Annotated in this window: 108 protein-coding genes, 2 tRNA genes and 1 riboswitch (2 of these 111 running past the window's edge); of the genes, 57 read left to right on the top strand and 53 right to left on the bottom strand. The window is 61.8% G+C overall.

The genetic code is table 11. The features are described from left to right. On the top strand, positions 1-879 hold the 3' portion of the coding sequence (locus tag ACS3QZ_RS13195; RefSeq protein WP_456038249.1) for an alpha/beta hydrolase. It extends 42 nt beyond the left edge of the window; only the last 879 of its 921 coding nucleotides appear in the window; the start codon falls outside the window, past its left edge; it ends in the stop codon at positions 877-879. Here ACS3QZ_RS13195 and ACS3QZ_RS13190 read toward each other — a convergent pair. Beyond that, the gene (locus ACS3QZ_RS13190; RefSeq protein ID WP_456038248.1) at positions 876-1892 is read right to left on the bottom strand and encodes a LacI family DNA-binding transcriptional regulator; all 1017 of its coding nucleotides are present in this window, start codon (positions 1890-1892) and stop codon (positions 876-878) included. The two genes, ACS3QZ_RS13195 and ACS3QZ_RS13190, sit on opposite strands and share 4 nt — an antisense overlap. A gap of 143 nt (positions 1893-2035) precedes the next feature. Between ACS3QZ_RS13190 and ACS3QZ_RS13185 the strand changes: the two genes are divergently transcribed. After that, a tRNA-Arg gene (locus ACS3QZ_RS13185) sits at positions 2036-2112 on the top strand. A 110-nt stretch (positions 2113-2222) separates the two neighbouring features. On the opposite strand, the gene ACS3QZ_RS13180 is transcribed toward ACS3QZ_RS13185, so the two are convergent. Beyond that, positions 2223-2309: transfer RNA gene (locus ACS3QZ_RS13180), tRNA-Leu, on the bottom strand. Positions 2310-2533: 224 nt separating this feature from the next. Here ACS3QZ_RS13180 and ACS3QZ_RS13175 point away from each other — a divergent pair. Beyond that, the gene (locus ACS3QZ_RS13175; RefSeq protein ID WP_456038247.1) at positions 2534-3514 is read left to right on the top strand and encodes a complex I NDUFA9 subunit family protein; all 981 of its coding nucleotides are present in this window, start codon (positions 2534-2536) and stop codon (positions 3512-3514) included. 51 nt (positions 3515-3565) lie between these two features. Here the strand turns inward: ACS3QZ_RS13175 and ACS3QZ_RS13170 are convergent, their stop codons facing one another. Then, positions 3566-4369, bottom strand: coding sequence for an undecaprenyl-diphosphate phosphatase (locus ACS3QZ_RS13170; RefSeq protein ID WP_456038246.1), 804 nt, complete (start codon positions 4367-4369; stop codon positions 3566-3568). 221 nt (positions 4370-4590) lie between these two features. On the opposite strand from ACS3QZ_RS13170, the gene ACS3QZ_RS13165 reads away from it, so the two are divergent. The 8 genes from ACS3QZ_RS13165 to ACS3QZ_RS13130 all read left to right on the top strand — a co-directional run bounded on the left by ACS3QZ_RS13165 (position 4591) and on the right by ACS3QZ_RS13130 (position 16602). After that, the gene (locus ACS3QZ_RS13165; RefSeq protein WP_456038245.1) at positions 4591-6024 is read left to right on the top strand and encodes an NAD(P)-dependent oxidoreductase; all 1434 of its coding nucleotides are present in this window, start codon (positions 4591-4593) and stop codon (positions 6022-6024) included. A 65-nt stretch (positions 6025-6089) separates the two neighbouring features. After that, entirely contained in the window at positions 6090-6776 is a 687-nt protein-coding gene (locus ACS3QZ_RS13160; protein ID WP_456038244.1) for a hypothetical protein, read from the top strand. A gap of 104 nt (positions 6777-6880) precedes the next feature. Continuing rightward, a complete protein-coding gene (gltB, locus tag ACS3QZ_RS13155) occupies positions 6881-11419 on the top strand; it encodes a glutamate synthase large subunit (protein WP_456038243.1) in 4539 nt (1512 codons plus the stop codon). A 119-nt stretch (positions 11420-11538) separates the two neighbouring features. Continuing rightward, positions 11539-11904 (top strand): DUF4189 domain-containing protein, encoded by a 366-nt coding sequence (locus ACS3QZ_RS13150; RefSeq protein ID WP_456038242.1) that lies wholly within the window; start codon positions 11539-11541, stop codon positions 11902-11904. A 73-nt stretch (positions 11905-11977) separates the two neighbouring features. Then, on the top strand, positions 11978-12691 hold the full coding sequence (gene mtgA, locus ACS3QZ_RS13145; protein WP_456038241.1) for a monofunctional biosynthetic peptidoglycan transglycosylase: 714 nt from the start codon (positions 11978-11980) through the stop codon (positions 12689-12691). A gap of 58 nt (positions 12692-12749) precedes the next feature. Then, on the top strand, positions 12750-13415 hold the full coding sequence (gene fzlA, locus ACS3QZ_RS13140; protein ID WP_093091821.1) for an FtsZ-binding protein FzlA: 666 nt from the start codon (positions 12750-12752) through the stop codon (positions 13413-13415). 75 nt (positions 13416-13490) lie between these two features. After that, positions 13491-14543, top strand: a complete 1053-nt coding sequence (gene queG / locus ACS3QZ_RS13135) for a tRNA epoxyqueuosine(34) reductase QueG (RefSeq protein WP_456038240.1) — start codon at positions 13491-13493, stop codon at positions 14541-14543. A 52-nt stretch (positions 14544-14595) separates the two neighbouring features. Beyond that, a complete protein-coding gene (locus ACS3QZ_RS13130) occupies positions 14596-16602 on the top strand; it encodes a hydantoinase/oxoprolinase N-terminal domain-containing protein (protein WP_456038239.1) in 2007 nt (668 codons plus the stop codon). A gap of 125 nt (positions 16603-16727) precedes the next feature. On the opposite strand, the gene msrA is transcribed toward ACS3QZ_RS13130, so the two are convergent. Together msrA and msrB are read right to left on the bottom strand one after the other, a co-directional pair. Further along, positions 16728-17237: a peptide-methionine (S)-S-oxide reductase MsrA gene (msrA, locus tag ACS3QZ_RS13125; RefSeq protein ID WP_456038238.1), complete on the bottom strand. Its 510-nt coding sequence runs from the start codon at positions 17235-17237 to the stop codon at positions 16728-16730. Beyond that, complete coding sequence (gene msrB, locus ACS3QZ_RS13120) at positions 17234-17683, bottom strand: peptide-methionine (R)-S-oxide reductase MsrB (protein ID WP_456038237.1); 450 nt, start codon at positions 17681-17683, stop codon at positions 17234-17236. The genes msrA and msrB overlap by 4 nt, the downstream gene beginning before the upstream one ends. A 144-nt stretch (positions 17684-17827) precedes the next feature. On the opposite strand from msrB, the gene ACS3QZ_RS13115 reads away from it, so the two are divergent. Further along, entirely contained in the window at positions 17828-18364 is a 537-nt protein-coding gene (locus ACS3QZ_RS13115; protein WP_456038236.1) for a glutathione peroxidase, read from the top strand. Here ACS3QZ_RS13115 and ACS3QZ_RS13110 read toward each other — a convergent pair. Continuing rightward, positions 18361-20811, bottom strand: coding sequence for a GcvT family protein (locus tag ACS3QZ_RS13110; RefSeq protein ID WP_456038235.1), 2451 nt, complete (start codon positions 20809-20811; stop codon positions 18361-18363). The two genes, ACS3QZ_RS13115 and ACS3QZ_RS13110, sit on opposite strands and share 4 nt — an antisense overlap. A gap of 56 nt (positions 20812-20867) precedes the next feature. Then, positions 20868-22382, bottom strand: a complete 1515-nt coding sequence (locus ACS3QZ_RS13105) for a trimethylamine methyltransferase family protein (protein ID WP_456038234.1) — start codon at positions 22380-22382, stop codon at positions 20868-20870. Between the two features lie 95 nt (positions 22383-22477). On the opposite strand from ACS3QZ_RS13105, the gene ACS3QZ_RS13100 reads away from it, so the two are divergent. Further along, positions 22478-23389 carry a LysR substrate-binding domain-containing protein gene (locus tag ACS3QZ_RS13100; RefSeq protein ID WP_456038233.1) on the top strand — a complete coding sequence of 304 codons (912 nt, stop codon included), beginning with the start codon at positions 22478-22480 and terminating at the stop codon, positions 23387-23389. 118 nt (positions 23390-23507) lie between these two features. Here ACS3QZ_RS13100 and ACS3QZ_RS13095 read toward each other — a convergent pair whose 3' ends face one another. The 6 genes from ACS3QZ_RS13095 to ACS3QZ_RS13070 all read right to left on the bottom strand — a co-directional run bounded on the left by ACS3QZ_RS13095 (position 23508) and on the right by ACS3QZ_RS13070 (position 29078). Continuing rightward, entirely contained in the window at positions 23508-23918 is a 411-nt protein-coding gene (locus ACS3QZ_RS13095; protein WP_456038232.1) for a thioredoxin family protein, read from the bottom strand. 19 nt (positions 23919-23937) lie between these two features. Further along, on the bottom strand, positions 23938-24651 hold the full coding sequence (locus ACS3QZ_RS13090; protein ID WP_456038231.1) for a cytochrome c biogenesis CcdA family protein: 714 nt from the start codon (positions 24649-24651) through the stop codon (positions 23938-23940). A 57-nt stretch (positions 24652-24708) separates the two neighbouring features. Next, on the bottom strand, positions 24709-25584 hold the full coding sequence (locus ACS3QZ_RS13085; protein ID WP_456038230.1) for a DMT family transporter: 876 nt from the start codon (positions 25582-25584) through the stop codon (positions 24709-24711). A 188-nt stretch (positions 25585-25772) separates the two neighbouring features. Next, positions 25773-26930 carry a DUF2955 domain-containing protein gene (locus tag ACS3QZ_RS13080; RefSeq protein ID WP_456038229.1) on the bottom strand — a complete coding sequence of 386 codons (1158 nt, stop codon included), beginning with the start codon at positions 26928-26930 and terminating at the stop codon, positions 25773-25775. Then, positions 26920-27984 (bottom strand): HlyD family secretion protein, encoded by a 1065-nt coding sequence (locus tag ACS3QZ_RS13075; RefSeq protein WP_456038228.1) that lies wholly within the window; start codon positions 27982-27984, stop codon positions 26920-26922. Before ACS3QZ_RS13075 ends, ACS3QZ_RS13080 begins: the two co-directional genes overlap by 11 nt. Then, the gene (locus ACS3QZ_RS13070; RefSeq protein ID WP_456038227.1) at positions 27981-29078 is read right to left on the bottom strand and encodes an AI-2E family transporter; all 1098 of its coding nucleotides are present in this window, start codon (positions 29076-29078) and stop codon (positions 27981-27983) included. Before ACS3QZ_RS13070 ends, ACS3QZ_RS13075 begins: the two co-directional genes overlap by 4 nt. A gap of 113 nt (positions 29079-29191) precedes the next feature. Here ACS3QZ_RS13070 and ACS3QZ_RS13065 point away from each other — a divergent pair, with 113 nt between their 5' ends. From ACS3QZ_RS13065 to ACS3QZ_RS13055, 3 genes are all read left to right on the top strand, one after another. Then, positions 29192-29845 carry a potassium channel family protein gene (locus tag ACS3QZ_RS13065; RefSeq protein ID WP_456038226.1) on the top strand — a complete coding sequence of 218 codons (654 nt, stop codon included), beginning with the start codon at positions 29192-29194 and terminating at the stop codon, positions 29843-29845. Between the two features lie 20 nt (positions 29846-29865). Continuing rightward, on the top strand, positions 29866-30222 hold the full coding sequence (locus ACS3QZ_RS13060) for a VOC family protein (protein WP_456038225.1): 357 nt from the start codon (positions 29866-29868) through the stop codon (positions 30220-30222). 194 nt (positions 30223-30416) lie between these two features. Next, entirely contained in the window at positions 30417-31103 is a 687-nt protein-coding gene (locus ACS3QZ_RS13055) for a Crp/Fnr family transcriptional regulator (protein WP_456038224.1), read from the top strand. A 44-nt stretch (positions 31104-31147) separates the two neighbouring features. Here ACS3QZ_RS13055 and ACS3QZ_RS13050 read toward each other — a convergent pair whose 3' ends face one another. From ACS3QZ_RS13050 to ade, 4 genes are all read right to left on the bottom strand, one after another. Then, positions 31148-31582 (bottom strand): CBS domain-containing protein, encoded by a 435-nt coding sequence (locus ACS3QZ_RS13050; RefSeq protein WP_456038223.1) that lies wholly within the window; start codon positions 31580-31582, stop codon positions 31148-31150. Between the two features lie 145 nt (positions 31583-31727). Continuing rightward, positions 31728-32015, bottom strand: coding sequence for an HU family DNA-binding protein (locus ACS3QZ_RS13045; protein WP_058238617.1), 288 nt, complete (start codon positions 32013-32015; stop codon positions 31728-31730). A 133-nt stretch (positions 32016-32148) separates the two neighbouring features. After that, entirely contained in the window at positions 32149-33627 is a 1479-nt protein-coding gene (locus tag ACS3QZ_RS13040; RefSeq protein ID WP_456038222.1) for an AMP nucleosidase, read from the bottom strand. Beyond that, positions 33624-35432: an adenine deaminase gene (ade, locus tag ACS3QZ_RS13035; RefSeq protein WP_456038221.1), complete on the bottom strand. Its 1809-nt coding sequence runs from the start codon at positions 35430-35432 to the stop codon at positions 33624-33626. The genes ACS3QZ_RS13040 and ade overlap by 4 nt, the downstream gene beginning before the upstream one ends. A gap of 45 nt (positions 35433-35477) precedes the next feature. On the opposite strand from ade, the gene ACS3QZ_RS13030 reads away from it, so the two are divergent. The 3 genes from ACS3QZ_RS13030 (at position 35478) to ACS3QZ_RS13020 (ending at position 37976) form a co-directional block, all read left to right on the top strand. After that, complete coding sequence (locus tag ACS3QZ_RS13030) at positions 35478-35924, top strand: VOC family protein (protein WP_456038220.1); 447 nt, start codon at positions 35478-35480, stop codon at positions 35922-35924. A 279-nt stretch (positions 35925-36203) separates the two neighbouring features. Next, the gene (locus ACS3QZ_RS13025; protein WP_456038219.1) at positions 36204-36959 is read left to right on the top strand and encodes a class II aldolase and adducin N-terminal domain-containing protein; all 756 of its coding nucleotides are present in this window, start codon (positions 36204-36206) and stop codon (positions 36957-36959) included. Positions 36960-36980: 21 nt separating this feature from the next. Continuing rightward, positions 36981-37976, top strand: coding sequence for a sterol desaturase family protein (locus ACS3QZ_RS13020; protein ID WP_456038218.1), 996 nt, complete (start codon positions 36981-36983; stop codon positions 37974-37976). Here the strand turns inward: ACS3QZ_RS13020 and ACS3QZ_RS13015 are convergent. Next, positions 37973-38911 carry a GlxA family transcriptional regulator gene (locus ACS3QZ_RS13015; RefSeq protein ID WP_456039340.1) on the bottom strand — a complete coding sequence of 313 codons (939 nt, stop codon included), beginning with the start codon at positions 38909-38911 and terminating at the stop codon, positions 37973-37975. The genes ACS3QZ_RS13020 and ACS3QZ_RS13015 overlap by 4 nt on opposite strands. 74 nt (positions 38912-38985) lie before the next feature. On the opposite strand from ACS3QZ_RS13015, the gene ACS3QZ_RS13010 reads away from it, so the two are divergent. From ACS3QZ_RS13010 to ACS3QZ_RS12995, 4 genes are all read left to right on the top strand, one after another. Then, positions 38986-40146, top strand: a complete 1161-nt coding sequence (locus tag ACS3QZ_RS13010; protein WP_456038217.1) for an acyl-CoA dehydrogenase family protein — start codon at positions 38986-38988, stop codon at positions 40144-40146. 270 nt (positions 40147-40416) lie between these two features. Next, complete coding sequence (locus tag ACS3QZ_RS13005; RefSeq protein WP_456038216.1) at positions 40417-42438, top strand: acetate--CoA ligase family protein; 2022 nt, start codon at positions 40417-40419, stop codon at positions 42436-42438. Then, positions 42435-43220, top strand: a complete 786-nt coding sequence (locus tag ACS3QZ_RS13000; RefSeq protein ID WP_093091773.1) for a carnitinyl-CoA dehydratase — start codon at positions 42435-42437, stop codon at positions 43218-43220. The genes ACS3QZ_RS13005 and ACS3QZ_RS13000 overlap by 4 nt, the downstream gene beginning before the upstream one ends. Beyond that, complete coding sequence (locus ACS3QZ_RS12995) at positions 43217-43657, top strand: DUF1810 domain-containing protein (RefSeq protein ID WP_456038215.1); 441 nt, start codon at positions 43217-43219, stop codon at positions 43655-43657. The genes ACS3QZ_RS13000 and ACS3QZ_RS12995 overlap by 4 nt, the downstream gene beginning before the upstream one ends. Here the strand turns inward: ACS3QZ_RS12995 and ACS3QZ_RS12990 are convergent. Next, entirely contained in the window at positions 43645-44277 is a 633-nt protein-coding gene (locus tag ACS3QZ_RS12990) for a class I SAM-dependent DNA methyltransferase (RefSeq protein WP_456038214.1), read from the bottom strand. The two genes, ACS3QZ_RS12995 and ACS3QZ_RS12990, sit on opposite strands and share 13 nt — an antisense overlap. Positions 44278-44357: 80 nt before the next feature. Between ACS3QZ_RS12990 and ACS3QZ_RS12985 the strand changes: the two genes are divergently transcribed. Then, a complete protein-coding gene (locus tag ACS3QZ_RS12985; protein ID WP_456038213.1) occupies positions 44358-45212 on the top strand; it encodes an SDR family oxidoreductase in 855 nt (284 codons plus the stop codon). Between the two features lie 31 nt (positions 45213-45243). On the opposite strand, the gene ACS3QZ_RS12980 is transcribed toward ACS3QZ_RS12985, so the two are convergent. After that, positions 45244-45546 (bottom strand): chorismate mutase, encoded by a 303-nt coding sequence (locus tag ACS3QZ_RS12980; RefSeq protein WP_456038212.1) that lies wholly within the window; start codon positions 45544-45546, stop codon positions 45244-45246. 21 nt (positions 45547-45567) lie between these two features. Next, entirely contained in the window at positions 45568-46176 is a 609-nt protein-coding gene (locus tag ACS3QZ_RS12975; protein WP_456038211.1) for a TetR/AcrR family transcriptional regulator, read from the bottom strand. Positions 46177-46264: 88 nt separating this feature from the next. Between ACS3QZ_RS12975 and ACS3QZ_RS12970 the strand changes: the two genes are divergently transcribed. After that, on the top strand, positions 46265-46657 hold the full coding sequence (locus ACS3QZ_RS12970) for a hypothetical protein (RefSeq protein ID WP_456038210.1): 393 nt from the start codon (positions 46265-46267) through the stop codon (positions 46655-46657). Beyond that, positions 46657-47163 carry an anthrone oxygenase family protein gene (locus ACS3QZ_RS12965; RefSeq protein WP_456038209.1) on the top strand — a complete coding sequence of 169 codons (507 nt, stop codon included), beginning with the start codon at positions 46657-46659 and terminating at the stop codon, positions 47161-47163. Before ACS3QZ_RS12970 ends, ACS3QZ_RS12965 begins: the two co-directional genes overlap by 1 nt. A 158-nt stretch (positions 47164-47321) precedes the next feature. Here the strand turns inward: ACS3QZ_RS12965 and ACS3QZ_RS12960 are convergent, their stop codons facing one another. Further along, positions 47322-48128: a mechanosensitive ion channel family protein gene (locus ACS3QZ_RS12960; RefSeq protein ID WP_456038208.1), complete on the bottom strand. Its 807-nt coding sequence runs from the start codon at positions 48126-48128 to the stop codon at positions 47322-47324. Between the two features lie 235 nt (positions 48129-48363). Here ACS3QZ_RS12960 and ACS3QZ_RS12955 point away from each other — a divergent pair, with 235 nt between their 5' ends. After that, on the top strand, positions 48364-49062 hold the full coding sequence (locus ACS3QZ_RS12955) for a glutathione S-transferase family protein (protein WP_456038207.1): 699 nt from the start codon (positions 48364-48366) through the stop codon (positions 49060-49062). 90 nt (positions 49063-49152) lie between these two features. Here ACS3QZ_RS12955 and ACS3QZ_RS12950 read toward each other — a convergent pair whose 3' ends face one another. Both ACS3QZ_RS12950 and ACS3QZ_RS12945 read right to left on the bottom strand, forming a co-directional pair. After that, entirely contained in the window at positions 49153-49602 is a 450-nt protein-coding gene (locus tag ACS3QZ_RS12950; protein WP_456038206.1) for a YtoQ family protein, read from the bottom strand. 104 nt (positions 49603-49706) lie between these two features. After that, complete coding sequence (locus tag ACS3QZ_RS12945) at positions 49707-50342, bottom strand: class I SAM-dependent methyltransferase (protein ID WP_456038205.1); 636 nt, start codon at positions 50340-50342, stop codon at positions 49707-49709. An 84-nt stretch (positions 50343-50426) separates the two neighbouring features. Between ACS3QZ_RS12945 and ACS3QZ_RS12940 the strand changes: the two genes are divergently transcribed. After that, positions 50427-51317: a LysR family transcriptional regulator gene (locus ACS3QZ_RS12940; protein ID WP_456038204.1), complete on the top strand. Its 891-nt coding sequence runs from the start codon at positions 50427-50429 to the stop codon at positions 51315-51317. Between the two features lie 33 nt (positions 51318-51350). On the opposite strand, the gene ACS3QZ_RS12935 is transcribed toward ACS3QZ_RS12940, so the two are convergent. From ACS3QZ_RS12935 to pheS, 5 genes are all read right to left on the bottom strand, one after another. Beyond that, the gene (locus ACS3QZ_RS12935; protein ID WP_456038203.1) at positions 51351-52325 is read right to left on the bottom strand and encodes a hypothetical protein; all 975 of its coding nucleotides are present in this window, start codon (positions 52323-52325) and stop codon (positions 51351-51353) included. Between the two features lie 234 nt (positions 52326-52559). After that, positions 52560-52985, bottom strand: a complete 426-nt coding sequence (locus ACS3QZ_RS12930; RefSeq protein WP_456038202.1) for a GNAT family N-acetyltransferase — start codon at positions 52983-52985, stop codon at positions 52560-52562. 2 nt (positions 52986-52987) lie between these two features. Further along, positions 52988-55387, bottom strand: a complete 2400-nt coding sequence (gene pheT / locus ACS3QZ_RS12925) for a phenylalanine--tRNA ligase subunit beta (RefSeq protein WP_456038201.1) — start codon at positions 55385-55387, stop codon at positions 52988-52990. 239 nt (positions 55388-55626) lie between these two features. After that, the gene (locus tag ACS3QZ_RS12920; protein WP_456038200.1) at positions 55627-56406 is read right to left on the bottom strand and encodes a type 1 glutamine amidotransferase; all 780 of its coding nucleotides are present in this window, start codon (positions 56404-56406) and stop codon (positions 55627-55629) included. A gap of 154 nt (positions 56407-56560) precedes the next feature. Further along, entirely contained in the window at positions 56561-57631 is a 1071-nt protein-coding gene (gene pheS / locus ACS3QZ_RS12915; protein ID WP_456038199.1) for a phenylalanine--tRNA ligase subunit alpha, read from the bottom strand. A gap of 161 nt (positions 57632-57792) precedes the next feature. On the opposite strand from pheS, the gene ACS3QZ_RS12910 reads away from it, so the two are divergent. Continuing rightward, positions 57793-59655: an adenylate/guanylate cyclase domain-containing protein gene (locus tag ACS3QZ_RS12910; RefSeq protein ID WP_456038198.1), complete on the top strand. Its 1863-nt coding sequence runs from the start codon at positions 57793-57795 to the stop codon at positions 59653-59655. 7 nt (positions 59656-59662) lie between these two features. On the opposite strand, the gene ACS3QZ_RS12905 is transcribed toward ACS3QZ_RS12910, so the two are convergent. After that, positions 59663-60391, bottom strand: a complete 729-nt coding sequence (locus tag ACS3QZ_RS12905; RefSeq protein ID WP_456038197.1) for a gamma-glutamylcyclotransferase — start codon at positions 60389-60391, stop codon at positions 59663-59665. 176 nt (positions 60392-60567) lie between these two features. On the opposite strand from ACS3QZ_RS12905, the gene ACS3QZ_RS12900 reads away from it, so the two are divergent. Next, a complete protein-coding gene (locus ACS3QZ_RS12900) occupies positions 60568-61761 on the top strand; it encodes a YbfB/YjiJ family MFS transporter (protein ID WP_456038196.1) in 1194 nt (397 codons plus the stop codon). A 53-nt stretch (positions 61762-61814) separates the two neighbouring features. Here ACS3QZ_RS12900 and rplT read toward each other — a convergent pair whose 3' ends face one another. The 4 genes from rplT to pyk form a co-directional block, all read right to left on the bottom strand. Beyond that, positions 61815-62180, bottom strand: a complete 366-nt coding sequence (gene rplT, locus ACS3QZ_RS12895) for a 50S ribosomal protein L20 (RefSeq protein ID WP_093091732.1) — start codon at positions 62178-62180, stop codon at positions 61815-61817. Positions 62181-62194: 14 nt separating this feature from the next. Then, on the bottom strand, positions 62195-62395 hold the full coding sequence (rpmI, locus tag ACS3QZ_RS12890) for a 50S ribosomal protein L35 (protein ID WP_010443552.1): 201 nt from the start codon (positions 62393-62395) through the stop codon (positions 62195-62197). A 111-nt stretch (positions 62396-62506) separates the two neighbouring features. Continuing rightward, on the bottom strand, positions 62507-62731 hold the full coding sequence (locus ACS3QZ_RS12885; RefSeq protein ID WP_456038195.1) for a hypothetical protein: 225 nt from the start codon (positions 62729-62731) through the stop codon (positions 62507-62509). A gap of 32 nt (positions 62732-62763) precedes the next feature. After that, positions 62764-64209 carry a pyruvate kinase gene (pyk, locus tag ACS3QZ_RS12880; RefSeq protein WP_456038194.1) on the bottom strand — a complete coding sequence of 482 codons (1446 nt, stop codon included), beginning with the start codon at positions 64207-64209 and terminating at the stop codon, positions 62764-62766. Between the two features lie 153 nt (positions 64210-64362). Between pyk and ACS3QZ_RS12875 the strand changes: the two genes are divergently transcribed. The 4 genes from ACS3QZ_RS12875 to ACS3QZ_RS12860 all read left to right on the top strand — a co-directional run bounded on the left by ACS3QZ_RS12875 (position 64363) and on the right by ACS3QZ_RS12860 (position 66438). Beyond that, positions 64363-65106, top strand: coding sequence for an N-formylglutamate amidohydrolase (locus tag ACS3QZ_RS12875; RefSeq protein WP_456038193.1), 744 nt, complete (start codon positions 64363-64365; stop codon positions 65104-65106). Positions 65107-65202: 96 nt separating this feature from the next. Beyond that, complete coding sequence (locus ACS3QZ_RS12870) at positions 65203-65736, top strand: flavodoxin domain-containing protein (protein WP_456038192.1); 534 nt, start codon at positions 65203-65205, stop codon at positions 65734-65736. An 80-nt stretch (positions 65737-65816) separates the two neighbouring features. Beyond that, the gene (locus ACS3QZ_RS12865; RefSeq protein WP_456038190.1) at positions 65817-66056 is read left to right on the top strand and encodes a DUF6868 family protein; all 240 of its coding nucleotides are present in this window, start codon (positions 65817-65819) and stop codon (positions 66054-66056) included. 64 nt (positions 66057-66120) lie between these two features. Next, on the top strand, positions 66121-66438 hold the full coding sequence (locus ACS3QZ_RS12860; RefSeq protein ID WP_456038189.1) for a DUF1244 domain-containing protein: 318 nt from the start codon (positions 66121-66123) through the stop codon (positions 66436-66438). Between the two features lies 1 nt (position 66439). Here ACS3QZ_RS12860 and ACS3QZ_RS12855 read toward each other — a convergent pair whose 3' ends face one another. Further along, positions 66440-68206: an adenylate/guanylate cyclase domain-containing protein gene (locus ACS3QZ_RS12855; RefSeq protein WP_456038188.1), complete on the bottom strand. Its 1767-nt coding sequence runs from the start codon at positions 68204-68206 to the stop codon at positions 66440-66442. A 147-nt stretch (positions 68207-68353) separates the two neighbouring features. Here ACS3QZ_RS12855 and ACS3QZ_RS12850 point away from each other — a divergent pair, with 147 nt between their 5' ends. The 5 genes from ACS3QZ_RS12850 (at position 68354) to ACS3QZ_RS12830 (ending at position 73028) form a co-directional block, all read left to right on the top strand. After that, the gene (locus ACS3QZ_RS12850) at positions 68354-69337 is read left to right on the top strand and encodes a zinc-dependent alcohol dehydrogenase family protein (protein WP_456038187.1); all 984 of its coding nucleotides are present in this window, start codon (positions 68354-68356) and stop codon (positions 69335-69337) included. A 103-nt stretch (positions 69338-69440) separates the two neighbouring features. Further along, entirely contained in the window at positions 69441-70238 is a 798-nt protein-coding gene (locus ACS3QZ_RS12845; protein ID WP_456038186.1) for a DODA-type extradiol aromatic ring-opening family dioxygenase, read from the top strand. Positions 70239-70319: 81 nt separating this feature from the next. Further along, complete coding sequence (gene aroC, locus ACS3QZ_RS12840) at positions 70320-71423, top strand: chorismate synthase (protein ID WP_456038185.1); 1104 nt, start codon at positions 70320-70322, stop codon at positions 71421-71423. A 1-nt stretch (position 71424) separates the two neighbouring features. Continuing rightward, positions 71425-72087: an HD domain-containing protein gene (locus tag ACS3QZ_RS12835; RefSeq protein ID WP_456038184.1), complete on the top strand. Its 663-nt coding sequence runs from the start codon at positions 71425-71427 to the stop codon at positions 72085-72087. Continuing rightward, on the top strand, positions 72084-73028 hold the full coding sequence (locus tag ACS3QZ_RS12830; protein WP_093091710.1) for an AEC family transporter: 945 nt from the start codon (positions 72084-72086) through the stop codon (positions 73026-73028). The genes ACS3QZ_RS12835 and ACS3QZ_RS12830 overlap by 4 nt, the downstream gene beginning before the upstream one ends. A 4-nt stretch (positions 73029-73032) precedes the next feature. Here the strand turns inward: ACS3QZ_RS12830 and ACS3QZ_RS12825 are convergent, their stop codons facing one another. Beyond that, a complete protein-coding gene (locus tag ACS3QZ_RS12825; RefSeq protein WP_456038183.1) occupies positions 73033-74190 on the bottom strand; it encodes a cytochrome P450 in 1158 nt (385 codons plus the stop codon). A 62-nt stretch (positions 74191-74252) separates the two neighbouring features. Beyond that, positions 74253-75755 carry a malonate--CoA ligase gene (locus ACS3QZ_RS12820; RefSeq protein WP_456038182.1) on the bottom strand — a complete coding sequence of 501 codons (1503 nt, stop codon included), beginning with the start codon at positions 75753-75755 and terminating at the stop codon, positions 74253-74255. 123 nt (positions 75756-75878) lie between these two features. Here ACS3QZ_RS12820 and ACS3QZ_RS12815 point away from each other — a divergent pair, with 123 nt between their 5' ends. Beyond that, on the top strand, positions 75879-76799 hold the full coding sequence (locus ACS3QZ_RS12815) for a DMT family transporter (protein ID WP_456038181.1): 921 nt from the start codon (positions 75879-75881) through the stop codon (positions 76797-76799). 92 nt (positions 76800-76891) lie between these two features. Here ACS3QZ_RS12815 and ACS3QZ_RS12810 read toward each other — a convergent pair whose 3' ends face one another. The 3 genes from ACS3QZ_RS12810 to ACS3QZ_RS12800 form a co-directional block, all read right to left on the bottom strand. Next, positions 76892-78460, bottom strand: coding sequence for an alkaline phosphatase D family protein (locus ACS3QZ_RS12810; protein WP_456038180.1), 1569 nt, complete (start codon positions 78458-78460; stop codon positions 76892-76894). Between the two features lie 162 nt (positions 78461-78622). After that, positions 78623-79999: a citrate lyase subunit alpha gene (locus ACS3QZ_RS12805; RefSeq protein WP_456038179.1), complete on the bottom strand. Its 1377-nt coding sequence runs from the start codon at positions 79997-79999 to the stop codon at positions 78623-78625. After that, positions 79999-80871 (bottom strand): branched-chain amino acid aminotransferase, encoded by an 873-nt coding sequence (locus ACS3QZ_RS12800; RefSeq protein ID WP_456038178.1) that lies wholly within the window; start codon positions 80869-80871, stop codon positions 79999-80001. Before ACS3QZ_RS12800 ends, ACS3QZ_RS12805 begins: the two co-directional genes overlap by 1 nt. A 168-nt stretch (positions 80872-81039) precedes the next feature. Between ACS3QZ_RS12800 and ACS3QZ_RS12795 the strand changes: the two genes are divergently transcribed. From ACS3QZ_RS12795 to dxs, 6 genes are all read left to right on the top strand, one after another. Then, entirely contained in the window at positions 81040-81540 is a 501-nt protein-coding gene (locus ACS3QZ_RS12795) for a MarR family winged helix-turn-helix transcriptional regulator (protein WP_093091696.1), read from the top strand. Positions 81541-81548: 8 nt separating this feature from the next. After that, entirely contained in the window at positions 81549-82250 is a 702-nt protein-coding gene (locus tag ACS3QZ_RS12790; protein ID WP_456038177.1) for a response regulator, read from the top strand. A gap of 62 nt (positions 82251-82312) precedes the next feature. Further along, positions 82313-83248 carry a histone deacetylase family protein gene (locus tag ACS3QZ_RS12785; RefSeq protein WP_456038176.1) on the top strand — a complete coding sequence of 312 codons (936 nt, stop codon included), beginning with the start codon at positions 82313-82315 and terminating at the stop codon, positions 83246-83248. Then, complete coding sequence (locus ACS3QZ_RS12780; RefSeq protein WP_456038175.1) at positions 83245-83487, top strand: exodeoxyribonuclease VII small subunit; 243 nt, start codon at positions 83245-83247, stop codon at positions 83485-83487. Before ACS3QZ_RS12785 ends, ACS3QZ_RS12780 begins: the two co-directional genes overlap by 4 nt. A 25-nt stretch (positions 83488-83512) precedes the next feature. Then, positions 83513-84382: a polyprenyl synthetase family protein gene (locus tag ACS3QZ_RS12775; RefSeq protein ID WP_456038174.1), complete on the top strand. Its 870-nt coding sequence runs from the start codon at positions 83513-83515 to the stop codon at positions 84380-84382. 15 nt (positions 84383-84397) lie between these two features. Continuing rightward, complete coding sequence (dxs, locus tag ACS3QZ_RS12770) at positions 84398-86326, top strand: 1-deoxy-D-xylulose-5-phosphate synthase (RefSeq protein ID WP_456038173.1); 1929 nt, start codon at positions 84398-84400, stop codon at positions 86324-86326. Between the two features lie 105 nt (positions 86327-86431). Here the strand turns inward: dxs and ald are convergent, their stop codons facing one another. Further along, positions 86432-87550, bottom strand: a complete 1119-nt coding sequence (gene ald, locus ACS3QZ_RS12765; RefSeq protein WP_456038172.1) for an alanine dehydrogenase — start codon at positions 87548-87550, stop codon at positions 86432-86434. 148 nt (positions 87551-87698) lie between these two features. Here ald and ACS3QZ_RS12760 point away from each other — a divergent pair, with 148 nt between their 5' ends. The 5 genes from ACS3QZ_RS12760 to ACS3QZ_RS12740 all read left to right on the top strand — a co-directional run bounded on the left by ACS3QZ_RS12760 (position 87699) and on the right by ACS3QZ_RS12740 (position 91655). Beyond that, positions 87699-88157: an Lrp/AsnC family transcriptional regulator gene (locus ACS3QZ_RS12760; RefSeq protein WP_456038171.1), complete on the top strand. Its 459-nt coding sequence runs from the start codon at positions 87699-87701 to the stop codon at positions 88155-88157. Between the two features lie 67 nt (positions 88158-88224). Next, the gene (locus ACS3QZ_RS12755; protein ID WP_456038170.1) at positions 88225-88614 is read left to right on the top strand and encodes a hypothetical protein; all 390 of its coding nucleotides are present in this window, start codon (positions 88225-88227) and stop codon (positions 88612-88614) included. Continuing rightward, positions 88611-89147, top strand: coding sequence for a hypothetical protein (locus tag ACS3QZ_RS12750; protein WP_456038169.1), 537 nt, complete (start codon positions 88611-88613; stop codon positions 89145-89147). Before ACS3QZ_RS12755 ends, ACS3QZ_RS12750 begins: the two co-directional genes overlap by 4 nt. A gap of 3 nt (positions 89148-89150) precedes the next feature. Next, positions 89151-90023, top strand: coding sequence for an RNA polymerase sigma factor SigJ (gene sigJ / locus ACS3QZ_RS12745; RefSeq protein WP_456038168.1), 873 nt, complete (start codon positions 89151-89153; stop codon positions 90021-90023). Between the two features lie 48 nt (positions 90024-90071). Then, complete coding sequence (locus tag ACS3QZ_RS12740) at positions 90072-91655, top strand: GMC family oxidoreductase (RefSeq protein WP_456038167.1); 1584 nt, start codon at positions 90072-90074, stop codon at positions 91653-91655. 244 nt (positions 91656-91899) lie between these two features. Here the strand turns inward: ACS3QZ_RS12740 and yghU are convergent, their stop codons facing one another. Then, positions 91900-92775, bottom strand: a complete 876-nt coding sequence (yghU, locus tag ACS3QZ_RS12735) for a glutathione-dependent disulfide-bond oxidoreductase (RefSeq protein WP_456038166.1) — start codon at positions 92773-92775, stop codon at positions 91900-91902. Positions 92776-93043: 268 nt separating this feature from the next. On the opposite strand from yghU, the gene ACS3QZ_RS12730 reads away from it, so the two are divergent. After that, on the top strand, positions 93044-94996 hold the full coding sequence (locus tag ACS3QZ_RS12730; protein WP_456038165.1) for a DEAD/DEAH box helicase: 1953 nt from the start codon (positions 93044-93046) through the stop codon (positions 94994-94996). Here ACS3QZ_RS12730 and ACS3QZ_RS12725 read toward each other — a convergent pair. After that, positions 94993-96045, bottom strand: coding sequence for an adenylate/guanylate cyclase domain-containing protein (locus ACS3QZ_RS12725; RefSeq protein ID WP_456038164.1), 1053 nt, complete (start codon positions 96043-96045; stop codon positions 94993-94995). The genes ACS3QZ_RS12730 and ACS3QZ_RS12725 overlap by 4 nt on opposite strands. 278 nt (positions 96046-96323) lie before the next feature. Next, on the bottom strand, positions 96324-96530 hold the full coding sequence (gene rpsU, locus ACS3QZ_RS12720; protein WP_005614280.1) for a 30S ribosomal protein S21: 207 nt from the start codon (positions 96528-96530) through the stop codon (positions 96324-96326). A gap of 108 nt (positions 96531-96638) precedes the next feature. Between rpsU and ACS3QZ_RS12715 the strand changes: the two genes are divergently transcribed. From ACS3QZ_RS12715 to thiQ, 4 genes are all read left to right on the top strand, one after another. Next, entirely contained in the window at positions 96639-97331 is a 693-nt protein-coding gene (locus ACS3QZ_RS12715; RefSeq protein ID WP_456038163.1) for a COQ9 family protein, read from the top strand. A 124-nt stretch (positions 97332-97455) separates the two neighbouring features. Continuing rightward, a riboswitch (TPP riboswitch) is annotated at positions 97456-97564 on the top strand. 36 nt (positions 97565-97600) lie between these two features. Further along, positions 97601-98578, top strand: coding sequence for a thiamine ABC transporter substrate binding subunit (thiB, locus tag ACS3QZ_RS12710; RefSeq protein ID WP_456038162.1), 978 nt, complete (start codon positions 97601-97603; stop codon positions 98576-98578). Continuing rightward, positions 98554-100104 carry a thiamine/thiamine pyrophosphate ABC transporter permease ThiP gene (locus ACS3QZ_RS12705; RefSeq protein WP_456038161.1) on the top strand — a complete coding sequence of 517 codons (1551 nt, stop codon included), beginning with the start codon at positions 98554-98556 and terminating at the stop codon, positions 100102-100104. Before thiB ends, ACS3QZ_RS12705 begins: the two co-directional genes overlap by 25 nt. Continuing rightward, complete coding sequence (gene thiQ, locus ACS3QZ_RS12700) at positions 100091-100783, top strand: thiamine ABC transporter ATP-binding protein (RefSeq protein ID WP_456038160.1); 693 nt, start codon at positions 100091-100093, stop codon at positions 100781-100783. Before ACS3QZ_RS12705 ends, thiQ begins: the two co-directional genes overlap by 14 nt. Here thiQ and ACS3QZ_RS12695 read toward each other — a convergent pair. Further along, entirely contained in the window at positions 100775-102838 is a 2064-nt protein-coding gene (locus ACS3QZ_RS12695; protein WP_456038159.1) for an FAD-dependent oxidoreductase, read from the bottom strand. The genes thiQ and ACS3QZ_RS12695 overlap by 9 nt on opposite strands. An 81-nt stretch (positions 102839-102919) precedes the next feature. Here ACS3QZ_RS12695 and ACS3QZ_RS12690 point away from each other — a divergent pair, with 81 nt between their 5' ends. After that, positions 102920-103705, top strand: a complete 786-nt coding sequence (locus ACS3QZ_RS12690) for an enoyl-CoA hydratase-related protein (protein ID WP_456038158.1) — start codon at positions 102920-102922, stop codon at positions 103703-103705. 89 nt (positions 103706-103794) lie between these two features. Here ACS3QZ_RS12690 and ACS3QZ_RS12685 read toward each other — a convergent pair whose 3' ends face one another. The 8 genes from ACS3QZ_RS12685 to ACS3QZ_RS12650 form a co-directional block, all read right to left on the bottom strand. Beyond that, complete coding sequence (locus tag ACS3QZ_RS12685; RefSeq protein WP_456038157.1) at positions 103795-104712, bottom strand: helix-turn-helix transcriptional regulator; 918 nt, start codon at positions 104710-104712, stop codon at positions 103795-103797. Between the two features lie 96 nt (positions 104713-104808). After that, entirely contained in the window at positions 104809-105255 is a 447-nt protein-coding gene (locus ACS3QZ_RS12680) for an acyl-CoA thioesterase (RefSeq protein WP_456038156.1), read from the bottom strand. A gap of 2 nt (positions 105256-105257) precedes the next feature. Beyond that, a complete protein-coding gene (boxA, locus tag ACS3QZ_RS12675; RefSeq protein WP_456038155.1) occupies positions 105258-106445 on the bottom strand; it encodes a benzoyl-CoA 2,3-epoxidase subunit BoxA in 1188 nt (395 codons plus the stop codon). A 67-nt stretch (positions 106446-106512) separates the two neighbouring features. Continuing rightward, positions 106513-106683: a hypothetical protein gene (locus ACS3QZ_RS12670; protein WP_456038154.1), complete on the bottom strand. Its 171-nt coding sequence runs from the start codon at positions 106681-106683 to the stop codon at positions 106513-106515. A 54-nt stretch (positions 106684-106737) separates the two neighbouring features. Beyond that, positions 106738-108189: a benzoyl-CoA 2,3-epoxidase subunit BoxB gene (boxB, locus tag ACS3QZ_RS12665; RefSeq protein WP_456038153.1), complete on the bottom strand. Its 1452-nt coding sequence runs from the start codon at positions 108187-108189 to the stop codon at positions 106738-106740. Between the two features lie 106 nt (positions 108190-108295). Further along, positions 108296-109957 carry a 2,3-epoxybenzoyl-CoA dihydrolase gene (gene boxC, locus ACS3QZ_RS12660; RefSeq protein WP_456038152.1) on the bottom strand — a complete coding sequence of 554 codons (1662 nt, stop codon included), beginning with the start codon at positions 109955-109957 and terminating at the stop codon, positions 108296-108298. Between the two features lie 166 nt (positions 109958-110123). Next, entirely contained in the window at positions 110124-110549 is a 426-nt protein-coding gene (locus tag ACS3QZ_RS12655; RefSeq protein ID WP_456038151.1) for a DUF309 domain-containing protein, read from the bottom strand. Then, positions 110546-111084 carry the 3' portion of an alpha/beta fold hydrolase gene (locus ACS3QZ_RS12650; protein WP_456038150.1) on the bottom strand. The gene runs 286 nt beyond the window's last position, so the window shows 539 of its 825 coding nt (coding positions 287-825); its start codon lies off the right edge, out of view; the stop codon is at positions 110546-110548. The genes ACS3QZ_RS12655 and ACS3QZ_RS12650 overlap by 4 nt, the downstream gene beginning before the upstream one ends.

Genomic DNA, 111084 nt, shown 5'->3' with positions numbered 1-111084 from the left:
AACCTGCAGTCCATCGGTACGCGCGATGGGTTTTACGAGGCGCTTGGTCCGGAGCACACGGCCTTGTTTGTCGAGCGCGGCAAGACATTGATCGTGACTTTCGAGAATCTGGATCATGTCTATGGGAATGCGGATGATCGCATGCCTTGGGGCTATGATTTTGTGACTTCGCGTGGTTGGTCGATGCTTGGTCTCATGGCGCATGACTGGACGTGGTATCGAGATTGTGACGTCCATGACTTTTTTGACCGGCTGCGCGACGAAGGGTTTTTCAAGCGTTTCGACAAGGTGATCTTTTATGGCGCGTCGATGGGTGCGTATGCCGCCGCAGTTTTCTCCTCGGCAGCACCGGGCGCGACAGTGATTTGCATATCGCCACAGGCAACGCTGGATCGCGAGGTCGCGTCATGGGAAACCCGCTACCGCAAGGCCTGGAAACGAAACTATACCGACCGTTATGGCTATGCGCCGGACATGGTGTCCGATGCGGAAGCGGTGCACCTGTTTTATGATCCGCGCGCGTCGCTTGACGCGATGCATGCCGCCCTGTTTCGCGGCGCACATATTCACAAGTATCGCTGCCGCTTCATGGGGCACCGGATCGCGTCGCTGTGGTTGCAGATGGGGGTTCTAAAATCGGTGATCGAAGGCTGCGTCGCCGGGACGATGACGGATGCGGAATTCTACACCCTGTTGCGCCGCCGCCGGGAAACGCCGCGCTTTCAAAAGGAAATGCTGCACACGCTCGAAGGGATTAATCGTCCGAAACTGCTGGCGCGCTATTGCCGTGCCGTGCTGGCCCGGCGTCGCGGGCCGCATTTTCGCAAGGCACTGCGCGCTGCCGAGCAACGCATCGCCAAATACGAGAAAAAAAGCTAGCCGCGTTTCAGCGTATCTCCGAAGCTGATCTTGGGGGACAGGGTCACTTTCCCGTCGGGATCGTCACCGGCGACGCGCTGCGCGATGATTTCGGCCGCCTTTGTGCCGATTTCCTTGCGGCAGGCATCCATCGTTGCAAGCTGTCGCGGCAGCCCCTGCAAAAGTTCGACCCCGTTGAACCCGGCCAAACCGATCTGGCCGGGTATGTCGATCCCCTGTTCCAGCAGGTACAAAAGACCACCCGCGCCGATCATGTCGTTGGAGTAATAGATGAAGTCGATCTCGGGGCTTCGATCCAGAACGGTCTTGGTCATTTCGCGCCCCTTGGCCAGGGCCGACCCGCCCGAGTAGAATTCGCGGTCGCAGACCTCGACTCCGGATTTGGCCAGCGTTTCCGTGAACCCTTCAAAGCGTTTCCTGGCCCGGTGATCGAGGGGCATCTTCGTGCCGAGGAAGGCGATTTTTCGGTATCCGGCGTCGAGAATGGCCGAAGCCATCTCCCGCCCGGCGCGGCGATGCGAGATCCCGACCATCGCGTCGACAGGATCACCGTCCGTATCCATGATCTCAACCACCGGAATGCCGCTGGCCTTCAGCATCGCGCGGGCCGCGTCGGTGTGTTCCAGGCCCGCGATGATCACGCCCGAAGGGCGCCAGGACAACATCTCGTAAAGGACTTTTTCCTCTTTTTCAGGGATATAGTCAGAAACCCCAACAACCGGTTGTAGATCTGTTTCTTCAAGGGCTTGGCTGATGCCGGAAAGTACCTCGGGGAATACCATGTTGGACAAGGATGGAATAATCACTGCCACAAGGTTAACCCTCTGGCTGGCCAATGCCCCGGCGATCTTGTTAGGCACATAGCCCAGATCCTTGGCCGCCTTGAGAACTTTTTCGCGGGTTGCGCTGGACACATCGCCTCTGTTTCGAAGAACCCGGCTGACCGTCATCTCGGACACGCCTGAAACCTCGGACACGTCGCGCAATGTCAATGAACGTTTGTCGCTTGCCACTGAATACCATCCTGTTGAGCTGAAGCGATGTTATCGCGAACATCGTTGCGGGTTCAAGCGTTGCCGAAAGCTTCGACCAAGGGAAACTTTTTTGTATGGGGGCATGACATCGTCCAAACAGAAAGATAGAAGCGTCGGCAAGCGGCCCCGTGGCTCAACTGGATAGAGCAGCCCCCTCCTAAGGGGCAGGTTGCAGGTTCGAATCCTGCCGGGGTCGCCAAAGCAAAACCGCGCAATTCCTTGATGCGACGTGAAGCGGCTCCAGACAAGCTGGGCTATGCTGAAGGGTTGGTTTCAGGCGAAACACGTGCAGCAATTTTTGGGGATATTTGGTGCCCAGAAGAGGACTCGAACCTCCACGTCCATACGGACACTAGCACCTGAAGCTAGCGCGTCTACCAATTCCGCCATCTGGGCACGGGTTGGTGAGGCAGGCGTTTAGACCCGAGGCGGGGGCGTGTCAACGGCGATTCTGAAAAGAATCGGAAAATTATGCCGAATGTTTCGGGGCATTCAGGCCGGTGGGCTTTGACGAATACTCCCGGGGGAGGGGATTCTTGTCGCGGGGGGGTGTTTGCGGCTTGTTCCCAAGGCCCTTGGGCGTTATTCGGACAGGGACTTATTGATAGCGGAGGCCCCTCATGTCGAAACTTGTCACCATTTACGGCGGCTCTGGTTTTGTTGGGCGCCATATTGCACAGCGTATGGCCAAGGAAGGCTGGCGGGTGCGTGTGGCCGTACGTCGCCCGAACGAGGCGATGTTCGTCAAACCTTATGGGGCCGTCGGCCAGGTCGAGCCTGTGTTCTGCAACATCCGCGATGACGCCTCGGTGGCAGCAGTGATGGACGGGGCGGATGCAGTAGTGAACTGCGTTGGTATTCTCGGCAACAGCGGCAAGAACACCTTTGACGCGGTGCAGGCAGACGGCGCAGAGCGGATTGCGCGGCTGGCGGCTGCCGCAGGGATCGAGCGCATGGTGCATATCTCGGCCATTGGTGGGGACTCCGAGTCCGAAAGCGCATATGCCCGGACCAAAGCAGCAGGCGAGGCTGGTGTGCTGGCGCATATGCCTGGTGCGATGATCCTGCGCCCGTCGGTGATCTTTGGCATGGATGACCAGTTCTTCAACCGGTTCGCGTCGATGTCGCGGATGGGGCCGATCCTGCCGATCGTCGGTGGTGAAACCAAGTTTCAGCCGGTTTACGTGGATGATGTTGCCAAGGCGGCCGTGATGGGCGTTCTGGGAGAAGCAGAAGGGCTGTTCGAACTCGGTGGCCCCGAAGTAAAAACGCTGCATGGCTGGGTGGAAGAGATTCTCGAGGTGATCCATCGCCGCAAGGTGATTGTGAACCTGCCGTTTGGTGTTGGGCGCCTGATGGGCTGGACCTTTGACATGATCTGCAAGGTGCTTTTTGGCCTGTTCGACAATAAGATTCTGACCCGTGATCAGGTCAAGCTTCTGCGGCACGACAATGTCGTGTCCGAGGGGGCTCAGGGGTTCGACGCGCTTGGAATCAAGCCAACGGCGCCCGAATCGGTGATCGCCGACTACCTGTGGCGGTTCCGTCCTTCGGGTCAGTACGATGCCATCAAGGATTCTGCCAAAAATCTGCGCGTCTGATACGCAAGACTGCGCGGAAAGAAACGAAAGGCGGGTCGGAAACGACCCGCCTTATGTGTATGCGATGCCCAGCAGGATCAGACCAAGCATAACCCGGTAGATCACATATGGTGTGAAGCTGACCGAGCGCAGAAGGCGCATCATGAACTTCAGCGCCAGTAGGGCGGCGAAAAAGGACATCACAGCAGCGATGGCCCCGTCACGTGCGGTGGCCATGTCGGCCTGCCCGGCGACTTCGATGGCAAGAAGGGTGCCGCTCGCCAGAATTGTCGGGATCGACATCAGCATGGCAAGTTTGGCCGCGTCGTGGCGGTTGTACCCAAGGTGGCGGGCGCCGGTGATGGTGATCCCGGACCGCGATGTGCCGGGAATCAGGGCAACGGCCTGCCACAGGCCCATGATGATGGCATCGCGCAGGTTCCATGCTGAATCGACCTTGTCGGTGGGTCCCTTCTGGTCGGCCCACCACAGAACGATCCCGAAGACAAGCATAGCCCAGCCGATCACGGCAATCGAGCGCATGGCGTCGTCAAGCCCCGTCAGCTTGAGTGCCAACCCGGCGAGGATCACGGGGACTGTGGCAACGATAAGCAAAAAGGCCAAGTTCGCTCCGGGTGTGTCTCGATGGCCGGTCAACAGGCGGGGCAATCCAAGGAGAGCGGCGCGCACGTCCGTCCAGAAAAAAAGGACAACGGCACCGAGCGTTCCGACGTGTACAGCGACGTCAACTGCCTGTCCCTGATCGTCGAGCCCTGTGAGATTCGGCAAGAGAATCAGGTGCCCGGACGAGCTGACTGGCAAAAATTCGGTGATGCCCTGAATGACAGCGACCAGAAAAATGTGAAACAGTGTCATGGGGCCTCGCGCGCGCCGGTGATGATGTTATGGTATAAGTAACAGAAAATAAATGGAAAGTTGTTTTTTGCGTCCGATTCGGACCAAAAATGAGGGGTTTTGGCGCGACTTTCTGCGCCCGCAAAGCGAAAAATGTGAATTTAGGTCAATACAATTGACTTTTATCCTGTTCCGGAATTGCTTAAACACGCGCCACTGGATGTAATCAGGAGGCAGCTGCCGTGGCTAAGCAACCGATGTTGAAATTTGTGACCGTTGAACGCGACATGCCGGAAAAGCGTGATGCGAGTGTGCGGAAACAGGATTTCAATGAAATCTACGCAGAGTTCGCCAAGGCCAAGGCCGAGGAGCAGGCCAGCCGCTGTTCGCAGTGTGGTGTGCCCTATTGCCAGTCGCACTGCCCGCTGCACAACAACATTCCCGATTGGCTGCGCCTGACCGCGACGGGCCGTCTGGAAGAAGCCTATGGCATCAGCCAGGCCACCAACACGTTCCCGGAGATCTGTGGTCGTATCTGCCCGCAGGACCGTCTGTGCGAAGGCAACTGCGTGATCGAGCAGTCCGGCCACGAGACCGTTACGATTGGTGCCGTCGAGAAGTACATCACCGATACCGCGTGGGAAGAAGGCTGGGTCAAGCCGATCGTCCCGGCGCAGGAGCGTCCCGAGAGCGTTGGCATCATCGGGGCCGGCCCCGGTGGCCTTGCGGCGGCGGATCGTCTGCGCCGAGCGGGCGTTCAGGTGAGGGTGTATGACACCCATGACCGCGCTGGCGGTCTGCTGACCTATGGCATCCCCGGATTCAAGCTGGAGAAAGATGTGGTGATGCGCCGCAACGATCAGCTTGAGCAGGGCGGCGTGACCTTCAGGCTCAACTGCGAGGTTGGCAAGGACATCTCGTTCGCCGAAATCCGCGAAGCGCATGACGCCGTGATCATCGCGACGGGCGTGTACAAAAGCCGTGATTTGCAAGGGCCTGGTGCCGGTGCGGCCGGGATCGTCAAGGCGATTGATTATCTCACCGCGTCCAACCGCCTGAGCTTTGGCGATACGGTGCCGGAATTCGAAAGCGGGGAACTCAATGCCGAGGGCAAGAAGGTTGTCGTAATCGGTGGCGGCGACACCGCAATGGACTGTGTGCGCACCGCGATCCGGCAGGGCGCGGAAAGCGTGAAGTGCCTCTATCGCCGTGACCGTGCCAACATGCCCGGTTCGCAACGCGAGACCAAGAACGCCGAAGAGGAAGGCGTGGAGTTCGTCTGGCTGTCGGCGCCCAAAGGCTTTTCCGGTGATCCGGTCAGCGGCGTGATGGTACAGAAGATGCGTCTGGGTCAGCCCGACGCTTCGGGCCGTCAGAGCCCCGAGGTGATCGAGGGCGCGGACTATGTCGAAGAAGCCGACCTCGTGATCAAGGCGCTGGGTTTCGAACCCGAAGACCTGCCGACACTGTGGGAGCAGCCCGATCTGGAAGTGACCCGTTGGGGCACGATCAAGGCGGCGTTCACCACCGGCGCAACCGACATGGATGGCGTCTATGCGGTGGGGGATATCGTGCGCGGTGCCTCGCTGGTGGTTTGGGCGATCAAGGACGGGCGCGACTGTGCCGATGCGATCCTTGAGCGGTTTGGTGCAAACGCTGCGGTGGCCGCCGAATAGGCTTCGGTAACGCGTCGGTATTACGTCGGTATCGCCACGCACCCGTCAAAAGAAGGAAAGACAGCATGGCTGACCTGACTGCCCTTAAGCTTGGTAACGGTTCACTTACCTTTGTGAGCGCGATCCTCGCCGCGTGCAGCGTTCTGGCGGCTGAAGTTCCGGTGCCCGCGAGCTGTGAAGCCTTTGCGACGGTGCACCGCGATAGCTGTGTGGCAACCTCGTATCTGCGCTGCGGTGACCAGTTGCAGGCCGTGTCCTATTCCGAAGGTCTATTGCACGACACCCATGTGTTCGGTCCGCAATGGGATTTGGTTGGCTATTTCGCCGATGACGGCAAGGCCGAAGTCAGAGCCCTTGCAGGCAGCACACCGGAGGCGGATTTGACCGCGGCGCTGGAAAGCGGCGAAAGCCTTGGGACACGTGAATTGGAATTCGCGTCGGGTGTGCTCAAGGGCAACAAGGTCACGGTCGACTCGGCGCTGCGTTTTGGCGACGAAACTGTCGAGATCGGGGGCGTTTCCCTGCGCAAGGGGACGCTGTCGCGTCTCATGACGGTGCAGAAGAACGGCGTGACCGCGCAATATGACTTTGTGGTCTATGCCACCCCAAACGCGTCGCTTTTCATCGAGGGCGCCGCAGATGTGAACCAGTTCGGCAGAGAAAGTCGGTTGGAATGGACCCCGCAAAAAATCGTCTTTGCCGGGGAGCCCGGCTTTCTGGCGACAACATCAGATATTCCGTGTGGCAATTGAGCATGCCCACAACATGACCCAGCGCCCCGGAACGGGACGCGAAAACGAAATAACACCCCAGGCCGAGGCCGGTCGCTGACCGCCCCCTTAGAAGGAGAGCCCCGATGACGAAGTATGATGAAAACTGGGCCCGCGCCGAAGAAGCCAAGCGCAAGTGGCTTGCCGAGAACGGTCTGTATTCGGAGGAAGAAGAGCATTCATCCTGCGGTGTTGGCCTTGTCGTGTCGATTGATGGAAAACCCAGCCGCAAGGTTGTTGAGGCGGGAATTACCGCGCTGAAGGCGATCTGGCACCGGGGTGCTGTGGATGCAGACGGCAAGACCGGCGATGGCGCGGGTATTCACGTTCAGATCCCCGTCAACTTCTTCTATGACCAGATCCGCCGTACCGGCCACGAGCCGCAGATGGATCGCCTGATGGCGGTTGGTCAGGTGTTCCTGCCGCGTACTGACCATGGGGCACAGGAATCGTGCCGGACCATCGTGGAAACCGAAGTTCTCAAGATGGGGTATTCCATCTATGGCTGGCGCCATGTTCCTGTGGACATCACCTGCCTGGGCGAAAAGGCCAACGCGACCCGTCCTGAGATCGAGCAGATCCTGATTTCGAACTCGAAAGGTGTCGACGAAGAACAGTTCGAACGCGAACTCTATGTGATCCGTCGTCGGATCGAGAAAGCGGCTGCTGCGGCCAACATCGCGGGTCTTTACGTGGCATCGCTGTCGTGCCGGTCGATCATCTACAAGGGTATGATGCTCGCCGAGCAGGTGGCCGTGTTCTATCCCGACCTGCAGGACGAGCGCTTTGAATCGGCCTTTGCGATTTATCACCAGCGCTATTCGACCAACACGTTCCCGCAGTGGTGGTTGGCGCAGCCGTTCCGCATGCTGGCCCACAACGGCGAAATCAACACGCTCAAGGGCAACCTGAACTGGATGAAGAGCCACGAGATCCGCCTTGCGTCGGCGGCGTTTGGTGAGCTGGCCGAAGACATCAAGCCGATTGTGCCGGGCGGAAGCTCGGACTCGGCGGCGCTGGATGCCGTTTTCGAGATGATGGTGCGGGCCGGGCGGTCTGCGCCGATGGCGAAAACCATGCTGGTGCCCGAAAGCTGGTCGCAGCAGGCGGTAGAGTTGCCGCAGGCGTGGCGCGACATGTATTCCTACTGCAACTCGGTCATGGAACCGTGGGACGGCCCTGCCGCGCTGGCGATGACCGATGGTCGCTGGGTTTGTGCCGGTTTGGACCGGAACGGTCTGCGCCCGATGCGCTATGTCGTGACCGGGGATGGTCTGCTGATCTCAGGCTCCGAAGCGGGCATGGTGCCGATTGACGAATTCAACGTCATCGAGAAAGGCGCGCTGGGTCCGGGGCAGCTTTTGGCCGTGGATATGGAAGAGGGCAAGCTTTACCACGACACCGAGATCAAGGACAAACTGGCCAATGCCCGCCCCTATGGCGAGTGGGTTGGCAAAATCCGTGACCTCGGCGAGGAGTTGGGCGAGATCGAGGAGAAGCCCAGCTTTGCCGGTGAAGAGCTGCGCAAGCGCCAGATCGCGGCCGGGTTCAGCATGGAAGAGGTTGAGCAGATCCTTGCGCCGATGGCCGAGGATGGCAAAGAGGCGCTGGCCTCGATGGGCGATGACACGCCGAGCGCGGTTCTCTCGAAGATGTATCGTCCGCTGAGCCATTTCTTCCGCCAGAACTTCAGCCAGGTCACCAACCCGCCGATCGACAGCCTGCGCGAATACCGGGTGATGAGCCTCAAGACGCGGTTCGGCAACCTCAAGAACGTTCTGGACGAAGACGGCAGCCAGACCGAGATCGTGATGCTGGAAAGCCCCTTCGTGGGCAACACCCAGTTCGCGCACCTTCTCAAGGCGTTCGATGACACGGTGGTACGGATCGACTGTACCTTCGAAGCGGGTGCCGGGGACGGTGCGCTGCGCAAAGGTCTGGAACGGATTCGCGCCGAGGCCGAGGACGCGGTGCGCAGCGGTGCGGGGCATATCGTGCTGAGCGACGAGGCGCAGGGCGAGGCCAAGGTTGGCATGCCGATGATCCTTGCCACGAGCGCCGTGCACAGCCACCTGACGCGCAAGGGGCTGCGGACCTTCTGTTCGCTGAACGTGCGGTCTGCCGAGTGTATCGACCCGCATTACTTTGCCGTGCTGATCGGCGCCGGTGCGACCGTGGTGAACGCCTATCTCGCAGAAGACACGCTGGCCGACCGGATTGCACGGGGGCTTGCCGACGGGTCTCTGACCGAGAATGTCGCGCGCTATCGCGAGGCGGTGGATCAGGGGTTGCTGAAGATCATGGCCAAGATGGGGATCTCGGTGATCTCGTCCTATCGCGGCGGTCTGAACTTTGAAGCCGTGGGCCTGTCGCGTGCGATGTGTGCGGAATACTTCCCCGGCATGATCAGCCGTATTTCGGGTATCGGTGTGACCGGTATCCAGAAAAAGGTTGAAGAAGTGCATGCCAAGGGCTGGCTGAGCGGGCAGGATGTGTTGCCCATCGGTGGCTTCTACAAGGCACGCAAGTCGGGCGAAACCCATGCCTGGGGTGCGCAGACCATGCACATGATGCAGGCGGCCTGCAACCGTGCCTCCTACCAGCTTTGGAAGCAGTATAGCGAGAAGATGCGGGCGAACCCGCCGATCCATCTGCGCGATCTGCTGGACATCAAGCCGCTGGGCAAGGCGATCCCGATCGAGGAAGTGGAATCGATCACCGCGATCCGCAAGCGGTTCGTGACGCCAGGGATGTCGCTGGGCGCGCTGAGCCCCGAGGCGCACAAGACGCTGAACGTGGCGATGAACCGGATCGGTGCAAAATCCGACTCGGGTGAAGGCGGGGAAGATCCGGCGCATTTCGTGCCGGAGCCCAACGGCGACAACCCGTCGGCCAAGATCAAGCAGGTGGCGTCGGGCCGTTTCGGTGTGACTGCCGAATACCTGAACCAGTGCGAAGAGCTGGAGATCAAGGTCGCGCAGGGCGCAAAGCCGGGTGAAGGTGGTCAGCTGCCGGGCATGAAGGTCACGGACCTGATTGCGCGTCTGCGCCATTCGACCAAGGGCGTGACCTTGATCTCGCCGCCGCCTCACCACGACATCTATTCGATCGAGGACCTTGCACAGCTGATCTATGACCTGAAACAGATCAACCCGCGCTGCAAGGTGACGGTGAAGCTGGTGGCGTCCTCGGGCGTTGGCACGATTGCGGCCGGCGTGGCCAAGGCGAAAGCGGATATCATCCTGATCTCGGGCGGCAATGGCGGCACCGGGGCATCTCCGGCGACCTCGATCAAGTTCGCGGGTCTGCCCTGGGAAATGGGTCTGACCGAGGCGCATCAGGTTCTGGCGATGAACAAGCTGCGGGACCGGGTCACGTTGCGGACCGACGGTGGCTTGCGCACGGGTCGTGACATCGTGATGGCCGCAATGATGGGCGCCGAGGAATACGGTATCGGCACCGCCGCGCTGATCGCGATGGGCTGTATCATGGTGCGTCAGTGCCAGTCGAACACCTGCCCGGTTGGTGTATGTACGCAGGATGAAGATCTGCGCAAGAAATACACCGGCAGCGCGGACAAGGTGGTGAACCTGATCACCTTCTATGCGCAGGAAGTGCGTGAGATCCTTGCCAGCATCGGTGCACGCTCGCTGGACGAGATCATCGGCCGGGCCGACCTGTTGGCACAGGTCAGCCGTGGGGCTGCGCATCTGGACGACCTCGACCTCAACCCACTGTTGATCACGGTCGATGGGGCTGCAGAGATCGTCTACGACCGCCACAAGCCGCGTAATGCCGTGCCGGATACGCTTGATGCGGAAATCGTGCGTGACGCGCATCGCTTCCTTGAGGATGGCGAGAAGATGCAGCTTTCCTATGCGGTGCAGAACACGCACCGGACGGTGGGCACGCGGACCTCGTCCTATATCGTGCGCAACTTCGGGATGCGCAACGCACTACAGGAGGATCACCTGACCGTGAAGCTGACCGGTTCTGCCGGACAGTCGCTCGGGGCGTTTGCCGCGCCGGGGCTCAAGATCGAAGTGTCAGGGGATGCCAACGACTATGTCGGCAAGGGCCTGTCGGGTGGCATGGTCGTCGTGCGCCCGCCGATGGCGAGCCCGCTGACGGCGAGTGAAAACACCATCATCGGCAACACGGTTCTTTATGGGGCCACCGACGGCCACCTGTTTGCCGCCGGACGCGCCGGGGAACGGTTCGCTGTGCGCAACTCGGGGGCCAAAGTGGTGATCGAGGGGTGTGGCAGCAACGGCTGTGAATACATGACCGGTGGTGTTGCCGTGATCCTTGGCGAGATCGGGGCCAACTTTGGCGCGGGCATGACCGGCGGCATGGCCTATCTCTATGACCCGGAGAACAAGGCCGAAGCGGTCATGAACATGGAGACGCTGGTGACTTGTCCCGTGACGGTTGCGCATTGGGAAGCCCAGTTGAAGGGCCTGATCGAGCGTCACGTGGCCGAGACCGGAAGCCGCAAGGGCGCCGACATCCTGCAGCATTGGGATGTGGAAAAGGCCAACTTCCTTCAGGTTTGCCCGAAAGAGATGCTGGTGCATCTCAAGCATCCGCTGAGCGTAGAAGAGGCGGCGGTTCCTGCCGAATAACCGGGCATTCGACCCAAGATTTGAAACCCCGCAGACCCATGGCCTGCGGGGTTTTTCGCTTGATTTGGCAGATTTCAGCCCTTGGGCGCATACTGGAGCCATATTCCGGGAGAATCATCATGATCAAGCAAATTTGGATGGGTGTTGTTCTTTGGTTGTCGCTACCGTTTGCTGCTTTCGCGGGGCAATGCGGATACGACTATTGCTGGGGTGCCGTTGGGATTGGTCCTGGGGGCGCTTGGGGCTATTCCTATGGTCAGTACTCCGAGCAGGATGCGATCAATCTGTTGCAGAACGAATGTGGCTGGGATTGTGACACCGTGCGCACCTTCTACAACACTTGCGGCGCCATGGCGTCTGGCAGCAATGGCAGCTGGGGATTCGGCTGGGGCGGGTCGCGCTCCATCGCCGAGTCGAACGCGTTGGACTATTGCTATCAATACGGCAACAACTGCCAGGTCCGTGTCTGGGCCTGTTCCCCCTGAAGCGTGACCTTGCGACGCTTGCGTGGAAACGCCTGAGCGTCTACTCCATCGCTCAATAACGATTGGGCTAGGTATGAGCGGGAAGAAGGCGCCGAAGAAGCAGAGATGGACCAGGCGCCAATGGCTGCGCCTGCGCTATTGGTTGCGGCGTGCGGCAGTCTGGCTGGTCTCGCTGATCATCCTTGTCGTTCTTCTGTTTTCGGTGGTGAACCCGCCGACCACGATGACCATGCTGTCCGAAACACGACGGTTGGGCAGAGTGGATCAGGAGTGGGTGCCGATCGAAGAGATCGCGCCGGTCATGCGCCGGTCGGTCGTGGCGGCAGAGGACGCCAACTTCTGTCTGCACTGGGGGTTTGACATGAAGGCGATCCGTGCCGCGCTTGATGAGGGCGCGGGGCGCGGGGCTTCGACGATCAGTCAGCAGGTGGTCAAGAATGTGTATCTCTGGCAGGGGCGCAGCTGGGCGCGCAAGGCGATCGAAGCGCTGCTGACGCCGTTGGTCGAGATCACGTGGTCCAAGCGGCGTATTCTGGAAGTCTACCTTAACGTGGCCGAGTTCGATGAAGGGGTGTTTGGCGTCGAAGCGGCGGCGCGGCATTACTTTGGCGTGGGGCCGGAAGACCTGAGCGCGGTGCAGGCCGCGCGGCTGGCGGCGGTGCTGCCCAACCCGAAGAAACGGTCGGCAAGCAATCCGTCTGCCGCTTTGCGCAAACGCGCGGCGCGGATCATGGACGGGGCGGCGACCATCCGCGACGAGGCCCGTGCGGCGTGTTTCGAGGATTGAAAATCCGCGCGCGGCAAGGCATTGAGGGAGAAATCCCGCTAAATGGTGTGTTGCCGCGATGAACCGACTTTTCCATGTTCCCTTGTCCCCGTTCTGCCGCAAGGTGCGCCTGAGCCTGGCCGAAAAACGGATCGAGGTGGAGCTTGTGGAAGAACGGTATTGGGAAAAGGACGCCGATTTCTTGCGTCGCAACCCGGCGGCCAAGGTCCCGGTACTTAAGATGGACGGCAAGATGATGGCCGAGAGCAGCGCCATCTGTGAATACCTTGAGGAAAAGTACCCCGAACCTTCTTTGATGCCGCGCGATCCGGACGGGCGCTATGAAGTGCGCCGCCTAGTGGCGTGGTTCGATGACAAGTTCCACAACGAGGTGACATCAAAGCTGCTTTACGAGCGGGTCAACAAGAAGGTGATGGGCACGGGCTATCCCGACAGCGCCAACGTCAAGGCAGGGGCCAAGGCGATCAAATATCACCTCGATTACATGCACTGGCTTCTCGATCATCGTCGCTGGCTGGCCGGGGACGTGATGACGCTGGCTGATTTTGCGGCGGCCGCGCACCTGTCGTCGCTGGATTACATTTCGGACGTGGATTGGAACCGGTCCGAAGTTGTCAAGGACTGGTATGCGACAATCAAGTCACGCCCGGCCTTTCGTGCCATTCTGGCGGACCAGATTCCCGGTTTCCCACCGCCCGCGCATTATGCCGATCTGGATTTCTAATAAAGGGGGGCCAGCCCCCCGTCGCCTGTGGCGACTCCCCCCGAGGTATTTTTGGAAAAAGAAAGAGGTGACCCGGTGTCTGCCGAACTGAAGGCGCGGCTGATCGAAGAAGCGCGCGCGATCGGGTTTGACCGGGCACGCATCTGCCTGCCAGACGCCGTGGGCCATGTGGCGGAGGGTTTGGACGGATTTCTGGACAAGGGTTATCATGGGCAGATGGGATGGCTTGCGGAGCGCACCCACTGGCGCAGCGACCCTTCGGTTTTGTGGCCCGAGGCGCGCTCGGTCATTGTTCTGGCGGAGAGCTATACCCCCGAGCACGATCCGACGGAGGTGCACGGGATGCCGGATCGGGGGGCGATTTCGGTCTATGCCCAGAACAAGGATTACCACGACATCGTCAAGAAGCGGCTCAAGCGGTTGGCGCGATGGCTGATTTCCGAGGCCGGGGGCGAGGTGAAGGTGTTCGTGGATACGGCCCCGGTGCCGGAAAAACCGTTGGGGCAGGCTGCGGGGCTGGGCTGGCAGGGCAAGCATACCAACCTCGTGAGCCGCGAGATCGGATCCTGGTTCTTCATCGGGTCGGTGTTCACCACGCTGGATCTTCCCGTCGATGAAGTCGAAGTGGATCATTGCGGGTCGTGCAGCGCCTGTCTTGATGCCTGCCCGACCGGGGCATTCCCTGCGCCGCATCAGATCGACGCGCGCCGCTGTATTTCCTATCTGACTATCGAACACCACGGGCCGGTGGACGAGGCGCTGCGCCCGCTGCTGGGTAATCGAATCTACGGCTGCGACGATTGCCTTGCGGCCTGTCCTTGGAACAAGTTTGCTCAAGACGCGCGCGAGATGCGTTATGCCGCGCGGGACGACTTGGTGACTCCTGGGCTGGCCGAGCTTGCGATGTTGGATGATGCGACCTTTCGGGCGCATTTTTCCGGGTCGCCGATCAAGCGCATCAAGCGTGATCGGTTCGTGCGCAATGTACTTTATGCGATCGGGAATTCCGGTGAGCGCGCTCTGGTCCCAGTGGCGCAGGCACTGTGCGATGATCCTGACGCAACTGTGGCGGATGCGGCGCGATGGGCGGTGGCGCGGCTGCAAGAGGTCGCAAACAGGCTGGATTAGCCCATGCTCTTGGCGTTACCTGCGCGGGCGTGAACAGGAAGGGAAGACCTGAATGGCCTTGTCATTGGGGGTGGATACGGGCGGCACCTACACGGATGCGGTGCTGATCCGGGATGAGCGGGACGTGATTGCCACGGCCAAGGCGCTGACCACGCGGCACGACCTTGCCGAGGGGATCGGGGCAGCGGTGTCGGATGTATTGCAACAATCCGGAGTGGACGTGGCAGAGGTGGCCTTGGCGTCTCTTTCGACGACGCTGGCCACCAATGCGCTTGTCGAGGGGCAAGGCGGGCGCGTTGCGCTTGTCCTTATCGGCTTCCGGGAAAGTGACCTTGAAAAGCATGGGCTGGATGCGGCGCTGGCGGGTGATCCGGCGCTTGTGCTGGCCGGGGGACATGATCATTCCGGCAATGAACGCGCTCCGCTGGACGAGGAGACGTTGCGGACATGGCTTGCGTCCGAAGCCGGAGCGGTTTCGGGGTTTGCCGTCGCCGGGCAGTTCGCGACACGAAATGCGGCGCATGAGCAACGGGTCTGCGACATCATCCGCGAAGTGACCGGGCGCCCGGTGAGTGCGTCACATCACCTTTCCTCGCGCCTGAACGGACCCAAGCGTGCCATGACGGCGGTGTTGAATGCGCGCCTGATCGGCATGATCGACCGTCTGATCGGACGTGCGCAGGCGCGGCTGACCGAACTGGGGATATCGGCCCCCTTGATGGTTGTGCGGGGGGATGGGGCATTGATCTCGGCCACGTTTGCCCGGGAGCGGCCGATCGAAACCATCCTCAGCGGACCGGCCGCGTCGATTGTCGGCGCGCGCTGGTTGACCGGGGCGCAGGACGCGCTGGTCAGCGACATTGGCGGAACGACGACAGACGTGGCGGTGCTGCGCGATGGGCACCCGGCGATTGATCCCGATGGCGCCCGCGTGGGGCCCTATCGGACCATGGTCGAAGCCGTTGCCATGCGCACGTTCGGGCTCGGCGGTGACAGCGAAGTGCACTTTCTGAGCGAAGGCCTGCAGGGCGGTGTTACCCTTGGGCCGCGCCGGGTGTTGCCGGTGTCCTTGCTTGCCAGCGAGGCACCTGAGGTGGTGCATGCCGCACTGGATGACCAGTTGCGCCGGGCTGTGCCGGGGGAACATGACGGACGATTTGTGCGCGCGGTCGCGGGGGCGGCGGCGGATGGGCTTGCCCCGCGCGAAGCGGCCTTGCTCGAAAGGATCGGCGGTACGGTGCACCCCGTCGGTGATGTGTTGCGGATGCGGATTGATGCCAAGGCGTTAAGACGGTTGGTCGAACGCGGACTTGTTCAGATGTCCGGTGTCACGCCCTCCGACGCGAGCCACGTACTCGGGACGCAGGGGGCATGGGACACGAGCGCGGCGGAAAAGGCCCTGCGTCTCATGGGGCGCCGTAGAACCGGGGCGGGCAGCATGCTGTCTCCTGATCCGGGGGACATGGCGCGACGTATCGTGGACCAGCTGACATATCAGACGGGGCTGGCGCTGCTTGAAACGGCGTTTGCTGAAGACGGGAGAGATTTCGGTTTGCCGCCGGACCAGCTGGCGCGGCATGTCCTGATGCAGGCGGGCTTGGGCGGATATCGTGGTCTGGTGCGGTTGGAGACCGGGCTGAGCGGGCCGGTGATCGGCTTGGGCGCTTCAGCCCCGGTTTATTACCCGGCGGTGGGAGACAGGCTGGGATGCCGTATGGACCTGCCGCAGCACGCGGATGTTGCGAATGCCATCGGTGCGGTGGTCGGGCGTGTGACGATCCGCAGGTCGGGGACCGTGACGGCCCCGGCTGAGGGGCGCTATCGGGTGCATCTTGACACGGGGCCGGAAGATTTCAGCGATGCCGAGGCGGCGATGGCCCGGTTGCAAGACGTTCTTTCAGATACCGCCAGGGCGGAAGCCCGGGCCGCCGGGGCCGAGGACATCCACCTCACAACCCGGCGCGATATTCGCAAGGCCGAGGCCGAAGCGCGGGAGATCTTCATCGAGGCCATAGTGCATGTCGAAGCGTCCGGCCGCCCGCGTATCGCGCGCGACTGATCTTTCTTTTTCCAGAAATACCCTGGGGGGTGAACGCCGACTTGGAAACGGTCCGGTGGACCGTTTCAGGCGTGAACGGGCGGAGCCCGCCCCCTGGGGCGGCGGGGGCAAAGCCCCCTTCAGGCTCAGCTTTGCTGAGCCTCCCGCCGTGGCAAGACCCAGTCGGGCCGCGCAAAGTGGCAGGTGTAGCCGTTGGGGTGTTTTTCCAGGTAGTCCTGATGCTCTTCCTCGGCCTCCCAGAAATCACCCACCGGCTCGACCTCGGTCACGACCTTGCCGGGCCAGAGGCCCGAAGCGTCAACATCGGCAATCGTGTCGAGCGCCACGGCTTTCTGGTCTTCGGTCACGTAGTAGATCGCCGAACGGTAGGACATGCCAAGGTCATTGCCCTGCCGGTTGACCGTCGTGGGGTCATGGATCTGGAAGAAGAACTCCAGGAGTTTGCGGTAGCTGATCCGGGACGGGTCGTAAACGATCTCGATCCCTTCGGCATGGGTGCCGTGGTTGCGATAGGTGGCGTTGGGAACATCGCCGCCAGTATAGCCGACGCGGGTCGAGATCACTCCGTCCATCTTGCGGATCAGATCCTGCATGCCCCAGAAACATCCCCCTGCGAGTACTGCGCGTTCGCTCATGTCACGTCCTCCACCTGATCCAGATAGGCGCCATAGCCTTCTGCCTCCATGTCGTCCTTATGCACAAAACGCAAGGACGCCGAGTTGATACAGTAGCGCAGGCCCCCGCGATCCGTCGGGCCGTCGGGAAAGACGTGGCCAAGGTGGCTGTCGCCATGTTTGGAGCGCACCTCGGTGCGGATCATGCCATGGGTGCTGTCATGGTGCTCGGTCACGTGCGCCGGTTCAATGGGTTTGGTGAAGCTGGGCCAGCCACAGCCCGACTCGTACTTGTCAGAACTGGCAAACAAAGGCTCGCCTGACACCACGTCCACATAGATGCCGGGGTCTTTGTTATAGAGCAGCTTGCCCGAGCCGGGCCGTTCGGTGCCGCTTTCCTGCGTTACCCAGAACTGCTCATCGGTGAGCGCGGCAATCGCGTCCGGGTCGCGTCGGTATTGGGTCATGACTGATCTTCCTGTCCAAATGCGTCTGTGCATTATTTGGAAGCTTCACGGAAAATACAAATGCAGGTTTCAGATCGTTGACGCAGAGTTGATCCGCACACCGATCTGCGGCGTAATCTTGAAAAGCCTTGAAAGGAGATCGCGATGAAACCTGTTCTTGCCGTTCTGCTCTCGCTTTGGGCCACCGTTTCCGTGGCGCTGGAGCTGGATGCGCCGTTTGACAATATCGACGGCGGGCAGCTTGCCCTGTCGCAATGGGCCGGGCAGCCGGTTCTGGTCGTAAACACCGCCTCGCGCTGTGGCTATACCGACCAGTATGCGGGGCTTCAGAAGCTCTATGATACCTATCGCGCGCAGGGGCTGGTGGTGCTGGCTGTGCCATCCGATGACTTTCGTCAGGAATTGTCGAGCAATGAAGCGGTCAAGGAATTCTGCGAGCTGCAATATGGCATCGACCTACCCATGACCGGGATCACCTCGGTCAAGGGCACGGACGCGCACCCCTTCTATCGCTCGCTGAAAGATGAGACAGGATTTCGCCCGCGCTGGAATTTCAACAAGGTTTTGATCGGGCCGGACGGCACGGTAGTGGACACTTATGGATCTCGCACCAAGCCGATGTCGCGCGAGATCCGCGACGCGGTCGAAGCGCTCTTGCCCGTCCGCGCCACAAGTTCCTAAGAGCGCATATTGGCCCCGTTCGCGTCATAGATCGGGGCGCCCAACACCTTGGCTATGTATGCTTCGCCAAGGATCTCCACCTGCAATTCTGTGCCCGGCGCTGCGTGGTCGATGCTGACATAGCCCATTGCCATGGATTTCCCGGCGTGATGCGCATAGCCGCCCGAACTGACATAGCCGACAGCGTCACCATCGCTTAGAATGGCCTCGTCGCCCGAGACGTCAATACCGTCCACATCAATGGTCATCGTCACCAGCTTGCGCGAGACTCCGGCCTCGCGCAGCGCAAGCGTGGCGTCCTTGCCGACGAAATCCTTGTTCCAGTTGATGAACGCGTCCATGCCGCTTTCGACGGCGTTGAAATCCGGGCGATAGTCGAGCGTCCACACGCCCCAACCCTTTTCCAGCCGCATCGACATCAACGCGCGCGCGCCGTACCAGCGATAGCCAAGATCGGCCCCAGCGTCTTCGATGGCCTCGGCAAGGCGCAGGAGATATTGCGGCTTGCAGTAGATTTCATAGCCAAGTTCACCGGAAAAGCTGATCCGGCTGAGGATCACAGGGACACCCCCGACATATGTCTGGCGCAGGTCGCGGAAGCGCAGGCCCTCGGCGCTGACGTCTTCTCGGGTGATGCGGGCCAGCAGCTCGCGGGATTTCGGACCCGACAGGGCAATGCCGTGCCAGTCGTCGCTGACATTGGCATAGGTCACATCAGCGGGCAGATCCTTTTCGAACCAGCGGCGATGGGCCTCCTGCATGGCGCCCGAGCCGAAGAGGATAAAGTGATCCTCGGAGAGGCAGGCCACCGTCAGATCGCCATAAAGCTTGCCCTTGGGAGTGAGCATCGGGGTCAGGGTCAGGCGGCCCGGCTTGGGGACATATCCTGCCAAGACCCGATCAAGATAGGCACGCGCGCCCGGCCCCTTGACCTCGTGCTTGGCAAAGTTGGCGATCTCAATGCCCCCCACTGCCTCGCGCACGGCTTTGACTTCGCGGGCGACATAGGCGTGGCTACGGTTGCGTTCAAAGCTTGGGTCTTCCCAAGCGTCCTCGGGACCATCGGCAAACCAGAGTGCGTTTTCAAGGCCGAAGCCCTGTCCCATGCGCGCGCCCTTGGCGACAAGGCGGTCATAAAGAGCGGTGGTTTTCTGCAACCGGCCCTTGGGCAGCGTTTCGTTGGGGAAGGTCATCACGAAGCGGCGTTCGTAATTCTCGGTCGATTTCACCGTGCCCCAGTCCGGTGTCGCCCAATCTCCGAAACGTGCAACATCCATGGCCCAGACGTCGATCGAGGGTTCCCCGTCGATCATCCATTCCGCCATGGTCAGACCCACGCCGCCGCCCTGACAGAAGCCCGCCATGACGCCAACGGCGCACCAGTAGTTCTTCATGCCCGGCACCGGGCCGATCATCGGGTTGCCATCGGGGCCAAAGGTGAATGGGCCGTTGATCGCATCCTTGATCCCGGCTTCGGCCAGCGCCGGGATGCGGTCGAAGGCCAGCTCAAGCCGATCGGCAATGTGGTCGAGATTGGGGGGCAACAACTCGTGCCCGAAATCCCACGGCGTGCCGTCAACCTTCCACGGCACACCTGTCGGTTCATAGGTGCCCAGGAGCATACCTTCGCGTTCCTGCCGGAAATAGATGTTGGCCTCGTAGTCAATCCCGCAGGGCAGGCGGCGGTCCGCGTTGGCGATCTCGTCGATGCGCTCGGTGATCAGGTAATGGTGTTCCATCGGTTGTACGGGCAGGTGCAGCCCCTGCATATGCCCGACTTCGCGCGCCCAGAGACCACCGCAGTTCACGATATGCTCGGCATTGATCACGCCCTTGGGCGTGGTCACGTCCCAGCTGCCATTGGCGCGCTGGGTGGTGGCCGTGACAGGGGTGTGGGTGAAGTATTGGGCTCCGTGCACCCGCGCGGCCTTGGCAAAGGCATAGGTGGCGCCCGAGGGATCAAGATCGCCATCCTGATCGTCCCACAGCGCGGCATAATAGTGTTTCGGGTCAATCAGCGGGTGGCGTTCGGCCACTTCGGCCGGAGAGATGAATTCCTGTTGCAGCCCCATGTAGCGCGCCTTGGAGCGTTCGCGTTTGAGGTAGTCATACCACGTCTTGTTAGAGGCGAGGTAAAAGCCGCCGGTCATGTGCAGGCCGACCGAATGGCCAGAGGTTTCCTCGATCTCCTTGTAAAGGTCGATGGTGTATCCCTGAAGCCGCGAGATATTGGGGTCGGAGCTGATCGTATGGATTTGACCTGCGGCGTGCCAGCTTGACCCGCTGGTGAGTTCATCCCGCTCAAGGAGCACCACGTCCTTCCAGCCGAACTTGGCCAGGTGGAAGAGGATCGAACAGCCTACAACGCCGCCGCCGATCACCACGACCTTGGCATGGCTGGGCAGCTTCTTGCCCGTTGTTGCTTCTTCCTTGTGCACCTCAGGCATGGTCCGCCCCCCTCTTCATTTTACCAAAAATACTCCCGGCGGAGCCTTGAACTCTCTCAGTACCACGCATCGGGCATTTCCTGTTTTCGCCGCGCGACAAAGGCCGCGAGTTCTTCGCGCTTGGCCGGATCCATCTGCGGCGGCTCATAGTTTTGCAGCAGCTCTTTCCAGCGGGCATGCGCGCGTTGGCGCATGTCCTGGGCGCCGCCTTCCTCCCAGCTTTCGACATTCTCGGAATCGCTGAGGCCCGGCGTGTAGAACGCGGTCTGGTAGTTGCGCATCGTATGACCGGTACCGAGAAAATGCCCGCCAGGTTCGACTTCGCCATAGGCGTCGCGGGCCAAAGCCTCATCGCCGACATCCAACCCGTGGCCCAGTTTCTGGTAACCGCCCAGCCGGTCGGCATCCATGATCAGCTTTTCAAAGCCGGTGCACAGCCCACCTTCGAGCCAACCGGCGGAATGCAAGACGAAATTTGCCCCGGCCAGCATGGTGGAATGCATCGAATCGGCGCTTTCATAGGCGGCCTGCGCGTCTTCGATCTTGGAGGCGGTCAGCGAGCCACCGCAGCGCAGAGGCAACCCGGCGCGCCGTGCCAGTTGCCCGATGACATAGTTCGACAATACCGGTTCGGGCATGCCGAACGTCGGCGCGCCGGATTTGAGCGACATCGACGAGAGGAAATTGCCAAGCACAAAGGGCGCGCCCGGGCGGACCAGTTGCGAATAGGCGCAGCACATCAACGCTTCGGCCATGGCCTGCGCAATGCTTGCGGCGGTCGAGACCGGCCCCATGGCGCCGGACAGGATGAAGGGGGCCACGACGATGCCCTGACCGCGCGCGCAATAGGTGCGGATGGCCTGTGTCACCACCTTGTCGACCAGAAGCGGGGAGTTGGTGTTGACGTTGCCCATGATCACGCAGTTCTTGTCCATCACCTCGGCTCCGAACAGGATCTCGGCCATGTCGACACTATCCTGTGCGCGGCTCATTTCGGTGATGGCCCCGAGATGCGGCTTGTCCGAGCAGGTCATGTGCAGGAACAGCATGTCCAGATGCCGCTTGTTCACAGGCACGTCGCAAGGTTCGCAGGTGACAAAGCCGCCGTGGTGCAGGTGCGGGTGCAGATAGGTGAGCTTGACCAGTTGCTCGAACGCCTGCATGTCGCCATATCGGCGACCTCCCTCGAGATCGCGGACAAAAGGCGCCCCGTAAATGGGGGCGAATACCTGGTTTTGCCCGCCGATCACAACAGAACGCTGCGGGTTGCGCGCCAGTTGGGTAAACTGAGAGGGCGCGGTTGCGCAAAGCGCGCGGACCGCGTCCGCCGCCATGCGCACCCTGTCCCCGTCAAGCGTGGCGCCTGCGGCCTGCCAGAGCTGGAGGGCCTCGGGGTCGTCGCGGAACGCAATGCCGACATCCTGCATCAGCCAGTCAACCTGGGTTTCCAATCGGGACAGCTGCTCGTCGTCGAGCAGGTCGAAATAGGCCAGCCCTCGTTGAAGATACGGCGAGGGCGGCGCTCCGGACGGAGCGCTGCGGGGGCGTGAATTGCGGGAGCGGCGCGCCATCTTGGACTCCGAAAGGTGACAGGTTGAGAAATGCTAGGGCGGTGGAACCTCTCTGTGATCCTTGAATTGTGCATGGTTTTGGATAAGCCTGAGTTATGCAGGAACTCTGGAAACTGGTGACGTCGCCGCGCCACCTGATCTTTTTTGAAGCCGCCGCAAGGCACGGGTCATTCACCCGTGCCGCCGGAGAGCTGAACGTGCAGCAACCCGCCGTCAGCGCGGCGATCCGGCAAATGGAGGCGTCCTTGGGGGTGCAACTTTTTAAAAGGGCGCATCGGCAGGTGACGTTGACCCCGGCGGGGGAGCGGTTGTTTGCGGATGTATCACAGGCGCTGGAGAGGGTGCTGACTTCGGCGCGGGCGGTCCACCAGAGGGGCCAGAAGGACCATGTCACGCTCTCTGTTTCGACGGCATTTGCCTATTACTGGATGGTGCCGCGTTTGCAGGTTCTGCATGGCGTGCATCCGGATATTGACCTGCGCTTGCAAACCAGTGACCGGGAGCCGGACATTGATGCCGAGGGGATCAGTCTTGCGGTTCGGCGAGGCTATGGGCAGTGGACCGATTGTCATGCTGAGCTTATCGCGCGCGAGGTGATTTTCCCGATTGCCAGCCCGGCGGTCATGTCACAGGCCAAGGGGCTTTGGCAGGTGTCTGACTTGTTTCAGGAGCGGTTAATCCATCTTGAGGAACCGGTGCGGGAGCGTCCTAACTGGGGGGATTGGTTTGCACATCATGGCGTGCGTGACAGGGCCCCGAAGGCCGGGTTGCGGCTGAATGATTATGCGTTGGTCCTGCAGGCGGCGATGGCGGGGGAGGGGTTTGCCTTTGGCTGGCAGCACGTCACCAAGGGGCTGATTTCGCAAGGGCTTTTGCAAGGGCGCACCGATTGGGGATGGGAGACAGGGGCGGGGTTCTACCTCGTCTGGTCGCGGCGCACGTCGCTGATCCCACAGGCCGAGCGGGTGCGCGATTGGGTCTTGGCGCAAGCCCGCGAGGGGGGATAGGGGGCGCTGCCCCCGCCGCAGTGAAGCCAGGGCTCCGCCCGTTCACGCCGGAAACGGTCCACCGGACCGTTTCCGAGACGGCGCTCACCCCCCGGGGTATTTTCGGAAAAAGAAAGACCTAGGCGGTGGCTGCGCCGAGGGCGGCGTCCATCAGTTGCTTGATCTGCCCTTTGGACGTGCCAGCCACAATACGGCCCAGTTCTTGATCGCCCTTGAGGACAACGAGGGTGGAGCGGCGCGGGATTTTCATCGATTTCACGATGTCGGATTTGCCGTAATCGTCCCAGTCGACATTGATGAAAGTGATGTTGGCTTCGTAGTCGGGGTTTTCGGCTTTGAGCGCGTTGATCACGCGTTCCTGTGCGGCGCAGGTCGAGCACCAGCTGGCCTTGAAGTCGAGAAACACGGTATCGCCCTTGGCGAGGTGCTTTTTGACGAGGCCGGGCGTGTAGTCGAGCGGGGCGGCATGGGCGGCCAGCGGTAGGGCGGTGGCTGCGGCGGAGCGGAACAGGAAATCACGGCGGTTCATGAGGATGGCTCCTTTGGGGTCACAGGGATACGGAGAGGTCGATCAGCCATACGGGCAAGGCGTTGACCAGCCAGGCTTCGATGGCGTGGTGCAGGTTGAAGAACAGCGCCAGCCCGGTGAAGAGGAAGATGACGCCCATGGCCGGGCGGGCCTTGGAGGCGAGGCTGCGCATGAGCGCCTGACGGGATTGCAGGGCCGAGCGGGCGCCGTAGCCGAGGCCGAGGATGAGGGTCGAGACGCCAAGGGCGAAGAACACCATGATGAGCGCGGCGCGGCCCAGGCTTTCGCCCTGGCTGGCCAGAGAGATGGCGCCGCCGAGGGTGGGGCCGACGCAGGGGCTCCAGACCGCGCCAAGCAGCAGGCCGCCGAGGAACTGGCCGCGCAGGGACGTTTGGTCAAGCTGGTCCATGCCGCTGTCGGCGCGGGCGGCGACACCGGCGGTGGCGGTGGAAAAGGCCATTGAAAACTGTGGGATAAGGAGAATCGCTCCGAAGATCATCATCAGCACAGCCCCGGCCTGGGCGATGGTGTCGGGGGTGAGGCCGATGGCGTAGCCAAAGGTGGTGACGGCCATGCCAAGCAGAACAAAGGACAGGCTCATGCCGGTGGCGAGGGCCAGCGGGCCATAGCGGCTGGCCTGCAGGGCGCCGGCTAGCACGATGGGCAGGACCGGAACCACGCAGGGGTTGATCAGGGTCAGCAGGCCCGCGCCGTATGCAAAGAGAAATTCCATGGCATGTTTGTGCCAAGGGTCGATTGTAATGTCAGCCCATGCGGCGCTGACGAAAGATCACTTGGGCGTGTTGGATTGTTTCGAAAGCTGCACGGCAAGGATGCCCGCCGCGATGATGGCGACGCCGATGATGTCCATCAGGCCAAGCGTTTCACCGAGCACGATCGCGGCCACGACCACCCCGAAAAACGGGTTGAGGAAGTGGAAGGTCGCCGCCTTGATCGGACCGATACGGGCGACCAGCGCGAACCAGATGAACGTGGCCAGAAGACCGGGGCCAAGCAGCGTGTAGGTAAAGGCCGTGCCCATGCGCCAGTTCCAGTTGAACTCCCATGTTTCGAACAGGAGCGAGACGATGAAAAGCACGACCGCACCGACGAACATCTGCAGGCCGACGATCATCATCAGGTTCCCCCCAGATGAGGCGCCGCGTACAGACAGTGTGGCAATCGCAAGGGCGATTGCCCCGATGATGCAGAGCATAAGGCCAAAGAGATCAACGCCTTGGCCCATTCGGCTGCCCATGATCAGCACCACGCCACCAAAGCCGAGCACGAGGCCGAGGGCAGCCAAAGGCGAGAGTTTTTCACGCAAGGCGGCCCAGCCGAGAAAGGCCACGATGAGGGGCATGGTGGAGGCGATGATCGAGGCAAGGGAGGCTTCGATCGTGGTCATCGCCACGAAATTCAGGCCGAGATAGAGCGCATTCTGGCAGAGGCCGAAGATCAGAGTGGCGCGCCACTGGTCGCGGGTCAGGTTCCAGTTCTGGCCCATGGCGCGGGCAATGGCGACGCCGAGAACGCCCGCAATCGCGAAGCGAATCGAGGAGATGGCGAGGGGCGGCGCGTCTGCGACGATGATGCGCGCCGAGGTGAAGGCCGAGGACCACAGGAAGGCGAAACACAGCCCCATGGCGATTGCGCGGAAATCCATTTCGGTCGCCTCACATGTTAACCAATTGCCGCGATGTAACAGCATCGTGCGCCGCGCTGCAACGCCCTGCGCACGGTCGAAGGGGCGAATCGGGGTTAACGGGCTGGGATTGTGGGGAAAACGCCTTTCGGTATTGCGTCGGTATCACGTCGGTATTGCGTCGGTGCGGTATTGGTCGAGCCGTGGGGTTAAGTTTGCGCCCGTTGCGCACGGCGTGCAGCCCGACGTGCCTTGCGGCGGCGGCGCAGGAAGCCTTCATTGGAGGGGGTATCCTTGCGGTGCAGCGGGAAGAACCGGTCAACGATGACATAGGCCAGAAGAACAAAAGCCAACGCAAAGCTGATTTGCCAGAGGCGGTCGATCATCTTCACGTCGGCATCGCCGCTCAAAGGGGAAATAGCCCCCCCGAAGACGATGATCATGGTGGAGAGCGCCGTGCCTGCGAGGGCTGAATCGGCGCGGTCGGACACCAGCCAGCGTGCCAGCGTGACGGCCCCGAGGGTCATGGCCAGCATCGCCACCGGCATGAGGGGGGCGATCACGGTGACTTCATAGGCGATGATGGCTGCGATCCCGCCGATCACGTTCGCCTTGAGCATCCCCTTGGCGACGGTGGGGCCTGCACCGCGGGCGGCGGCCAGTTGCATCGACAGGATGGCAACGAAGAACAGGGTGATCAACATGCCGCTGCCCGACAGGAAGAACAGCATGGCGAAGGGGATCGTGACCAGCGACATACGCAGGACAAGGCGACCGGGTTCAGGCCGGATGCCGTTGGCCCCGGCAGCGGCAGGGGCAGGCATCGCACCGGGCGGAAACTGCCAGAACATGAAGACAGTCCAGAGCCACGCGATGCAGAGGTTGAGCGGCAACCAGATCACGAGAAGCCATGTCATTTCCTGCGAGACGATCACAAGGTTCGGCACCATCAGGGCCGCGATCAGGGCCAGCACGACGGACAATTTGCCTGCGCCGGTGCTGCCCCAACGAAAGCTGATTGCAACCGCCATGGCAACGGCCAGCAAAAGCGGCACCGGGTAGGACGAGAGGGCCGACGCGATCAGCCAAGACGCCACGAGAAAGACCACCGCCTGTTGAAACAGCCCCCAGAAGGCCCGCGCGGGCATGGCGGCGGGGGCTTGCAGGAACAGGGCAACGAAGACGGCGGAAAACGTGGCGAGCGGCCAGCCGATCAGAAGGGCCACGGAGAAGGCGGCACTGGCACCGAGGGCGAGGCGCAGCCCGCGCCTGTTTGCCGCCGGGGACAGCAGGGGCGGTGGGGAAGAGTCGTCCGGCAGGTCCGGCATCGGGCCGGTGGATGCCTGATGGGGCTGCTCAGTAGGCATAGGAGAACCACGAGACGACCCGGATATAGGCGCGTCCGATGGTGTTGAGCAGGGCGTTGTCCCCTGTGTAGACGATCACGTCGGCCTGTCCGTTGAGCGAAAAGCGCACGTCGTCGGTTTCATCCCCCTTGAGGTAGTCGGGCAGGACGATGCGCACCGGGAACCGCTGGGGGGAGCGCAGCCAGCCGGCGGCGCGCGGGATCGAGGCGGGTTGGCCGGGTTTGCTGGTTGTGCCATCGGAGGCGGCGGCGGAATAGCTGGAAATCCGGCCTTCGATGATACGGCCCGGATGGCGGTCAAGCACAACGTCCACCCGGTCGCCGATCTTGATGTTGCCGAGGTTGTTTTCGGTCAAATAGGCCTCGATCCAGATATTGGAGGCATCGAGGAAGGTCAGGAGATCCTGTCCCGCGCGTGCATAGCTGCCTGCGGCAAGGTCGAGATCGGAGAGCGCCCCGCGCGCCGGGGCGGTAAGGGTGGTCCAGCTCAGTTTCAGCTCGGCATCGGCCAGCGCCGCGAGCGCCTTTTGAATGCGCGGGTTGTCTTGTCCAGTGCTGCCCAGAGAGGTGCGGATGCTTTCGAGATCGGCGGTCGCGCGTTCGACCTCGGCCTCGGCCTCGGACAGGCGGCGGCGGGCCTCGTCGCCTTTGGCAATGGCCACGAGACCCTTGGCTTCGAGGTCGAAGACGCGGGAGGCCTGGAGTTTCTCGGTTTCCAGATCGGCCTTGGCACGTGACAGTTTTGCCTGAGCGCTTTCGACGTCGGCGGACCCTGCGCCCACGTCCTGCATGGCGCGGGAGAGATCGGCGCGGGCTTCGTCAACGCGGATTTCGTAGCTGCGCTGGTCGATCACGGCGAGCACGTCTCCGGCTTCGACGATCTGGCCGTTGCGGGCGCGGATATCGACAACGGTGCCCGAGACCTGCGGCGTGATCGGTGTGAGAACCGCCTTGACGCGAGCGTTCGAGGTGAAGGGCGTGATCCGGTCGGCCGCGAGATACCAGACGAGAATCACGAGCAGCAGGCACAGCGTGGTCCAGAAGGCGTTCTTCATGTCGTTTCTCCGGTTGCGTCGGCAGCTTCGGTTTCGTCCGTGACGAGGGGCTGGCCGTCATTCATCCAAAGCATGACCAGTTCGTAGAAGACGGACAGGATGACCGGGCCGATAAAGATGCCGACGATGCCGCCGGAAAGCACCCCGCCAATGACGCCGACAAGGATCACAAGAATCGGCGTGTCGAGGCCGCGTGCGATGAAGATCGGGCGCAGGAAGTTGTCCATGATCATCACCGGGATCATGATCGCGGTGAAAAGCAAGGCCATGCCGGGCGACATGGCCGACCAGGCCCAGATGATTGCGGGAATGATCACCGGGCCGGGTCCGACCTGAACGATGCCGAGAATGAGACAGATCATGGCCAGCATGCCCGCCGTCTGGATGCCGAAGAGGAACATGACCACGCCAGCAAGAAAGGCCTGTATCGCCGCAACGCCGAGCACGCCGCGCGACACGTTGCGCACGGTGGCGGTGGCCAGTTTGATGAACTCGCCACCCTTGGGGGCAAAAATGCGGTTGCCGAAATTCTGAAGCATGCCGCCAAGTTTCGGCCCTGCGGGCAGCATCATGCCCATGACCACCACCGACAGCGCCATGGCGAGAAGCCCGAGGCCGATGCCGGCCAGCATGCCGCCGATGCTTTTGCCGAGGTTGACAATCACCGAGCCGTATTTGTCGACCGCCTGCGCAAGGTTGTTGTCAAACAGGGCCCAGGTCTCCTGGATCTTCGGGCCGAGGATTTCCCAGCTGTCGATCCGTTCGGGCAGGGGCGGGAGCCTGAGGTCGCCGGAGGCGGCGCGATGGGCCCAGTCGTTGGTGAATTGCGCCAGCCCCGCGACCGAGGCCCAGAGCGGGCCGATCGTCAGTGCGAGGCCAAGGAGCACGATGATCGTCGCGGCCCAGCCGCCGCGTCCCCCGAGAAGGCGGGCGAGCCAGTCGTAGACCGGGTACACCGCCACCGCCAGAATGGTGGCCCAGATCACGATGCCGGCCAGTGGCGCCACGATGACAAATGCGGCGTAGATGAAGAGGCATAGGAAGACCAGCCGGATGCCAAGGTCCACGATGCGGCGATCATCTGATTGGTTCATGTCGTACCCTTCCCAAATCCCATTTTTTCCGCGTAGGTTGGGTTTCGATACCCAACGGCGTTTGCCGCAGTTTGGCACAGTGACTCCGCGTTGAGGACAGGAAAATGGAAAATATGCAGAAAAGTGCGGGCCCCCTTGTCTGGATGGACCATCATCGCTGGACAATCCTGTTGGGGTTGCTGGTTGTTCTGGTTGCGATTGGCGGTCTGGAAGGGCATTTCAACGGCCTGGAGCGCGTATCGCAGATCGGCATGAGCGTTCTGTTCCTCGGGGTTGTGGGAGCGATCGAACGAAACACCTGGTTGCGGGCGGTGATGATGCTGCCCGTGGCCGTGTGGATGGCGCTGATGCTGGCAAACAGCCTGTGGCCGGGCAACCGGATCGACGTGTTGTTGACCGGGGTCGCGGCGGTGTTGTGGGCGGGGAGCATGTTGATCGGGTTCCGGCAGCTGTTCGTGTCGGCCCATTCGGAATACGAGCGGCTGGCCAGTGGCGTGTTCAGTTATCTCCTGATGGCGGTCATCTGGGGCATGATCTATTGGCGGATCGAAGCTGTCGCGCCCGGATCGTTCAACCTGCCCGACGGGGTGAGCGGAGCGCAGCAAGGGCCGTTTCTGTATTTCAGCATGATCACCATGACCACGGTCGGTTACGGCGAGATCACCCCGGCGGCGGAGTTGCCGCGCATGTTGACAGGGCTTCAGGCCATTGTGGGAACCATGTTCGTAGCGATCTTCATCGGGCGCAGTGTCGGTCGGCTGACGTGAGCAGGGCCTCGGGCCGGATTATGGGCCAGATCACCTGGGTCTATACGGAAGACCTTGGGCAGACGATCCCGTTTTACCGCGATGTTCTGGGGCTGAGGATTGACCGGGACGCCGGGGCGGCCATGATTTTCGAAACCGCACCGGGGGCGTTTGTCGGTGTATGCACGGCGTTCAACGACCGTGTTGTCGAGCCCAAGGGGGGCATGATCACGCTGTTGGTCAAGGATGTGGCGACCGTGGACGCTTGGCATCAGCGCATCGTCGATGCCGGAGCCGTACCCATGCGCGCGCCCGAGAAGATGGAGCGTTTTGGTATCTACAGCTTTTTCTGCAGGGACCCGAACGGTTATGTGATCGAGGTGCAGACCTTTCTTTGAATGGAAGGGCGACTTTGCAAGACGACTGCTCCTGCACCATGCGGGCACGTACGTGATTGGCGCCGTTTAATCCCGTTTTCTTGTCCGGCTTCAAAATAATTTCACAGTTTTGATCTAGCTCAAATCCAACATCCCGCGTGCATCATTAAGGTGGGTGCTTACCGCTGGAAGTTGAGCATGGAGTCGGGTCAGGGATGGCGAAGGTATGCGCGGATAGCATTTGCAAGATCGAGTTGCTGCGTGCCCTGTCACCAGAGGTGCGCGACTGCCTGTTGAGCCGTGCACGTACTCGTGACGTGAAACGCGGGGAAACGCTGAGCTGGCAGGGCGACAGGGCCGAAACACTCAAGATCGTCACACGCGGCTGGGTGAAACTGTTCCGGGTCAGCGAAGAGGGACATGAGGCCGTCGTTAATACCTTGGGGCAAGGTCAGAGTTTTGACGAGGTGCCGGCGCTGCTTGGCGGGGAAAGCACCGTATCTGCAGAAGCGATAACGGAGGCCACGGTTCTGTTGCTGAACCTGACCGACATCTGTTCCTGTACCAATGCGCGGGCAGAATTGTCGCGGGCGGTGTTGTCAGCGGCCCAGATCCACATGAACAGCATGACCAACCAGATCGAGGGGCTCAAGATCAAGACCGCGACACAACGTCTGGGCGAATTCCTGTTGCAACAATCCGGTGAGCATGACGGGCTTCGCAGCTTTGTTCTGCCATTTGGCAAGGTCGTGCTTGCGGGCATGTTGGGCATGAAGCCGGAGAGCCTGTCGCGCGCGTTTTCTCGGCTGAAAGACGTGGGTGTCTGTAGCGCGGGCGGCAAGGTTGAGATCAACGATCCGGCGACCTTGCGGGATTGGATGCTGCAGCAGTCGATACGCTAGATCGCTGGGGCGGGCGCAGGCGCTGTCGCGCGGGTCAAGGCGTGTCAGGCTCCGTCGTCGGCATGGGCCGAGGACATCTCGCGGAAGCGTTCGAACATCATCACGTATTCTGCCGGGATGTCGCGGAAGGACAGGATACCGACCAGCGTGCCGTTTTCCATCACAGGCAGGTGACGAAAGGCGTCGCCGAGCTTGGCCGCAAGCGCATCGGAAATGGCATCGTCAATATCGACGGTCACGGGATTCGGAGTCATGACCTGGTCCGCCGTTGCGGTGTCCGAGGCAAGCCCCTGCGCGACGCCGCGAAACACGATGTCGCGTTCGGTCAGGATGCCCCCGAGCGTTCCATCCGCGACCACGGCCACCGCGCCGACACGTTCCTGCGCCATCTTGCGGGCGACTTCACGCAGGGGGGTGTCGGGGGAAACCGTGTGAATCGGGCGGTTGGCCAGAAGGGCGCGAAGGGATGTCGTGCTCATTTTGTCCTCGGGTGACGGGGCGCGCGTTCGTGGAGAGTATGGGCCGGGGAGAACGAGGGGGCAAGCAGTTGGCGCGCCGTCGGGGCGCGACAAAAAGAAAGGGCCGCCCGAGGGCGACCCTTTCGATAACATACCAAGCGAAAGCTTAGCCGTTCACGCTGTCTTTCAGCGCCTTGGCGATGGTCATTTTCACCACCTTGTCGGCTTCTTTCTTGATCTGCTCACCGGTCGCAGGGTTGCGTACCATGCGCTCGGGGCGTTCGCGGCAATAGATTTTGCCAACGCCCGGCAGGGTCACGGCACCACCGGCGGACACTTCGCGGGTGATCAGGGCGCAAACGGCTTCGAGTGCGGCACCTGCGGATTTCTTGTCAGAGCCCATTTCCTCGGCCAGAGCGGCAACGAGTTGGGTCTTGGTCATCGGTTTCGCCATTTCAGGTCTCCATTAGTCTGCCCGAGTAGTTGGGCCTCGTGTGGCGCATTTAACGGGATATGGTAGGGCAACACAATCAGTAGTGTGCCTAAAAACCATCTTTTTAAGGGGTTTTTAGCAACTTTCCGCTAGGTCAAAGGAAGGCGGTTTCGTCAAAAGACCGCAATTTGCGCGAGTGCAGCCGTTCAAGAGGCATTTCGCGCAAGGTTTCCATGGCCCGGATTCCGATCATCAGGTGACGCGCCACCTGTGTCTTATAGAAGTCTGACGCCATGCCGGGAAGCTTCAATTCGCCATGCAGCGGCTTGTCGCTGACACAGAGCAGGGTGCCATAGGGAACGCGGAACCGGTAGCCGTTGGCGGCGATGGTGGCGCTTTCCATGTCGAGCGCGATGGCGCGGGACTGGGACAGGCGCTGGACCGGGCCGGTATGTTCCCTGAGTTCCCAGTTGCGGTTGTCGATCGTGGCGACGGTGCCGGTGCGCATGACGCGCTTGAGATCATAGCCCTTGAGATCGGTGACATCGGCCACCGCCTGTTCCAGCGCGATCTGCACCTCGGCCAGCGCCGGGATCGGTACCCAGACCGGCAGGTCGTCATCGAGCACGTGATCTTCGCGCAGATAGGCATGAGCGAGGACGAAATCCCCGAGGCTTTGCGAGTTCCGCAAGCCCGCACAATGGCCGACCATGACCCAGGCATGGGGGCGCAGCACGGCGATATGGTCGGTGGCTGTCTTGGCGTTGGACGGGCCGACGCCGATATTCACCAGCGTGATGCCCGATCCGTCGGGGCGCTTGAGGTGATAGGTCGGCATCTGGGGTTGCTTGTCGACCGGGGGAATCACCGCTTCGGGATCGGTGATCTCGACATTGCCGGTGCTGACAAAGCTGGAATAGCCCGAATTCGGATCGGCCAGAACCTCTCGGGCATAGGCTTCGAACTCGGTGACATAGAACTGGTAGTTGGTGAACAGGACGTGGTTCTGGAAATGCTCGGGTGCGGTGGCGGTGTAGTGCGACAGGCGGGCGAGCGAATAGTCGATGCGCTGGGCGGTGAAGGGCGCGAGCGGGCCGACGCCGTTTTCATCATGCGCATGCATGCCGTTGACGATGTCGTCATTGGTGGTGGAAAGGTCCGGCACATCGAAGATGTCGCGCAGGGTGAAGGCGGTGGCGCCTTCCTGTGGCACGGTCAGGTCGGTTTCCGAAGACACGGCAAAATGCACCGGGATCGGGGTTTCCGAAGCGCGGATTGTGACGGGGACGTTGTGGTTGTCGAGCAGGAGCTTGATCTGTTGCGTGAGGTAATTGCGAAACAGGTCGGGCCGGGTGATCGTCGCCGCATGCACGCCCGGTTCGGCGACGTGGCCGTAAGAGAGGCGCGAGTCGATCTGGGCAAAGCTGGTCGTGGTGATGCGGATTTCCGGATAGAAGGCGCGGACGCGATGGCCTTCGGGGCCATGCGCAAGCGTATGGCGGAACTGGTCGCAGAGAAAGGCAATCGCCGTTTCATAAAGCTCGATCAGGCGGTCAACGGCCTCGGCCGCGTCTGTATAGGAGCGCGGGGCGGGGACGTCGGGGGTCAGGACGGGAATCTGTTGCGGCGTCATTCGGCGACCTTGATCACTGGAGTGAGTTCGAAAGTGGTGACATCGACAAGCCCGAGATCAGAGATGCGCAGCTCGGGGATCACCACCAGCGCCAACAGGGAATGCTGCATATAGGCGTTGTTGAGCGTGCAGCCGCAGGCTTCCATCGCCTCGACCATGGCTTGGGCTTTGGTCGCAACCTCGGAAGCGGGCTGGTCGGACATCAGCCCGGCGATCGGCAGTTCGACAAGGGCGATTTCCTGACCATCCTTGAAGACGGTCACACCGCCGCCAACCTCTCCCAGACGGTTGGCCGCCAGCGCCATGTTTTCGCGGTCGGTGCCGACCACGATCATGTGGTGGCTGTCATGGGCGACGGTCGAGGCCATCGCCATCTTGCCTTGGTAGCCAAACCCCGAGACCAGCGCGTTGGTGGTGGTGCCGGTGGCGCGGTGGCGTTCGACAAGGGCGATCTGGCAGATGTCATTGGCGGGGTCGGTTTCCACGATGCCGTCCTTGACCGACAGCGTCGCGGTGAGCGCCTTGGTCGGGGCCTGATTTTCAACCACGCCAATCACGTTGGCTGTGACGGAGGTGGCGCCATCGGGGGCTGCGATCTCGAAATCGGAGGCGCGCCGCGCCGGGCCGAGATTGACGGTCTGGCGCGCATGGGCGGGCCAGTCGTAATGCGGACAATCCACGGTGATCTGGCCGTCACTGGCGACTGTCTGGCCACGGGCGAACACATGCTCGATGGGCAGTGTCGTCAGGTCGCTGGTCAAGATCACATCGGCACGCCGGCCCGGCGCGATCGACCCCAGTTCGCGTTCAAGGCCAAAATGGGTGGCGGTATTGATCGTGGCCATTTGCAGCGCGATCACGGGATCACAGCCACAGGCGATGGCATGGCGCACCACGCGGTTCATATGCCCGTCATGCACCAGCGTGCCCGAATGGCAGTCATCGGTGCAGAGGATGAAGCTGCGCGGGTCGAGCCCTTTTTCCGTGACGGCGGTGATCTGGGTTTCGACGTCATACCACGCCGAGCCAAGGCGCATCATCGAGCGCATCCCCTGTCGCACGCGGGCGATGGCGTCGGCCTCGCAAGTGCCTTCGTGATCATCCGCCGGACCACCGGCGGCATAGGCGTGAAAGGCGGGGCCAAGATCGGGGCTGGCATAATGGCCGCCCACTGTTTTGCCCGCGTTCTGGGTGGCGGCGATCTCGGCCAGCATCTGTTGAGAGCCATTGACGACTCCGGGGAAGTTCATCATCTCGCCCAAGCCGATGATGCCGGGCCAGTTCATCGCCTCGGCCACATCCTCGGGGCCGATCTCGAACCCGGTGGTTTCCAGCCCCGGCGCGGAAGGCGCACAGGACGGCATCTGGGTGAAGATGTTGACGGGCTGCATCAGCGCTTCGTCATGCATCATGCGCACCCCTTCAAGGCCCAGCACATTGGCGATCTCGTGCGGGTCGGTGAACATCGAGGTGGTGCCATGCGGGATAACGGCGCGGGCAAATTCCGCCGGGGTGAGCATGCCCGACTCGATATGCATATGTGCGTCGCACAGGCCGGGGATCATGAAACGCCCGTTTGCCTCGATGATCTCGGTATCGGGGCCAATGCAATGGGAGGCGTCGGGGCCGACATAGGCGATGCGCCCTTCGGCCATGGCAATATCGCTGTTGGGAAGGATCTCGCGCGTGTGCACGTTGACCCATTGGCCGTTGCGGATGACGGTGTCGGCGGCGTCGCGGCCTGCGGCAACAGCGACGAGGCGGGGGGCGGTTTCCGCCCATGTTCTGATATGTATTCGCTCCATGGCCCACGTTGACATGAGTGTAGGGGGTGTTCAAGGTCGTCCATCATGAAGCTTTTGCGAAAGGTGTTTCAGGTGGATTTTGATACCGTTGATGCAGGGGAATTCGGCGCCTCATTGCGGGGCATCGGGCTCAATCTTCTGGTGCGGGACGTGAAGGCGCTGTGTGACGTGCTGGAGACGGTTTTCGCAATGAAAACGCATCAGGTGACGGCGGATTTCGCGATTGTCACCTATGGCGCGCAGGTGTTTCAGTTACACAGTGACGGCACCTATCATTCCAACCCGCTTTTGGGATTGTTGCCCGAAGCCGGGGCGCGTGGGGCGGGGATTGAAATCCGGCTTTATGATACGGACCCGGATGTAGCAGCGGAAAAGGGCGAGGCGGCGGGAATGCACGTTTTGCAGGCGCCGAGCGACAAGCCGCACGGGCTGCGGGAGTGTTACTTGTTGTGTGAAAACGGATATGCCTGGGTGCCCAGCCGGCCGCTGTGACAAATGGGGGGCGCTGCCCCCGCCGCAGCAAGCTGCGACTCCCCCCGGGGTATTTCTGGAAAAAGAAAGATACAGGGAATTTGGGCTTCCATCTCGTGACCCTATCCCGGGGCGCCGTCCCAAACAGGCTCAGCTTGCTGACCCATGCCCAACATCTGGCAGGCGCCGCAAGGCGCCGAAGATGGCGGGAGCCCTACCGGGTGCAGGTGTCGTTTTTGAGATAGCGGGGTCGGCCTGGGCCGGGGCAGGGTGGCTGAAACGATAACGGGAGAACGAGAGATGAGCGTGACGGAACTGCGCCCCAACATGGAATTCTGGCAGGAGCGCGTGGACATGGCGGCGGCGTTCCGTTGGACGGCGCGGCTCAACATGCATGAAGGCGTGGCCAACCATTTCAGCCTGTCGGTGAACGAGGATGGCACGAAGTTCCTGATGAACCCGAACCAGGTGCATTTTTCCCGTGTGCGGGCGAGTGACCTGATCCTGGTGGATGCCAATGATCCCGAAACGCTCAGAGGGCCGGATGCGCCCGACCCGACGGCCTGGGGACTGCATGGTGGCATTCACCGGCATTGCCCACATGCGCGTTGCGCCATGCATGTGCATTCGATCTTTGCCACGGTGCTGGCGTCGCTGGCTGACAGCCGCCTGCCACCGATCGACCAGAACTGTGCCACGTTCTTCAATCGCTACGTGATCGACGAGGGCTATGGCGGGTTGGCCTTCGAGGATGAGGGGGAGCGTTGTGCCGCGCTTTTGACCGACCCCAAGGTCAAGACGATGATCATGGGCAACCATGGTGTGATGGTGATCGGGGACAGTGTCGCGGACACGTTCAACCGGCTTTATTATTTCGAGCGCGCTGCGGAGACCTATATCCGGGCCTTGCAGACAGGGATGCCGCTCAGGGTGTTGTCGGATGAAGTGGCCGAGAAGACGGCGCAGGAGCTGGAGGAATACCCCGAGCAGGATGTGCGTCATCTCGCGGAGTTGAAGGCGATTTTGAACGACGAAGGGTCCGATTACGCAAGCTGAGGCCAAGTCAGGGAGAGGGCTATGTCAGAGGACTTTGCAACTGATGGCGAGGTGGCGCGCTGGCACTACCGCCCGCCGCATCCGGTGCGGCTCAACCCCTTGTTCCAGTGGCCGATCCGGTTGCGCGCGGTCTGGGACTGGTATCGTGGTGCTTGGTTGATGATCACCGCCGTGACCGTTCCATTGGTGTTTGCAGTGGTTGTGTGGGCCGTGTTCCTGCCGCCGCTGGAGAGCATGAAAACTTTTCAGGCGGGTTGGATGCTGCGCATCTGGCTGTTGAACGTGATCCCGCAAACCCTCGTTGCTGGGGGGCTGCATTGGTGGCTCTGCATGCGCAAGGGTCAGGGGATGCAGAAGAAATTCGACAAGCGTGACCTGACGCGCAAGAACGGCGTCTTTACTTTTGACAACCAGGTGTTGGACAATATCTGGTGGACGTTGGGTAGCGCGATGACGGTGGCGACGGTCTACCAATGGCTGATCTTCTGGATTATGGCCAATGGCTGGGTGCCTGTGATCCGTTTTGGCGATGCGCCGGTGTTTTTCCTGATCTGGATGGCGTTGATCCCGATGTGGTCGGGGCTGCATTTCTACTGGGTGCATCGGCTCGAGCATCATCCCAAGCTCTACCGCCATGTGCATGCGGTGCACCATCGCAACGTGAATGTCGGGCCATGGTCGGGGATCTCGAACCACTGGTACGAGAACATGTTCTATTTCACGACCTATTTCGTGCATCTGGTGGTTCCGTCCAATCCGCTGCATCTGATGTTTCACGTCTATTTCCAGCAGTTGAGCCCGGTGTTTTCGCATTGCGGGTTCGAAAAGCTGATCGCCAAGGACAGCGAGATTGCCAAGTCGGGCGACTTCTTTCACCAGCTGCACCACCGCTATTTCGAGTGCAACTACGGCACGTCGGAAATTCCTTTCGACAAGTGGTTCGGGACGTTTCACGACGGGTCGGCAGGGGCAACCGAGCGGACACGGGCGCACAAGAAGCAGATGTACACACGTTAGCCCTGTCTGAGGGCGCGGGGTGTTGTCGCAAAAGTGGCGCGAAAGGCGCGGGTCATGGCGGCCGGGTTGGCGTAACCACAGCGCACCGCGATCTCGGAAACGGCAAGGTCGGTGTCCATCACCAGCTTGCGCGCCAGCGTCAGGCGCATGCGCTGATAGACGGTGGCCGGGGGCGCGCCAAGCTCGGCCCGCATACGGGTTTCGAGGGTTTTTTGTGTGGCCCCGGCGCGGCGCGCGAGGATCGGGATGGGCAGGGGGTCTTCCAGTGTTTCCTGCATCAGCGCCAGCGCGCGGTTGACGATCCGGCTGGCCGGGACGCTGCCGCCATGTGAGCGGGCGGAATCCCGGGTCATGAACAGTTGCGCGACTTCGAGGGCGAGCGCCTGTCCGTGGTCGCGCCCGATGAGATGCAGCACGAGGTCAAAGGCTGCCATTGCACCGGAGCAGGTGATGCGGTCGCGGTCGATCACAAAGCGCTCGCGCAGGACGTCAACCTCGGGGAACCGTTCGGCAAAGGGGGTGAGTTCTTCCCAGTGGATCGTAGCCTTGTACCCGTCGAGCAGCCCGGCGCGGGCCAGAAGCCAGCTACCCGTATCAAGGGCGGTGAGGGTTGAGAACCGCCGGGCGGCGGCGCGCAGGGCGGCCTGGGTGGACCATCCGTCGTGGCCGTGAAAGCCATAGGAGGGCATCACCATCAACATGTCCCCTGACGCCGCGTTCAGGCGGTTGTGCGGTGTGACGGGGAGGCCGCTTGAGCTTTCAACGGGCTGGACATCGAGGGAAAGAAAGGTCCAGTCATAAAGTTGTTGACCCGAGAGCATGTTGGCGGCGCGCATGGGCTCCACCGAATTGGCAAGGCAGTGGTTGGAGAACCCCTGAAACAGGAGAACCCCGATCTTCTGCGGTGCGGCGTGTGTTTTTTCCCAAACCGGCATGATCAGACAATAAATCTGCATGATCAATACGGGCAAGCGAATTTCCATGGGACCGTTCCAAGGGGAGAGCCGTGATGCAGTTCGGATTGAATGAAGAACAGGAGATGATCGTCTCCACCGTGCGCAGTTTCGTGGAAAACGAGATCTATCCGCATGAAGACATGGTTGAACGCACGGGTGAGGTGCCCGAGGAGATTGCCGAACGGATCAAGCAGAAGACCATCGAGCTTGGCTTTTATGCCTGCAACTTTCCCGAGGAAGTGGGGGGCGCGGGGTTAAGCCACCTTGAATTTGCGTTGGTGGAGCGGGAGTTGGGGCGCGGTTCGATGGCGCTCACCCATTTCTTTGGGCGACCGCAAAACATCCTGATGGCCTGCGAGGGCGAACAGAAAGAGCGCTATCTGTTTCCGGCAGTGCGCGGCGAGCGGATGGACGCGCTGGCCATGACCGAGCCGGGGGCCGGGTCGGATGTGCGGGGTATGAAATGTTCGGCGGTGCGGGATGGGGGCGATTGGGTGCTCAATGGCACCAAGCACTTCATCTCGGGCGCGGAGCACGCGGATTTCGTGATCGTTTTCGTGGCTACAGGGGAAGACATGACGCCCAAGGGGCCCAAAAAGCGGATCACAACCTTTCTCGTTGATCGCGGCACGCCGGGGTTCACCATTCGGGATGGCTACAAGTCGGTCAGCCACCGGGGCTACAAGAATATGGTGCTGGAGTTTGATGACTGCCGCCTGCCGGATGCACAGGTTCTGGGCGAAGTGGATGGCGGGTTCGCGGTGATGAATGAATGGCTCCATGCGACCCGCCTGACGGTGGCGGCGTTCTGCGTGGGGCGCGCGAGGCGGGCGTTTGACTATGCGTTGGACTATGCGGCGCAGCGGGAACAGTTCGGCCAGCCGATTGGCAAGTTCCAGGGCGTCGGGTTTCAGATTGCGGACATGATCACCGAGATCGACGCGGCCGACCTTTTGACGCTGGCGGCTGCGGATCGGCTCGACAAGGGGTTGCCGTCGAACCGCGAGATCGCCTCGGCAAAGCTTTATGCCTCGGAAATGCTGGCGCGGGTGACGGATGCCGCGATCCAGGTCCACGGTGGGATGGGGTTGATGGATGACTATCCGTTGGAGCGGTTCTGGCGGGATGCGCGGGTGGAACGAATCTGGGATGGAACCAGCGAGATCCAGCGCCACATCATCAGCCGCGACCTTTTGCGGCCATTGGGGGCATGAAGATGGTGACATGTCCTTCGAACGCACTTGCCGGTGGGGGCCAGCCCCCACACCCCCGGGATATTTCCGGCAAAAGGAAGGAGAGGGGGAGGCGCCCGAACAGACACCTCCCAAGAAAACACGAGGGTCTTCCCATTGCACGGTCATCGGCTTCCCAGCCTGTGCCGCGCCCTCAGGTTGCAACGGCAAGGTTAATATTCCGTTTCTTCCTCTTGCCCAAAATATCCCCGCCGGAGGCTTCTGTCCTTGCGGTACGCGCAGGAGCAGACAATGTCGCGTGACCTTTCGAGGCTGATACGGCCCGGGAGTGTGGCCGTGATCGGGGGCGGAGCGTGGTGCGCCGAAGTGGTGCGGCAGCTGGCGCGCTTTGGTTTTGACGGAGCGATCTGGCCTGTTCACCCGAAGGCGCAGGTGGTTGGCGGGCGCGCGGCCTATGCGCGGCTGGAGGATTTGCCCGGCGTCCCGGATGCGGCGTTTGTCGGCATCAACCGCAGGGCGACGATTGAAGCGGTTGCGGTGCTGTCAGGCATGGGTGCTGGTGGGGCGGTGTGTTTTGCTTCGGGCTTTGCAGAGGCGCACGCGGAGGATGCCGAGGGTGCGGACCTGCAGGCCGCGTTGATCGCGGCGGCGGGCGATATGCCGATTCTCGGGCCGAATTGTTATGGGTTGGTGAATGCCGTGGATGGCGTCGCGATCTGGCCGGACCAACATGGGTGCGCTCCGGTTGAGCGCGGCGTGGCGATCCTGACCCAGAGTTCGAATATCGCGATCAACCTGACCAACCAGCGACGCAGTGTGCCGATTGCCTATGTCACAACCTGCGGAAACATGGCGCAGTTGAGCCAAGCGGCCATGGCGCGGGCGTTGCTGGAAGACGCGCGGGTAAGTGTTCTTGGCCTGCATGTCGAGGGGTTCAGCGACCTTCGTGACTGGGAGGCGCTGGCAAAGGCCGCGCATGCTCGGAGGGTGCCGGTGGTGGTGCTGAAAGTCGGGGCGTCGGATCAGGCGCAGGCAGCGACGGTGTCGCACACGGCGTCTCTTGCCGGAAGTGATGCGGGGGCGGAGGCGTTGATTGCGCGGTTGGGGTTCACGCGTGTGCATGACCCGGCGGTGTTTCTTGAGACATTGAAGCTGTTGCACATGGTGGGGTCTTTGGCTTCGCCTGCGGTCGCGTCGATTAGTTGTTCGGGGGGCGAAGCCAGCCTCATGGCCGATCTGGGGCTGCGGGCCGGGTTGGACTTTCCAACGTTGCTGGCCGCGCAGAAGGACGAGATGGCGAAGGTTCTTGGGCCGATGGTGGCGTTGGCCAATCCACTGGACTACCACACGTATATCTGGCGCGATGCGGATGCGATGACGCGGGCGTGGGCCGGGATGATGGCGCCGGAGATTGCCCTGACCTTTTCCATCGTCGATTACCCGCACGAAAACCGGCAGGATTGGGATTGCGCCACCGAGGCCGCGATCCGGGCACATCGGTTGACGGGGCGCCCGATGGCGGTGGTGGCGAGCCTGCCCGAGTTGATGCCACAGGATGTTGCCAAAGAGCTGAGCGCCGCCGGGGTGGTGCCGCTTTACGGGCTGCGCGAGGCGGTTGAGGCCGCAGCCGCGGCGGCGCGGGTTAGCGCGCCGGAACCATTGCCACTGGCTTTGCCGGGGCGGCGCAACGCGGAAGTTTTGCTGAGCGAGGATGAGGCGAAGGCCGAGCTTGCGGCGTTTGGCATAGACATGCCGCGCCGGGGTGTGGCGGATTCGGTTGATGCCTTGTCCGGGGCGGCCGAGGGTTTGGCGCCGCCGCTTGTGCTCAAGGGCATGGGGCTTGCACATAAGAGCGAGGCGGGGGCAGTGCAGCTTGGGTTGACCGCACAGGATCTTGAGGCCGCGGCGCTGGAAATGCCCTGCGCGCGTTTTCTTGTGGAAGAGATGATCGACGGGGCCGTTGCCGAGCTGTTGGTTGGTGTGACCCGCGACGTTGCGCATGGGTTTGTGCTGACGCTTGCAGCGGGCGGCGTGCTGACCGAGGTCTTGCAGGACAGTGTGTCGGTGCTTGTGCCGTCGAGTCGCGAAACGCTGAAACAGGCTTTGTTCCAGCTCAAAACGGCGAAGTTGCTCCATGGGTACCGAGGGGCGCCCGCGGCCAATATCGAGGCCATTTTGGACGCCGTCGAAGGGTTGCAGAACTATGTCCTTGCCAATGCGGAGACGCTTGGCGAGGTTGAAGTGAACCCGCTTATTGCGACGCCGACGCGCGCGGTGGCGGTGGATGCATTGATACGAAAGGGAGAGCCATGAGCGAGACGCCGGTCAAAACGAGGCGCGAAGGTGCCATTCTGGAAGTGACGTTGGACCGGCCCAAGGCCAATGCGATTGATCTGATCACGAGCCGGGTCATGGGCGAGGTGTTTCGCGACTTTCGGGATGATCCGGATCTGCGGGTTGCGATCCTGACCGGCGGCGGGGACAAGTTCTTTTGCCCCGGCTGGGACCTCAAGGCGGCGGCGGATGGCGACGCGGTGGATGGCGATTATGGTGTCGGCGGTTTTGGCGGGTTGCAGGAACTGCGCGACATGAACAAGCCGGTGATTTCGGCGGTGAACGGGATTGCCTGTGGCGGCGGGCTGGAGCTGGCGATTTCGGGCGACATCATCCTTGCAGCCGATCATGCCAGTTTTGCCCTGCCGGAAATCCGGTCAGGCACGGTGGCGGATGCAGCGAGCGTGAAACTGCCAAAACGCATTCCATATCACATTGCGATGGAGCTTTTGCTTACGGGGCGGTGGTTTGATGCCGAGGAGGCACATCGCTGGGGGCTTGTGAACGAGATCGTGCCGGGTGAGAGGTTGATGGCGCGAGCCTGGGAATTGGCCGAGCTTCTGGCGAGCGGGCCGCCGCTGGTTTATGCGGCGATCAAGGAGATCGTGCGCGATGCCGAAGACGCAAAGTTCCAGGATGCCATGAACCGGATCACCAAGCGGCAGTTGCGTTCGGTTGATGTGCTTTATGACAGCGAAGACCAGATGGAGGGCGCGCGGGCCTTTGCCGAGAAGCGCGATCCGGTCTGGAAGGGGCGGTGATCGACATCGCAGCCCTTGAGCTGTTCCTACCGCGCCAGGACGAGACCCACGCGCGGGCGGTGGCCGAGTTGCGGGCCGGGCGCAAGGTGACTCATTGGATTTGGTGGGAGATTCCGCAACTGCGGTCTCTTGGGCGGTCGCAGCGGGCGCGTGATTACGGTCTGGCCGATTTAGATGAGGCGGAGCGCTATCTGGCGCATCCGGTTCTGGCCGCGCGGTTGATTGCATTGTGCGATGCGGTGTTGCTGCATGAGGGTATGGCACCTGAGGCGATCATGGGACCGGTGGATGCGCTCAAGCTGCAGAGTTCGATGACGCTGTTTTCCGCTGTTCCGGGGGCGCCGGATGTTTTTGAACGGGTGTTGGTTAAGTTTTTTGAAGGGCAACGGTGTGCGTTGACCGAGGCGGAACTGGCAAGCGCAGATCAGAGGCGGTGAAACAGGGCGATGAAACAGCGGTCGTCCTTGTGGGGGCCGTGGGCGTTTTCGCCGTAAACGCGGGCCTTGGGCAGGTGCAAATCGCAAATCCGATCGGATAAGGCGTCGAGCTTTGCTCTGAAGCCGACGGTTTCGAAATGGCGTTCGTGGATCGACAGGGCAAAAAGCGCACCGGGGCGGGTGATCCGCAGCAATTCATCCAAAGCGTCAGGGCCGACATGGCCGTTTGTGAAGGTGCCTGAGCTGACGATCCCGTCATAGGTGGCGTCTTCGACCGGCAGGCGCTTGGTCAGGTCTCCGACAAAGAGGGTCCGGTAGATGGATTTAGTGTCGGCGACATCCAGCATTTCCTGTGAGATGTCTGTTGCGTCGCATGGTGTGGTGCCCAGAGCGGTGAGGATTGCGCCGCAGAGTCCAGTGCCTGCTCCTACGTCCAGGACGGGGCCGACTCCGCCCGCCTCGACAAAGTAGCGTGCGACTTCGCGGGGCAGGACATAGTCAGAGGCTTGGGCAAAGCCGGTGTCATAGGTTTGTGCCCAGTCGCGATAGAGGCGCCGGGAGTCCTGAGGGGTCTTGAGGCTGTAGGCGGCCTCGAGGTTTGGGTCTTTCTTGGGACTCATGGTCACAGTGAACGGGCTGGAGCGCGCAAAAGCAAGAGGCGGCTCTTGTGTCGGGCGCAGGCTGGAGGCAGGGTGCGGGAATGACCAAGACTTTGCTTTCCCTCGGGCATGGCTATAGCGCCCGCGCCCTTGCCCGCCGTCTCGTGCCCCAAGGGTGGCGCGTGATCGGGACCGTCCGTGATTCCGATCAGTTCGCCGCAATCGAAGCCGAAGGCGCAGAGACGTTGCAGTGGCCCATCGACTTTGAAGAGGCATTGCAAGGGGTTACGCATGTTTTGACCTCGATCCGTCCGGACAAGGAGGGCGACCCGGTATTGCGTATCGGGCGCGAGGTGCTGGTCAAGGCAGCGCCTGATCTGGAATGGGTCGGCTATTTGTCGACCACCGGGGTTTATGGCGATATGGATGGCGGCTGGGTCGATGAGGACACGGCCCTGCATCCGGGCGGCAAGCGCGGGCAAATGCGGGTTCTGGCGGAGGCCGAATGGCGCGATGTGCCCGGTCTGCCCCTGCATATCTTTCGTTTGGCGGGGATCTATGGGCCGGGGCGCGGCCCCTTTGCCAAGCTGCGCAACGGCACGGCGCGCCGGATCATCAAGAAGAACCAGGTGTTTTCGCGCGCCCATGTCGAGGATATCGCGCTGGTCTTGGAGGCGTCTATGCGCCAGCCCAATCCCGGTCGGATTTACAACGTCTGTGATGATACCCCCGCGCCGCCGCAGGATATTCTGGCCTATGCGGCTGAGCTTTTGGGGATGGCGCCGCCGCCGGAAGTAGCCTTTGAAGAAGCGGACCTGACGCCCATGGCGCGCAGTTTCTACAGCGACAGCAAGCGGGTGTCGAATGCGCGGATCAAGGACGAGCTTGGCGTGGTGTTGAAGTACCCCAATTATCGCGATGCACTGAAATCCATGTTGGAAGAGGAACAGCGCTAAGCGCGTTGTTGCTGCGGGGACGGTCGCGGCGCTACGCGTCGAGTTCCTTGGTTTCGCGTGCGATGGACCATTCGATGAGTTCCGTCCAGAGCGTGCGGACAAGGGTCGGGTCCAACCCCTTGGCTTCGGCGGTTGCGCTGACCTTGTCCAAGACCTCGGCGACCCGGTTGGTGGTTCTTGCAGGCAGGTTTTCGATTTTCTTGAGAGCGACGGCTCGGTCGATATAGCCGCTGCGTGTCTTCAGCAGCGTGATGAGTTGCACGTCAAGCGCGTCAATCTGCACGCGCAGATCGGCCATTGAGGTGCAATTTTCGGGGGCAATGAGGCTGGTCATGAAGCTTTCCGGTTTTTTGGATCAGGGGGACGGGCTGCCAAGAAGCGTTTCCAGATGGTGAACTGCGCGCTGTGCGCGAGTCTGGCAGAATTCTTCTGACGGGCTGGACTGACGGCCAATGACCCGGCGGATTTGCAGGTCTCCGATCAGCAGGTCGAGGTAGAGTCCGACGGCATCGGCGGTTTCGGCGAAGTGCAGCTGTCCGTCGTCGCGTGCGCGTTCCAGCACCTTTTCGAGGAGCGGAAACACGGCTTCGCGCCCGGATTGCGAGAGCGTGGCGCCAAGCTCGCCACTGTGATCTGCCGCTGCGGCCCGGTTTAGCGCAACGGCACGGTCACCAGTCAACAGGTTGAGCAATTTGGGGCCAAGCGAGGCGAGAATGGACAGGGCGTCATGGTCTGTGTCCAGTTCCTCGACAAGATGGGCTTTCACCTCGGCGGCGTTGCGCGTGACAAGGGCTCGGAACAGCCCCTGTTTGTCTCCATACCAGTTGTAGAGGGTTTCGTTTGAGGCGCGCGCCTGTTTCGCGATGCCCGCCATGGAGGTCCCGCCATAGCCCTTGGTTTCCAGAACCGCGTAGGCGGCGGTTTCGATTTGTTGCTGACGGATCGAGCGTTTTTCGTCGCGCATTTTGTTCCCCGGCTTGTTGACAGAAGCCGTAACGGCAATTACGGATATGTGCAACCGTAATCCAAAATACGCTTTTGAAGGAATCGATATGACAAAATCTGATCGTCACACCATCGCCGCGCTTGTGGCTCTGATCCTGTTACAGCTCATCATGCTGTCGGCTCTCTATGCGGGCATCCGCCCGCATCCGCCCATTGCAACGCCGTTGTTCGGCATTGCGCCTTTTCTTGGGGCGTCGATGGCCATTGCGATCGGTGCGATTATCGTGGGGCCGTTGACGGACAGGGCGGGGAGAGGTCTGAGCCTACTGGCGGCGCTGATGGCGCTGATGTCCTTTGGACCGCAGAAATACCTTGATGCACAGTTTCCGCTGATCTGGCCCGCCGTGATCCTCGGGCAGATGGCCGCGGTGGTGATCTTTGTGCGGGTTTTCATGGCGCGTCGTGGGGAACCCACGCACGCAAACGAGGTGCGGGTGTAATGGCGCGCTTGCTGGTAGTCCTTTCGATGTTCTCCCTGCTGTGCGTGGGGGGCATCTTCGGGTTCTTTTACGCGTGGGTCTGTTCGACCATGTGGGGGCTGGATGCGGGTGATCCCAAGGTGGCCATTGCCGCGATGCAGAGCATGAACGCGTCTGTGCGTAACCCTGTGTTCTTTCCGATATTCTTTGGCACGCCGGTGGTCTTGGCCGTCACGGCACGGGTGGCATTGCTTGAAAACCGAAAGGATTCGGCGCTCCTGCTTGCGCTGGCTGCCGTCACTTATGTGCTCGGCGCGTTTCTGCCCACGGCGTTGATCAACGTGCCGATGAATGAAGCGCTGGCGCTGGTGGAGATCCCGCTGGACCAGGATGCAGCGCAGCGTATCTGGCAGGACTATTCGGGTCGCTGGCAGATGTGGAACGTGATCCGAACCAGTTTCAGCGGCCTTGCATTGATGCTGACCGGGCTTGCGCTTGTGGTTCTCGATTTGTCGCGGTCGAGATGAAGGAGGCGTTGGCGCCCTAGAGTGCATCGCGCCTGTGTCGTGGAGAAGCCTGCGGGGATGCAAAGGCCCAACAGAGAAACGCCCCGCCAGCAAGCTGACGGGGCGTTTCAGCCCGTGAGCGTTCAGTAGGTGAAAGGCCAGCGTCCCCTTGCGGGACCTCAGGCGTCGCGCTTGATCTCGACCGTGTGAGGATAGGGGATCGAGATGTTGGCCTTGTCGAAGGCTTCCTTGACGCCTTGCGTCATGGCGAACTTCAGTTCCCAATAATCGGCGGCGTTGCACCAGATGCGCGCGGTGATGTCGACCGAGCTGTCGCCCAGATTGGTGACACGAACCCACGGCGCGGGGTCTTTGAGCACACGCTCGTCTGCTTCGGCGGCGGCAAGGATCACGGCCTTGGCCTTGTCCGCGTCATCGCCATAGTCGATGCCAAAGACAAGATCGACGCGGCGCGTGTCATGGGCGGAGAAGTTGGTGATGATCGAACCCCAGGCCTGGCCATTGGGGACGATGATCTGCACGTTGTCCGGTGTCACCAGTTCGGTGACGAAGAGATTGAGGTCAACAACCGTGCCCGCAGTGCCGCCGATATCAACATACTGGCCGATCTTGTAGGGGCGGAAAAGGATCAGCATGAAACCCGCCGCAAGGTCCGAAAGCGTCCCTTGCAGGGCAAGGCCGATGGCCAGCGTGGCGGCGCCGAGCATGGCAACGAGAGACGTCGCCTCGATTCCGTAAAGGCCGAGGATCGCGACGAGCACGATCAGCAGGATCACCCAGCGCACGATACTGGCCGCAAAGTTGCCGAGGGTCTTGTCGATCTCCGGCGTGGCGTTTACGCGGCGGCGGACAAAGCCACTGACGGCGCCTGCGACGATCCAGCCAAGGATCAGGACGACCAATGCCTTGATCGTTGCGATCACCAGCGGGCCGAAAGCGCCTGCCTGTTCCATCATGGTTTCCATTCTTGCGTTTCCTTCGTTCTGTCTGAGCCGCGCGCCGGATGGTCGGGCGAGGATTGGTGCCAATAGTCCAGAGGGGAGGATTATTTTCAAGCGATCTTTGCCGCCATCCTAGCGCCTCATTGGGGGATGATCTCTGCGATTCTGCAGGGGTTCGTGTTTCGTTTTGCACGCTTTGGGCTCTGGTTGGATGGGAAAAACGGCCTATCTTTCCCTCATAACAAAACAGGAGAGGAAAATGAGTTTCGTAACCGATCACCCGATCAACCGCAGGTGGCCCGCCAAAGACCCGGATATCCTGCAGCTCTATTCCTTTCCCACACCCAATGGTGTGAAGGTCGCGATCATGCTCGAAGAGATCGGGTTGCACTACGAAGTGCATCGGGTCACGCTTGCGGATGCGGATGTGAAGAGCCCCGAGTTTCTTGCGCTCAACCCCAACAACAAGATCCCGGCCATCCTTGATCCGAATGGCCCTGACGGGACCGGAGTGGCGCTTTTTGAAAGCGGGGCGATCCTGATCTACCTTGCGGAAAAGACTGGCAAGCTGTTGGGGAACAACGCGACCGACAAGGCGCAGATCCTCCAGTGGCTGATGTTCCAGATGGGCGGCGTCGGCCCGATGTTCGGGCAGTTGGGTTTCTTTTACAAGTTTGCCGGAGCGGAGATCGAAGACCCGCGCCCGCGAGACCGTTACGTCGCCGAGGCGCGGCGGCTATTGAACGTGGTCAACGGCGCGTTGGAAGGGCGGGACTGGATCGCCGGGGCGTATTCGATTGCGGATATCGCCCTTGGTCCATGGCTGGGCATGATTGCGTACTACGGCGCCGAAGAGGCCGTGGGCATGGAGGATTTCCCGAATGTGAGCGCCTATGTCGCGCGTTTCCGGGCGCGGCCTGCGGTGCAGAAGGGGTTGGTGACGCCACCGCGCGACTGAGCCGGCGATGGGGGCTGTCTGCCCCCCGGCCTTTGGCCTCCCCCCGAGGATATTTCCGGCAAAAGGAAGTTAGGGGGCATTCGTTGGGGATCAGCCGGGCAGGGCTCCGGTCAGAACATAGCGCAGAATCTCGACCACCTGGCGCGGTTCCTCGGCCACGGCGAGGGCGGCGGCGTGGATTTCCTTGAGGGCGTGTTGGTGTTCCGGCGGGTTGAGCACGATGACGGATTTGCCAAGGGCGGCGGCGTAGCCCGCATCGAAGGCGGCGTTCCACTGCTTGTATTTCTCGCCAAAGCGCACGACGACGATGTCGGCATCGGCAATGCCCTTGCGGGTGCGGATCGCGTTCAGCTTGGCGCCCTTGTGGTCGTGCCAGAACTTGTTGGGTTCCGCGCCAAGGATCGCAACGCCGCAATCATCGCTGGCGTCGTGGTCGGTCACGGGGCTGTCAAAGGTGACATCCAGCCCGTCGGCGCCGTCGATGATCTGTTCGCGCCAGTCTGTATGAATTTCGCCGGAAAGGTAGATTTTGAGGGTCATGATCGCTCCAGTCTCTGTGTTGCCGCCTTGGTAACGTGAAAGCGGGGCCGGGGACTACCCCGGCCCGCGTGGAAGCCGTTTTTGGCAGGAGTGCATAATGTGGCTTAGTCGCGCCGTGCCACGAGGTAAGGGCGGCCTCCTTTGGCGGGGATCGACACCCGTTCGATCAGCTTGAACCCGGCGGCCTCGATCTTGCGTTCCAGTTGCGGTGTGCTCAGGTAGGCCACGAAAGGGGCCCGGCGGAACAGCTGCATGACCGGGATCATCACGCGGAACAGGCCGCGCATAAAGAGGTTGCTGTCGCTGAGGCAGGGCGTTTTCGAGATCAGCACGCCGCCCGGCTTGAGAAGCGCATGGGCGCGGGCCAGAACCGCGTCGAGGTCTTCCACGAGATGCAAGACGTTCATGGCCATGATCGCGTCGAACTGGCGACCGTCCAGCGCCGGGGAGTGAGCATCGCCACACAGGAAATGCACGTTGTCGATGCCCTGATCCCGCGCATTGCGCCGCCCCACGTCGAGCATGCCATCGGAAATGTCCGAAGCCACGATCTGGCCGGTGGACCCGGCGAGAAGAAGAGCGGTTGATCCGGTCCCACAACCGAGTTCCAGAACACTGTCATTGGGCGTCAGGTAAGAGCGGGTGCGCTCGAGCGTGTATTCATAACCCGCCATGTCCTTGATCGGGCTGCGGGCGTATTTCTCGGCGATGCCGTCCCAGAATTTTGCGTCACTCGTCATGATACTCTCCTTTGAGGATGTATTAATTCATGCAGAGATACGTTGGGAATTGCCGAAATCTGCAGTTTGCTTATACATATTTGCATGAATGCACCGCAGCTACCATTTGACTGGAACCATATCCGCGCCTTTCTGGCAACCGCGGACGAGGGATCGCTCTCGGCTGCGGCACGGCGGCTGAAGCTGACTCAACCGACATTGGGACGGCAGGTGGCGGCGCTAGAAGAGGACTTGGGGCTGCTCTTGTTCGAGCGGGTGGGAAGATCGCTTTCGTTGACGGCGGCTGGGGCGGAGCTCTTGCAAGAGGTGCGGGCGATGGGGGCGGCGGCGGATCGCGTGGCTTTGGTGGCGTCGGGGCAGTCGCAGTCAATCGAGGGGCGCGTGGCAATCACGGCCAGCGATGTCTACTCGGCGTATCTGTTGCCGGAGGCGTTGCGTGCGCTGCGCTTGCGGGCGCCGAAACTGACGATTGACGTTGTGGCGGCAAACGACATTCGCGACTTGATGCGGCGCGAGGCGGACATTGCCATACGTCATGTGCGCCCGGAACAACCCGACCTGATCGCGCGCATGGTGCGTGAGGACACCGCGCATTTCTATGCGGCGCGGCGCTATCTGGACCGGGCGGGGCGTCCGGAAACGTTGGCGGATCTGGCCGCGCATGACTTTGTGAATTTCGGAGACGTCGAGCGGACGCTGGAGTACCTTGTCCCGCTTGGTGTGCCGGCGACGGCTGACAATTTTCGGATCGGGTCGCAAAGCGGTTTGGCGGCGTGGGAATTGGTGCGCCAGGGGTTTGGCATTGCGCCGATGTCGGACAGCGTGGCCAAGGGGCAGGATGTGGAACGTATCTTGCCCGACATGGACCCGATCGTGTTTCCGATCTGGCTGACAACTCATCGCGAGTTGCATACCAGCCGCCGGATACGGTTGGTGTTTGACTTGTTGGCCGAGCACCTGTCGGCCATGCCGTGACACGCCCCGCGGCGGGCGGGACGTATCGGTTTTTTAGATTTGCAGCCGCCAGAAGTGGTGCCCCTGACGCTGCAGGGTGGAGAGATCATGGCGGCGCACCGGGGCGAGGAAGCTGGGTGCATCCTCGGTCCGGGCAAAGCCGAACTTGCGCGGCAGATCGCGGTAGAGCGACACCGGTGGACCGCAGAACGGGTCGGTTTCCTGCAGCGCCCAGCCGGTCTCGGGGCTGTGCATGAACACGTCCCGAATGCCGAGATAATCGCGCAGCACAACCAGCGCCGCCAGCAGCAGCGCGTGCGACCAGATCCGGTCATATCGTGCGCGCAGGGCGGCATCATAGGCGCGGGTAACTTGCAGCGCGCGCGATTGCGGGCGCCGGTTTTCCAGCACCCTGATCTCGTCACGTACCAGCCGCAGCCAGTCGGTTTGAACTTCTTCGACAAGCGCCTGACCCGCCGACAAATCCACGTCGAGACGGGACCAAGCGAGCGTCGGACGCCCCTCGTGCCGGACCGGGTGGCCGTAATCGAGGAACTCCTTGCGGACGTCCCCGGTCAGGTAGCGCCCCATCAGTTCGGCGTGGTCCGACGGGAAGCCCAGCTGCAGCACGAGGTTGCCCCCGTCGCGCGACATCTGGGCCCAGTCATGCGACTCGCCGACGCCCCAATGGGTGAAGGTCAGCTCGAAATCATGCCAGACCCCGGTCCAGATCGCGTCGATCTGGTGCCGTGCCGCGCGCGACAGGTCGCGAAAGGCATAGGCCTCGGCGGCGTGGGCGACCGCTATGACATCCCGCTGGCGCAGGGTGCCGCCAGAGCCAGCGACCAACGGCTTGACCAGCGGGCGGTCAAGGAACCGGGCGAGCGCTGCGCCGCGCAGATCGCGCACGCGGGCGCGTCGCTCCATTTTCTGGGCCAGCAGCCAAGGGCTTTCGCGGTCCGCGTAATAGGGGAAATGGATGTGCTCCGGCAGCAGGTGCTGCGCGTAGCGAATGTCTTCGGGGGTCATTTTGGAAATCCCAAACAGGTCAATCAGGCCTGCGGGATCACCACAGGCAACTAGAGAGAGCGGGCTATCTGTCGGCTATTTGGCCGTTCTGTGAATAAGGTCATGTCGATCCTCTACCCGGATATCGGGCGTGTTGCTTTGGAGGGTGGATAGGCTGAGGCGGGGCATCGGCTCAAGTGACAATCGCTATCATGTTCGGGGGAACGTGGCAAAAAAACCACGTTGAGCGCCGGGTCAGAGCGGGCGGTGCATCCTTACCCGCATTCCGTCGCGCTCTTGTTCCCCCCATCCAAGGTGCTGATACAATGAGATATTTTCGTTCAGTTCGGCGTGGGTGGCGAGCGCTATGCCCGTACAGCCAGCGGCCTTTGCCAAGGAGATCGCATGGGCAATCAACGCGCCGCCGATGCCCTTGCCCTGACCTTCGGGTGCGACCGCGATGTTCATCAAGTGGGCGTCTGGCACGCAAAGGCGCAGCATGAGCACGCCCAAAAGTCCGCCGTTTTCCACGACCCAAACCTCACCCGCGGCGATGGCTTCGGCGACGCCATCGCTCACATCCGGCAAGGCGATGCCCCGCGCACGATAGGGTTCATAGGCGGCATCAATGAGCCGCGCCAGTGCCTCGGCCTCATCAGCTTTGGCAAGGCGCGGTGTCATGGTCAGCCCCGCAGCGTGCCGCCGGTGGACTTGGAGACCTTCTCGACGATCTTTGCGGCGACGGCTTCGATATCCGCTTCCTTGAGCGTCTTCTCGGTCGGCTGCAGTCGTACGGTCACGGCGATGGATTTCTTGCCTTCGCCAAGGCTGCCCCCGACGAATTCGTCGAACACACGCACGTCTTCAATCAGCGCCTTGTCCGCTCCGGCGGCGGCGTTGACGAGGTTCAGAGCCTCGACATCCGCATCCACCACAAAGGCAAAGTCACGCTCGACCGCCTGCAGGTCGTTCATGGTCACGGCCCCGCGGCTTGCCGATTTCTTGCGCGGCAAGGGGATCTCGGTAATGTGAATGGCAAAGGCCACAACCGGGCCCTTCACGTCCATCTCGGTCAATACCTTGGGGTGAAGCTCACCAAAGGCGCCCAGTACCTTTTTCGGGCCGAGACCCACCTTGGCGCTGCGGCCCGGATGCCACCAGCCGTTTGTGCCCCGGTTGTAGGTCAGCTTGGCCGGGGCGCCCAGCGCCTCCATGACCACTTCCATATCGGCCTTGGCATCATAAAGGTCCACGCCGCGGCTCTCACCATGGATGTCCTTGCCGACAGTACGGCCCACGAGAATACCGGTCAGAATGGTCTCCTGCTCGCCCGGCTCACCGCCATGAAACACCGCGCCGCATTCAAACAGCGCCATGTCCATGAAGCCGCGCGCCTGATTGCGGGCGGCGGCCTGCAAAAGCCCCGGCAACAGTGACGGACGCATGTGGGACATTTCCGAGCTGATCGGGTTTTCCAGCATGGTCGCGTCGTCACCACCGCCAAACAGCGCCGCGGATGCCTTGTCGATGAAGGAATAGGTGACACATTCGTTGTAGCCGAGCGCAGCCGTGGTGCGGCGCGCGATCTGCTCGCGTTTCTGCATCGGCGACAGGATCACTTCGGGCACCCCCGCAGTGGTGCGCGCCAGCGGCTTACCCTCAAGCTTGGTTAGCGAGGCGACGCGCGCGACCTCTTCAACAAGGTCGGCTTCGCCCTGAACATCGGGACGCCAGCTTGGTACCTGCGCCATGTCACCATCCATGACAAAGCCCAGCGCGGTCAGGGTCTTGACCTGTTCCTCGGCAGGGATTTCCATGCCGACGAGCGATTGCACACGGTCGGTATCCAGCTTGTAGGCGCGGCGCACGTCCGGCACTTCGCCCGCGACGACCACGTCCGAAGGTTCGCCGCCGCACAGCTCGATGATCATCTGGGTGGCGTCGTCCACGGCCTGCATGTTGTAGGCTGGGTCGATGCCGCGTTCGTTGCGATAGCGCGCGTCCGAGTTGATCTTCAATCCACGGCCCGTATAGGCGATCTGGATATGGTCCCAGACAGCGGCCTCGACAAACACATTGGTGGTTTCCTCGGTGCAGCCGGTGGCAAGGCCGCCCATGATGCCGCCGATGGATTCGATACCTTCGTCGTCGGAAATCACCACCATGCCTTTGCTGAAGGTGTATTCCTTTTCGTCCAGCCCCACGAGGGTTTCGCCACCCTCGGCGCGGTGCACACGCAGGTTGCCTTTGACCTTGTCCGCGTCAAAGACGTGCAGCGGACGGTTGCGATCAAAGGTGAAGAAGTTGGTGACGTCCACCAGCGCCGAGATCGGGCGTAGGCCGATGGCTTTGAGGCGATCCTGAAGCCATTGCGGGCTGGGGCCGTTCTTGACACCCCGGATCAGGCGACCGGCAAAGACCTCGCAGCCGTCGGTGCTTGTGTCTTCGTCGATGGTGACAGTGATCGGGCAGGGGCCGTTGCCGTCGATCTTGGCCGTCTTGGCGGGTTTCATCGTGCCAAGGCCGCGCGCCGCGAGATCAAGCGCGATACCCCGCACCCCCAGCGCGTCGGGGCGGTTCGGGGTGATGGCGATCTCGATCACGGGGTCGACCTTGGTCGGGTCGTTCTGGGCCAGCCAGTCGACAAAGGTTTGACCCACCTCGCCCGAAGGCAGTTCGATGATGCCGTCATGTTCGTCAGACAGCTCCAACTCGCGCTCGGAGGCCATCATGCCGTGGCTTTCGACGCCGCGAATCTTGCCCACGGTCAGGGTGATGTCGATGCCGGGCACATAATCGCCCGGTTTGCACAGAACCACCGTGATCCCGGCCCGTGCGTTGGGGGCGCCGCAGACGATCTGTTTGTCGCCTTCGTTGGTCTCGACGGTGCAGACGCGCAGGCGGTCGGCATCGGGGTGCTGTTCGGCGTGTTTCACCTTGGCCAGCGTAAAGGCCGACAGGCGGTCGGCGGGGTTGGACACCTCTTCCACCTCCAGCCCAAGGTCGGTCAGGGCATAGACGATCTCGTCTACGCTTGCGTCGGTTTCAAGGTGATCTTTCAGCCAGGAAAGGGTGAACTTCATTGCGCCATTCCACCAGTCAAATAGGGGTCAGACAGGCGTTTAACGGATATGGCGGAGAGGGGAAACCCCGGATGCGCAAGTGCCGGTCAATGGGGGCGCTGCCCCCGTCGCCCGATGGGCGACTCCCCCGGGGCATATGAGACCATTGAGAAGGCACATCGGCCATTTCTCAATGGTTCCAAATACCCAACAGAACCTCTGCGCGGTACACGGGCCTAAAAGGGTGTCAAAGCCTCGCGTCAGGCTGGACGCGCTTTGACATGTGCCAGCCAGTTGGACAGTTCCGTGGCGCGGGTTTCCAGTGCGAGCTGTTCGGTCGAAGTGCCGAGGCGTCGTGCGGCTGCGTCGTCGGTGTCGGCGCTTGCCAGGTCGGCTGTCAGATCGGTGCCACCCGAGAAAAGACCGCGTCCGCCGGTTGATGCCGCGATGTCGGCCATGCGCATTTCCGGGTGGTATTGTGTGCCCCAGAAGTCCACGCCGCCCTTGTCATAGGTCATGGCCTGCACCGGGGAATGGGCGTTGCCCGCAATTAGGGTGGCCCCGTCAGGCAGGGAGCGAACCTCGTCGCGATGAACGCATGGTGCCGTGAAGCCGGATTGGCGTCCGGTCATCATGGGGTGCGTTGCGCCCTGGTCGGAAAGTTGGATATCGCGCGCGGGTCCAATTTCGAACCCGTTGGGGGAGGCGGCGACGCTGCCGCCCAGCACCACCGCGGCGAGTTGCAGCCCGTTGCAGGAGCCCCATACCGGGCGGTTCTGTGAAAAGCTGCGTTCCATCTCGACGCGCAGCGGGGCGGCTTCGGGCGCGTCGGTGGCCCAGTTCACGCCGGAACCGGTGTAGATGATGCCGTCCACGTCATCATAGATATCTGCTGCGATCGGTGCGGCATATGGGCAGGCAACCTTGAGGGTCAGCGAGGCGTCAAGGCCATGCAGGCTGCGCAGGAAGAAGGCAGATGCGGATTTGCCCCCGGCGAGAAGCTCGGGGGTGTTGCTTTCGATGATCAGGATTGTGGTCATGGGGGCGCTCCTTCTTCATCAGAAGGGTAGCGCTCAAGGTCGTGGAGTCCCAACCAGCCGCGACATGTAGAGGTGCGTCCGCGTCCTTTGTGGGGCTCAAGCGGTTCGCAGATCATTTGAGCAAAGCGTTCGAAAACGCCTTGCCTCAAGGATGTTAGCGGCTCAGCCCACCATGCAGGGTCGGCTGGTCCAGCGCGGCAAAGCCATAGTGGCGCAGCCAGCGCAGGTCGCTGTCAAAGAAGGCGCGCAGGTCGGGGATGCCGTATTTCAGCATCGCCAGACGGTCGATGCCGATGCCGAAGGCAAAACCCTGATATTCGTTCGGGTCGATCCCGCCCGCTTCTAGCACCTTGGGGTGCACCATGCCCGAACCCAGAACTTCGAGCCAATCGTTGCCTTCACCCACTTTCACGGTGCCGCCTTCCCAGCTGCACTGGATATCCACTTCGGCGGACGGTTCCGTGAAGGGGAAGTGTGAGGCGCGGAAACGGGTTTCCACATGGGTGCCGAAGAAGGCCGAGAAGAACTCTTCCAGAACCCACTTGAGGTTGGCCATAGAGATGTCCTTGCCCAACGCCAGCCCTTCGACCTGATGGAACATCGGGGTGTGGGTCTGGTCATAGTCGGCGCGGTAGACGCGGCCCGGGCAGATGATGCGGATCGGCGCGCCGGTTTTCTCCATCGAGCGGATTTGCACGGGCGACGTGTGGGTGCGCAGCACATGTGGCGGGCGGTTATCGCCTTGGGCGCGGTGCGTGTAGAACGTGTCCATCTCGGCTCGCGCGGGGTGGTGGCCGGGGATGTTCAGCGCATCAAAATTGTACCAGTCGGTTTCGATCTGCGGGCCTTCGGCCACGGCAAAGCCCATGTCGGCAAAGATTGCGGTGACTTCTTCCATGACCTGGCTGACCGGATGGATCGAGCCGGTGCGACGGGCGCGGCCCGGCAGGGTCACGTCGAGCCATTCGGTCTTGAGGCGTTCGTCAAGCGCAGCGTCCGCCAGCGCGACCTTCTTGGCCGCCAGCGCGCTGTTGATCTCGTTCTTGAGCGCGTTCAGCGCGGGGCCGGCAACCTGCCGTTCTTCCGGGGTCATCTTGCCCAGCTCGCGCATCTTGAGCGCCACTTCGCCTTTTTTGCCCACGGCGGCAAGGCGGATTGCCTCGAGCGTGTCTTCGTCGGCGGCCTCGGAAATCTGGCCCAGGTATTTTGCCTTCAGATCGTCCATGACGTCCCTCAAATTCTGCTTGCGCCCTGCTACCACATGGGCGGCTGAAAGCAAGGGGCGGGGCCGTGGCCAAAGGCGTCATATCAGGATTTGAGCGCTAATCGTTGATTGGAGGGGGCGGTCTTCCTAAACTGGACCCCAGCAAAAACGAGGGTCTCGCCATGCAGCGCCGCCTGACTACCATCCTGATCGCAGATGTGGTCGGCTATAGCCGGTTGATGGAGGTGGATGAGCAGGGCACATTCGAAACGCTGCAAAAGCATCTCAATGAAGCAATTCTGCCGCAGATCGCCGAGCGCGGCGGGGATGTGATCAAACATATGGGCGACGGGCTTTTGGCCGAGTTCGCCAGCGTTGTCGATGCGGTCAATTGCGCGATGGCCATTCAGCGGGATATGGCGGAACGGGTGCGCGATGTCAGAGAGGATCGCAGGATCGTCTTTCGGATCGGCGTCCATCTGGGCGACGTTATCAGCGAGGATGGCGACATTCACGGTGACGGGGTCAATGTGGCCGCGCGGCTAGAAACGCTTGCCGAGCCAGGCACAATCGCCATTTCACGAGCGGTGCTTGATCAGGTTGAAAACCGGATTGACGTTGGCCTGCGCGATTTGGGCCCGAGCCACGTCAAGAACATCAGTCGGCCCATTCATGCCTACCTTCTGAACCCGTCCGAACCCGGCGCCGTTCGAAGTATGCCGCCGCGAACGCGCAGGCGTTTGGTCTTGCCTGTGCTGGCCGTATTGCTTTTGGCGCTTGGAGGGATCGCATTCTGGCAATTCGCTCCGCGCGATCAGGGGCGCGCTGACATTGCCATCGTCCGGCGGGAGGCTGACAGCCTGCCAGGGCTGGCGGTGTTGCCGTTCGAAAACCTGTCGGGGACCAGTGACCAGGATTATCTTGCCGATGGCATCACGCAGGATCTGATCACCGATCTGGCTAAGGTTTCCGGGCTGATCGTCATCTCGCGTGAATCGTCATTTACTTTCAGGGATTCGCAAAGCAACCCCACCCATGTGGCAGAGGATCTGGGTGTTCGCTATGTGGTGAAAGGAAGCCTTCGTCGGGCCGGAAACCGAATCCGTATCAACGCGCAGCTGATAGACAGCGAGACCGGCGCGCATATCTGGGCCGAACGCTATGATCGTGAGATGGAGGACATATTTGCCTTACAGGACGATGTGCGCACGAGGATCGTCGCCGCGCTGCAAGTCGAACTGACGCCGGAAGAGGCGGAAACCCTGGCGCAGAGTCTGACCGACAATCCCGCGGCCTATGACGCCTATCTGCGCGCGCTACAGCAGGAAAGCTATTTCACCAAGGAAGGCACCGAGGCTGCGATACGCTACTATCACGAAGCGCTTGCGCTTGATCCGGGGTTTACGGTGGCGCGCGCGCGTCTGGCAACCGTCTACACGGTTCTGGCGGATTTCAATTGGTCTCCGGATTTGCAGGCAACCTTGGAACTGGCGCTCAACCTTGCGCGCGAGGCGGTGGCGCAGAATGCAAACCTGCCGATTGCCCACTGGGCCATGGCGCGTGTCTATACGCGCGACGAATACTGGGACACGGACAAGGCGATTGCCAGTTTGCGTCGAGCCATTGAAATTGACCCGAACTATGCGGATGCATACGCAATGCTTGGCAACACTTTGCAATTTGCCGGACGCGCCGAGGAAGGCATAGAGCAGGTCGAAACAGCCATGCGCCTGAACCCGCATTTTCCCTTTTGGTACCATTTCGCGCTGGGCGCCAACCAGTTTCAGTTGACCCGATACGATGCCGCCAGAGACAGTTTTGAAAACGCCATCGCAAGGAACCCGAGTTGGCGCTCCAGCCACCGGTTTCTCATTTCAACGCTCGGACATCTTGGTGAACGCGATGATGCCGAGTGGCAAATGGAAGAGCTAAGGGCGTTGGGATTTGACGCGACACTTTCGACATGGCCCTCGAAATATCAGGATGAGACCTATCGTGAGCGGTTTTTCGAGGGGCTTCGCAAGGCAGGAATCCCCGAAAACTAGGCAGGTTTCAGGCGCCATTTGCTCTGCGAAAGGCCCGGGCATCCTCTAAAAGTCGGGTGACGCCATCGTCTTCGATACCCATTTCTTCAAAATGTGCGGCGAGGTTGGCGACGTAATCAAAGCTGCTGCCAAGCCAGCCCTCGCCGGTCGCACAAAACCGCACCTGATCCGCGTGGCTCAGATCGGGGACGATCAGTTCGGCGTCGTGGTTGGCGAGAAAGGCCAGTGCTTCGACAGTGCCGTGATCTGTGTCGACGTCGATAAAGGCGGAATGATAGGCATGCCCGACCCGTTCGCGCCGCCAGAGCAGGCGGGTTTCTTCTTCAAGAGCAGTGTGTGCGATGCGAAAGGCCAACCCATGACAGCCCGCACCCGGTTCCAGTGCGGCCATGACGCCGGGGGCCTCGCAAGTGCCGCGCCCGCCAAACCTGTCGCGCAGGATGAAGCGGCGTTCGACCTTTGGCGCAAAGCCGCGCCGGACCTCGGCAAAGTGAATGCCGGGGTTCCACATCAGCGATCCGTAGGCAAAGACCCATAGGTCCTGCTCCCAGCGGTGATTAAGGGTGCGCATCCGGTCTGCCTCGCGGTCCGCATCGCTGAGCCGCCAGTCCGAAGGGCCGCCATTGGCGCGCACGATCTCGTCCATTTTCTCGGGCTGGAAATCGCGGAAGTGCGACTCTTCGGGGGGCGTGATCAGGGCTGCAAGGCGGGGGTGATGGCGAAAAGGGTCGGTCATGGGCAGGCCAGTTGGGTCAGTTGCAAAACATCAAGCCACGCGCAGGGGGAAAAGGAAAGGGGGGCGGGCATTCATCAGGGTTGAAGGCGCGAGGGGCCGTTTCCGGAATGTGTCGCGCCGTCGGTTTCCGAATTCGGCGTTGCCCGGAACATGGTTCGGGCGTTAGGCATGGTCGCATGACATCTGCACCGCTCGCCCCCGAACCGCCGTCGCGCCCCTGGCTTGTCCTTGCCGGGTTGGCGCTGGGCGTGACCGTGACCAACGGGTTTGCGCGTTTTGCCTATGGGCTGTTGCTTCCGGCGATGAAGGCAGAGCTTGGGTGGAGCTATGCACAGGCGGGCTGGCTCAATACGGCCAATGCGCTGGGCTATATCATCGGGGCCGTGGCGACGATGGTGTTGATCCGCCATGTCGCGCCTGCACGACTTTATGCTTTTGGGTTGGTGGCGACCACGCTTTCCCTGCTGGCAACCGGATTGGAAGGCGCGCTTTGGTGGCAGAGCTGCTGGCGCATTCTGGCCGGGATCTTTGGGGCGATGTCCTTTTCCACGGCGGGGGCGTTGACCGCTGGCCTGTTCCGCGATGATCCGCGCCGCAATGCCTTGGCGATTGCGATCCTTTTTGGCTCGGGGGGTGGCTTGGGCATCGTTCTGGCTGGGGCGGCCTTGCCGTTGATGCTGGGCGCCTTTGGCAATGGTGTGTGGCTCTGGGGTTGGATCGTGATCGGTGGGTTGAGCCTGTCTTTCCTGCCGCTGGGCCTGTGGAGCGCGTTTCAGTTGCGCACACCGCCGCAAGGAGGCGCGCGGGCTGTGCCGTTGCCGTTGCGGGACATGGTGCCCGAGCTGTGCGGTTATGCCGGGTTCGGGATGGGGTATATCGTTTACCTGACCTTCCTGTCGGCATGGATGACGGAACAGGCCGCATCGGCCGGATTCATCGCGCTTGTCTGGGTCATTCTGGGCCTGTGTATCTCGGTCTCGCCACTGGTCTGGCGGCCCGTTCTGGCCCGGTTCGCCTCTGGCGTGCCTCTGGCGATGATCCTGACCGGGATCGCTATCGGATCAGCATTGCCGGTGGTTTTGCCGTCCGGTCCGGTTCTGCTGGTGTCGGCGGTTGTGTTTGGCTTGTCGGTGTTCATGGCGCCCGGAGCCGTGACCAATTTTGCGCGCCAGAACCTTCCGCCGGAGAGCTGGGGCGCGGCGATCAGCTTTTTCACGGTGGTGTTCGCGGTGGCCCAGACGCTTGGCCCCTATGGCGCGGGGCTGGTGGGTGACGCGTTTGGCAATATCGGGGTGAGTCTGCTGGCGGCGGCAGGCGTTCTGCTGACCGGCGCAGTGTTTGCGCTGTTGCAGCGCCCTTTGCAGACATAAAAAGCCCCGCCAGCCGGGGCTGACGGGGTCTTTATCTGTCGGTGACGACCAGCTTAGGCTGCCAGAGCGCCTTTGGCCTGATCCACGATCGCAGCAAATGCTTCGGGCTCGTGCACGGCCAGGTCGGCCAGAACCTTGCGGTCCACTTCGATGCCGGCCAGGGTCAGGCCGTTGATGAAGCGCGAGTAGGTCAGTGCTTCGTCATGCGCACGCACGGCTGCGTTGATCCGCTGAATCCACAGCGCGCGGAAATTGCGCTTGCGGTTCTTACGGTCGCGGGTTGCGTACTGGTTTGCCTTGTCGACGGCTTGACGCGCTACCTTGAAGGTATTCTTGCGACGGCCATAATAGCCTTTTGCGGCCTTGACGACTTTCTTGTGACGGGCGTGGGTTACGGTACCACCTTTAACGCGGGACATATCTCGATCTCCTCTTAGCGGTCGTAGGGCATGTAGCCCTTGACGATCTTGGCGTCGGGGGCGGACAGGGTCGTGTTGCCGCGGGCGTCACGAATGAATTTCTTGGTGCGTTTGATCATGCCGTGGCGCTTGCCGGCCTGACCGGCCAGAACTTTGCCGGTGGCAGTGACCTTGAAGCGCTTTTTGGCGCTCGACTTAGTCTTCATCTTAGGCATTTCCGTCTCCTTTAGTATTCGGTCGGTGACAAACGCGACTCGGCATGCCTTTCAGGCCGGTCGCGCGAATAGAGGCGCCGTATAGTCGGCAATCCCGTGCGGTGCAAGCGGTTAATGCAGGATATCCGCGATCACCCGCACCACCACGTTGGGCATCTCGGCAACCGTGTAACGGCCCGGGTTCATGACAAAGGCCAGCACGATGACTGCCGCCGAAAGGATGAATGCTGCCATGGGGCCGCGCGGGAAACGCTCGTCGGCATAGGCAGAGAGCATGGCGGGGATGGAAAACAGGCCGATTACCATGCCAATGGTCATCACGTAATCGCCTGTCATAAGGTCATGTCCCCGGCTGCCCGGGGACATGTTTACTCGTTTTCCATGTTGAAAATCAAACGTTCATCGCAAGGCGCAACCCGAAGAATGTTCGTTGTGCCGGGGACGTTGAATGGCAATCCGGCGGTAACAACGATCTGATCGTCAGGTTGCGCATAGCCAAGGTCACGCGCCGCACGAGCCGAAGCAACCACGGCCATCTTGAAACGGGACACCTCGCTCGACATCACGCAATTGGTGCCCCAGCTCAGGGCCAGCCTGCGTGCGGTGCCGCGCAACGAAGTCATGGCGATGATCGGCACGCGTGGACGTTCGCGCGCGGTCAAGAGTGCCGTGGTGCCCGATTCGGTGAAGCAGCAGATCGCGGCAACTTCGGTGGTTTCGGCAATCTCGCGGGCTGCGGCGACGATGGCGTCGGCCACGCTTGAGCGCGGGGCATTGCGCGATGCTTCAATAATCTCGCGATAAGTCGGGTCGCCTTCGACCTCTTCGGCGACGGCATTCATCGTCGACACAGCCTCGATCGGATATTGACCGGCGGCGGACTCGGCAGACAGCATGATCGCGTCGGCGCCTTCATAGATGGCGTTCGAGACGTCGCTGACTTCGGCCCGTGTCGGCATCGGGCTTTCGATCATGCTTTCCAGCATTTGCGTCGCCACGATCACCGGTTTGGCGGCAAAACGGCATTTGCGTACCAGGCGTTTCTGGATCGGCGGCACCGCAGAGACGGGCAGCTCAACCCCGAGGTCCCCACGCGCGACCATGATGCCGTCGGAGGCGGCGAGGATGTCCTCGAACCGTTCCACGGCTGCGGGTTTCTCGATCTTGGAGAGGATCGCGGCGCGCCCTTGGGCAAGCCCGCGCGCCTCTTCCACATCTTCGGGGCGCTGAACAAAGCTCAACGCCAACCAGTCGACGCCAAGGCCGCAGGCGAATTCGAGATCGTCCCGGTCTTTTTCACTGAGCGCGGCGAGGGGCAGCACCACATCCGGGACGTTCACGCCCTTGCGGTTCGAGATCGTCCCGCCGACGGTCACGGTGCAATCGGCGAAATCCGGGCCGCATTTGTTGACGGTCAGACGGATCTTGCCATCGTTGACAAGAAGACGTGCGCCGGGCTCCAACGCCTGGAAAATCTCGGGGTGGGGCAGGCAGACGCGGGTGGCGTCGCCGTCCGCCGGGTCAAGATCAAGGCGGAAGGTTGCGCCTTCTTCCAGCTCTTCCGCGTCGTTGGCAAAGACGCCGACGCGCAGTTTCGGCCCCTGCAGGTCGGCGAGGATTGCAATAGGGCTTTGCAGGTCCTTTTCGATCTGCCGGATGATGCGGTGCTTTTCGCGGATCTCGTCATGGGTGCCATGGCTCATGTTGAGCCGGAAGACATCGGCGCCCGCTTCGTGCAGGGCGCGGATCATCTCATACGTTTCCGAAGACGGCCCAAGCGTGGCCACGATCTTTACATTTCTCAAACGTCGCATCGTCTTTTCATCCGTTCCGGGACGTCTGGTCGGACGCCCCCAAAATTGTGCCTCGTGCTAGATGTTACCGCTAACATTGTCAAGTTCGGGAAAAGTGCAATTCCCTTTTGCCTGCTTCTGGCCTAAGTGATTCCGGAAGGAAATGACAGGCCTATGACATATCAACCCTATTCCGTTTTTGGTGCCGACCGCCCGGCGCGGTGGCTGATCACCTGCGATCATGCGTCGAACTTTGTCCCGCCCGAGATCAACGGCGGTGATCTGGGGATTGGTGCAGCGGATATGAACCGCCACATCGCCTATGACGTCGGGGCGCGGGGGACGTCGCTCATCCTTGGCGAGCTTCTGAACGCGCCGGTCATCTGCTCGAACTTTTCGCGACTGGTGATCGACCCGAACCGGGGCACTGATGATCCGACGCTGGTAATGCGGCTCTATGACGGCACGATCATTCCTGCGAACCGTGGCGTGGATGACACCGAGGTCCAGCGCCGGATCGACACCTATTATCAGCCCTACCACGATGCGCTTGGCGAACTTGCCAGCGCGCGCGAGGATGTGATCGTCGTTGCGATGCATTCCTTTTCCCCCAAGCTTAACGGCCGTGCGCCGCGCCCGTGGGAGATCGGTATCCTGCACGCCCCGCAGGAGGATCGGTTCGGGTTGGCGCTCATCGACCGCCTGCAGGAAGAAACGGACCTGACCGTGGGGGACAACGAGCCCTATGCCGGACATCTGCCGGGGGACAGCGTGGATCAGCACGCCTTGCGCCAGCGCCGCCTGAATGCCCTGATCGAGCTGCGACAGGACGTGATTGCCAGCGAAGAAGGGCAGGCGCATTGGGCCGAACGGCTAGCGACGGTGTTGACCGATACGCTGAACCGTACGGGACTCTGACGCCGCGTTTCTACGTGTGGTTTGATGCACGTCATAGCGCTGTGATCCGCGTGTGGCCTATCGAGAAACAATCTTGAAAAGCCATTGGAGAGCACCATGAAAGTGCTTGTCGCCTATGCCACGAGTGAAGGGCACACGCGCAGGATCGCCCGGCACGTATCCGACAGGATCGTCGATGCGGGGCATGGAGTGGAGTTGCTGGCGCTGGGCGACGCGCAGGACATTCACCTTGGGCGCTTTGATCGCGTGATCTTTGCCGCATCGTTGCATGTCGGGCACTACCAACGCGCGCTGGCGGATTTCGTGGGTGAGCGGGCAAATGATTTGGCGGGCACGCCGTCGTTGCTCTTGTCTGTATCGCTGGCCGCAGCCGGACACGAAGCCGAAGACTGGCGCGATCTTGCGCGGATCGCGGAAGAGTTCGAAGAGGCCACCGGCTGGCACCCGGACGAAGTTGTGCAGGTTGCAGGAGCCTATCTGCCGTCGCGCTACGATATTGTGCGCCGTCTGATCATGCGCCGGATCATCGCAAAGAAAGACCCCGATGCCGATCTGGATGCAGACAAGGTTTACACGGACTGGACCGCGCTGGATGCGCAGATCGATGCGTGGATGCGCGCGCGCAGATAGGGGGAGACGGGGGCTGTTCTTGTTCGGGCGCGTGGTGGTGCATATCTTCTGATTGACCCTGAAACACGAGGAGGTTGCCCATGACAGTCGATATGCTTTCGTCCTTTTTCGGGTGGATGACCGTCTTGAATTTTGCGATTCTGGCTGTGGCCGGAATTGCCCTGATGGCCATGCGGGACTGGGCATCTGAACTTCATGCGCGCATGTTTGGCCTGGACAAGGCGGATGTGCGGCTGAGCTATTACCGCTGGCTTGCGACCTACAAGATATTGGCGCTTGTCTTTGCCTTTGTGCCGTGGCTGGCGCTGCAGATGATCTGACGCGGTTGCCCGCGCGCGGTCCGGCTGGTAGCCATGGATCAACCCGATTTCGAGGAGCCGTAAAATGGACAAGCAGACACAGATCGAACTTGAGGCCGCTGCCTTTCGCACGCTGCGCGAACACCTGATGGAAAAGCGCACGGATGTTCAGAACATCGACATGATGAACCTGGCCGGGTTTTGCCGGAACTGTCTGTCGCGCTGGTATCAGGAAGCCGCCAATGCGCGCGGCATCGAAATGTCCAAGGAAGAGGCGCGCGAAATCTACTATGGAATGCCCTATTCCGAGTGGAAGAACAAACACCAGACAGAGGCGAGTGCCGAGCAGCAGGCCGCATTCAAGGTTGCCTTTGCCGAGAACGTAGGCGAGGACAAGGCCTGAGTTACGCGCCTGACACCAGCCTTGTCAGGTTGGCATAGGCCGGGTCTTCTGCCGGGGCCGTGGGCAGGCCGGCCTGTTTCAGCCGGTCGAGCAATGTCAGCAGAATGCCAACGTCGCTGAACAATTCCTGTGTCTCGACATAGGCCGTGGACAGAGCCGGGTCATCCGCGAGCGCCTCTTGCACAAGTTGCTGCGCACGGTTTGTGTCGCCGCGCGCCACCCGCCCCGCCGCGCGGTATAGCCGCGACCGGCGGGTTTGGAAGTTCAGGCTGCGGGCCTCGTCGTTCATCTCGGCAAACCGCCCCAGTGCATAGAGGGCCGCCACGCGTTCCTCGATGATCCAGACCGGCAGGAACGGATCGAGTGTTTCGGCGTGGGTCAAGAGCTCCAGCGCGCGCTCGGCCTCTCCGGCGAAAGTGTAGAACGCCGCGCAGCGCCCCACGATATAGGCGTCGTTCGGTGCCAGTCGGAGCGCAGTTTCATGGTGGCGGCGGCTGGCTTCGTAGTCCCGGTTCAGCTTGATCTGCACGACGCCGAAAATGCGGTGTAGCTCTGGGTCGGAGCCGTCAAGCTCCATCGCCCGGTTCAATAGCCGTTCCGCCGTGGGCAGGTCGAAATCGGGCAGGTAGGACCAGGCGCAGATTTCCATGGCGATCGGACGGGCGAACCCCGGGTCGGCGGCCTGCGAGCGCCTGAACCACTCGCGCGCCTCGAAGGCGTAATGATCGGCCACTCCCCCCATCCGGTGTTTTTCCAGCCCGCGAAGATAATATTCGTAGGCGCTCATGTTTTCGGGGCGCTTCTGGCGTACGGCGCCGATTTCGGCGTGGTCGATCCGGCCGTAAACCGTCGCCGCCACCCGCGCAACGATCTCCTCCATCGCGTCAAGCAACTCGTCAAAGGGGCGCTGGATGCGGTCCGACCAGACAAGACCGCCATCGGTGGTATTTGACAGGCTGACGTTCAGTCGCACGCGTGGACCCAGTTTGCGCACCGCTCCGGTCAACACGTAGCGCACGCCAAGCGCCTTGCCGATCTCGACCGGGTCCTCGGTGTTCAGCATGCTGGATGCCGTACGCGAACTGACAAATAGCGAACGGATCATGCCAAGTTCGTGGATGATGTCTTCGCTCAGCCCCTCGGCCAGAAAGGACTGGTTCTCGTCCTCTGTCGGACCCGTACGAAAGGGCACGACTGCGATCGAGTTCGGACGATATGCCGATTGCGGCGCGGGGACGGTTGGGGCCTTCTGAAACACGTGGCGGTCCATCGACGCGCTGACGCGCATGACCTGTAACGGCTCGGACAGGCCCTTGAAGAGCCGCTCGCCCATGTCGGAGAACGTGCACGGGGATACCCTGCGCACGTGCTGGAACAGCGTGCCGGACACGTCGATTTCGCCGGGGTCTGCGCCCTGTTGCAACCGAGCGGCAATATTCACCCCGTCGCCGCGCAGGTCTTCATCCACGCAAACGACATCGGCAATGTGGAGACCAAAGCGCATGTCCCGTGGAGACAGGCCCTGCGCCGACGCCATTTGGGACCGCGCCTCGATGGCCGCCTTCAGAGCATTCACTGGGCTGTCGAACTCGGCAAGGATGGCGTCGCCCGCCGTATTGAAGACCCGCCCGCCATAGTGCTGGATACAGGATGACACCATGTCCAATCCAAGCACGACCCGTTCCAAGGCAGCCTCTTCATCAGCCTGCATCGCCGGGGTCGACCCGACAAAATCTCCGACCATGATCGTGGCGAGTTTTCTTTCCAAGGACCCGCTCCGCTGTTTGCGCATGATCATGCTACCGCAATTTCCGATTCAAACCAACGTTGGCTGGAGTGCCACGCAAACTTGATCCACCTCATCGGATGCGATCTCGTGCCCTGCTAGACTGAATGGAACGGCAAGGAGACGTACATGCGTGCAATGGTTCTAGAGCAGCAGGGTCAGCCTTTGGTGTTGCGTGACATACCCTGTCCGACGCCTGGGCCGGGGCAGGTTCTGATCCGAGTCGAGGCGTGTGGTGTTTGCCGTACGGATTTGCATGTCGCTGACGGAGATCTCACATCGCCCAAGCTGCCGCTTGTGCCGGGGCATGAGGTCGTCGGGCGCATCGCTGCGCTGGGGCTGGATGTGACGGGGTATGCCGAAGGGCAGAGAGTGGGGGTGCCGTGGCTTGGACATGCCTGCGGGACGTGTCCCTATTGCGCGGACCATCGGGAAAACCTGTGCGACGCACCGTTGTTCACGGGGTATACCTTTGACGGGGGCTATGCAGAGTATTGTCTGGCCCATACGGATTTTACCTTTGTCCTGCCGGAGGACGGCGACCCGGTTGCCCTTGCTCCGCTGCTCTGTGCCGGGTTGATCGGGTATCGCAGCCTGTCTCTCGCAGGAGAGGGCAAGGTTCTGGGGTTGTATGGTTTTGGCGCAGCGGCGCATATCCTGTGCCAGATCGCCGTCTGGCAGGACCGCAAGGTGCTGGCCTTTACCAGCGAAGGCGACCGCGAGGCGCAGGATTTCGCCCGGCGGCTGGGGGCGGCATGGGCTGGTGCATCGACCGAGCCAAGCCCCGAACCGCTGGATGCGGCGATTCTGTTTGCGCCGGTGGGGGCGCTTATTCCGAAGGCGCTGAAGGACGTGCGCAAGGGCGGGCGCGTTGTGTCGGGGGGCATCCACATGAGTGACATCCCGGCCTTTCCTTATGCGGATCTGTGGGAAGAACGCGAAATCCGCTCTGTGGCCAACCTGACCCGCGCGGACGGGGACGCGTTCTTTCCGCTGGCCGCGGCGGCGGGGGTTCAAACCGAGACGACGGTCTATCCGCTGGAGGACGCGAACAGGGCGCTCGACGATTTGCGGGCGGGGCATTTGCAGGGGGCGGCGGTGCTGGTGCCCTGAGCCGCTCCGCGCAAATTTGCACATACCCTGTGTCATCTTTTGCCTTTTGTGCGTTGGTGGCGGGGTTATCTTGGCGGTAGTATCGTAACCAAGGAGAGACGCCATGAGCACGCGCCTGCCAACTTATTTTATCTCGCATGGCGGGGGACCGTGGCCATGGATTCCCGAGATGGCCGCCGAGTTTGCGCCATTGGCCGAGTCTCTGGCCAGAATGCCCGAGCAAATCGCTACCCGCCCCAAGGCCGTGCTGATGATCTCTGGCCATTGGGAGGGGAATGAATACGCCGTCATGTCCTCGCCTCGCCCGCCGATGGTGTACGATTACTATAACTTCCCGGCTCACACTTACGAGATCAGCTATCCCGCCCCGGGTGCGCCCGATTTGGCCGAAGAGGTCGCGCAGTTGATTTCGGATGCGGGGCTTCCAACCCGGCTTGATGCTGCACAGGGGTTTGATCATGGCACGTTCGTGCCGATGGCGGTCATGTACCCAAAGGCCGATGTGCCCCTTTTGCAAGTGTCGATGCGCCAGTCCTATGACCCGGCGGAGCATTTTGCACTTGGACGCGCGCTGGCCCCCCTGCGCGATCAGGGGGTGCTGATCGTGGGGTCGGGGCTTAGCTTTCACAACCTGCGGCTTTTCAATCCCTCAGCCAAGGAGCCGTCGGAGAAATTCGACGCCTGGCTTGGTGAGGTTCTCAAACGATCCCCCGCCGAGCGCACCGCGCAGTTGCTTGACTGGGAACAGGGTCCATTTGCCCGCGTGTGTCACAAGGAAGAAGATCATCTCGTACCGCTGTTCGTGGCCCTCGGGGCCGCCGAGGCCGATGTCGCAAGCCGCGTCTATCATCAGGAGAACATCCGAGGCGGCGTGACGGCATCAAGCTATCGCTTTGGATAGGGGGCGGTGAAGGCAAAGACCCTTGAGCAATGGCGCGCTGACCGCTAGACACCTCGAAGATTTTCAGGAGCCCGCCCGCCCATGTCGATGAACAGCTTTGGCCACCTTTTCCGCGTCACCACCTGGGGCGAGAGCCATGGGCCCGCCCTTGGCGCAACGGTGGATGGCTGTCCTCCGGGCGTGCCGATTGAGGCGGACATGCTTCAGCACTGGCTTGACAAGCGGCGCCCTGGTCAGAACAAGAACACGACCCAGCGCAACGAACCGGACGCGGTGAAAATCCTGTCCGGCGTTTTCGAGGGCCAGTCCACCGGGACGCCGATCCAGCTGATGATCGAGAACACCGATCAGCGCAGCAAGGATTACGGTGACATTTCCGAAACCTTCCGGCCCGGCCATGCCGATATCACCTATTGGCAGAAATACGGCATCCGCGACTATCGTGGCGGCGGGCGCAGTTCTGCGCGCGAGACGGCCGCGCGGGTTGCCGCCGGGGGCGTGGCGCGCGAGGCGATCAAGGCGCTGGCTCCGAATGTCGAAATCACCGGCTACATGGTGGCGATGGGCGATCTCGAGATTGACCGCAGCACGTTTGACTGGGACGCCATCGGGCAGAATGATTTCTGGATCCCGCAAGGCCCCGAAGTGGCGCAGGAATGGGAAGCCCATCTTCTGGCCCTGCGCAAGGCGCATGACTCGGTTGGTGCCATTGTCGAGGTCGTGGCGCGCAACGTGCCCGCCGGTCTGGGCGCGCCTGTCTATGGCAAACTCGACACCGATCTGGCCGCCGCGATGATGTCGATCAACGCGGTCAAAGGCGTGGAGATCGGGGAAGGCATGGCTGCGGCGCGTCTCAGGGGCACCGAGAATGCCGACGAGATCACCATGGGCGAGAATGGCCCGGAATACAGTTCCAACCACGCCGGGGGCATTCTTGGCGGGATTTCCACCGGGCAGGACGTCGTTGTTCGGTTTGCGGTGAAGCCCACGTCGTCGATCCTGTCTCCGCGCAAGTCGATCCGCAAGGACGGCAGCCCGATCGACGTGATTACCAAGGGCCGTCACGATCCCTGCGTGGGCATTCGTGCCGTCCCGGTCGGGGAAGCGATGATGGCCTGCGTGATCCTCGACCACATGCTCTTGCATCGTGGGCAGGTCGGAGAAAACCGCGGCAAGATCGGCTGACATGCAGGGCTTGCGGGATCAGCTACGCCGGGTCGCCTCCGAGCATATGGCAACTGACCCTGCCCATGATCTTGCTCATCTTGACCGTGTCTGGGCCAATGCCCAGCGGATTGCAGCGGACATAACCAACGTGGACAAGCCGGTTTTGCTGGCGGCCTGTTACCTGCACGATCTTGTCAACCTGCCCAAGGATGCGCCCAACCGCGCCAAGGCGTCGACTCTGGCGGCGGACGCGGCGGGTCCGATCCTTTACGCACTGGGCTTTGCGCCGGAAGCGATTGCAGCGGCACGCCATGCTATCAAGGCGCACAGTTTTTCGGCAGGTATTCCTCCAAAGACACCCGAAGCCCGTATCCTGCGCGATGCGGATCGTCTCGATGCGCTGGGTGCGATTGGGATTGCCCGTTGCTTTGCCGTCTCCGGTGCACTGGGGCGCACGTTTTACGATCCGGGTGATCCTTTTGCCTCGGGCAGGGAACTGGATGACACGGCGTTTGCGCTCGATCATTGGCCTGCCAAGCTTTTGCGCCTGCCGGAAGATATGCTCACAGAGGCGGGGCGCGCCCTAGCGCAAGAACGCTGCGCCCGGATGCTGCGCTTTATCGACGGGCTGGCTGAGGAGATCGGTACAACCGGGCCTCGGGGTTGGGCCGATCCGACATGACCCAGATCCTTGCCATCACCTTTCCGATCTATGCCGCCATCGCGATTGGCTACCTGATCGTCTGGCGCGGGTGGTTCAAACCTGCGGATCTGCGTGTGCTGGGCAAATACGTGATGGATATCGCGCTGCCTGCCTTGATCTTTCACGCCGTGGCAAGCCGCAATCTGTCTGAGGTCATACGGCCCGACTACATGCTGGTTTTCCTTGTGGGCGGCGTTCTGACACTCGGATTGAGTTTCGCATGGTTCAGCCTCACCGCCGCCGACCGCCCGCGGCGCGCGATCGCCGTGATGGGGTCGACCTGTCCCAATTCCGGCTTCGTGGGCTATCCGACCATGCTTTTGGTGTTCCCCGATCTGGCCGGGGTGATCCTTGCCCTCAATATGCTGGTGGAAAACGTGGTCCTGATCCCGCTCTGCCTGATGTTGATGGAGCTGGCCAAGGATCAGCCGGGCCTGTCGCCGATGCGGTTGATCGGCAAGGTGCTCTGGGGCGTGCTGCGCCGTCCGATGGTGATCGGCCTGCTATTGGGTCTGTTGGTGTCCCTGCTGCAAATCCCGCTGCCCGGTCCCGCCGCGCGCCTGTTCCAGATGCTTGCGGCCTCGGCGTCGGCCCTGTCGCTGATCGTGATCGGGGGATCGCTGGTGGGCCTGCCGATGAAGGGCAACTGGAAGATGGCCGTGCAAATTGCCTTGGGCAAGCTGATCCTGCACCCCGTTCTGGTCGCCCTGAGTGCGGCGGCGCTGATGGCATTGGGCTGGGTGGTGCTGCCTGCTGATCTGCACGTGGCGGTGATCCTGTCGGCGGCGATGCCGATGTTTGGCATCTACACGGTTCTGGCTCAGGAACAGGGGCTGGAAGGAGCCGCGTCCATCGCGATGCTGATGGCCACCTCGGGCGCCTTTGTCACGCTTTCGGTGCTGCTTTTCCTGTTGGTCTGAGGCCTTACCACGCGACCGGCACGCGCAAGGGGCCGCGAAACGCCCAGCCGCCAAAGGGCGCCGCGCCATCAAGGTGAAGATCCGGCAGCGTTTCAAAGATCATCGGCAAGGCCACCTCGGCAATCAGACAGCGCGCGGCCCATGCCCCCGCACAGAAATGCGGGCCTGCGCCAAAGCTGATTGCCGGGCCGCAATCCTGCGTGATGTCAAAGACATCCGGTCGCGCAAACACCGCTTCGTCCCGATTGCCCGAGCCGAACATCAGGAACACCCGGTCCTCCGGCTCAAAACGCACGCCTTGGGTTTCATAGGGTTGAGCCACCCGGCGCGGTGACATGCCGATGGGTGAAATCCAGCGGGCGTATTCCTCGAAGACCTGCTGCCACGTGGCCACACCGTCGCGCACCAACGCAAGCTGATCAGGGTGGGTCAGCAGCGCCCAAACAGCCCCGGCAATCGCGTCGCGCGGTTCATTCTGCCCGCCGCTGATCGCCAGCTTCACATTGGCGCGGATCGCTTCCATCGGCAGGCCCGCCTCCAGCATGACCGACAAAAGCGAGTGATCCGGCGTGGTCTTGAGATCAAGCATGCGCGCGTCGATATGGGCGTCGATCGAGGCTGTGCAATCATGGCATTGGGCCTCGACCTCGGGGTCGCCTGCGTAATTGGCGCAGCCGTCGATCATGCCCTGGCTGACCCTGTCCATCTCCTGCCAGGTCATATTGGTCAGACCCGTCATCGCCTTGAGCGCCTCACCGGAAATGGGGCGCGCGATTTCGGCCACAAGATCGGTTGCGCCTTGAGGTTTGACCCGCTCCAGTACATCGCGCGTCGCCGCTTCGAACTGGGCCTTCCAGACGTCCCGCACGGTCTTGGGCGATACGGTGGGGAAGATCGCCTTGCGCTCGGCCGCGTGATCCGCACCATCCTTGCGCATCATGTTCTGCCCCATGAGCACGGTCATCAACCCGTCCGGCTGATCCGAGGAAAACACCTCGATCTTCTTCTCGTTTTCAAAAATTGCATCGCGCCGCGTGATCAGCGTTGAGCCCAGTTGCGGAACATAGGCGATCGGCGCCTCGGCCCGCATCTGCTTGAGCATGGGGTAGGGGTCTTGCCAGAAATCCTGCGGGTCAATCTCGAACACGGGGGCGTTGGACATGGGGCGGGTCTCCTCCGCCTTCCAGTCTTTCAGCCCCTGTGTCTGAGGGCAAGCTCTGCGCGTTATTGAAACAAGTTTGCGTAGGTCTCTCGCAGTGCCTTTTTCTGTACCTTGCCCATGGTGTTACGGGGCAACTCAGGCAGGAAGATCACGGTCTTGGGTTGTTTGAACTTGGCCAGTTGCGCGGCCAGCGGTGCGGTGATCGCTTCGGGTGTTGGGGCGTCGCCCTCGGGCACGACAACCGCCACGACGGCCTCGCCAAAATCGGGGTGGGGCACGCCGATCACGGCGCTTTCCTTGATGCCGGGCAGGTCGTCGATCAGGCTTTCGACCTCTTTGGGATAGACGTTGAACCCGCCGGTGATCACCAGATCCTTGTCACGCCCGACAATGGTGACATAGCCGTCCGCGTCCATCCTGGCCAAATCTCCGGTGATGAACCAGCCATCGGGCAACAGCTCTTCGGCGGTCTTTTCCGGCATCTGCCAATAGCCCTGAAACACGTTGCGGCCGCGCACTTCCAAAACGCCAATTTCGCCCTGCGCGAGTTCTTCCTCTTTAAGCCGGATGCGCGCCTCGACGCCGGGCAAGGGGAACCCCACCGTGCCGGCGCGCCGTTCCCCGTCATAGGGGTTCGAGGTGCTCATGTTGGTTTCGGTCATGCCATAGCGTTCGAGAATCCGATGCCCGGTGCGGGCCTCCCATTTTTCATGCGTGTCCACCAGAAGGGGCGCAGAGCCGGAAATGAACAGGCGCATGTTGGCGGCGCGCGTCCTGTCGAGGCGCGGATCGTCCAGAAGCCGTGTGTAGAAGGTTGGCACCCCCATCAGGCTGGTGGCACGCGGCATAGCCTCAAGAATGGCATCGGCGTCGAACTTGGCAAGGAACACCACCGATGCCCCGGCCAGAAGTGCCACGTTGGTTGCCACGAAAAGCCCATGCGTGTGAAAGATCGGCAGGGCGTGGATCAGCACGTCCTGGTCGGTAAAGCGCCAGGTGTCGCGCAAGGTTTCAGAGTTGGAAGACAGGTTGTCATGGCTCAGCATTGCGCCCTTGGAGCGCCCTGTGGTGCCCGAGGTATACAGGATCGCGGCGAGGTCATCTGCGGCGCGCGCTACGGGTGTGAAACCGGTCTGAGCGGTTGCAGCGTCGGCCATGCTGCCTGCGCCGTTCGCATCCAGCGTCATGACCTTTGCATCCCCTGCGATCCCGGCAATGTCCGCTTCCCGCGCCGGGTCGCAAACCACGACGCGCGGTGTGGCATCCCCAAGGAAATAGGCGACCTCGGGCGTGGTATAGGCGGTGTTCAGCGGCAGGAAGACCCCGCCAGCCATGACCGTGCCCAGATATAGCTGGATCGCTTCGATGGTTTTCTCGACCTGCACCGCCACCCGGTCACCCGGTTCAACGCCCAATGTCTGCAAGGCTGCGGCCATGTGCTCCGCCCCGGCAAAAAGCGCGCCAAAAGAGATCGGGGCACGCCCCGGACTCTCGGCAAACACCCGGTCATCCTGCCCCAGAGACGCGGCGCGCAGGCGCGCGATCAGGTGGTTTTGCTCATACATGCGGGAGGCCTCCTTTGAACGTGTCCATGTCTTCGCGCCCTGTCAGGCAAAGATCAAGGGGGAGGTTTCCACAAGGCGATTAAGCTGTTAACAAAATGGTGTTTCGATCGACAGGGTGTCGCCATGAATCCGGCCCGTGGAATTCTCTATATGCTTGTTGCCGTGGGCCTGTTTTCGGTCATGGCTGCGTTCATCAAGGCGACGGCGGGCCATGTTCCAACCGGGCAGGCGGTGTTTTTTCGTTCAGCGATCGCTCTGCCTGTGATCGTGGCCTGGCTCTGGCAGCGCGGCGATCTCGCGACAGGGTTCAAGGTCAAGAACCCGATGGGCCATTTCTGGCGCGGTCTGATCGGCACGACGGCCATGGCGCTGGGCTTTGCGTCGCTGGGGTATCTACCGCTGCCCGAGGTGACCGCCATCGGGTTCACCGCGCCGCTCTTGACGGTGATCTTTGCCGCGATGTTTCTCGGGGAAACCGTGCGCGCCTTTCGACTCACCGCCGTGGCGATTGGCTTGGCAGGGGTCATGATCGTACTTTGGCCGCGCCTGACGATCTTTGGGGGAGGGGCCGCGACAGACGCTGCTGCGTTGGGAGTGATGCTGGTTCTTGGGTCCGCGGTCTTTCGCGCGCTGGCGCAGATTCACATCCGCAAGCTGGTGCAATCGGAAGAGACTTCCGCCATCGTGTTCTACTTCTCGCTCACCGCGACCGGCCTGTCGCTTTTGACGCTGCCCTTTGGCTGGGTGATCCCGACGGGGTGGGAAATGCTGCTGTTGATCGGTGCCGGGTTGCTGGGGGGCATTGCCCAGATTTTTCTGACAACAAGCTACCGATATGCCCCGGCTTCAACCGTGGCGCCGTTCGACTACTCGGCGATCCTGTTTGCGCTGGTGATTGGCTATGCCTGGTTTGACGAAGTGCCCACGCCCTTCATGCTCGTCGGCGCCGCGATCATCATTTTTGCCGGGGTTCTGATCATTTGGCGCGAACGCCAGCTCGGCCTGAAACGCTCGGCGCGCAAGACCATGACACCGCAAGGTTGACCGCCTGATCTTTCTTTTTCTCAAAATACCCCCGGGGTGAATTGCCCCGGCCGGGGCAAGAGGGGGCAGCGCCCCCTCCCACCGATCTCAGATCAGATCGCCGACAGATCGGGATCAAGCGTCACCGTCCACAGTTCGGTATCCGCACGGTCCATGAGGCGCACGGTCATCTGCTGCGTGGCGCCGTCAATATCGACGAGACCGAAGAACTGAAGTCCCATGCTCGGTGGCAGGTTGACCCCTTGCTCCTTGGTCGGCGCCTTGACGTATTTCACCTCTGGTCCGAACGTCATGTCGAGCGCGTTGGGGCCAAAGGTCCCGGCGTGCAGCGGTCCGGATACGAATTCCCAGAAGGGATCGAAATCCTGGAAGGCCGCCTTGTCGGGGTTGTAGTAATGCGCTGCGGTGTAATGCACATCCGCCGTGAACCAAACCGTGTTCCGGATGCCTTCGGTCTTGATGAATTTCAGCACATCCGCCAGCTCCAGCTCGCGCCCCTTGGCCGGGCCATTATCGCCATTGGCAATGGCTTCGACGCCAGACTGGGTTTTCCACTGGTCCCAGACCACCAGTCCGATCGGCATGTCGCAGGCGATCACTTTCCACGTGGCCTTCGAGGCGGCCAATGACCGCTTCAGCCAGGCCAGCTGCTCGGCGCCCAACAGCACAGTTTCCGGCCCCATTTCGGTTTGCATCCCGTCATTGTTCCCCGCGCGGTAGCTGCGCAGGTCAAGGAAGAACACGTCCAGCATCGGACCATAGGAGATCTTGCGATAGACCCGACCCGGCTCGGCCGGGGTATAGCGGATCGGAGTCATTTCGTGGAACGCCCGACCTGCGCGCGCGGCCAGTACATGCACGGATTTTTCCGAATAGCGATCGTCACCCATCAGGTCGCGGGTCGGCGACCAGTTGTTGACGACCTCGTGGTCATCCCATTGGTAAAAGGTCGGGCAGATGGCATTCATGGCCTGCACATGGGCATCCATCATGTTGTATTTCCATTGGCCCCGGAATTCGTCCAGCGTCTCGGCCACCTTGCGCTTCTCGTCGATCAGGGTGGTGTTCTTCCAGATCACCTCTCCGTTCTTTTCGACCGTGTCCTGCATCGGGCCGTCGGCATAGATCGTATCGCCCGAGTGGATGAAAAAGTCGGGGCGGTGCCTGGCCAATGTGGCATAGGTCGCCATGCCCTGATCATCAATGCCCCAGCCCTGACCGGCGGTGTCGCCCGACCAGGCAAAGCGGATGTCGCGTTTCTCGGTCGGTGCGGTGCGGAATTGGCCAATGATCGGCTCGCTGACGGCGTTCACGTCGTTCAGGTCGGCCGCAACAAAGCGGTAGAAGATGTCTTGGTCAGCGGGCAGCCCGTCAACCAGCCGCTTCACGGCAAGGTCGCTTTCGGGCAGCGCGTTCATCGGGGGCAGGGTGCGGGCATTGGAGAAGCTCTCGGTGGTCGAGACTTCCATCATCACGCTCGCGGGCCGATCGGTGCGGGTCCAAATCATACCAGAGGCGGCATCGACATCGCCGGACTGAACGCCATGGGTAAAAACGGGGCGCGACGCGGCACGGCTGAGTGATGGCAGGGCCAGTGTGGCGGCAAAGGCGGTGCCGCCTGCCAGAAGGGCTCGGCGGGTCGGTGTGAGAAGCTTGGTCATCGGTTTCCCTCGCGGTTTCCAAATGGGATGGGTTCACGCAAACACCTCAAGGGGAAAGGGTAACACGGCTCCGTCAGTTTTTTGAATTTTTGGTCAAGATCGTATGACAGGTCCCTATCCGGCGGGGCATGGCCGCCAAGACGCTCCGCGCGCGCGACGGGATCATGCCATGCGGATCGTGTCGATCGTCTCGCCGTTTGGGCCTTCGCATTCCGCAATGACACGGCCTGCCCCACGCCCCATTGGGGTGGTTTCCCCGGCCATCCGGCGCAGCTCTGAAAGGGAGGTGAGCGGCAATCCGGCCCGCCGCGCCCGCTCTGCGAGGTCGGGGCGTGTGGGGTGAATGGCGATACCCGCCTCGGTCACAACCGCGCCGATGGTGGTGCCGGGTGTGGTCAGGCAGGCCAGCGCTTCTACAAGCTTCGCATGTCCGCCTGCCCGCAAGGTCGTGGTTACGATCGGTAGCTTCGCCCCGGCGGCGGTGTCGGCATGTCCGCCCGATCCGCCGATGATGCGCCCGTCACTGGCACAGGTCACATTGACGTTGAAATCCGCATCGACCTCGGCAGCACCAAGGATCATTACGTCCAGTTGGCGTGCAATGCTGTCGAGGCGATCCGGGCTGGCATAAAGCTCCGCCGACATGGGCAGATGTGCCGGGTCCTCGCCATAGGATCGTACTGCGGCAAGGTCGAAGGCCTGAACATCCCAAAGCTTGCGAAACAGACCGGCGTGCAGCATGTCGACCAGCGCGCCGGTGATCCCGCCTGCCGCGAAATCCCCTGTCACACCGCAGTTTGACATCAGCGGAGCGAGCGCTCGGGCGACTGCCAGTGAGGTCGCCCCGGCCCCGGTCTGAAACGAAAAACCGTCCTGCAACAGGCCCGAACAGGCAATCAGGCGTGCTGTCAGGTCGGCGATGATCCGACCATTTTCGGAGGGCGCGCGCCCTGTGGTGCCTGACGCGATCTGGCGTGAATCGCCGATGTGGTCCACATCGACGGTCTGTTCGACCTGATCGGCCGGAATGCAGATGCGCGGGAGGGTGTCACGGCGGTGGTCCGTCAGCGCGATGACATGCGCGGCGTGCGCCGCGTCGACCATGGCATAGCCCAGCGGGCCGCAGGCCGATGGTCCGACCGCACCGGAAAGGTTGCCCAGATCATCCACGGCGGGGGCCGCTATAAAGGCGGCGTCGATCTTCAGGCGCCCGGAAGCAATCGCGGCAGCCCGCCCGCCGTGGCTTTGCAGGCGCACGGGGTGGGGCAGGGCACCTGCCTTGACGGCGTCGGCCAACGGGCCGGTCATGTAGGAGGTGGTGATCCGGCTGACAGTGCCATTTTCCATGAAGGGGACAAGCGCACCGTGCACCGGAAAAAGCGAGGATGGCGCGATATGCAGGTCGCGCAGCCCCATGTCGGAACAAGTGGCCAGCACCCGCCGCATCACGTCGTCGCCATTGCGCAGGTGATGGTGAAAGGACAGCGTGGCGCCGTCCTTTACCCCGGCCTGTTCAATGGCGGCGCGCAGGCCCGCCATCAGCTGCGGACAAGCTTCTCATAGGCTTCCGCGATCTCGCGGGTCAGGTCGCCGACTTCGAACGTGTAGTCGCCGATCTGACCCACCGGGGTCACTTCGGCGGCGGTGCCGGTCAGCCAGCACTGTTCGAACCCTTCCATTTCCTCGGGCATGATGTGGCGTTCATGCACGGTGACACCGCGCTCTTTCAGCATCCCGATCACGGTCTGACGGGTCAGACCGTTGAGGAAGCAATCGGGCAGCGGGGTGTGCACTTCGCCGTCCTTGACGAAGAAGATGTTGGCGCCGGTCGCCTCGGCCACGTAGCCGCGATAATCCATGAACAGTGCGTCGGAACAGCCCTTGGCCTCGGCCTTGTGCTTGGAGATGGTGCAGATCATGTAAAGCCCGGCAGCCTTGGCGTGCACCGGGATTGTTTCCGGAGAGGGGCGTTTGTATTCCGCGATGTCGAGCTTGGCGCCCTGCATCTTGGCGTCGCCGTAATAGGCACCCCACCCCCAGACCGCGACGGCCATGCGCACCGGGTTTCTGGCAGAGGCCACACCCATGTCTTCGCCCGAGCCGCGCCAGACAAGCGCGCGGACATAGGCATCCTGCAGGCCGGACGCCTTGAGCGCCTCTTCCTTGGCGGCTTCAATGTCGTCCACGGACCATTTCATCGGCATGTCCAGCGCCTCGGCGCTGGCGATCAGACGTTCGGAATGCTCGCGGCTTTTGAAAATCTTGCCGTTGTAGGCACGTTCGCCCTCGAATACAGACGAGGCATAGTGCATTGCATGGGTCAGGATATGCACCTTGGCATCCCGCCACGGGACCAGTTCGCCGTCCATCCAGATCACGCCGTCACGATCATCATATGCTGCGCCCGCCATGGCCGCTTCCTTTCCTTACGTCGATTTTCATTTGTTGCGCGAAAAATGGCCGAAACGGTCACAAAGTTGCGCAAAATCTGCGAGTCGCTACCAGTTGACGCTTGGAGTGTCAACAAAGCTGACGTATTGTGGCACAATAACAGGCAAAAATGAACACCGGAGGGGGCGATGGGCGACGCTACCAGCAGCAGCGAGAGCCTGCTTTTTCTCACCGACGAGCAGCTGAGGCAAGGCATCGAGGCGATGTATTTCGCCTATCGCGGCTTTACCGCGGACCCGGATCGCATTCTGGCGACCATGGCCTATGGACGGGCGCATCACCGGGCGATCCACTTCATCAAGCGTGCGCCGGGGACGACTGTTACCAATCTTCTGGCCATTCTTGGTGTGACCAAGCAGTCGCTGAACCGGGTGTTGCGCACCCTGATTGAGGATGGACTGGTCGAGAGCCGCGTCGGCACCACCGACCGGCGCGAACGTAACCTTTACCTGACCGAGGCAGGCGAGGCGCTGGAAAACCGCCTGTCGGATGCGCAGCGCGCGCGCATGCGGTCGGCCTATCGTGATGCCGGTCCAGAGGCTGTGGCTGGTTTTCGTCGGGTGCTTGAGGCGATGATGGACGGCGAGTTGCAGCGCCAGTACCTGTCACTACGCGAAACCGGACAATAGGGGGCATCATGAACGACGTTGCGCCTCATCTTTTGATTGTCGATGACGACGAACGCATTCGCGGCCTGTTACGCAAGTTCCTCATGCGGCATGGGTTTCTTGTCACGGCGGCGCGCGATGCCGCCCACGCGCGGCGTATTCTGTCGGGTCTGGATTTCGACCTGATCGTTCTGGACGTGATGATGCCAGGTGAAGACGGCATGAGCCTGACCCGGGCCATTCGGGAAACGTCGATGACGCCGGTCCTACTCTTAACGGCAAAGGGAGAGACCGAAGACCGGATTGCCGGGCTTGAGGCGGGGGCGGATGATTATCTTGCCAAGCCGTTCGAACCCAAGGAATTGCTCCTGCGGATCAACGCGATCCTGCGGAGGATGCCGGAGCCGGACGAGGCCGACACGGTGCCTAAGGTGCTGCACCTTGGGTCGATCCGTTATGACATCGACCGGGGCGAGATGTGGCAGGGCGACGCGCCGGTGCGGCTTACCGCGACCGAGGCCCAGCTCATGCGGATCTTTTCAGCAAACCCAGGCGAACCGATCACGCGCGCCAAGCTGGTCGAAGACCTCGGGCGCGACAAGGGGCAGGCGCAGGAGCGCGCCGTGGATGTGCAGATCACGCGATTGCGTCGCAAGATCGAAGAGGACCCCAAGCAGCCGCGTTATCTGCAGACAGTACGGGGTGCGGGCTATATGCTGGCGCCCGACTGACGCTGCGCCGCCCGTGATGGGCGTTGGAAGTTGAGTATTTTGGGCAAAATGAAAGAGGGACGATGACCACCGCCTTGTTCACCCATCCCGATTGCATGCAGCATGTCACCCCATCGGGCCATCCCGAGCAGGTGGCGCGGCTGGAACACATCTACGGCGCTTTGTCGGCGCTGCAGTTTCAGGCTCTGGACCGACGCACGGCGCCGCTGGCCAGCGATGAAGACCTGACCTTGTGCCATCCGCAGAGCCATATCGACGCCATCGCCGCGGCCGAGCCCGAAACCGGGGCGGTGCCGTTGGATGGCGATACATGGATGTCTTCCGGTTCCATGCAGGCAGCGCGGCGCGCGGCGGGGGCTTGTATTGCGGCGGTGGACGCGGTTCTGGACGAAGAGGTGGGCAACGCCTTTGTCGCCTGTCGCCCGCCGGGACACCATGCCGAGCAAAGCACACCGATGGGCTTCTGTCTTTTTGGTAATGCTGCGATTGCTGCAAAACACGCGCTTGAGCGGCATGGGCTGTCGCGTGTCGCGGTGGTGGATTTCGACGTGCATCACGGCAACGGCACGCAGGCGCTCTTGTGGGACGAGCCGCGAAGCTATTTCATCTCTTCGCATCAGAACCCGCTATGGCCCGGAACCGGCATGGCCGAGGACACAGGCGCGAGCGGCAACATCCACAACCTGCCCCTGCCACCGCATAGTGACGGCCGCCTGATGCGTGCCACCTACGAAGCAGAGGCATTTCCGGCACTGGAGCGATTCAAGCCGGAACTCCTGATCATATCGGCTGGCTTTGATGCCCATGCCGCCGATCCGCTGGCGCAGTTGAACTGGACCAGCGACGATTTCGCATGGATCACAGGGCGGCTGTGTGACCTGGCCGATATCCATTGCGGCGGACGGATCGTCTCGACTCTGGAAGGCGGATATGATCTGAACGCGCTGGCGGCTTCGGTCGCGGCCCACGTGAGTGTCTTGATGGAGAGAGCGGGATGAGTGACACGCCAGTCAGTGAGTTGAGCTTTGAAGCGGCCATGGCCGAGCTGGAAAAGGTTGTTGGCCAACTGGAACGCGGTGACGTGGCGCTTGAGGATTCCATCAAGCTTTATGAGCGCGGCGCGGAATTGAAGAAGCGGTGCGAAGCCAAGCTCAAGGAAGCCGAGGAAAAGGTCGCGGCGATCACGCTGGACGGCGACGGCAACCCGGCTGGGCTCAAGCCCGTTGATGGTCTCTGACGCGCGAACCGACAGGGGCTGATACGTGTTCCAATCCCATCTGAAAGATGCCGCCCAGCGGGTAGAGGCGCATTTGCAAACTGTCATGGCTCCGATGGGCGATCTGCCTGTTGTCGAGGCCATGCGCTATGCCAGCGCGGGCGGCAAACGGTTGCGGGCCTTTCTCGTGCTGGAAAGTGCGCGCCTGCACGGAATCGACCCGGATCAAGCGATTTGGCCCGCGACCGCGATCGAAGCCATTCACGCCTATAGCCTTGTGCATGATGACCTGCCCTGCATGGACGATGACGCGTTGCGTCGCGGCCTGCCAACGGTGCATGTCAAATGGGACGAATGCACGGCCGTCTTGGCGGGCGATGCGCTGCATACGTTGGGGTTTGAATGTGTCAGCCGCCCGGAATGCCACCCTGATCCGGCCGTGCGTGCGGCTCTGACCGTGACGCTGGCGCGTGCTGCGGGGGCGCAGGGCATGGTGCTGGGTCAGGCGCTCGACATCGCGGCGGAAACGGCGCCCGAGCCCCTGTCCCTTGAGGAAATCACCCGGTTGCAGGCGGGCAAGACCGGCGCGTTGATCGCGTGGTCTGCCAGTGTCGGCGCGGTGATGGCCGGGGCCGAGACGGCCCCTTTGCAGCGCTATGCAGAGGACCTGGGGCTTGCCTTCCAGATTGCCGACGACATTCTGGATGTCGAAGGGGACGCGGCCAAGGTAGGCAAGGCCGTGGGCAAGGATGCCGAGGCCGGAAAAGCAACTTTCGTATCCCTCATGGGGCTGGAAGGCGCGCGGGATCGTGCCGAAGCGCTGGTGGAAGATGCCTGCGTGGCGCTTTCGCCGTATGGAAACAAGGCCGATGCCTTGCGGGAAGCCGCCCGTTTCGTTATCTCGCGAGACAGCTAACAAAAAGGCGAGGCCATGTCAGCCAGACCCGATACCCCCCTGCTAGACCGGGTGCAAAGCCCGGCGGACCTGAAACAGTTCTCGGATGCCGAGTTGACTCAGGTGGCAAAGGAATTGCGTTCGGAAACCATTTCCGCCGTTTCCGAAACCGGCGGACACCTTGGCGCCGGGCTTGGCGTGGTTGAGCTGACCGTGGCGCTGCATGCGGTGTTCGACACGCCACGTGACAAGCTGATCTGGGATGTGGGACACCAGTGTTACCCACACAAGATCCTGACCGGACGGCGGGATCGCATCCGCACCTTGCGTCAGGAAGGTGGGCTGAGTGGTTTCACTAAGCGCTCCGAGAGCGTCTATGACCCGTTTGGCGCGGCGCATTCCTCGACCTCGATTTCCGCCGCACTTGGCTTTGCCGTAGCGCGCGATCTGGGCGGGCAGTGCGATGGTGGCCTTGGCGATGCGATTGCGGTGATCGGGGATGGGTCGATCTCGGCCGGTATGGCCTATGAAGCGATGAACAATGCCGGGCATCTCGACAAGCGCCTGTTCGTGATCCTGAACGACAATGACATGTCGATTGCGCCGCCTGTAGGGGCGATGTCGTCCTATCTTTCGCGACTTTACGCAGGCGAGCCGTTCCAGGAATTCAAGGCAGCGGCCAAGGGCGCTGTCTCGCTGTTGCCCGAACCCTTCCGCGAAGGTGCGAAGCGCGCCAAGGAAATGATCAAGGGCATGGCGGTTGGCGGGACGCTTTTCGAGGAGCTTGGGTTCTCTTACGTGGGGCCCATTGACGGGCATGACATGGATCAGCTCTTGCCTTTGCTGCGCACCTTGCGCCAGCGGGCGACAGGGCCGGTGATGCTCCATATCATCACCAAGAAGGGCAAGGGCTATGCCCCGGCCGAGGCCGCGCGGGATCGGGGCCATGCCACCGCCCGTTTTGACGTCGTGACCGGCAAACAGTTCAAGGCACCCTCCAACGCGCCATCCTATACTGCAACGTTCGGCAAGGCGCTGGTGGACGAGGCTGCGCGGGATGACCGCATCTGTGCCGTGACCGCCGCGATGCCGGATGGTACCGGTTTGAACCTTATGGCGGAGCGTTATCCCAGCCGCTGTTTTGACGTGGCGATTGCCGAGCAGCATGGCGTGACCTTTGCCGCCGCGCTGGCGGCGGGTGGAATGAAGCCATTCTGCGCGATGTATTCGACATTCCTGCAGCGTGGCTATGATCAGGTGGTGCATGACGTTGCGATCCAGCGCCTGCCGGTGCGCTTTGCGATTGACCGTGCCGGGTTAGTTGGTGCGGACGGGGCGACCCATGCCGGGTCGTTCGACATTGCCTATATGGCGAACCTGCCCGGCATGGTGGTCATGGCCGCCGCCGATGAGGCGGAACTGGTCCATATGGTCGCCACCGCTGCTGCCCACGATGAGGGGCCGATTGCCTTCCGCTACCCGCGTGGAGAGGGGGTGGGCGTTGACCTGCCCGAGCGCGGAGAGGTGCTGGAGATTGGCAAGGGTCGGATGATCCAGCAGGGCAAACGCGTGGCGCTGTTGTCGCTGGGCACGCGTCTTGAAGAGGTGCGCAAAGCCGCCGAAGCGCTGTCGGCCAGGGGAATCGCGCCGACGATTGCAGATGCGCGGTTTGCCAAGCCTCTGGATGAAGCGATGATTCTTGATCTTGCTGCCAATCACGAGGCGCTGATCACCATTGAAGAGGGCGCGATTGGTGGCTTTGGCAGCCATGTCGCGCAGCTTCTGGCGGAAAACGGCGTGTTTGATAACGGTCTGAAGTATCGTTCGATGGTGCTGCCCGATACGTTCATTGATCAGGCCAGCCCGAAGGCAATGTATGACGTGGCGGCGATGAATGCCGAGCAGATCGAGGCCAAGGTGCTGGATGTGCTGGGAATCGCGACACTGGACACGCGGCGCGCCTGAGACCCTTCTGGGTGGCGCTCCCGCCCCTTTGGCACGCAGGCAAGCTGCGCCCCAAAGCGTTGGGCCGGGCGGCGCTGCCCCGTGCCGGGGCAGCGCCGTTTTCGCTCAGCTCTTGAGCGCGAGGCTGGGAGAGATCACATCGAGTCCCAGAGCCTTGCCCACGGCATAATAGGTCAGCTGACCGGCATGCACGTTCAGGCCGTTGAGCAGGTGCGGATCGTCTTCGCAGGCCTGACGCCAGCCCTTGTTGGCCAGGTTCAGCATGAACGGCAGGGTCGCGTTGCCAAGCGCTTGGGTCGAGGTGCGGGCCACCGCGCCGGGCATGTTGGCGACGCAGTAATGCATGATCCCGTCGACTTCGTAGATCGGGTCGGCATGGGTGGTTGCCTTGGAGGTCTCAAAGCAGCCGCCCTGGTCGATGGCCACGTCCACAAGCGCCGCACCGGGCTTCATTTCGCTGAGCTGTGCGCGGCTGACCAGTTTCGGAGCCGCAGCACCGGGGATCAGAACGGCGCCAATCACCATGTCGGCTTCGCGTACCAGATCGGCAGTCGCACCGGCGGTGGAATATTGGTTCTTGAAGGTGCCGCCAAAGACGTCGTCAAGATAGCGCAGACGCGGCAGCGAACGGTCGAGAACGGTGACATCCGCGCCCATACCCGCGGCGATCTTGGCCGCGTGGGTGCCAACGACACCGCCGCCGATCACGACCACTTTGGCCGGGGCCACGCCGGGCACGCCGCCCATCAGAACGCCACGGCCACCATTGGCCTTTTGCAGGGTCCATGCGCCCACCTGCGGCGCCAAACGGCCCGCGACTTCGGACATTGGGGCGAGCAGCGGCAGGCCGCCACGATCGTCGGTCACAGTTTCATAGGCAATCGCGGTACAGCCGGATTCGAGCAGGTCTTTGGTTTGCTCGGGATCGGGTGCCAGGTGCAGGTAGGTGAACAGAAGTTGACCTTCGCGCAGCATCTTGCGTTCGACGGCCTGCGGTTCCTTGACCTTGACGATCATGTCGGCGATGGCAAAGATTTCCTCAGCCGTGTCGATGATCGCGGCACCCGCCGAGACATAGTCTTCGTCGGTGAAACCTGCGCCCATACCGGCGCCTTTCTGGATCAGGACGTCGTGGCCGTTGTTGACGGCTTCACGAGCGGCGTCCGGGGTCATGCCGACGCGGAATTCCTGGGGTTTGATTTCGGTGGGGCAACCGATCTTCATTTTGCGTGTCTCCCTGAGAGCAATTATTTTACTCTCTCCAATGTGGGGGCACCGAGGCAGAATTTGCTTGTTTTTTGTGCAGTTTGAAAACTCGCTATTCGAAGATTATTCGGATATTCTGATCAAAATCGCAAGGAACGGTCGCAAAATGTCGCTGGATCAGACAGATCAACGGATTCTGAGGGTACTTCAAAAGCAGGGGCGCATCTCAAATGCGGAGCTTTCTGAAAAGGTGAACCTGTCGCCTTCGGCCTGTCATCGACGGGTGCATCGGCTGGAAGCAGAAGGGTATGTGCGTGACTATGTTGCCTTGCTTGATCCGCGGCGGATGAACCTGCCCACGACTGTGTTTGTGGAAATCACCCTGTCGGGGCAGGCCGACGAGGTACTGGATGCATTTGAAAAAGCTGTTGCGCGGGTGCCGCATGTGCTCGAATGCCACCTGATGGCGGGGACTGCGGATTACATTCTAAAGGTGGTGGCCGAAGACACCGAGGATTTTGCGCGCATTCATCGTCAACACCTTGCGCGGTTGCCGGGCGTGGCACAGATGCAGTCGTCTTTTGCGCTGCGGACCGTGTTCAAGACCACGGCGTTGCCGGTCTGATTTCACATCGGCTGTCACAAAACCAATTGCTGTCTCGTCTTGGATTATACAACCAAGGAGATTGCACATGACACGAACGATCCTTTTCGGGCTGGGCGCCTATTTCATTTGCAATGGCGCGATAATGTGGACGGCGCCATTGCCGTGGTACAACGGCGTCCCCGGCGTTGCAGCGACCGGCGGGTTCAACGCGCATTTCATACGCGATGTAGCAATTGCCTTTGCGGTCTCCGGTGCGGGGCTCATGGCGGCGGCACGCACCGACAACCGGCCGTTGGCCTTGTTCGCAGTTGGCTTTCCAGTGCTGCATGCGGCATTCCACCTTTGGATTTGGGGTCTGCACCGTGGCGCAGCGCTTGACCATATTGCGCTTGTGAACCTGGTCGGCATCCAACTGCCCGGCTGGCTTGCCCTTATCGCGGTGGGTCGGTTTGGCAACACGGAGGCGACGGCATGATACGGGCCCTTTTGCACCGGGGCGCGCGCGCCTTTGGCCGCCGCTATGACTATGACGTGGGTTACATGCATCACGTGGTCGACACCTCGGCGGCGGCAGGTTTGGCGCTGTCTCTTCTGCCGCTCGTGTCCCAATACAAGGGACCAAAGGCCGCGCGCAGTGTCTGGGCCGGGGCGCTTCTGGCCTCGACTCTGGATGGTGATTGCGGACCTTGCGCACAGTTGGTTGTCGATTTCGCGTTGGAAAACAAAGTAGATGAAAACGCGCTTCTGGCTGCGGTCGAGGGGCGGTTGGACGAGGCTGGCGACGTCGGGCTTGGGGTCCAATTTGCCCGAGCCGCGATTTCGCGCGCCTATGAACCCAACGCGTTTGCCGATACGATCAGGGCACGTTTTGGAGAACAGGCTTTGGTCGCGGCGAGCTTTGCAGCCGCGTCCGGGCGTTTCTACCCGGTCTTCAAACGCGGACTGGGAAGTGGACATGCTTGTCAGCAGATCGAAGTGCGGGGCCGGGTCGGGAAAGTGGCGGTGTGAAGGATGAAGGACCTTGTAGACGTATTCGAGGCCGAACGTCCGGAGCTCCTGTCGATTTCCTATCGCATGCTGGGAGAACGCAGTGCCGCCGAGGACGTGGTGCAGGAGGTATGGCTGCGTTTCGCAGCCGGGCGCGCAATCGAAAACCCGCGCGCCTGGTTGCGCCGCGTGGCTACCAACGTGGCGATCGATACCTTGCGTTCTGCCCAAAAACGTCGCGAGACTTATGTTGGTCCGTGGCTGCCGGAGCCGCTGATTTCGGCCCATGAACCGTCGACAGAAACCGGTTTTGAACTGGCGCAGGAATGCGAGTTGGCGCTGCTCTGGGCGATGGAACGTCTTGCCCCGGTGGAACGCGCGGCTTTTGTGCTGCGCGAGGCTTTCGACGCGGATTACGCCGAGATCGCCACCATTCTTGAACGTTCTGAGGCCAGTTGCCGCCAGATGGTGAGCCGCGCGCATAAGCGCCTGCAATCCGAGGGGCCGCGTTTCGATGTGTCGCGAGAAGAGGCGGCAGAGGCGTTGGAGCGGTTTTTTCTGGCCGCCACTCAGGATCATGCGGCGGCGCTGCAAATGCTGGCGAGCGATGCGATGGCCATTTCGGACGGGGGCGGCAAGGCTTCGGCTGCGCTGCGCGTATTGCGTGGACCGCAGGACATCATGACGGTTCTGACCGCAGTAATGAGCCGTGAGAAGGACATCCCGGGCATGCGCTTCGAGATGTTGCGCGCCAACAATGCCCCGGCCATTGCCCGGTACCACGATGATGTGCTCGATACGGTGACCACGCTTGTTCCCAATGCGCAGGGAGAGGTTCAATGGCTCTATATCATGCGCAACCCGGACAAGCTGGGCAGGGCGCTTTCGACCGATTGACAATCCCGTCCCCGGGTCGTCTCCTTCGATCAATCGAAAGGGGACGTGATGGACTGGGATCATATTGTCGTCGGCGCCGGAAGCGCCGGATGCGTGGTTGCCAACCGGTTGAGCAAGGCGGGGCGCAAGGTGTTGCTGCTCGAAGCCGGGGGGCGGGACAATTACCACTGGATTCACATCCCCATGGGGTATCTCTATTGCATCGGCAATCCGCGTACAGATTGGATGTACAGGACCGAAGCTGACAAAGGGTTAAACGGACGGTCGTTGATCTATCCGCGCGGCAAGGTGTTGGGCGGGTGTTCGTCGATCAACGGGATGCTTTACCTGCGCGGACAGGCGGCGGATTACGATGGCTGGCGGCAGATGGGCAATCCCGGCTGGGGCTGGGAGGATGTGTTGCCCCTGTTCAAGCGCGTCGAGGATTACATGGATGGCCCGTCGGAAATGCATGGCGCGGGCGGGGAATGGCATGTCGACAATCAGCGCCTGCATTGGGATGTGCTGGACGACTGGATGGCGGCGGCCGAGGCAGCGGGCATTCCGCGTACGGATGACTTCAACACCGGCAACAACGAAGGCGTGGGCTATTTCAAGGTCAACCAGAACAAGGGCTGGCGGTTGAATACCGCCAAGGCGTTTCTGCGGCCCCTGAAGGATGTGAAGCTCCAGATTGAAACTCATGCCCAGACCGAGCGGCTCTTGATCGAAGGGGGCCGGGTTGTGGGCGTGTCGTATCGTCAGAATGGTGAGGTGAAGGAGGCGCGGTGCGGTGGGGATGTGGTGCTCTGTGCCGGGGCGATCAATTCGCCGCAGATTCTGCAGCTTTCCGGGATCGGGCCGGGGGCCCTGTTGAAGGGGCACGGGATCGATGTGGTGCACGAGGTGGCGCAGGTTGGGGAGAACCTGCAGGACCATCTGCAACTGCGCTGTGCGTGGAAGTTGGATGGTGCCAAGACATTGAACACCATGGCAAATTCGCTGGTGGGCAAGGCCAGGATCGGTCTGGAATACCTGTTGAAACGCTCTGGGCCGATGTCAATGGCGCCGAGCCAGTTGGGGGCCTTTACCAAGTCGCGCCCCGATCTTGCGACACCCGATCTGGAGTATCATGTGCAGCCTTTGACGTTGGAGGCGTTTGGCCAGCCCCTGCATGATTTTCCGGCGATGACCGCGAGCGTGTGCAACCTGCGCCCCGAGAGCCGGGGGCATGTGCGGATCACGTCGCCCAATCCGGGCGATGCGCCGGCGATCACGCCGAACTACCTGTCGACCGAAGGGGATCGGGCCGTGGCGGTGGCGGCGATCCGGCAGGCAAGGGCAATCATGGCGCAGGCGCCGATGGCGAAATACGCGCCCGAGGAGATGAAGCCGGGGATCTCGGCGCAGGATGACGTGGAGTTGGTCAAAGCGGCGGGGGATATCGGCACGACGATTTTTCACCCGGTGAGCACGGTGCGGATGGGGGCGGATGATGCCGCACCGCTCGACCCGCAATTGCGGATGAAGGGGATTGGTGGGTTGCGGGTAGCGGATGCATCGATCATGCCGACCATCACCAGCGGCAACACCAATTCACCCACGATCATGATCGGGGAGAAGGCGGCGGAGATGATCCTCGCTGGGGCCTAGCGCCGTTGGTTAACGAACTCTGGCGTGTGCGATCGGGGCTTGTGGCCGGAAGGCGCGCGAATCGGTGTGAATGGCCTTGGGTTAATGGGCAAAACCCTGATCGGTATCGCGTCGGTAACACGTCGGTATTGCGTCGGTATTTGTCCGCGGGACGCGAAACGTTCATGGAACGTGCGGTCTGTGGACGAAAAAGGCCCCGGATGTGATCCGGGACCTCTCAGTTGATGGATGATCGGAAAGTGGATCAGCCGTCCTCGTCCTTGGGGCCGATCTTATCCCATGTCTGGGTGTTGAAATCGGCCGCGTCATGGCGTTCGCGCAGCTGGCTTGCCGGGTCGCCAAAGGCGCGGTTGACCATGCGACCGCGCTGAACGGCGGGGCGGGCGTCGATTTCCTGCGCCCAACGCAGCACGTTTTCATAGCTTTCCACGTCAAGAAATTCGGCGGCGTCGTAAAGCCGGCCAAGAACCAGTTGCCCGTACCATGCCCAGATCGCCATGTCGGCAATGGTGTAATCCTCGCCCGAGATGAACGCGTTGTCGGCAAGCTGGCGGTCCAGCACGTCAAGCTGGCGTTTGGTTTCCATGGCAAAGCGGTTGATCGGGTATTCCCATTTCTCCGGCGCGTAGGCGTAGAAATGGCCAAAGCCGCCGCCAAGATAAGGCGCACTGCCCATTTGCCAGAAAAGCCAGCTCAGCATTTCGGCCCGGTTTTCCTTTGGTCCAAGGAAGGCGTCGAATTTTTCCGCCAGATGCATGAGGATGGCCGCCGATTCAAACACGCGGACAGGCTTGTCGCCGCTATGGTCCATCAGGGCCGGGATTTTCGAGTTGGGGTTCACGTTCACAAAGCCCGAGCCGAACTGTTCGCCTTCGCCGATGTTGATCAGCCACGCGTCATAGTCGGCATCCTTGTGTCCAGCGGCCAGCAATTCCTCGAACATCACAGTGACTTTGACGCCGTTGGGTGTGGCCAGCGAGTAAAGCTGGAACGGGTGTTTGCCGACGGGCAATTCCTTGTCATGGGTGGGGCCGGCGATGGGACGGTTGATGCTGGCAAAGCGGCCGCCGCTTTCCTGATCCCAGGTCCAGACTTTCGGGGGGGTATAGGTATCGGTCATGTATCTCGCGCCCTGTTTGTCATGTCATTCGGGCTAACTTAAGCTTTGTTGCGCGAATGTGCAGGGGGGCACATGAAATCAGGGCAAATTTCCGGCTCCGGGCCTGCGCAAGGCAGCCATGCGTTTTGCAGTGCTATACAAACACGAACAAATGCCCTACACGCGCGTCTTCATTGCTCTGAAATGACGCGAAGGGTGAACAACGGCGAAAGGCCGGGTTCGAAGGGTGCGTTGAAAAGGGGCATACCCTTTGAAAAGAGACCCAGCCGTGAAACAAGCTCTTCGTGACGCGCTCGATGCGCGTGGATATGACAAACTGACCCCCGTTCAAGAAGCAGTTCTGAACCCCGATTATGAGGGCAAGGACCTTCTGGTGTCGGCCCAGACCGGATCGGGCAAGACCGTGGGCTTTGGCCTGAGCATCGCGCCGACCCTGTTGGGCGACGACGAGGCATTTGGAGAGGCGGGCGCACCGCTTGCGTTGGTCATCGCGCCGACGCGTGAACTGGCGTTGCAGGTGAAGCGCGAGCTTCAGTGGCTTTATGCGGCGGCGGGGGCGCGGATGGCGTCCTGTGTGGGTGGCATGGACATGCGGGATGAGCGCCGTGCATTGGAACGGGGCGCGCATATCGTGGTGGCCACGCCGGGCCGTTTGCGCGATCACATCACGCGCGGGTCGATCGACCTTGGCCAGTTGCGCGCCGTGGTGCTTGATGAGGCCGACGAAATGCTCGATCTCGGGTTCCGCGAGGACCTTGAGTTCATCCTGAGCGAAGCGCCCGAAGAGCGTCAGACGCTGTTGTTCTCGGCCACGGTGCCGAACACGATCACCCATCTTGCCAAGAGCTATCAGCGCGACGCCATTCGCGTGGTCACGAAATCCGAAGAGGGCCAGCACGCCGACATCGAATACCGCGCCATGCTGGTGGCCGAACGGGATGCCGACAACGCGGTGATCAACACGTTGCGGTTTTACGAGGCGCCTAACGCCATCGTCTTTGCCAACACCCGCGCGATGGTGAACCGCCTGACCACGCGGCTTTCGAACCGGGGGTTTCAGGTTGTGGCCCTGTCCGGGGAACTGTCGCAGGCCGAGCGCACCCATGCGCTTCAGGCGATGCGCGATGGCCGGGCGCAGGTTTGTGTGGCGACCGATGTGGCGGCGCGCGGGATCGACCTGCCCAACCTCGATCTGGTTGTGCATGCCGAACTGCCGTCGAACCACGAAACGCTGCTGCACCGTTCGGGCCGCACGGGGCGGGCCGGTCGCAAGGGTGTGAGTGCGCTGATCGTGACCAACAAGTCGCGCAAGAAGGCCGAGCGTGTGCTGCGATGGGCCAAGCTGAGCGCGGAATGGACTGGCGCGCCGTCTGCCGAACAAGTGCTGGCGCGGGACGAAGAGCGCATGCTGGCCGATCCGGTCTGGCAGGAGCCGGCGCATGACAGCGATGTTCCCACCATCGAAAAGCTCGTCGCGCAGTTCTCGCCCGAGCAGATCGCGACCGCTTATGTCAGCCTCTATCGCGCCGCCCATACCGCGCCCGAAGAGCTGAGCAACATGGATGCCAAGCCGATGCCGCGCAAGGAGTTCGGCCCGTCGGTCTGGTTCTCGCTGACGGGCGGGCGCGCGGCGCATGCCGAACCGCGCCGCATTCTGCCGATGCTGTGCAAGGCGGGGGATCTCTCCAAGGACGACATCGGGGCCATCCGCATTCAGCAAACCGAGTCGTTCTTCCAGATCCGGGAAGGTAGCGTGGATCGCTTCCTCAAGGCGCTTGGGTCGGACATGACGGTCGAAGGCAACGCGGTTGTTGCGCAACTGGCCGAGGCCCCTACGTTTGATCATGCGCCGCGCCCCGGTGGCAAGGCTCCGGGCAAGCCGCATCATCGCGGAAAACGCCCGGAAAAGCCGTCTTTCGACAAGCCCTCCCCCAAGGCACCGGCACCGAAGAAACCCTCTTCTGCGCCGATTGACTGGAACGACGATCCGGCCCCGCGCCAGAAGAAGCCGAAATCCTCGGACAAGCCCCAAGGCAAAAAGCCGCGCCATAGCGACGAGACCAAGCGCAAGAATGATGGCGGTTATGGACCGGCCAAACGACGCAAACCCAGCGACAAGCCCAAAGGCCCGCCCCCGCCCAAGGGCAAGCCCAACAGCAAGAAGAACAAGGCGCGTGCCGCGGCGGCCAAGGCGGCCCGCAAAGGCGGGAGCAAACGCTAGGCGGCGTTGCCTGTAGACCCGGCCGCTTGCGTGATGAGCGTCAGCAGCCGGGTGGTATGGCGGTGTCCGCGCAGGGTTTCTTCGCCGATCGGAACAAGAGCCAGAGGCTCTGGCACGCGCATGTGCGCGGCGGTTTCGCCATCAATCATCACCGCCGTGTCATGCACCTTGCAGGATTCCTGTAGGCGCTTGGCGCGGTTGATCGTATCGCCGATATAGATCACCTGCGGCTTTTCCCATCCCGCTTCGCCCACCGCGACATGTCCGCCTGAAATCCCGATACGCAGCTTGGGTGCCACCCCGTAATGCTCTTGGTAATGCGCGCCCCGTGTTTCCGCGATGTCTAGGATCTCGGCCACACAGGCCAGCACCCGCCCGTTGCGCTCTGCGCTGTCGCGCGGCCAGCTGATGACCACCTCGTCCCCGACATAGGCATGAATCTCGCCACCGTGGCGGTGAATGCTCGGGTCGATATCCAGAAAGAACCGCGCAATCAGCGCAAGGGCGCTTTCATCGCCCAGCTGTTCGGCCATGCCAGTGGACCCGACCATGTCGGCCAGCACGAAAATGCGCTGTTCATGGGTAGGCCGCTTGTAACGGCCCAGCACAAAATTTCGTAGTGTGCGCCCGCCGATCAGGCGACGCGCGGTCAGCAGAACCTGGATCAGCATTGCCACGCCCATCACGATCAGAAAGTCGCGGGGCAACCCGTGTTTCAACCAGTTGGCATAAACGTCGGGGTCGCGAATCAACACGAGGTGCGATCCGGACAGGGCCGTGAACAGGATCACCGTGGTAACCACGATCCGCATGGCCAGAGACGGCGCAAAAGGCAGGCGGCGCAACCATCGTCCCACGATCCCGGTGCTCACCCAAAGTTCCAGAGCAACGGCGACGGATGCCACGGCAACGCCCCGGATACCGCCCCGCACCAAGGCCAACGCGCCATAGCCGTGATCCTGCAACTGGTCGATGAACACACCATAAAGCGCGCCCATCACGCCCCCGAGGACAATCACGATCAGAATGGTGCTGGTAATGCGGCTCATGGTAATGCTTCCCGTTCCGACGATGATACGTCGTCTGACGCAGTTCCCGTCGTGCGGGCGTCTTTTCTCAATCAGTTTTCCGGGCGGCTTTCCATCGCCTCGGGTAGAATACGTTGCTCTTTCAGACCGACTTGGGGGTGGCGGGCGCGCCTTTCAAGGTAGGCGCCACAGTGCCACGTCTCCCGCGCGCGGCGCTTAGCGGTCCCAAAAAGACAAACCCCCGAGGCGGGGCCACGGGGGTCGTCAATTTCATGTGTCCAAAGCTGGAACAAAGGCGCTTAGAGCAGACCTTCGCGCTGGGCTTTCTTGCGTGCCAGTTTACGGGCACGGCGGATCGCTTCAGCTTTCTCGCGCGCTTTTTTCTCGGACGGCTTCTCGAAATGTTGCTTGAGCTTCATCTCGCGGAAGACACCCTCACGCTGCAGCTTCTTTTTCAGGGCACGAAGCGCCTGATCGACGTTGTTGTCGCGAACACTAACCTGCATGTGGTTTTCACCACCTTTCTAAGTTTGAGTTGCAAGGAATTGCAGGAGCCCGCGCTATAGCAAAGCCCGCCAACTATGTCTAGTATGTCGCTCGCAAAGGAGCCCGTCATGACCCACACCCCCGATGATGACCTGAAATCCCGCCTGCTGGAAGCCGCCGAGATGCATGTGCCGTTCGATGGCTGGTCCCGGGAAACCTTCGATGCGGCCGTGATGGATACCGGCATCGACCCGGTTGTGGCCAAGGCGCTTTTCCCGCGCGGGGCGGTGGATCTGGCGGTGGCCTTTCACAAGAAGGGTGACGCCGAGATGGTGGCGAAACTGGCTGCTGAAGACCTGTCGGACATGAAGATTCGCGAAAAAATTACCCATGCGGTACGCACCCGGCTCGAGATCTGTCACGACAAGGAAGTCGTCCGGCGCGGGACGGCGCTGTTTTCGCTGCCGCAATACGCACCCACCGGGGCCGAGCTGATCTGGGGCAGCTGCGACGCGATCTGGACCGCAATCGGGGACACGTCCGAAGATGTGAACTGGTACACCAAGCGCGCCACGCTTTCCGGTGTCTACAGTGCCACCGTGCTCTATTGGCTGGGTGATGACAGCGAAGGCCACGAGGCGACATGGGCCTTTCTCGACCGGCGCATCGAAAACGTGATGCAGTTCGAGAAATTCAAGGCACAGGTGCGCAAGGGACCGCTGGGTAAGCTCATGGCCGCGCCGCTGGAGGCGCTCGTCCGGATTCGCGCACCGGGCACAAACAACGACATGCCCGGCCAATGGCGCGACCCCGCCTCCTGAGGCTGTTCTTTCTTTTTCCCAAAATACCCCGGGGGTGAATTGCGCCGATGGCGCAAGAGGGGGCAGCGCCCCCTTCCCTTCAAAGCAAAACCGCTTGCCACAAGTCCCGCCCACGCCTAAATAACGCCTTACCTCGGGGTGCCTCCGCGCGATGCGGCGGCTGAGATGCATGATGCGAACCCGTTGAACCTGAACCGGTTAAGACCGGCGGAGGGAAGGTACGGACAATGGCTCCGACTTGCTCCGCCCGTCGCAATAAGGAGGATGCCATGAAGTATCTGAGCATTGCCGCGGGACTGTTTGCTGCCACATCCGCTGTGGCCGACACCCCAGTTCTCACCGTTTACACCTATGACAGCTTTGTCTCCGACTGGGGGCCCGGCCCCGCCGTTGAAAAAGCGTTCGAGGAAACCTGCGGCTGCGACCTCAAATTCGTAGGTGCGGGCGATGGCGCCGCGCTTCTGGCGCGCGTGAAGCTGGAAGGTGCGCGCACCGAGGCTGACATCGTGCTTGGTCTCGATACCAACCTGACCGCCGCTGCACGTGAAACCGGCCTGTTTGCCGATCACAGCGTCTCGGCCAACTACGCCTTCCCGATGGGTTGGAATGATGCACAGTTCGTGCCGTACGATTGGGGCGTGTTTGCCTTCGTCAAGAATGCCGATCTCGATGCGCCGACCAACTTCCGTGACCTCGGTGCCTCGGATCTCAAGATCGTCATTCAGGATCCGCGCTCCTCGACTCCGGGTCTGGGCCTCTTGATGTGGGTGAAGACCGCCTATGGCGACGAGGCTCCTGCCATCTGGGAAGGGCTGGCCGACAATATCGTCACCGTGACCAAGGGCTGGTCGGAATCCTATGGCATGTTCATCGAGGGCGAAGCCGACATGGTGCTCTCCTACACCACCTCGCCCGCCTATCACCTGATCGCCGAGGAAGACGCCTCCAAGGATGCGGTGAAGTTCGACGAGGGCCATTACATGCAGATCGAAGTGGCGGGCAAACTGGCCAACACAGATCAGCCGGAGCTGGCGGATCAGTTTCTGGCCTTCATGGTGTCGGACGCGTTCCAGTCGATCATTCCGACCACCAACTGGATGTACCCGGCGGTGACCCCGGCCGAGGGGCTGCCCAAAGGGTTTGAAACGCTTGTCGTCCCCGACAAGGGTCTGCTCGTGGCCTCTGACAAGGTTCAGGACATCCGCGAAGAAGCGTTGGCGGAATGGCTGAGCGCGCTGACGCAGTAACGCGCTGGCCCGGCAGGATCGCGGCGGCTTTGGTCGCCGTGCTCGTGCTGGGCACGCTTTTGGCCGTGGCCTTGCGGGCCGAGGCCGGGCGCGGGCTTGGCCCCGCCGAATGGTCTGCGATCCGCTTCACGCTGTTGCAGGCCACGCTCTCCGCCCTGATCAGCGTCGGGCTTGCCATTCCCGTGGCCCGCGCGCTGGCGCGGCGGCGGTTTTTCGGGCGGCGCCTGTTGATCACGCTCCTGGGCGCGCCCTTCATCCTGCCGGTGATCGTTGCGGTCATGGGGCTGATCGCGGTTTTTGGCCGCTCGGGACTGGTGAACGTCGTCCTGCGCTGGCTGGGCTGGCCCGAAGTCAGCGTCTATGGCCTGCATGGCGTGGTGCTGGCGCATGTGTTCTTCAACCTGCCGCTGGCCACGCGGCTGATCCTGCAGGGCTGGCAGGATATCCCTGCCGAACGCTTCCGGTTGGCCGCGCAACTGGGCTTTGGACCGCGTGATGTCTTTCGCACGCTGGAACGACCCATGCTGGCCCGCGTGCTTCCCGGCGCGGCGGCGGTGATCTTTGCAATCTGCCTGTCGAGCTTTGCCGTGGCGCTGACTCTTGGCGGTGGCCCCAAGGCGACCACCGTGGAACTCGCCATCTATCAGGCCTTCCGGTTTGATTTCGATCTGGGGCGGGCCGCGCTTTTGGCTTGTGTTCAGATCGTGCTGGTCGGCATGGCGGCGGTATTGGCGCTGCGCCTGTCGGGGCGCGACAGTTTCGGGGCGGGCATGGATCGCGCCTTGCGCCGTTGGGATGCGGAAACCCGTGCGCTTCGTATTGTCGATACGCTGTGGATCGCGCTGGCCGCATTGTTTCTTGTGTTACCGATCGCGCTTGTGTTGCTCGATGGATTGCCGGGGCTGGCCCAACTGCCGCTGTCGGTCTGGCGCGCGGCGGGCGTGTCGCTGATCGTGGCGCTTGGCTCGACGGCGCTGATGCTGTGTCTTGCCTTGCCGATCTCCTTGGCGGCGTCTGGGCGCGGGCGGATCGAAGCGGTGGGGCTTTTGGGGATTGCCGCCTCGCCTCTGGTGATTGGCACCGGGCTGTTCATCGTGATCTACCCGATTGCCGATCCGTTCCGGCTTGCCTTTCCGGTCACGGCGGTGGTGAATGCGGTCATGGCGCTGCCCTTTGCGTTGCGGATCATGGTGCCGCCCGTGCGCGACGTGGTGCAGGGGTATGGGCGGTTGAGCGCGACGCTGAACCTGCGCGGGGTGTCGTGGATGCGGATCGTGCTGTTGCCGCGCATCCGGGGCAGTCTTGGCTTTGCCTGTGGTCTGACGGCGGCGATGTCGATGGGGGATCTTGGCGTGATCGCGCTTTTTGCCGATCCCGAGACCGCCACCCTGCCGCTCCAGATGTATCGCCTGATGGGAGCCTACCGGATCGAGGCCGCCGCCGGGGCCGCCGTGCTGTTGCTGGGCCTGAGCTTTGGCCTGTTCTGGCTGTTTGACAAAGGAGGGCGCGGCCATGCTGACGCTTGAAGGGGTTTCCATCGTTCAGGATGACTTCCGCCTGTCCGCTGATTTCTCGGTAGACGACGGTGCGCGCGTGGCGGTGATTGGCCCCTCGGGCGCGGGCAAGTCGACGCTGTTGTCGCTGATTGCTGGGTTTCTGGAGCCTGTCGCCGGGCGGGTGCTCTGGAACGGCGAGGATATCGCGGCAACGGCCCCGGGCGCGCGCCCGGCGGCGATGCTGTTTCAGGACAACAACCTGTTTCCCCACCTGAGCGCGGCTGAGAATGTCGGGCTTGGCCTGCGCCCCGATCTGCGGCTGAGCGGTGAAGACACCCGGCGGGTGGAAGAGGCGCTCGCCCGTGTTGGGCTGGCGGGGTATGGCGCACGCAAACCCTCTGCTTTGTCAGGAGGTCAACAAAGCCGGGTCGCATTGGCACGCGTGCTGGTGCAGGACCGCCCGTTGGTGTTGCTGGATGAGCCGTTCTCGGCGCTTGGCCCTGCTCTCAAGGCAGAAATGCTCGACCTTTTGGCCGAGCTTCTCGACGAGACGGGCGCCACACTCCTGATGGTCAGTCATGACCCCGAGGATGCGCGGCGCGTGGCGCAACAGACCATTCTTGTGGCCGACGGCGCGGCGCTTGCTCCGCAAGACACCGCACCACTGCTCGATAATCCGCCCCCCGCGCTCAAGGCGTATCTAGGCTGAGCTTGCCTCGGCAAAGGAGATGCCGCGCTCGACACAGTCGCGGATCAGCGGACTGACTGTCCATGCCACGGGGTCATTTGCAGACAGGGCTTCGATGCCTTGCAGAACCGTTTTTGGCCCCAACACATCCGCGTAATGCATCAGCCCGCCGCGCCAGCGCGGGAAGCCATAGCCAAACAGCGTCACCAGATCGACATCACGCGCCGATTGGGCGATGCCCTCGTGGATGATGTCGGCTGCTTCGTTGATCATCGCCAGAACCAGCGTGCGGCTGATTTCTTCCGCGCCGATCTCGCGCCGTTTCACGCCCGCCACTGCCGACTCTGCCGCGATGATCTCGGCCACCTTGGGATCGACCGTCTGACCATCGGAATAGTCATACCAACCGCTGCCGGTCTTGCGCCCCAGCCGCCCGGCCTCGACCATCTTGTCGCCAATCGCCACATAGCGCCGGTTGGGATCGCGGGTCGCGTCCTGGCGGCGGCGGTTGGCAAAGGCGATGTCCAGACCCGACAGGTCCTGAGCTTCGTAAGGGCCCATGGCATAGCCGAACCCGCGCATCGCGGCGTCCACGTCCTGAGGCAGCGCGCCATCCAGCAGCAGCGAATCCGCCGCCTCGCGATAGCGGGCGAGAATGCGGTTGCCGATAAACCCGTCACAGACTCCGGCCAGCACCGGCACTTTGCGCAACCGCTTGGCGAGATCAAACCCCAGCGCCAGAGCAGCGTCGGACGTGGCCTTGCCATTCACGATCTCCAGCAGCTTCATGATATGCGCCGGGGCAAAGAAATGCAGGCCGACCATGCGCGTCGGGTCTTCAAGAACGGCGGCGATTTCGTCGACATCAAGATACGATGTGTTGGTCGCCAGCACCGCGTCGGGGGCCATCACCGCCTGCAGCTTGGTAAAGACGTCTTTCTTGACCTCCATACTTTCAAACGCCGCCTCGATGGCCAGTTGGGCATCCGCCGCCTGTCCGTAATCATCGCTGCAGACCAGCCGCGCGCGGCGGTCTTCGGCCTTGGCGTCGTTGATCAACCCGCGCTTGAGGCTGGCGGCGATGATCTTTTCCACATTGGCCTGCGCGCGTTCCACCCCTTCGGCGCTGGTCTCCAGAACCGTGACCCGCAGCCCGGCGTTCAGGAGCGCATAGGCGATGCCCGCGCCCATCGTGCCGCCACCGACAACCGCGACATGCGTCAGTTCCGGTGTGGGAACGGCCTTGAGACGCTCAGGCGCCTTGGCGGCGCGTTCGGCAAAGAACGCGTGGCGCAGGGCGCGTGCCTGATCGCCCTGGCGCAGGTCGAGGAACGTGGCCCGTTCCTTGAGCATGGCGGTCTCGAACGGTTCCGAGCAACTTGCTGCGATCAGGTCAATCGCCCGCTGCGGTGCCACTTGTTGCGCGGTTTTCTTCGACGCGTTCACCCGCGCGGCATTCACCGCGTTGGCGTCCATCTCGGGCCCCGGAAGATCGGCCAGTGCAGGCAGGGTGGTCAGCAGCTCGGCATTCACTTCCTCGGCGGCAAAGAGCGCGTCTTCGGCGACCTCGTGCACAAGGCCAACTTCAAGCGCGCGGGCCGCGTTCACCGGCTTGCCCGTCGAGATCATCTGCAACGCGGTCTCCAGCCCGACGAGGCGCGGCAGGCGCTGCGTGCCGCCGGCGCCGGGGATCACACCCAGTGTCACCTCGGGAAGGCCGATCAGGGCGCCGGGGGTCGCAATCCTATAATGACAGCCCAGCACCAGCTCACACCCGCCGCCCAGTGCGACGCCATCCACGGCGGAAATCCACGGCACTTCGCATTGCTCCATCCGGCGGATCACGTCGGGCAGGTGCGGCGGCATGGGGGCGGCATCGAATTCACGTGCATCCGCGCCGGCTGCGAAGGCGCGGCCCTTGCCGCTCAGGATCACCCGGTCCAGATGCGCCTCTTCGGCGATCCAATCAAGGGCATCCATCAACCCCTGCCGAATGCTCAGACCAATGGCATTGACCGGGGGATTGTCCAGCTCGACATAGGCAACCGGGCCTTCGCGGCGAAATGTTACAGACATGCGCGCTCCTGTGGATTTCTGTAATTTGTGCTTTTTAATGCACAAAACGTGCTATATCGCAATCACCAAAAGGAGACGCTCATGACTGACCCAGTGCTGATGTCCTTAAGTGACGGAATCGCAACCATCACCCTTAACCGCCCGGAGCGCCTGAACGCGATCACGCGCGACCTGATCCTGATGCTGCGGGACAAGATCGACACGGCAGCGGCGGATGATTCGGTGCGGGTGGTCTGCCTGACCGGGGCGGGGCGGGGCTTTTGCGCGGGGCAGGATCTCTCGGAACGCGACCCGCGCGGACGGGACGAACCCTTCGACCTCGAAGCCATTCAGGCCGAACTTTATCACCCCATCGTGCGGGCGATTGCCAATATGCCCAAACCCGTGGTGGCCAGCGTGAACGGGGTCGCGGCGGGGGCCGGGTCGGGGCTGGCGCTGGCTTGTGATATCGTGATCGCAGGGCAATCGGCCAAGTTTATCCAGTCTTTTTCCAAGGTCGGCCTGTCGGTAGATGCCGGAGGTGGCCTCGCGCTGCTGCGTAGCCTCGGAATGCCCCGCGCCAAGGCGGCGCTGATGCTGGCCGAAGCGATCCCGGCTGACCATGCCGCCGATCTGGGCATGATCTGGAAATCGGTGCCGGATGAGGCGCTTCAGGCCGAAACCGAAGTTGTCGTGAGCAAACTCGCTTCCACCCCCCGCACGGCGCTGGCCTGTATCAAACAGGCGATGGCGGCCGCCGCCACAGCGCCCGGTCTCGGGGACTATCTCAAACAGGAAGCCGCCCTGCAGGGGATCGCCGGGTCACATTCCGACTACGGCGAGGGCGTTCTGTCTTTCCTCGAAAAGCGCAAACCGAACTTCGAATAAGGCGCGTCGGCCCCCTCTTTCTTTTTCCGGAAATACCCTGGGAGTGAATTGGTCCATCGGACCGAGAGGGGGCAACGCCCCCTTGCATCCTAACCCAGAAACCCTTCGCTCTCGATCAGGGCCAAGAGGTCGCCCAGCGACTGGTCGAAATTGCGCCCCGTGGTATCCAGCCGCGCTTCGGCCCGGTCATACAGCGCCTCGCGGCTGACAAGCAGGGACCGCAATTGTTCCATGGCTTCGGGATTCCCGGCCATGGGCCGATCGTCGCCCTGCGCCTGCACCCGGTTCATATGTTCTTCGGGGCTCGCCTTGACCCAGACAGTGTGGAAATTGCTCAGGAGCGTGTTGTAGGTCATCGGCTCGGCCACGATGCCGCCCGCCACGGCAAGGATGACCGAGTCATGCGTGGCGATCACCCGCTGAAGCGCCTGACTTTCGAGCTTGCGATAGCCTTCCTGCCCATAAAGCGCCATCACTTCTGACACGGGCATGCCGCTGTGATCCTCGATCTCGCGGTTGAGTTCGAGGAACGGCAGGTCCAGCTTCTCACCCGCCGCGCGCCCAAGTGTCGATTTGCCCGCCCCGCGCAACCCCAGCAGGCAGATGCGATGCGCCTTTTGCAATCCCGGTTCCGAGGGGCCAAGCATGCCCAGCACCGCCTGCTGCGTCGCCCGGTCGGCGGATTGAAACAGGGTAGCGACCTTGACCGAATCCGAAGTCCAGGGATCTTCCTCTCCGACAAACCATTCGATGCGGTGGTCCAGCGCGATCGCGACGCGCTCCAGCAGGCCAATCGAGATATTCCCGGCCCCGGCCTCGAGCTGTGCAAGGTAGCGCGGGCTGACGCCCGAGCGTTCCGAGAGTACGCGGCGTGGAATGCCCTTGCGTTCGCGGGCCTTGCGCACGCGGTCGCCGACACGGACAATCAGCTGCTGCACGGCCCGGTCAATCGAGGACAATTGCTCGACGGGTTGCGTATCGCCCCTGAAATTCGTGATTTCCGCCATCGGACCACGCCTGTTGTGTATTTTAATGCAAAAATTAGCGCGGATCGGGCGAGCGATCAATTGTTTAAGCGCGAACCAGCTTCAAAAGCTGCAATATCATGCGCCGACCGGGCGCAGGAGCGGTTCGACAATTGCGCGAATATCGCTTGGGACGGATTGCTTGGAGAAGCTGTCCGCCACGATGAACACACATACAAACTCTCCCGAGAAACACAAGACGCCATCCTGTCTTCCCAGTACGCGAAAGCGGATGGAGCTGTTGCCGAGGTCAATCGGATCGACCTGGCATATCAGTCGGTGACGCGGGGTGATCGGGGCGCTAAAATCCAGCGACATGTGAACGAAGGGGGTGCCGACATTGCGGTCCAGCTCCATCTGGAACCATCCATCGCCGCCAAGGTGGGTCTCCCACCATGCGTTGATCGCATCCAGCGCAAACCAGGGGATGCGCGCTGTATAGGCGATCTTTGCGGGATCGCAATCGCCCCATGTCACCCGGATTTCGTGTTCGAAATGCGGATGCCCGCCCGTCGTTCCGTCCATGCTCAGTAAGTCTCCACGTGATAGCGGCCTTCGTTGCGCATCACGTCGCGCAGGGCCGCCCATGGCGTACCGATGCTCTCGGCGATATTGGTCAAAGCCTTCTCGACCCCTTCCTCCATGCCGCGCAAGCCGCAGATGTAGATATGTGTCTTGGGGTCGGCCAGAAGTTCGGCCACGGATTCCTCTTCGGCCATCATCCGGTCCTGCACGTATTCCTTGGGCTGGTCGGGCAGGCGGGAAAACACCATGTGCGTTTTCAGCAGCGACTCGGGCAGTTTCTTGAGGGGGCCGAAATAGGGCAGTTCCTCGGGCGAGCGGGCACCAAAGAACATGGTCATGCCACCTGACTTGTTGCCCACGGTGCGCGCGCGCCGCTGGGTAAAGGCCCGCATCGGGGCCGAGCCGGTGCCGGTGCACACCATGAGCAGGCGTGCCTCGGGATCGTCCGGCATCAGGAAGGTCGAGCCGAAGGGCCCCGTGACCTGCACTTCGTCGCCCGGTTTGAGGTCGCAGATGAAATTCGATGCGACCCCGTGTTCTTCGCGTTTCACGGTCAGGGAAACGTTGCCGTAGTTCGGGCGTTCGCCATCACGCGGGCTCGACACGGAATAGAGGCGGGGCAGGTGTGGGTTGCCGTTCTCGTCCGTGCCGGGGGGGATGATGCCGATGGTCTGACCTTCAAGTACCGGGAAGGTTTGTCCATCGACATTCAGGATAACCAGCCGAATATCGGTTTCGGCCTCGGATGCGGTCAGGCGGAAATTGCCCTGAACGGTCGCGGTGGCGGGCTTGCCGATCGTGTACATGTTGATGGTCGGTTTGGCGGCGCTTTCGGGTGCGCGCGCCTTGCCGCCTGCGCCCTTGTGCGCGTCGTCGAGCAAAGCGGCAATCGCCGGGTCCAGCGCCTCGGCACCACCGTCAGCGCCTTCGCCGATCTCGGCCTGTTCCGGTAGCTCATCCCAGCCGTACTGGTCCTCAAGGGAATAGGGTGTCTCAACGACGCGCCACTCGTCGATCGATCCGGTCGGGCAGACGGGGATGCAATCCAGGCAGAAGTCGCAGCTGTCCGGATCCACCACGACATTGTTGTCGTCATGCTGGATGGCACCGACGGGGCATGTCATCTCGCAGGTGTAACAGCGGATGCAGATTTCCGGGTCGATCAGATGTTGCTTGAGAGGCTGGTTCACGAGAGGCGCTCCAGTTCAAAGGGAAGTGTCATTTGAGGTGAAAGGCGGGAAAGGGGCGCCGAAGCGATCAACCATCCCGGCCCTTGAGCACCATGTCGGGCAAGACCAGAACTTCGATCAGTTCCTGGCAAAGCCCCTTGCATTCCGTGCAGTCCACGCAGCGAATCGGGCTTTCCATCAGCTTCTGGCCAATGGCTTCAACGCGCGGGGCGTGTCCGATATTGCGATCGATTCTCATGTTGTCACCCTACATCGGAAAGGCGGGCGGGGATAGCCCCGCCCGGTTGGGACATTACGCCATGTGCAGTTTGACGTATTCGAAATCACCCGGCTTGTTGTCGATGCCGACCTTGGGCGGGTTGATCCAGCCGGCATATTTGCCCGGCTCGGTCACGGGTTTCATCAGCGACTGGATGAAATCGCCATCCGCGTGGGTGGGCAGCCACTTGGGCAGGCCCGCATCATATTCCGCGCCGCTGACAACTTTGCCATCCGGGTCGAAATTGTGCCCGGCAAAGACGCCGATCTTGCGGTTGAAGCTTTCGTGCGGAAGCTTGAGTTCGAACTCGATCCCCGACTTGGCGATGATCTTGTTCCAACGGCCCACGCCACCCGCCGCGTCACGGGTATAATCGTCGCGCAGGCGCATGTTGATCGCGGTCAGTGCAGGTACTTCGCGCTGTACCGCCTGGCCATCGACCATGTCCCAGACGACATAGGTGTCGTTGGTCAGCATGTGGTCGTCGTCGATGCGGTTTTCCTGATAACGGCCCTTGATCCCGGCATTGAACGCGTTGGCTGCGTTGGTCGAGACCTCCTGGCCAAACAGGTCGAGGCTCAGCGTGTAGTGCAGGTTGAGCTTCTTCTGGATGGTCGGTAGGTCGATGACACCCAGGTCGCGGATCTTGTTGGTGTCGTAGGGGTCGGTGATGCCGTTTTCGTTCATCACCTGACAGGTGCGTTCGATGGTGCGGCCCACGCCGGTTTCGCCCACGAACATATGGTGCGCTTCCTCGGTCAGCATGAAGCGGCAGGTGCGCGACAGCGGGTCAAAGCCCGACTGTGCCAGCGATTCCAGCTGCATTTTGCCGTCGCGGTCGGTAAAATAGGTGAACATGAAGAACGACAGCCAATCGGGGGTCTCTTCGTTGAAGGCGCCCAGCATGCGGGGGGCTTCTTCGGAACCCGATGAGCGGCGCAGCATGTCATCCGCCTCTTCACGGCCATCGCGGCCAAAGTATTTCTGAAGCAGGTAGACCATGGCCCAGAGGTGACGGCCTTCTTCCACGTTCACCTGGAACAGGTTGCGCATGTCATAAAGCGACGGCGCGGTCAGGCCCAGGAAACGCTGCTGTTCGACCGAACCCGGCTCGGTGTCGCCCTGAATGACGATCAGGCGTTTCATCAGGTTGCGGTATTCACCCGGCACTTCCTGCCATGCGGGCTGTCCCTTGTGTTCGCCACAGGGAATGGTGCGCCCTTCCACTTCGGGGGCCAGAAGAACACCCCAGCGGTATTCCGGCATTTTCACATAGTCGAACTTGGCCCAGCCTTTGGGGTCCACGCTCACGGCGGTGCGCAGATAGACCATGGATTCCTGGAATTTCTGCGGGATCAGGTCATTCCACCAGTTGATGTAACCGGGGTGCCATTTTTCGAGCGCTTTGAGCACTTTCTTGTCCGACGACAGACCGACATTGTTCGGGATCTGCGTGTCGTAGCTTACGTTGATCAAATCAAGCATTGGGTTTCCTCCGTTGTGCCGGCATCCGCGCGGCCTGCGTCTTGTCATCGGTACCGACATTCGCCGGGGTCCGTAGGCCGGGCCTTAGCCCGGCATCTGCGTCACGTTACACACGTTCCATGTTGTATTTGCCGCGCACCCCGGTGCCATAGCGCTGTAGCGCGCCTTCGGCCCCGACCGCGTTCGGGCGGTTGAAGATCCAGTTCTGCCATGCGGTCAGGCGGCCAAAGATCCGGGTTTCCATTGTCTCGGGTCCGGCAAAGCGCAGGTTGGCTTCCATGCCGGTCATCGCATCCGGGCTAAAGCTCGCGCGCTCTTCCATGAAGATGCGGATCTCGTCTTCCCAATCGATATCATCAAGGATTTCGGTCACCAGCCCCAGTTCATCGGCGTCATCTGCTTCCAGCGCCTCACCAATGGCGGCCTTGGCCTTTTCCACGCTCTCGGGTTCACCAAGGAAGCGGGTTTCCAGCCGGGTCAGGTCATTGCCCATTGGCATGCGGCCAAAGTTGGCCTCGCTCAGCGTGACGGTCGCCAGCGGGCGATTATCACCCTCGAACTCGTCTTCCATCATGTAGGAGCGATCCACCGAGAACAGCAGTTCCGCGAGGATACCGGCAAAGCACGAGCCATGCTCGACCAGCGCCACCATGGACCGCGAAGTCACATCGACCCGCTTCAGGATGCGCTTCCAGTAATGCAGAACTTCGTTGGCGAGCCAGTGATCGGCATTGTTCAGCAGCAGGGCTTCGTGTGCGAGGAATGCCTCGGGATCGCCCTGTGTGCGCAGCACCAGAAGACCCAGCTCCATTTCGTTCAGCCGCAGGTGCAGGAATGCATCATCCAGCTCGCGCGCCAGACGCAGCATGTAGGCCTGTGCGCCCTGCTCGGAAAACGCTGCCATGTCCGCCGGGGCATCCTCTTCGGGGCCATGCAGCGTAACGGTTGCCGTGCGCGCGTCGCGGTCGACGGCCACCTCGACCAGCGAATAGGTGACACTTCCGTCTGCGCCAATCTCACGTTGCAGGGGGGTCAGTTCGATACCTTTTTCAACGTCGGCCTTGGTTGATGCGGCGGCAAATTCCTTGGCGCGCTCTTCGACGGCGGCGTCGAACTTGGCGTTCGAAATCACCTCATCCACAAGGCGCCAGTCCTGCGCGCGCTTGCCGCGGACCCCTTCTTCGATGGTGCAGAAAATATCCGCGCGGTCCCGGCGCACCTTGCGCTTGTCGGTCACGCGGGTGAGGCCACCGGTGCCCGGCAGCACCGCCAGAAGCGGCACCTCGGGAAGCGCTACCGAAGACGCGCTGTCATCGGTCAGCATGATGTGGTTGCAGGCCAGCGCCAGCTCGTACCCGCCCCCGGCGCAGGCGCCCTTGACGGCGGCCACGTATTTCTGGCCCGAGTCCGCTTCGGCGGCCTCGAAGGTATTGCGAGTTTCGTTGGTAAACTTGCAGAAGTTAACCTTATGGCTGTGGGCCGCGCCGCCCAGCATACGGATGTTCGCGCCGGCACAGAACACCTTTTCCTTGCCGGACTTCATCACCACGACTTTGACCTCGGGATGTTCGAACCGCATCCGCTGCACGACATCGGCAAGTTCAATATCCACGCCCAGATCGTAGGAGTTGAGCTTGAGTTGGTACCCGTCAAACAGACCGGCATTTTCATCCACATCCATGATCAGGTTGGCCACGGGGCCGTCATATTCAACCCGCCAGTGGCGATACTTGGAGGGGTCCGTCTGAAAGTCGATCAGCTTGGTCATGTCGCGTTTCCTCGTGCCTTATGGTGTATGCACGATAGTGCCTATTTGGTTGTTGGTAAACCCTGTAGATGCACAATAATGCGTCTATTTAGTGGGTTTCAACCTACATTTTCGTGAGAAACGGTCAAAATCACCACGAAACACGCAATATAATGCATAATTGTGCTCAGGTGGGGTTGTGTATCGCAGAGCGCCACAGCGCTTCGATCTCTGAGTCGTTCAATCCGAGAATCGCTTTGCCGCGGGGGGCGTCGGCGTCGTTGAGCAAATCACGGCCAATGGCTTCGAGCCGTGCTACGGCCCTGTCGCGCTTCATCCGACGTTTCAAGCCGGCATTGGCCAGTTGGATCAGTCCCTGAACAACGCGCCGTTCGGCGCTTGGGGCGGGCAGGGCCATCCAGATCGGTTCAAGCAGTTCATGCGCTTCCCAGAAATACCCCTCCCTGATGAAGGTAAGGGCCAGACCCCACCGGTCTGACCCTTTTATGTCGTCGATATCGAAACCGAACCCGTCAAACAGCCCGTCCGCGTGGCGCGGCGTTTGCCCCGGCACATAGGCATGGGGCGGGCGCCAGGCCGGGGGTAAGGTCATGCGGTTTCCACCTCGGCCGCCTCGATCCGCACCAGCCGTGCGGCGAACTCGGCCACCGCGGCCATCACCTGTTCCGGCTGATCCTGGTGGGGGGAATGGCGACACTCAGCAAGAACCAGCGTGTCCACCGGCGCATAGGAGCGGGTCTCGACCTCTTCCACCTGCGCCAGCGTTCCGTATTGATCCTTCTCACCCTGAATGACGAGTGTCGGAACACGCAGGTAGTCGATTACCTCGCTCACGTCCCAATCCTGAAATGCAGGGTTCAGCCACGCATCATTCCACCCGCGAAACGCGTTGTCCGGGTTGGCGTGATACTTGCCCATCCTTGCGCGCAGATCGGTGCTTTCATAGGCGACCTTGGCATCGGCAATCTCAGCCAGCCCTATGGGTTCGGTAAAGAAATGCGGGGCCATCAGAATCAGGCCGCGCACGCGGAAATCCTCGACCCGCCCGGCGTATTCGGCGGCAATAGTCGCGCCGTCCGAATGGCCCAGCAGGATGACCTGCCTTGCACCGATTGCGTTCAATACTT

The organism is Shimia sp. W99, from assembly GCF_053851455.3.
Note: the sequence above shows the minus strand (reverse complement) of the source record. Positions and strands in the feature narration are given on the sequence as shown.

Coding starts and splice junctions, on each gene's coding strand:
- ACS3QZ_RS13175 (WP_456038247.1), top strand. CDS start 2,534: ATGTCGAAACTTGTCACCATTTACGGCGGCTCTGGTTTTGTTGGGCGC.
- ACS3QZ_RS13170 (WP_456038246.1), bottom strand. CDS start 4,369: ATGACACTGTTTCACATTTTTCTGGTCGCTGTCATTCAGGGCATCACC.
- ACS3QZ_RS13160 (WP_456038244.1), top strand. CDS start 6,090: ATGGCTGACCTGACTGCCCTTAAGCTTGGTAACGGTTCACTTACCTTT.
- gltB (WP_456038243.1), top strand. CDS start 6,881: ATGACGAAGTATGATGAAAACTGGGCCCGCGCCGAAGAAGCCAAGCGC.
- ACS3QZ_RS13150 (WP_456038242.1), top strand. CDS start 11,539: ATGATCAAGCAAATTTGGATGGGTGTTGTTCTTTGGTTGTCGCTACCG.
- mtgA (WP_456038241.1), top strand. CDS start 11,978: ATGAGCGGGAAGAAGGCGCCGAAGAAGCAGAGATGGACCAGGCGCCAA.
- fzlA (WP_093091821.1), top strand. CDS start 12,750: ATGAACCGACTTTTCCATGTTCCCTTGTCCCCGTTCTGCCGCAAGGTG.
- ACS3QZ_RS13130 (WP_456038239.1), top strand. CDS start 14,596: ATGGCCTTGTCATTGGGGGTGGATACGGGCGGCACCTACACGGATGCG.
- msrA (WP_456038238.1), bottom strand. CDS start 17,237: ATGAGCGAACGCGCAGTACTCGCAGGGGGATGTTTCTGGGGCATGCAG.
- msrB (WP_456038237.1), bottom strand. CDS start 17,683: ATGACCCAATACCGACGCGACCCGGACGCGATTGCCGCGCTCACCGAT.
- ACS3QZ_RS13115 (WP_456038236.1), top strand. CDS start 17,828: ATGAAACCTGTTCTTGCCGTTCTGCTCTCGCTTTGGGCCACCGTTTCC.
- ACS3QZ_RS13110 (WP_456038235.1), bottom strand. CDS start 20,811: ATGCCTGAGGTGCACAAGGAAGAAGCAACAACGGGCAAGAAGCTGCCC.
- ACS3QZ_RS13105 (WP_456038234.1), bottom strand. CDS start 22,382: ATGGCGCGCCGCTCCCGCAATTCACGCCCCCGCAGCGCTCCGTCCGGA.
- ACS3QZ_RS13100 (WP_456038233.1), top strand. CDS start 22,478: ATGCAGGAACTCTGGAAACTGGTGACGTCGCCGCGCCACCTGATCTTT.
- ACS3QZ_RS13095 (WP_456038232.1), bottom strand. CDS start 23,918: ATGAACCGCCGTGATTTCCTGTTCCGCTCCGCCGCAGCCACCGCCCTA.
- ACS3QZ_RS13090 (WP_456038231.1), bottom strand. CDS start 24,651: ATGGAATTTCTCTTTGCATACGGCGCGGGCCTGCTGACCCTGATCAAC.
- ACS3QZ_RS13085 (WP_456038230.1), bottom strand. CDS start 25,584: ATGGATTTCCGCGCAATCGCCATGGGGCTGTGTTTCGCCTTCCTGTGG.
- ACS3QZ_RS13080 (WP_456038229.1), bottom strand. CDS start 26,930: ATGCCTACTGAGCAGCCCCATCAGGCATCCACCGGCCCGATGCCGGAC.
- ACS3QZ_RS13075 (WP_456038228.1), bottom strand. CDS start 27,984: ATGAAGAACGCCTTCTGGACCACGCTGTGCCTGCTGCTCGTGATTCTC.
- ACS3QZ_RS13070 (WP_456038227.1), bottom strand. CDS start 29,078: ATGAACCAATCAGATGATCGCCGCATCGTGGACCTTGGCATCCGGCTG.
- ACS3QZ_RS13065 (WP_456038226.1), top strand. CDS start 29,192: ATGCAGAAAAGTGCGGGCCCCCTTGTCTGGATGGACCATCATCGCTGG.
- ACS3QZ_RS13060 (WP_456038225.1), top strand. CDS start 29,866: ATGGGCCAGATCACCTGGGTCTATACGGAAGACCTTGGGCAGACGATC.
- ACS3QZ_RS13055 (WP_456038224.1), top strand. CDS start 30,417: ATGGCGAAGGTATGCGCGGATAGCATTTGCAAGATCGAGTTGCTGCGT.
- ACS3QZ_RS13050 (WP_456038223.1), bottom strand. CDS start 31,582: ATGAGCACGACATCCCTTCGCGCCCTTCTGGCCAACCGCCCGATTCAC.
- ACS3QZ_RS13045 (WP_058238617.1), bottom strand. CDS start 32,015: ATGGCGAAACCGATGACCAAGACCCAACTCGTTGCCGCTCTGGCCGAG.
- ACS3QZ_RS13040 (WP_456038222.1), bottom strand. CDS start 33,627: ATGACGCCGCAACAGATTCCCGTCCTGACCCCCGACGTCCCCGCCCCG.
- ade (WP_456038221.1), bottom strand. CDS start 35,432: ATGGAGCGAATACATATCAGAACATGGGCGGAAACCGCCCCCCGCCTC.
- ACS3QZ_RS13030 (WP_456038220.1), top strand. CDS start 35,478: ATGAAGCTTTTGCGAAAGGTGTTTCAGGTGGATTTTGATACCGTTGAT.
- ACS3QZ_RS13025 (WP_456038219.1), top strand. CDS start 36,204: ATGAGCGTGACGGAACTGCGCCCCAACATGGAATTCTGGCAGGAGCGC.
- ACS3QZ_RS13020 (WP_456038218.1), top strand. CDS start 36,981: ATGTCAGAGGACTTTGCAACTGATGGCGAGGTGGCGCGCTGGCACTAC.
- ACS3QZ_RS13015 (WP_456039340.1), bottom strand. CDS start 38,911: ATGCCGGTTTGGGAAAAAACACACGCCGCACCGCAGAAGATCGGGGTT.
- ACS3QZ_RS13010 (WP_456038217.1), top strand. CDS start 38,986: ATGCAGTTCGGATTGAATGAAGAACAGGAGATGATCGTCTCCACCGTG.
- ACS3QZ_RS13005 (WP_456038216.1), top strand. CDS start 40,417: ATGTCGCGTGACCTTTCGAGGCTGATACGGCCCGGGAGTGTGGCCGTG.
- ACS3QZ_RS13000 (WP_093091773.1), top strand. CDS start 42,435: ATGAGCGAGACGCCGGTCAAAACGAGGCGCGAAGGTGCCATTCTGGAA.
- ACS3QZ_RS12990 (WP_456038214.1), bottom strand. CDS start 44,277: ATGAGTCCCAAGAAAGACCCAAACCTCGAGGCCGCCTACAGCCTCAAG.
- ACS3QZ_RS12985 (WP_456038213.1), top strand. CDS start 44,358: ATGACCAAGACTTTGCTTTCCCTCGGGCATGGCTATAGCGCCCGCGCC.
- ACS3QZ_RS12980 (WP_456038212.1), bottom strand. CDS start 45,546: ATGACCAGCCTCATTGCCCCCGAAAATTGCACCTCAATGGCCGATCTG.
- ACS3QZ_RS12975 (WP_456038211.1), bottom strand. CDS start 46,176: ATGCGCGACGAAAAACGCTCGATCCGTCAGCAACAAATCGAAACCGCC.
- ACS3QZ_RS12970 (WP_456038210.1), top strand. CDS start 46,265: ATGACAAAATCTGATCGTCACACCATCGCCGCGCTTGTGGCTCTGATC.
- ACS3QZ_RS12965 (WP_456038209.1), top strand. CDS start 46,657: ATGGCGCGCTTGCTGGTAGTCCTTTCGATGTTCTCCCTGCTGTGCGTG.
- ACS3QZ_RS12960 (WP_456038208.1), bottom strand. CDS start 48,128: ATGGAAACCATGATGGAACAGGCAGGCGCTTTCGGCCCGCTGGTGATC.
- ACS3QZ_RS12955 (WP_456038207.1), top strand. CDS start 48,364: ATGAGTTTCGTAACCGATCACCCGATCAACCGCAGGTGGCCCGCCAAA.
- ACS3QZ_RS12950 (WP_456038206.1), bottom strand. CDS start 49,602: ATGACCCTCAAAATCTACCTTTCCGGCGAAATTCATACAGACTGGCGC.
- ACS3QZ_RS12945 (WP_456038205.1), bottom strand. CDS start 50,342: ATGACGAGTGACGCAAAATTCTGGGACGGCATCGCCGAGAAATACGCC.
- ACS3QZ_RS12940 (WP_456038204.1), top strand. CDS start 50,427: ATGAATGCACCGCAGCTACCATTTGACTGGAACCATATCCGCGCCTTT.
- ACS3QZ_RS12935 (WP_456038203.1), bottom strand. CDS start 52,325: ATGACCCCCGAAGACATTCGCTACGCGCAGCACCTGCTGCCGGAGCAC.
- ACS3QZ_RS12930 (WP_456038202.1), bottom strand. CDS start 52,985: ATGACACCGCGCCTTGCCAAAGCTGATGAGGCCGAGGCACTGGCGCGG.
- pheT (WP_456038201.1), bottom strand. CDS start 55,387: ATGAAGTTCACCCTTTCCTGGCTGAAAGATCACCTTGAAACCGACGCA.
- ACS3QZ_RS12920 (WP_456038200.1), bottom strand. CDS start 56,406: ATGACCACAATCCTGATCATCGAAAGCAACACCCCCGAGCTTCTCGCC.
- pheS (WP_456038199.1), bottom strand. CDS start 57,631: ATGGACGATCTGAAGGCAAAATACCTGGGCCAGATTTCCGAGGCCGCC.
- ACS3QZ_RS12910 (WP_456038198.1), top strand. CDS start 57,793: ATGCAGCGCCGCCTGACTACCATCCTGATCGCAGATGTGGTCGGCTAT.
- ACS3QZ_RS12905 (WP_456038197.1), bottom strand. CDS start 60,391: ATGACCGACCCTTTTCGCCATCACCCCCGCCTTGCAGCCCTGATCACG.
- ACS3QZ_RS12900 (WP_456038196.1), top strand. CDS start 60,568: ATGACATCTGCACCGCTCGCCCCCGAACCGCCGTCGCGCCCCTGGCTT.
- rplT (WP_093091732.1), bottom strand. CDS start 62,180: ATGTCCCGCGTTAAAGGTGGTACCGTAACCCACGCCCGTCACAAGAAA.
- rpmI (WP_010443552.1), bottom strand. CDS start 62,395: ATGCCTAAGATGAAGACTAAGTCGAGCGCCAAAAAGCGCTTCAAGGTC.
- ACS3QZ_RS12885 (WP_456038195.1), bottom strand. CDS start 62,731: ATGACAGGCGATTACGTGATGACCATTGGCATGGTAATCGGCCTGTTT.
- pyk (WP_456038194.1), bottom strand. CDS start 64,209: ATGCGACGTTTGAGAAATGTAAAGATCGTGGCCACGCTTGGGCCGTCT.
- ACS3QZ_RS12875 (WP_456038193.1), top strand. CDS start 64,363: ATGACATATCAACCCTATTCCGTTTTTGGTGCCGACCGCCCGGCGCGG.
- ACS3QZ_RS12870 (WP_456038192.1), top strand. CDS start 65,203: ATGAAAGTGCTTGTCGCCTATGCCACGAGTGAAGGGCACACGCGCAGG.
- ACS3QZ_RS12865 (WP_456038190.1), top strand. CDS start 65,817: ATGACAGTCGATATGCTTTCGTCCTTTTTCGGGTGGATGACCGTCTTG.
- ACS3QZ_RS12860 (WP_456038189.1), top strand. CDS start 66,121: ATGGACAAGCAGACACAGATCGAACTTGAGGCCGCTGCCTTTCGCACG.
- ACS3QZ_RS12850 (WP_456038187.1), top strand. CDS start 68,354: ATGCGTGCAATGGTTCTAGAGCAGCAGGGTCAGCCTTTGGTGTTGCGT.
- ACS3QZ_RS12845 (WP_456038186.1), top strand. CDS start 69,441: ATGAGCACGCGCCTGCCAACTTATTTTATCTCGCATGGCGGGGGACCG.
- aroC (WP_456038185.1), top strand. CDS start 70,320: ATGTCGATGAACAGCTTTGGCCACCTTTTCCGCGTCACCACCTGGGGC.
- ACS3QZ_RS12835 (WP_456038184.1), top strand. CDS start 71,425: ATGCAGGGCTTGCGGGATCAGCTACGCCGGGTCGCCTCCGAGCATATG.
- ACS3QZ_RS12830 (WP_093091710.1), top strand. CDS start 72,084: ATGACCCAGATCCTTGCCATCACCTTTCCGATCTATGCCGCCATCGCG.
- ACS3QZ_RS12825 (WP_456038183.1), bottom strand. CDS start 74,190: ATGTCCAACGCCCCCGTGTTCGAGATTGACCCGCAGGATTTCTGGCAA.
- ACS3QZ_RS12820 (WP_456038182.1), bottom strand. CDS start 75,755: ATGTATGAGCAAAACCACCTGATCGCGCGCCTGCGCGCCGCGTCTCTG.
- ACS3QZ_RS12815 (WP_456038181.1), top strand. CDS start 75,879: ATGAATCCGGCCCGTGGAATTCTCTATATGCTTGTTGCCGTGGGCCTG.
- ACS3QZ_RS12810 (WP_456038180.1), bottom strand. CDS start 78,460: ATGACCAAGCTTCTCACACCGACCCGCCGAGCCCTTCTGGCAGGCGGC.
- ACS3QZ_RS12805 (WP_456038179.1), bottom strand. CDS start 79,999: ATGGCGGGCCTGCGCGCCGCCATTGAACAGGCCGGGGTAAAGGACGGC.
- ACS3QZ_RS12800 (WP_456038178.1), bottom strand. CDS start 80,871: ATGGCGGGCGCAGCATATGATGATCGTGACGGCGTGATCTGGATGGAC.
- ACS3QZ_RS12795 (WP_093091696.1), top strand. CDS start 81,040: ATGGGCGACGCTACCAGCAGCAGCGAGAGCCTGCTTTTTCTCACCGAC.
- ACS3QZ_RS12790 (WP_456038177.1), top strand. CDS start 81,549: ATGAACGACGTTGCGCCTCATCTTTTGATTGTCGATGACGACGAACGC.
- ACS3QZ_RS12785 (WP_456038176.1), top strand. CDS start 82,313: ATGACCACCGCCTTGTTCACCCATCCCGATTGCATGCAGCATGTCACC.
- ACS3QZ_RS12780 (WP_456038175.1), top strand. CDS start 83,245: ATGAGTGACACGCCAGTCAGTGAGTTGAGCTTTGAAGCGGCCATGGCC.
- dxs (WP_456038173.1), top strand. CDS start 84,398: ATGTCAGCCAGACCCGATACCCCCCTGCTAGACCGGGTGCAAAGCCCG.
- ald (WP_456038172.1), bottom strand. CDS start 87,550: ATGAAGATCGGTTGCCCCACCGAAATCAAACCCCAGGAATTCCGCGTC.
- ACS3QZ_RS12760 (WP_456038171.1), top strand. CDS start 87,699: ATGTCGCTGGATCAGACAGATCAACGGATTCTGAGGGTACTTCAAAAG.
- ACS3QZ_RS12755 (WP_456038170.1), top strand. CDS start 88,225: ATGACACGAACGATCCTTTTCGGGCTGGGCGCCTATTTCATTTGCAAT.
- ACS3QZ_RS12750 (WP_456038169.1), top strand. CDS start 88,611: ATGATACGGGCCCTTTTGCACCGGGGCGCGCGCGCCTTTGGCCGCCGC.
- sigJ (WP_456038168.1), top strand. CDS start 89,151: ATGAAGGACCTTGTAGACGTATTCGAGGCCGAACGTCCGGAGCTCCTG.
- ACS3QZ_RS12740 (WP_456038167.1), top strand. CDS start 90,072: ATGGACTGGGATCATATTGTCGTCGGCGCCGGAAGCGCCGGATGCGTG.
- yghU (WP_456038166.1), bottom strand. CDS start 92,775: ATGACCGATACCTATACCCCCCCGAAAGTCTGGACCTGGGATCAGGAA.
- ACS3QZ_RS12725 (WP_456038164.1), bottom strand. CDS start 96,045: ATGAGCCGCATTACCAGCACCATTCTGATCGTGATTGTCCTCGGGGGC.
- rpsU (WP_005614280.1), bottom strand. CDS start 96,530: ATGCAGGTTAGTGTTCGCGACAACAACGTCGATCAGGCGCTTCGTGCC.
- ACS3QZ_RS12715 (WP_456038163.1), top strand. CDS start 96,639: ATGACCCACACCCCCGATGATGACCTGAAATCCCGCCTGCTGGAAGCC.
- thiB (WP_456038162.1), top strand. CDS start 97,601: ATGAAGTATCTGAGCATTGCCGCGGGACTGTTTGCTGCCACATCCGCT.
- ACS3QZ_RS12705 (WP_456038161.1), top strand. CDS start 98,554: ATGGCTGAGCGCGCTGACGCAGTAACGCGCTGGCCCGGCAGGATCGCG.
- thiQ (WP_456038160.1), top strand. CDS start 100,091: ATGCTGACGCTTGAAGGGGTTTCCATCGTTCAGGATGACTTCCGCCTG.
- ACS3QZ_RS12695 (WP_456038159.1), bottom strand. CDS start 102,838: ATGTCTGTAACATTTCGCCGCGAAGGCCCGGTTGCCTATGTCGAGCTG.
- ACS3QZ_RS12690 (WP_456038158.1), top strand. CDS start 102,920: ATGACTGACCCAGTGCTGATGTCCTTAAGTGACGGAATCGCAACCATC.
- ACS3QZ_RS12685 (WP_456038157.1), bottom strand. CDS start 104,712: ATGGCGGAAATCACGAATTTCAGGGGCGATACGCAACCCGTCGAGCAA.
- ACS3QZ_RS12680 (WP_456038156.1), bottom strand. CDS start 105,255: ATGGACGGAACGACGGGCGGGCATCCGCATTTCGAACACGAAATCCGG.
- ACS3QZ_RS12670 (WP_456038154.1), bottom strand. CDS start 106,683: ATGAGAATCGATCGCAATATCGGACACGCCCCGCGCGTTGAAGCCATT.
- boxB (WP_456038153.1), bottom strand. CDS start 108,189: ATGCTTGATTTGATCAACGTAAGCTACGACACGCAGATCCCGAACAAT.
- boxC (WP_456038152.1), bottom strand. CDS start 109,957: ATGACCAAGCTGATCGACTTTCAGACGGACCCCTCCAAGTATCGCCAC.
- ACS3QZ_RS12655 (WP_456038151.1), bottom strand. CDS start 110,549: ATGACCTTACCCCCGGCCTGGCGCCCGCCCCATGCCTATGTGCCGGGG.